The sequence below is a fragment of the Chromobacterium sp. HL1 genome, from assembly GCF_057418835.1.
Genome location: NZ_CP162399.1, coordinates 2,476,015 through 2,588,413 on the forward strand (window position 1 = coordinate 2,476,015; position 112,399 = coordinate 2,588,413).

Genomic DNA, 112,399 nt, shown 5'->3' on the forward strand with positions numbered 1-112,399 from the left:
CACCACGGTGTCCAGGCCGCGCAGTTCCGCCCAGCCTTTCAGGTAGTCGCGCAATTGCTGCTCATGCTTGGACGGACGCGGGATTTCACACAGGGTCTGGAAGTGCTCCCAGACGACTTTTGGTTCTAGTTCTGCAATTCGGGTCACGGAAAGTCCTCTAAATCATCAAGATGCGATAGCGGTTCGGGCTATGGCCGAACGCGCCGCGCCAGGCGCGGCGACGTTGGAATTCAGACTGTCCACTTTATCACGCCCGCATGCGCCGCGTCATGTGGGAAACTCATGCCAAAAGCGTCTAATCCGCTGAATCGCTTGACCGAAGTCATGAGTCCGCCTGCAAGCGCCGCCATGCTATTTGCCAGCTGTGACAAAGCCGCTATCCTCCGACACTGAATAATCCCCACATCTGTTTGTCAGAGCCTGTTCAAAGGCTGGCGGGCTGGAGCGCCGCAGACTTGAACAGCATCTAAAGAAAGGCCCGCCATGCACCGTTACCCCGATCAAGACATCGCCGCCATTTACCGGGTGATAGAGCAGCGGCGCGATATGCGCCATTTTCTGCCGGACCCGGTGGACCCGGCGCTGCTGCGCCGCCTCTTGGAAGCCGCCCACCACGCGCCCAGCGTCGGCTATATGCAGCCGTGGCGCTTCATCCGCATCGCGGACCGCGGCCTGCGCGAAAAAATAGGCGCGCTGGTGGACGCGGAGCGCTTGCGCACCGCGGATCAACTGGGCGAGCGCCAGGCGGAATTCCTGCGCCTGAAAGTGGAAGGCATCCGCGACTGCGGCGAGGTGCTGGTGGCCGCCCTGATGGACGGCCGCGAACGCCATGTGTTCGGCCGCCGCACCTTGCCGGAGATGGATCTGGCCTCGGTGGCCTGCGCCATCCAGAACCTGTGGCTGGCGGCGCGCGCCGAAGGCCTGGGCATGGGCTGGGTGTCCCTGTTCGACCCCGTCGCGCTCTCCGCGCTGCTGGGCATGCCGGAAGGCGCCAAGCCCATCGCCGTGCTCTGCCTCGGCCATGTCGCCGAGTTCTACGCCCAACCGATGCTGGAGCAGGAAAAGTGGGCCAGCCGCCAGCCGCTGGAGCAACTGGTGTTCGAAGACCGCTGGCGCGACCATTGAGCCCCCCGCGTCGCCATGCTAGTCTGAGGCGATGGAACACGCTCTGTACGACTTTCTCGATCAGCACCAGATCCGCCATCAGCGCTTCGACCACCCGCCGGTCTATACCTGCGAAGAAGCCGCGCGCCTGGCGCCGGGTCTGCCCGGCGCGGAATGCAAAAACCTGTTTCTATGCGACGCCAAGGGCCGCCAGCACGTGTTGCTGGCGGTGCCGGCCGACGCCGGCGTCGACATCAAGGCTCTGGGCGAGCAACTGGAGCTTAAAGGCCTGCGCTTCGCCTCGCCGGAGCGCCTGCAGCGCTATCTGGGCCTGACGCCGGGCGCGGTGACGCTATTGGCCGCCTTCAACGACCGCGACCGCCAGGTCGCCGTCGTCGTCGATCAGGACTTGAGCCGCCGGGACGCCATCCTCTGCCATCCCCTGGTCAATACCAGCACGCTGGCGCTGCCGATGGCGGAGCTGATGCGCTTCCTGGACCTGACCGGCCACGCGCCGCGCATCGTCGAGGTGCCGCGCCGGCAGGAGCAAGCCAGCCGGCCCTGAGCGCCGCGGCTTGTCAAGGCCACGGCAGTTCCTGCATGATGGTCGTTTCTTTCGATTCGCCCGGATTGCAGACCCAAGCATGTCAGACATACTCAACACCATCATCGCCACCAAGCGTGAAGAAATCGCCGCCGCCTTGCGCCAGCAATCGCTGAGCGCGGTCCGCGCCGCCGCGGAAGCGCGCAGCGGCGATCGTCGCGATTTTGTCGCCGCGCTGCGCGCCAAACACGCGCTGGGCCAGGCCGCGGTCATCGCCGAGATCAAAAAAGCCAGCCCGAGCAAGGGCGTGATCCGCGAGGACTTCCGTCCGGCCGACATCGCCGCCAGCTACGCCGAACACGGCGCGGCCTGCCTGTCGGTGCTGACCGACCGCCAGTATTTCCAGGGCGACGCCGCCTATCTGCAGGCCGCCCGCGCCGCCTGCCGGCTGCCAGTGCTGCGCAAGGACTTCATCGTCGACCCCTACCAGGTATACGAAGCCCGCGCGATGGGGGCCGATTGCATTCTGCTGATCGCCGCCGCGCTGGAACTGCCGCTGATGCGCGAACTGGAGGCCTTGGCGATGGAACTGGGCATGGCGGTGCTGGCCGAGGTGCATGACACCGAGGAACTGGAACAGGCGCTGCAACTCCAAACCGAGCTGATCGGCGTCAACAACCGCAATCTGCGCAGCTTCGAAGTCAGCCTGGCCACCACGCTGAAGCTGCTGCCGCAAATCGAGAACGGCCGCATCGCCATCACCGAAAGCGGCATCGCCACCGTCGACGACGTGAGGCTGATGCGGAGCCACGAGGTGCACACCTTCCTGGTGGGCGAAGCCTTCATGCGCGAAAAAGAGCCGGGAGAAGGACTCTCCCGGCTGTTTCGAAACCCGACGGACCGCTAAAACATTGCCGGCTATTGCGGCGGGAGGAAAGCGTCCAGCCGCAATTGCTCCTGCGCATTGAAGCGTTGCACGCGCAAGGCGGTCAGCGCCTGCTGTCTTTGCGCGGCGTCCAGACCAGGCGCCGCCCGCAAGCGCTGCGCCTCCCGTCGGTAGCCGTCTATGCGCGCCCGCCACTGAGCCTGTTCGCGGTCCAGCTGCGACAAACGGTCGGCGGCGGCCTGCCCCACCATGCCGGCGCGCAAGGCGTACAACTCCTGCTCGCCGCCGCCCTTCTTCCTCAGAGCCGCCTCCGCCTCCGCCAGCGCCAGATGCTTGACCGGCTCCTGCCGCGCCGCGCGCAGCTCGGCCGGCAAAGCCGCCTCCAAGGCCTTGAGCCTAGCCGCCTTCTGCTCCGCGCTCAAACCGGCGTCGGCGGCGATGCGCAGCCGCTGGACGGTGAAGTCGTCGTAGACGTCCTCATCGCCAAACAAGCCCGCCACCTCGCTTGCAGACAAGAATTGCAGACGCAACGCCCTCATCCGCTGCAAACCCTCGGCCGCGTTTCCCGCCGCCAGCTTGGTCTCGCTCAAGGCTCGCCGATAGGCGACGTAACGGTCGAACAAGGCCAAAGCCTGCCCCAAGGCCACGGCGCCCAATTGCGATTGCAAGGCCTGCTGCACCGCCTTGCGCACCGCCGGCAAGTCCCGCTCCCCCAGCGTCGCCAACTGGTAATCGAACAAGCGCCGCAGCTCCGCGTCCACTCTCAGCGCCCCGCTCGCCTCCACGCGCGCCCGGCCATCCGCCTGGGTGCCGCGCAAGGACGGCGCCGCCGCCGGCGCGGCGACTCCGGTTTGCGCCGCCGCGTCGTCGGCTCCGGGCACGCACAGCCAGCCCAGCGCGGCCAGCAGCAGCGCGCAGCCCCACCCCATCCAGGCCCGCAGCATCACAGACCCGTGTTCTTCAGGCGATTGGCCTGCTGCCGGTACAAGCTCACCGGGCTGACCTCGAACAGGCTGACCAGACCAAAGCTCTGATTGATCTCGTTGACGTGGTTCATCCGGTAGTTATCGCGGATCACCTGACCCAGATGCGCGGAGCAGGCGCTGACCAGGCCATCGGTGGGTGTGGAGCCGAAGGCCAGGCCCAGCACGCCCATCGGCACCGACAGCGGATCCAGCACATTGGTGACGGTGGCCGAACCGGTCCATGAATAGTAGCGGATGCCGTTGACCTGATAATCGCCCTCGCCGCAAGCGCTGGTCGGCACCCCTTGCGGGAATTTGGCGCTGAAGGCGGAGGCTCCCGCCGTGGTCAGGGAATCCAACGCGCCCACCGGATATTGCGGCTGCCCGGTGGTGCCGGCGAAGAACTGCATCACCGCGGTCAAGGCCTTGGCCACCGCGGACGCCACCGCCTCGGACACCGATCCCGGAGGCGCGACGCCGCGCACGATGTCGGCCACCGCCGACCCCTTGTTGACCCCGCCCACCGAAGTGACCGAAGCCACCAGGTCCGGCCGCACCCCGGCCACGTAGCGCGCCGTGGGCGCGCCCTGGCTATGGCCGATCAGATTGACCTTGGCGGCGCCGGTGATGGCGATGATTTTTTGCACCTGCTGCAGCAACTGCTCGCCGCGCGCCTCATTGCTGTTCAGCGCGGACACCTCGGCCACGAACACCTGCGCGCCGTCGGCGCGCAAGGCCGCCGGCACTTGATAAAAATAATCCACTCCCAGCAACTGACCGAAACCGAACAAGCCATGCACCAGCACGATGGGGTAGCGCGTCTGGGTATAGCCGCTGGCGGCGTGGGCGGCGGACAGGGGCAACAGCAGGCCCAGACACAGCAATGCTCCGTGTAACAACTTCTTCATGGTGTTTCTCCTCTAGTTGATCAATGCGGGCTGAGTAATTGCTCTTATTTGCATGCCCAAGATTGGTAATAGGAGAAAGCGGCCCAAAACACCAGAATTATTCAAACGTTTGTATTTTTACGTCACATATCAACAACAGAAAATACAAGAACTTAAAATTCAACCGTCCGAAAGATCGATAAGCGTGGGCCAGAGCAGCCGTTCGCTCCCACTAGGCCAATAAAAAAAAACGCTATATGGCAGCTGCCATATAGCGTTTTTAGTTTGATGAGCCTCAGGCCCAAGCCACAATCGACTCAGTAGTCGGACCCCAGATACAGATAGGCGGTGGGTTTGCCGCCCTTGGCGGTGCCAACGCCAAGGAAGAACGGCCCGATGATGGTGTCCGCGGCGAGGAAGACCGATCCGGCGGGAATCCAATCAGTGTTTTGCGATACCGAGTCGTCAAAGCTGAAACGCCCCCAAATCTTGCCCAGCTCCATCGAAACGCCGGCGTAGACGCCGGAACCAATCGCCGACGGCAGGCTGGACGCTCGCCAATACAGCATCGAGCGGAACAGCGACGAGCGAATGCCCACCAATTCGGAATCCTGATAACCGCTCAGATTCAAAAAGCCGCCCAGCGATCTGGGCAAGGTCTGGGTATCCTCTCTGTTGTCGAGATTCAAAGCGCCCTTGTTCTTGGCGGTCAAGCGCATCGTCACGCTGCCCAGTGTCTTGACATACTCCATGGCCGTATCGTAGTTGGTCAGATTGACATCGCTGCCCCAGGACGGAATGCTCTTGGTCACCCGGCCGCTAAAGAAATAACCGGCACGCGGCCAGCGCGGATTGTCGAACTGATCCACCACCAGGCTAGTGCTGATCCCGGTATCCCTATAATTGAACGGCGCCACGCCAGAAGCCCATGTCACTCGCGAGCCAAAGTGATTATCGTCCCGGTACGCGCCAATCCGCCACTCGCCGTAACGCCCCAAGGCCACGCCGCCATCCAGACGCACGCTGCCCACATCATTGTTCCACGCCATATTCAGCGTATGGTCAGCGTTATAAATCGACAAAAAATCCTGTCGATACCCAAAGGACGCCGCGCCGAACACCGGGCTGCCCTCGTACAGCGGCTGGTACCACTCAGTCTTGAACAGCTTGTTCTGGCCGATGGACACATCGTTGCGCCAGGCGCCGCCGGCGCTATTGGCGTTGCGCCATTCATGCGAAGCCAAAAAGTTGAAATTGCTCTCGCCCGGCGTCGCGCTGCTCAGGTTCAGGCCGAAGCGCAGGAAGTTAGGGCCTATGCTGCGCTCCAGCGGCGACACCGTCATCACATTGCGGCCGGACACACTGTCCACGCGGTAGGTCAGCCGGTCGTAGTCGCCGCCGGCGAACACGCCGCGCAGACGGGTCTGAGCGCTGCTGATCGGCTCCACCACTGAGGAGAAAGCCAGCGATTTGGCCAGTTGCTCCGGCTTGGTGAACTGGCCGGGCTTGCCTTCCACCTGAATCTTGTCGATCAAGGGGAAGTGCGGCCGCTCCAAACGGCGCTTCCACGCCGCGTACTCTTCTTCCGACACCGAATAGGCCGACAGCTGCTTGGCCAGAGCCTTGGCCGCCTCCTCGCCGCGCTGGGTGATTGCCTGGTGTTCGCTGAAAGAGGCCGCGGTATAGCCGCTCAAATCCGGCTTGATCACCAGATCGCGCTTGTCCAACCTCCGCAATTGCTCCTTGGCGTTGCGGCTGACCATCAGATTGGAAGTCTGCGCCACCACATCGAACAGGCTGTTGATCTCTTTCGCCTTCATCAGCGGCGTGGACACGTCGACGACGATCACCCGATCGGCGCAGCGGCCTTTGACATCCTGAATCGGCAGATTGCGCGCCAGGCCGCCGTCCACCAGCAGGCGGCCATCGTCGTCTTCTATCAGATCGAACAAGCCCGGCACCGCCATGCTGGCGCGCAGCGCGCGCGCCAGCGAGCCCTGCGCGAACACCACCGGTTCACCGGTGGCCAAGTCAGTGGCCACTGCGCGAAACGGGATCGGCAACTGATCAAAACTGCCCACCACACGATCACGCGTCAGCTTGTGGATGTACAGCTCGATTTCCTGCGAATTGATCGCGCTGCGCGGCACTTTCAGGCCGTCCTTCTTCAAGCCGAAGGTAACGTCCAGATAGTTCTTGTAATCGTCGCGCTTGCGATCGTAGGGCACGTCCGCCCGCGTCGGCTTGCCGGAGAGCAAGGCGTCCCAATCGGCGGCGTCGAACTCGTGCTCCATCTGCGCCAAAGGCAAGCCATTTGCATAAATACCACCAATCAGGGCGCCGGCGCTGGTCCCCGCGATACAGGCGATGGGAATCCGCAAACGCTCCAGTTCCTTCAGCACCCCCAGGTGGGCGAAACCGCGCGCGCCGCCGCCGCCCAGCACCAAACCCACTCCTTGCGGCGGATACGCGCCAAGCTCTTCCCCGTTGCCCGCCCAGGCCGTTTGCGACAAAACCCCGAGCAACAGCAGCAATGTCAGCCGCTGTCGCCGATTCCAGCGATTGTTATTTGTAAGCATATGGGTAAATAATGAGAATTACCGTTTCACCCACGCCTGTGCGTGGCGTAAGATATAGCGATATGCCAATGAAAACATAATTTCCTATAAAGCCGGGCTAAATGTTTGACTTCAAATCACTAGTCAGTTCCCTACTGAACAAAAACACGACTGCCTCCGAAGTGGCGCAGTCTGCAACGCTATTAGTGCGCGACCTGCCTGAAACCGAGTATTTCGGGGCCTTGGTGGAAATCATCAAAGCCGTCGCCAAAATCAATACCGACACCGATATCTCGCTGAAAGAGCGCGTCAAGACCCTGGTCTACGTCGACGACAAGGCCAACAACATCCACCGCCAGCTGTGCCGGGACTATTTGCAGTCCAAAGGCGGCAGCAAAGGCTATCTGCCCACCATCCTCGCCTACTGGCACGAGCTGTCCTCCGCCTACCAGATCTGCCTGAGACTGTACAAAAGCCACCCCAACGCGGTGCCGGAAGACGAAATCCGCATCGTCACCATCCGCGGCCTGCATCATCAGATGCGGCTGATCGCCTGGAACTCCCTGCGCTATCTGAAGCCGGAAGGCGCCGCCTGGCAAAACGGTTTCCGCTTTTTCAGCCAGGCGGAGGAAAGCGGTTTTTCCCGGCACCCGATCAAGCTTTATCTGAACAGCCCGGACGAATTCAGCTGTGAACAACTGCTGATCCAGGCCGGCATGCTCTTCCTGGCGCAGACCGACAATATGCTGCACAAGGAGATCATCGCGGTAGACCAGTTGCTGATGATGCTGAGCCAGAGCATTCCGCTGGACAAACAGCCGCCGGTGGAAGAGCCCATCTTCGTCTACAACCTGTCGATGCCCGAACCGCCGCAAGCCATGCTGCGCGGCATGGCCGGCAAATGGCACCGCTACTGGTCCGCTTACGAGATCACCAGCCGCCTGGCGGATCTGATGTTCGATCTGGACAGGCGGATCCCTCCCGCCCTGGCGGCCATGGATGGAGGGCTGGAGCGCGAGGAATGGGCCATTCTATGCGAAAAACTGGCCATTCGCTGGTCTACCGACGGCGGCAAATCGCTGCGCAAGTCGGAGCGCTCGCTGCACGCGTCCAACGCCCACGTCAGCATAGGCTTCGAACGCGTCGCCTATCAGGTCAAGGTTCAGGACGTGCCGACGCAGGATCCCGAGCGCGCCAGCGATTGGCGCATCAACGACATCAGTTCCACCGGCATGGGCCTCACCTTCATCGGCAAGGCGGTGGAACAGCTGGCCATCGGCCGCGTCATCCTGGTCAAAGCGGACAATCACCCGCAGCTGCTGGGCGTGATCCGCCGCATCCTGCGCCAAAGCAACGGCACCAAGGTGGGCATAGAAATCCTCGGGCAAAACCCCGTCGGCGTATCGCTGCTGGACCCCGAGCACTCGGAATCCCCGCCCTCCACCGCCATCTACATCACTCAGCCCAACTCCCGCAAAGGCCAGCGCTACTTCCTGATGCCCAAGGCCCTGACGCTGCCGGACAAGCAATTGGTGCTGGCGGCGCAAGGCAAGTCTTACCAGATTCGCCTCAAAACCCCGCAGCACGAATACGAGGACTGCAGCCACAGCGACTTCGACACGCTGTCCAAGGTGGACTAAGCCCCGCCCTCCGCCGCGCGGCGGGCAATAAAAAACCGGCTCGCCATGGCAAGCCGGTTTTTTTACGCGAGAACCGTCCCGCTTACAAGACTTCGATGATGCCGGCGGCGCCCATGCCGGTGCCGATGCACATGGTCACCATGCCGTAGCCCTTCTGGCCGGCGTCGCGCATGCCGTGCACCAGGGTGGCGGTGCGGATGGCGCCGGTGGCGCCCAGCGGGTGACCCAGAGCGATGGCGCCGCCATGCGGGTTGACCTTGGAGGTATCCAGCTCCAGATCGCGGATCACCGCCAAAGCCTGAGCCGCAAACGCCTCGTTCAGTTCGATCCACTTCAGGTCGTCCTGCTTCAGGCCCGCCTGGCTCAAAGCGGCCGGGATCGCCTCTTTCGGACCAATGCCCATGATTTCCGGCGGCACGCCCTTGACCGCGAAAGTGACGTAGCGGCCCAGCGGAGTCAGATTGAACTCCTTGAGCACGCGCTCGGACACCAGAATCACCGCGCCGGCGCCGTCGGACATCTGCGAGGAATTGCCGGCGGTGACCGAACCCTTGGCGTCGAACACCGTTTTCAGCTTGGCCAGGCCTTCCAGCGTGGTCTCGCGGCGCGGGCCTTCGTCGGTGTCCAGCACGCGGGTCTTGACCGCCACTTCGCCGGTTTCCAGATTGGGCGTGCGGTAGGTCGTCTCCAGCGGCGTGATCTCGCTCTTGAACTTGCCGCCGTCGATCGCGGCCAGCGCGCGGCGATGCGATTCCACCGCGAACGCGTCCTGGTCTTCGCGCGACACGCCCCACTGCTGCGCCACTTTTTCGGCGGTCAGGCCCATGCCGTAAGCGATGCCGTAGTTTTCATCCTTGGCGAAGATTTCCGGGTTCAGCGACACCTTGTTGCCCATCATAGGCACCAGCGACATCGACTCGGCGCCCGCGGCGATCACCACGTCGGCCTCGCCCAGGCGGATGCGGTCGGCGGCCATCTGCACCGCGTTGATGCCCGACGAGCAGTAACGGTTGATGGTAATGCCGCCCACGGTATTGGGCAGGCCGGCCAGCAACACGCCGATGCGCGCCATGTTCAGACCCTGTTCCGCTTCCGGGAAGGCGCAGCCCACCACGCAGTCGGAAATCAGCTTCGGATCCAGATTAGGCACCTGGGCCAGCGCGCCGGTGATCACGTGCGCCAGCATATCGTCCGGACGCACATGACGCATCATGCCGCGCGGCGCCTTGCCCACCGGCGTGCGGGTGACGGCGACGATGTAAGCTTCTTGTACTTGTTTGCTCATTTTGATTCTCCTGTCGGCGGCCTGACCCGCGCTCCGGCGATCAGGCTGCCTTTCATCTGGCTATTGGCCGTGCTTGCGGGAGGATTCGTCGCGAGCGGGCCGAGATCGAAGCGAGAAGCGCAGCCGTACATGCGGTACGGCGAGCATCGCAGCATTCGATATCGGCTCGCGCAGCAGAATCACCCCCAAGCACTTAGTTGCGCAGCGGCTTGCCGGTGGTCAACATATTGGCGATGCGATCCTGGGTCTTGGAGTTTTTCAGCAAGGTCATGAAGGCCTTGCGCTCCAGATCCAGAATCCACTGCTCGTTGACCAGGGTGCCGGCTTCGACGTCGCCGCCGGTCATCACGTCGGCGATCAGGCCGGCGATGAAGAAGTCATGCTTGGAAATGAAGTTGCCTTCCAGCATGTTCACCAACTGGCCCTTGATGGACGCGGCGCCGCTGCGGCCGGCCACCGGGAAGCCCTTGACCTTGAGCGGCGGACGGTAGCCGGCTTCGGCCAGTGCGATCGCCTGCTGTTTGGCCACGTGCAACAACTCGTAAGCGTTGAACACCACCGGGTCGCCGTTGCGGAAGAAGCCGATTTCCTGCGCTTCGAAGCCGCTGGTGGCCACTTTGGCGGTGGCGATGGCCATGAAGTAGTCCTTCAGCGCGGCCAGCACGTCGCCGCGCGCCTCCTGAGCGGCGCGCAGGGCGAATTCTTTGCAGCCGCCGCCGCCCGGCAGCAGGCCGACGCCCACTTCCACCAGGCCGACATAGGACTCCAGCGCCGCCACGGTCTTGTCGCAGTGCATGGCGAATTCGCAGCCGCCGCCGAACACATAGCCCTGGGTCGCCGCCACCGTCGGCACCTGGCAATAGCGCAGGCGCATCGAGGTTTCCTGAAAGCGGCGCACCGTCGCGTCGATCGCGTCCCAATCGCCCATCATGAAGGCCGGCATCATAGACTGCAGATCGGCGCCGACGGAGAACGGCTCCTCGGTCTGCCAGATCACCAAGCCCTTGAAGCGGTCTTCGGCGATGTCGACGGCCTTGTTCAGACCCTCGATCACGGCCGGGCCGATCGCATGCGCCTTGGACTTGAACGACACCACCAGCACTTCGTCGCCCGTGGTGAAGGCGCGCACGCCCTCGTTTTCGAACACGGTTTCGCCCAGCGGCGCCGCCGCCTCGCCCAGCACCTTCGCCGGCGCCAGCTGACGCTGGTACACGTCCAGCGTGGAGCGGCCCACCAGCTTGTTGCCGGCCGGATCGTAAGAACCTTCGGCGAAGTGCACGCCGGCGCGGTCGCCCTGCAGCACCCAGGCCGGCAGCGCGGCGGCACTCAGCGCCTTGCCGGCTTTTACGTCCTCGTCCAGCCACTTGGCCACTTGCTGCCAGCTGGCGGCCTGCCAGGTTTCAAACGGACCCACGCTCCAGCCGAAGCCCCAGCGGATGGCGAAGTCGACGTCGCGCGCGCTATTGGCGATATCGGCCAGATGGTGGGAAATGTAATGGAACACATCGCGGAAACACGCCCACAGGAATTGCGCCTGCGGATGGCTGCTCTCGCGCAGTTTCTGGAATTTTTCCGCCGGATTGGCGATCTTCAGGATTTCCTTGACCGCGTCGTCGCCCTTCTCGCCGGAGCCGACGTACTCGCCCTTGGCCGGGTCCAGCACCAACATGCGCTTGCCGTCTTTCTTATAGATGCCGGCCTTGGTCTTGGCACCCAGCGCGCCGGCGGCGATCAGCTTCTGCATCCATTCCGGAGTCTGGAACAGGCCGTGCCACGGGTCTTGCGGCAGGGTGTCCTGCATGGTTTTGACCACGTGGGCGAAAGTGTCCAGACCCACCACGTCGGCGGTGCGGAAGGTGGCCGATTTAGGGCGGCCCAGACGCGGACCGGTCAGGTCGTCCACCACGTCGAAGCGGATGCCGAACTTGTCGGCGTTGGCGATGGTGGCCAGCATCGAGAATACGCCGATGCGGTTGGCGACGAAGTTGGGGGTGTCCTTGGCGCGAACCACGCCCTTACCCAGGCTGGACACCAGAAAGCGCTCCAGATTATCCAGGATGTGCGCGTCCGAGGTCAGGCAAGGAATGATTTCCACCAGATGCATATAGCGCGGCGGATTGAAGAAGTGCACGCCGCAGAAACGCGGGCGCACATTGTCCGGGCAGCTTTGCGCCAGCGTGTTGATCGACAGGCCGGACGTATTGGTGGCGAAAATGGTGTGTTCGCCCAGGTGCGGCGCCACTTTGTGGTACAGATCCGCTTTCCAGTCCATGCGCTCGGCGATGGCTTCGATCACCAGGTCGCAATCCTTCAAGAGGTGCAGGTGGTCGTCGTAGTTGGCCGGCTGAATGTGGTTGACGGCATCCTTATTGGCCAAGGGAGCCGGCTTCTGCTTTTTCAAGCCTTCCAGCGCCTTGAGCACGATGCCGTTCTTGTCGCCTTCCTTGGCGGGCAAGTCGAACAGGATGGTCGGAACTTTGGCATTCACCAGATGGGCGGCGATTTGAGCCCCCATCACGCCAGCGCCTAACACGGCTACCTTGCGTACGTTGAACTTGGTTTGAGACATGGTTTCCTCGTTTTGTTGAAACACAACATGAGACAGGCCCCTCTCGCCTGCTCAGCCTGCCTCAAGGACGGGCGTTGTTCGTCCTTGCGCTGAGTCGGCGGCGCGCCGCCGCTGCAGCCGGCACAACTCGGCCGGCCGGGAGAATGATTATGATGAAGCCCGGCCTGCCCGGAAGCCTGGCGAGAGATGGTTTTCCCACCGCCGCGGACATCCGTCAATCTACTGAAAAACCGCGCCGGCAGCCACTATCGCGGCGGATCAAGCGCAGCTGGAAAAGATCTGCATTGAAAAATATCAAACACTCGCTTTTCTCTCAAATAAGTCTAACCCAATTTGGGCAAAAAAACAGGGGGTTCATGGAAAAATACAGAGAGAAAACAAGCGGGAAAACCGGCACGGCGCAAACGCAAAAACCGGGCGAGCGCCACCGCGCCCGCCCGACCCGAAATCCGCGCGCCCAACGGCGCCGATTCAATTAAAACCGGTAGTTGTACTGCAAGCCGATCAGCTGCAGATAGGTCTTGTAGCTGCCTTTGACCGTGCCGCCGTTGCCGGTACACAACTGGCCATTGGACATCTGGCCGCTAGGATTGCAAGTATCCGTGTAATTGACGTTAGCGTTCGTAAAGTTAATGAAGCTATACGCGACGTCGATCGAGCTTTGCTTGTTGATCTTGTAGTTGGCGCCCAGCGACAACCACAAACGATCGCTGTCCGGCAGCGCCGGATGACGGTCATTATCGGACTGCAGCGGCGATTGCTCCCAGGCCACGCCGCCGCGGAACAGCCAGGCATCGTTGTACAGGTAGTTGGCGCCCAGGGAGACACGCCAGGTATCGCGCCAGTTCTGGTGGATCACCATATCACCCTGTGCGGTACCACCCACAGTGGACTGCTGGATCACGATATCCTTCATTTGCGAGTTGGCCACCCAGGTCACATCGCCCATCACCGCCCATTTCGGGTTCAACTGATGGAAGAAGTTAGCGGATGCAGTTTCCGGCGTAGTGACATCCACCTTGGCAGAAGCGTTGGGATGCTTACCTTTCGCCAGAGCACCCAAAGAGTTTTGCGCAATCGGGAATCCAGGAATGCCACCAAAGGCATTGTTCGTAACATTATTGAATGTCCAAGTAGATGAACCACTCAAAGACTGCTTGATACTGGAACGGTACGCCAAACCAAACCGGGTATTTTCGTTTAACTGGAACATATAACCAATGTTCCAACCAAAACCCCAATCATCACCCTGAACATCCGCCAAACCATCACCGCGAACGCCAATCGCGCCAAGCGCCCCAGCAATCTGCGCAGGCGTCGCGCCACCAGCCTTTAACCGAGCGGCCAATGCGCCATTAACCCCCGTAGTCGCATCCGCCATCTGCTGCAGCTTAGCGTCCATATACTGCGCGGAAAGACCGAAACCGAAGGAATGGCGGTCATCCAGTTTGAACGACATCGAAGGGTTGAAGTTGAAGGACTGCAGATTCACGCTCTTCAAGGCATAACGGCCGGCCCAGTCGAAACCATAGTCCAGTTTGGCGCCATAGGGCACGAACACGCCCAAGCCCAGATTGATCTTGTCGTTCAGCTTGTGCGACAGGTAAAAGTTGGGCGCCGCCACGGCCTTGGGTGCAAAGGAACCGCCATTGCCGCCGCCGGTAGACTGCCCAAGAACGTTGGTGGAACCGTTATCGGTGTACTCGGAATGCGGCACGACCAAGGTCGCGCCGCCGGAAAACTGCGTACCCTCCAGCCGGGACAGACCGGCCGGGTTGGCGAAAATAGTGGAAGGATCGTTGGCCTCGGCGCCGTTGGCATGCGCCGTGCCCTGGCCGGACACGCTCTGCGAACCAAACTGATAACCCGAGGCCACGGCCTGGGTGGACATTAGACCGAATGTTGCGCCCATGACCATCACGGACAGGCTGAGGTGCTTGAGTTTCATGTTCTCCCTCTCTCTTTGGCGTTGCTATAGTGTTCTTAGGTGTTAGATGACCAATAACAAGCACTGGTCATATTTGATGCTACCAGAGAATTAGAGCAATTCCACAAGGTTTTGGAGTGTTTGTTCCAAACAAACGTTTAATGAGACATTTCTGCAACAAGCACGCAAAAAAGCATGGAAATGCGCTAAATAACACCTAAAAGACGCGATTTTCCATCGCAATCCACCGCCACATAGGTGGCCACCACTTCGGTGATCGCCTCGTGCGAGCCATCGATGCGCTCCGCTTCGACGGTGATTTTCAGGGTGATGGATTTCTGGCCTATTCTCAGCCGTTCCACATAAAGGTCCACCACGTCGCCCAGCAGGATGGGCGCGGCGAATTGAAAGGTGTTGACCGCCACCGTGGTCACCGGGCCGCGCGACAGGCGCTCGGCATCAAGGCTGCCGGCCATGTCGATCTGATTCATCAGCCAACCGGCCTGGACTCGGCCGTAAGCGTTGGTGCTGGTTGGCAGCGCGCGCACGCGCAGCGTGGGAATCCGGACTTCAGGGCGGTCCATGCTCACTCCTTTGTTCTTGTTCATCGCTCGATCTTGGCGACTTTTCATCATTTCACGCCAGCGGCCGTCTGCCAGCCGCTGGCGTGAAATGCCGGGACGAATCCCGGCAAATCTTACCCCTTACACTCAGAAGATCAAGCGTTGCAGCAGCTTATCGTCATGTTGCTCCAGCATCTTGTCGAAATCGTCCACCATGATCACGTCGCGCTTGAGCTTGCGCGCGCGGCTGACGGCGTCGAACTCGGCCTGATTGAGCAAACCGGCCGCCAAGGCTTCCGCCAGACGCTCTCTCGCGGTGACAGAAACAAACTTGCCGTCGCGCGCCAGCTTGCGCAGCTTCTGCTCCAGCGACTCGGTGGCCAGCACGGCTTCCAGCGCGTGCGCCAGCACGCCGACCGCATCGGTTTCCTCCTTGGGCAGATACATGCCGCGCGTCAGCCGCTCGCGGGTCGCGCCCGGCTCCATCATCGCGCGCGCCACCTGGGTGCCGACGCGGTCGGACGCCGGCTTGAGCGTCAGGCCCCACGGGAAGATCAGCTTGCGCAGCACCGCCGCCAGCATGCGGCTGGGCAAGTTGGCCAGGAAGCCGTCCATCGCCTGCTGCACATCGTACAAAGCGTTTTCCACCGACCACTGCAACACCGCCAGGTCTTCCTTGGGCGCGCCGTCGCGCTCGAAACGCTTCAGGCAGGCGGAGGCGATGTAAAGACCGGACAGCATGTCGCCCAGACGCGCGGACAGCTTCTCGCGGAACTTCAGGCTGCCGCCCAGGCTGAACATCGCCATATCGGACAGCAAGGCGAAGGCGCTGGAGAAACGGGTCAGCCGGCGATAGTAAGCCCCCACTTCGCCGCCGCGCGGCGCGCCGACGAAACGGGCGCCGCTCAGACCCAGCCACAGCGAACGCACCACATTGCTGATCACGAAGTTGATGTGACCGGTGATGGCGGCGTCGAATTCCTTGCCGTCGTCGGTCATCGCCGCCTTCATTTCGCGCAGCACGAAGGGATGGCAGCGGATCGCGCCCTGGCCGTAGATGATCATCGAACGGGTCAGGATGTTGGCGCCTTCCACGGTGATGCCGATCGGAATCGCCTGATAGGCGCGCGCCAGATAGTTGCGCGGCCCCAGCACCACAGCCTTGCCGCCATGGATGTCCATCGCGTCGTTGATGGCTTTGCGCATGCGCTCGGTGTTGTGGTACTTGAGGATGGCGGACAGCACCGACGGCTTCTCGCCGGTATCGAGGCCGGTCAAGGCCAGGTCCTGCGAGGCCTCCATCTGATAGGTGTAGCCGCCGATGCGCGCCATCGCCTCGTCCACGCCTTCGAACTTGCCGATGGGCAGACCGAACTGATCGCGGATGCGCGCGTAAGCGCCGGTGACGAAGGTGCTCATCTTGCCGGAAGCCACCGACATCGCCGGCAGGGAAATGCAGCGGCCCACCGACAAGCACTCAACCAGCATGCGCCAGCCCTGGCCGGCGAACTCGCGGCCGCCGATGATCCAGTCCAGCGGAATGAACACATCCTTGCCCCAGGTCGGGCCGTTCATGAAGGCGGCGCCGCCCGGGAAATGGCGACGGCCGATGGCCACGCCCTCGTGTTCGGTGGGCACCAGCGCGCAGGTGATGCCCAGGTCTTCTTTATCGCCCAGCAGATGCTCGGGATCGTACATCTTGAACGCCAGGCCCAGGATGGTGGCCACCGGGGCCAAGGTGATCCAGCGCTTTTCCCAGCTGACGCGCAGGCCCAGCACATCGTCGAAACGCTCGCCGGTGCGCGGATGGGTGTAGGAACCGCGGCAGACGATGCCGTAGTCGGGAATGCTGCCGGCGTCCGAGCCTGCATAGGGGCTGGTCAGCGCGAAGCAGGGAATCTCCAGACCCTTGGCCAGGCGCGGCAGATAATAATCCTTCTGCTCCTCGGTGCCGTAGTGCTGCAGCAATTCGCCCGGGCCCAGAGAGTTGGGCACCATCACCGATACCGCGGCGGTGCCGCCGCGGGTGGCGATCTTGGTGACCACTTTGGCGTGAGCGTAATTGGAGAACTCCAGACCGCCGTACTGCTTTTTGACGATCATGCCCAGGAAGCCGTTGTCCTTGATGAATTGCCACACTTCCGGCGGCAGATCCTTCAGCTCGTGGGTGATCTTCCAATCGTCAATCATCGCGCACAGCTGTTCGGTGGGGCCGTCGATGAAGGCCTGTTCTTCCGGCGTCAGCTTGGGATCGGGAAAGGACAGCAGGCGGTTCCAGTCCGGCTTGCCGGAGAACAGGTCGCGATCCCACCAGACCGTGCCGGCGTTGATGGCTTCCTGCTCGGTCTGGGACATCGCCGGCGTGATTTTCTTGAACACGCCGAACACCGGGCCGGTGAACACGGCGCGGCGCAAGGGCGGAAGATTGAGAACGGCGGCGATCACCGCGAAAACAGCCCAGGCCGCCGGCGGCAGCGGGCAATGGAAGACGAACTGGAGCGCGGCTAGCCAGGCGGCCAGCCCCACGGTCCAGGCCAGAACAGGCGCGCGGAAATACGCCAGCGCGCCCAGCAGCACGACCAGAACAACGGCAGATATCATTTTGTTTTACCCTCGTGTTGACCCTTCCATTCCGGCGGCAACAGCAAGGGACGCGGCCTTGGTCGACGCGTCCTGCCCTGCGCTCCGGAATCAGCCTTCCATGGGCGCGACCAGGCCAGCCATGACAAAGGGCACGAGGTATTTGACGATCATGTCCGGATCCCGCGCGCTGACGATCTGACTGCGAGTGAAGATCTTCAGCACATCGTTGCCGGCGAAGGCATTGAACATGACGCTGAACGCAAGATGCATTCTCCAGGCCAACTGCTCCGTGTCCAGCAAGGGCAAGGCGCGCTGAAACGCGCGACTGTAACGCTGGACGAACACGCTGTACTGCTGGGAGATGGTTTCGCGCAACAGGCGGTGGTTCTCCACCAAGGTGCGCGACAACAGGCGCACGAACATCGCCCCGCCGCGCGACGGGTCCTTGGACAGCGACAGGCAGGGCCGTATGAACGACAGCACCAAGCCTTCCACCGACAGTTTCTCCTCCGAGGCCTCCGCCTCCAGCTTGTCCAGTTCCGCCAGGCAGTCCGCTATCAGCGGGGCCAGTCTGCGCATGAACACGGACTCGAACAACGCGTCCTTGGAGCCGAAGTGGTAATTCACCGCGGCCAGGTTTACCTCGGCTTGCTGGGTGATCATGCGCAGCGAGGTCGCTTCGAAACCGTGCTCCACAAACAAGCGTTCTGCAACGTCCAGAATGCGGGTGGCGGTATCGGGGCGGCTTGCTTCCATGTTCTCCAGTGCCTTTTTTGTATTTGCTGGTTTTATGGTCTTGCTCATTTCAGCTTTCGAACAAGCGTTTCAAACTTACGTTTTAATTTGACGAATGTCAAGACATGTCTCGACGGCGCTCGGGCCAAACTCTCAGGGTGGCAACAAAAGCGGCAGTCCGTATTTTAGACTGCCGTTTGAATGAAACACATGTTGAAAGCGATTAGTCAAGGCCGCGCGCCAAATCCCGCTTCAGATCCTCGACATGCTCCAGGCCCACCGCCACCCGCAACAGGCCTTCGACGATGCCGGCCTTGGACCTGGCTTCCGGCGTGATGCGGGCGTGGGTAGTGGACGCGGGATGCGTAATGGTGGACTTGACGTCGCCCAGATTGGCGGTGCGGGAAATCAGCTGGACCCGGTCCACCACGCGCCAGGCTTCGGCCCTGCCCCCCTTGACCACGAAGGACACCACCGCGCCGCCGCCGCTTTGCTGACGCAAGGCCAGTTCATATTGCGGATGGCTGGCCAGCCCTGGATAAAACACCCGCTCCACCGCCGGCTGCGCTTCCAGCCAGCGCGCCAACTCCAGCGCGTTGGCGCTGTGCTTTTCCATCCGCAGATGCAGGGTTTCCATGCCGGAGAGCAAAGCCCAGGCGTTGAACGGCGCCAAGGTGGGGCCGGCGGTGCGCACGTGCAGGTAGATCTGTTCGATCAGCGCGTCGCTGCCCACCACCGCGCCGCCCATCACCCGGCCATGGCCGTCCAGATATTTGGTGGCGGAGTGCATCACCAGGTCCGCGCCCAGTTTCAGCGGCTGCTGCAAGGCCGGGGAACAGAAGCTGTTGTCCACCACCAGCAGGGCCTCATGCTGATGGGCAATAGCCGCGATGGCGGCGATGTCCGCGATTTCCGTCAGCGGATTGGACGGCGTCTCCAGAAACAACAAACGGGTATTGGGCCGCGCCGCGTCGCGCCAGGCTTGCAGGTCGGTGGCGTCGACGAAGGTGGTTTCCACGCCGAACTTGGCCAATAGGCCGGCAAACAGATTGGTGGTGGAACCGAACAGGCTTTGCGAGGACAGGATGTGATCGCCGGCCTTGAGCAGACTCATCATGATGGCCTGGATCGCCGCCATGCCGGTGGCGGTGGCGATGGCGCGCTCGCCGCCCTCCATCAGCGCCAGCCGCTGCTGAAAGGCCGCGACGGTGGGATTGGTGAAGCGGGAATAGGTGTAGCCGTCCAGTTCGCCCAGGAACATGGCCGCGGCCTGTTCCGCCGAATCGTAGGTGAAGCTGGAAGTCAGATGCAGGCTTTGGCTGTGCTCGCGATAATCGCTGATTTCGCGGCCGCCGCGGATTGCCTGGGTTTCCGGGTGCCAACAGGCTTGTTCGATATTGTCGGATGCCATTGATGTTTCTCTGCGGGTGCTTCTTAAGAATTTGTTCACGATCGGCTGCGCGTCATGAGACCTGGCGCGGCGAGTACTGCTTCGAAAGGCTCATGCGCCGTGCGCACACTCCGCTTTCCCAGCCGCAAGGCCTTGTCTCGCCTTGCCTCGCGGGAGCATGAACAGGCGCCAAAGATAAGGCCAACGGCCATATTGCCTGAAAATCCGCGGTTTGCTAAATGCCTGCCGGGCATAAAGCCGCCGGCCCGGCGGCATTAGCGCCAGCCGGCGACGGCGGCCGGCTCACTCGATCAGCAGCATATGCGCGCGCACCCAGTCGCGATCCGCCGCCTCGAAGTGCCACCACTCGGTGGCGATGCCATTGAAGCCGGCCTGGCTCATGCAATGGCGCAACAGCTGACGGTTGGCCACTTGCGCCTCGCTCAGCCTGCCGGTCCGCAACAGCTCCGCCTCGCGCTGCGGCTGCGCCCGTTCGGTGAAGTCGTCGAAACCGGTGCCCATGTCCAGCTCGTCCCCGTCGGCATCCTCCACGCTCAGGTCCACCGCCATGCCGAAGCTGTGGATCGAACCGCGCGCCGGGTCGGCGACGTAGATGCGCTGCGGCGTGTCCTTGACGATGTCCCACAGCACCCGCTGCACCCGCCCCGGCCTCAGCGCGTCGAAAACCAGCAAATGGAAGCCGGGACGCAGCCGGCGCAGCTCGCGCGCGGCCATGGCCAGGCCTTCGGCCGCACGGCGGTGCAATAAGGCCGGCGCCGCCTCGCCGTAAAGGTTTCGCCCCACGAAATTGTTGGCGCAGGCATAGCGCAGGTCCAGTCTCACCCCGTCGATGTCCGCTATCGACAGGTATTCCGGATGCGCCGCCAAGTCCTCCATCCCGATCACCGCTTTCATGCTCGCCTCGCTTCCCTCATCCATCCCCCGGCCCTCACTCCCCCGCCATCTCCCGCGCCAGCCGCTCGGCACTGCCCAGGGCCAAGGTGAAGCCCAAGGCGCCGTGTCCCAGATTCAGCCACAGATTGGCCGGTCCGCCGGGCGCGCGGCCTATCAAGGGCACCCCGTCCGGCGTGGCCGGCCTCAAGCCGGCCCATTCCGCCGCCTGTTCCAGGCGGCCCGCCCGCGGCCAATCTCGCATCACTTGCCGGCGCAAGCCGGCCACGCGCCGCGGGTCCGGGCTTTCGTCATAGCCGACCAGGTCCGCCGCCGCCGCCACCCGCAGACGGCCGCCTATCGGCGCGTACAAGATCTTGCGCTCGAAATCGGTGACGCTGAGCGCGGGCAAACCCTCGCCCGCCGGCATGTCCAGGCTGTAGCCCTTCAGCGGGTAGAGCGGCAGCCGCAGGCCCAGTTTGCGCGCCAGCCCCGCGCCGCCGACGCCGGCGGCCAGCACCAGATGCCGGCAAGGCAGAGCGCCTCCGGGCAGCCAAACTTGCCGCACCCGCCCCTGGGCCAGTTCGAAGCCTACGACCTCCTCGCCGAAGCGGAACTCTACGTCCAGACCCTCGTCGCGCATTCTTCGCTGCATGGCCAGGCAGAACAGCCGGCAATCCGCCACCTCCTCGTCCGGGGTATGCACCCCGCCGGCCAGCGGCCCGCTCAAGCCGGCCAAGGCCGGCTCCAGCGCGCGGCAGGCGTCCGCGTCCAGCAAGCGCTGGCGCGCGCCCAGCTCGCTCAAGGCCGCCACGCCTTGTCGCGCATGCTCCAGCGCCGCCGCGCCGCGGTACAGCACCAGCTTGCCGTTGCGCCGCCAGGCGAACCCGTCCAGGCCTTCCGCGCGCAGCGCGTCCAACTGCTGGCGGCTGCTTTGCGCCAAACGCCACAATTGGGCGCTGCCGGCGCGGTTGGCCTCGCGGTTGCAGGCGCGGTAGAAGCGCCACAGCCATTGCCACTGGGCCGCGTCCCAACGCGGGCGCAAACGCATCGGCGCGTCCGCGCTCAGCAGCCAGGCCAGCGCCTTGGCCGGCACCCCGGCGTCGGCCAGCGGCGCCACATAGCTGTAGCTTAGCTGGCCGCCGTTGGCGTGGCTGGCGCCGGCCGCCGCTTCGCCGCGCCGTTCCAGCACCGTGACCGGCCAGCCCGCCCGCGCCAGCCGCCACGCGCTGCACAGTCCAATCACGCCGGCGCCCACGATCAGCACCCTCGCTTCGTCCATTCCGCCCCCTCGCAAAGTCCGTCAAACCGCAAAGTCGGCTTTCGACGCCGGGAACCAATCGCCAAGACCTTGGACCGACAGCGGTAGATGACGGACAATTCGCCTGCCGCGAACAAGAACTCAGGATAGCGTAAATGACAAAATCGATCCTCTCCCTTTCCCTGCTGCTGGCCGGCGCGCTGCCCGCCGCCGCGCTGGCGGCCAAGCCCCTGGTCTTTTGCGCGGAAGCCGCGCCGGAAGGCTTCGACCCGGCGATGTGGGACACCGCCTCCACCTACAACATCGTCAAGCCCGTCTTTCAGGGGCTGACCGAATTCAAACGCGGCGGCGTGGCGCTGCGCCCTGGGCTGGCGGAAAGCTGGAGCGTGTCGGCGGACGGGCTGGAATACACTTTCAAGCTGCGCCGCGGCGTCAAATTCCATCAAACCGATTACTTCAAGCCCAGCCGCGACTTCTCCGCTGACGACGTGGTTTTCACCGTCAACCGCTGGATCCGGCCGGAGCTGCCGTTCAACCAGGCGTTCAAGACCCCGCTGACCGGCCCGGACGGCTACGGCCTGGTCAAGCTGATAGACTCGGTGCAAAAGCTGGACCCGAACACCGTCAAGATCCGGCTGAAAGAACGCAACGCCACCTTCCTGACCTTCTTCGCGATGGGCTTCGCCGGCATGCAGTCGGCGGAGTACGCCCAGCAGTTGCTGCAGGCCGGCAAGCCCGCGCAGATCAATCTGCAGCCCATAGGCACCGGACCCTACCGCTTCAAGAGCTACGCCAAGGATTCGACCGTGCGCTACGAGGCCAACCCCCAGTACTGGGGCGCGCCGCAGAAAACCCGCAGCCTGATTTTCGCCATCGTCACCGATCCTCAAGTGCGCATCCAGAAACTGAAAGCCAATGAATGCCAGGTGGCCGCGGCGGTGCGCGAGGCCGATCTGGACACCTTGAACGCCGACAAGAACATCAAGATCGCCGCCACCGGCGCCAGCAACATCTCCTATCTGGCCTACAATCTGAAACGGCCGCAATTCGCCAAGCGCGAAGTGCGCGTGGCGCTGGACATCGCCATCAACCGCGACGCCCTGTTCAAGGCGATGTTCCCCAAGGGCGGCGCCACCCAGGCGGTCAACCCCTACCCGCCGTCCACCTGGAGCTGGAACCCAAAAACCCGCAATGAATACAACCCGGCCAAGGCCAAGGCGCTGCTGGCCCAGGCCGGCTACCCCAACGGCTTCGCCCTCGATCTGTGGGCGCTGCCGGTGCAAAGGCCGACCAACCCCAACGGCAAGCTGATGGCGCAGATGATCCAGCAGGACTGGGCCAGGATAGGCGTCAAGGCCAATATTCGATCCTACGAATGGGGCGAATACCTGAAACGCGCCGCCGCCGGCGAACACGATGTCTATATGTCCGGCCTGACCAGCAACTCCGGCGATCCGGACGATTTCCTGTGGAACTCGCTGTCCTGCAGCGTCAGCAAGGGCGGCCAGCGCTTTTGCAACCCCGAGTTCGACAAGCTGCTGCTGCTGGGCCGGCAGGCCACCGAGCAGAAGCAACGCGCCCAGTACTATTTGAAAGCCCAGGAGATTTTCAAATACGAGCGCCCCTGGATCACCATGGCCCATTCCCGCATTTACATTCCGCTGCGCAACAATGTGCAGGGTTTCGTGATGAATCCCAACGGCTCTTTCGACTTCGAGGACGTATGGCTCAAATAAACCCAAGCTGGCCGCCCTATTTCGTCAGCCACCGTTATCAGGGCTTGCGGGCCGGCCCCCGCCTGATCGTCACCGCCGCCGTGCACGGCAACGAGGGCTGCGGCACGCTCGCCGTCCGCCGGCTGATGGCGGAGCTGGAACAAGGCGCGCTGACCTTGCGCGCCGGCCGGCTGACCCTGGTTCCGGTGAGCAATCCGCTGGCCTTTCAGTTGGGCCAGCGCGGCGGCGAGCGCAATCTGAACCGCCATCTCGCCCCCAGCGACGCGCCGCGCGATTACGAAGACCATGTCGCCAACTGGCTATGTCCGCTGCTGGCGGAGCACGAGGTTTTGCTGGACTTGCACTCCTTCCAGTCCCAGGGCCAGGCTTTCGTGTTCCTGGGACCGCGCGACAACGCCGGCGAGCTGGAGTCCTTCGCCCTGGCCGCGCAAGAAGAAGCGCTGGCGCAAAGGCTGGGCGTGGCCCGCGCGGTGGACGGCTGGCTCGCCACTTACGCGCTGGGGGTGAGCCGACGCGGCAAGGCCCCGGACGGCGACGTCCGCTACGGCGTCGGCACCACCGAGTACATGCGCCAACAAGGCGGCTGGGCGCTGACGCTGGAGTGCGGCCAGCACGATGACCCGGCCGCGCCGAGCGTCGCCTACCAGGCCATCGTCAATACGCTGGCTCATCTGGGCATGATGGACGCGCAGCCCCCCGCGCCCGCGCCTCTGGAGGCGCTCAGCCTGTACGAGGTGGTGGACAAGCTTGACGACGGCGACCGCTTCGCCCGCGACTGGACCAGCTTCGACCCGGTGAGCAGAGGCGAGCTGATAGGCTGGCGCGCCGACGGCAGCCCGGTAACGGCGCTGGACGACGGCCGCATCGTCTTCCCCAACCCCCGCAGCCCTAGCGGCCAGGAGTGGTTCTATCTGGCCCGGGCGTCCTCCCGCTTTTGAGAAGCTGTTGACGATCCGCCACGCGCAGCGAGGCGCGGCCACCGCTTCGAAATGCTCATGCGCCGCATGAGCATTTCACTTTCCAAGACCGGCTCCCAGCGCCATTCTGCACGACTCAGCATTTCCACTTAAGTATTTGTTTTTCATAAAAACCGCCATTTAGGCCAGCACGCCCCCCACCCCAACTGCTACACCGATAAGCACTGCCGCGCGGCCGGCAGCCGCTACCGCGCCCGGTCGTCCCTGGCCGTGCGTCCACCTCAAATCATTCAGCGCAAGGAAGTGAACACCATGAGCCATCTTCCCACGCATCAAACGCTGCCTTATGGCGTCGCCATTCATCAGGCGATCGCCGAAGGCAACCTGGCGCAGATGAAAACCTTGCTGGAGCAAGGCGAGCAGCATCTGCACCAATACGGCGATCTGCACGCCGCCATTGAGCAATTGAAGCTGGAAATCACTCGTCTGGAACGGCGCTGAGCGCCGCGCAGCCCGAGGCATCCCTCACCTTTAGTTTTGGAGGTCTTATGTCAGGCAATACTCAGACTGAAATCGGATTGTTCCCCGTCAGCTACCTCATCGGCAACGATCTGGCGGGCGCGCCGACACTGCTCTTGAACCTGCTGGTGGCGCCCCCCACCCACTCGGTGACCGGCAGCGCCCACGTCGTCAACCAAAGCCTCCACCCGCCGCTGAACCTGCACTCCCATGTTCACGGCCAATACGCCTATCTGGGCGTGGTGCCGACCAGCGAGGGCCGCATCCTGATCTCCGCCCAAGGCCACAACGGCAACACCACCAACTTCAAATTGCACCTGGTGCTCAGCCACGACTGGAAAAAGGGCATCGCCAATTACAGCTATCTCGACGGCTCCACATGGGTGGAGGTGGACAATGTGCCGGCCAAGCTGAACCCGGAACTGAAATCCCGCTATTTCCCGCTGCCGCTGGAACCCGGCCCGGTGATCCTGCCCAATCCGCCCATCATGGCCCTGTACGGCGTGCCGATCCAAAGCGCCATCGCCAGCGGCGACCTGGCCCATATGAAAACCCTGGCCGCTTACGCCAAACAGCAGCTGGACGCCCAGCCGCAACTGCGCAAGGAACTGGATGCGCTGAAGGCGGAAATCACCAAGCTGGACCGCAAATAAGCAGGCGCTCGCGCCGATACCTTCCCATTCGTCAAGGAGTGCTCCATGTCAGCAACAGGATTGTTCCATGTCCGTTACCTCATTTCCCAACCGGTGCTGGGCGCGCCGGTCCTGACCCTGGACTTGCTGGTCGACACGCCGCAGAAAAAGATCAGCGGCCACGCCAGCATCACCCAGAGCGTCAGTCCGCCGCTGCAGTTCCAGGCCAATGTCTGGGGCCATTACAGCCAGGCCAAGCTGGACCCGTCGGCCGAGCATCACATCGTGCTGTCGCTGGACGGCAGCCCCAGTTCGCCCAATAGCCAGATCGCCGAAACCTTCCATCTGCAAGGCATCCTCGATCAGGACTGGCAGGACGGCCACGCCAGCTACCGCTTCTTCTACCAGGAAGCCTGGCACACCGTCGCGCACGCCATCGTCACCGAAGCGCCGGCCGTGCACCCGGAGCCGCGCGCCGGCAGCAAGCCCTATCCGCACCCCATCCCGCTGTACGCCGCCGCGCTGCAACAATCGCGCGTCAGCAGCAATCTGGCGCAGATGAAGTCCTTGGCCGGCCAGGCGGAAGAGCAGCTGAAGCAGCACGACAATATCGAGGCCGCGCTGAAGCAGCTGCATGCTGAAATCGCCCGCCTCGAAGGCCGGCACTAAACCGCCCCGCCTCATCCGCGCTTGTTCAAAGCCCAGGAGCGCCCGCCGGGCGCTCCTCGCCCTCTCTCAAGGACCCGCCCATGCTAGACGACAGCCCCGCCGTCCGCCCGGCACGCTATCTGGACGACGAAGACTTCAAGCGCTACGTCCCGGTGCACGTGGTTTGGGAAATCACCCTGGCCTGCGATCTGAAATGCCTGCACTGCGGCTCCCGCGCCGGCCACCGCCGCCCCAACGAGCTGTCCACCGCCGAATGCCTGGAAGTGATAGACGCGCTGGCGGCGCTGGGCACCCGCGAAATCACCTTGATCGGCGGCGAGGCCTATCTGCGCAAGGACTGGACCCAGCTGATCCGCGCCATCCGCGGCCACGGCATGTATTGCGCGATTCAGACCGGCGGCCGCAATCTGAACCCCGCCCGGCTGCAACAGGCGATAGACGCCGGCCTCAACGGCGTCGGCGTGTCGCTGGACGGCCTCGCGCCCCTGCACGACAAGGTGCGCAATGTGCCGGGCGCTTTCGACAAGGCGGTGGACGCCCTGCGCCGCGCCAAGGCCTCCGGCCTCGCCGTCAGCGTCAACACCCAGATCGGCGCGGCCACCATGCCGGACTTGCCGGCGCTGATGGATCAGATCATCGAGCTGGGCGCCACCCACTGGCAGATCCAGCTGACGGTGGCGATGGGCAATGCGGTGGACAACGACGAACTCTTGCTGCAGCCCTACCAATTGCTGGAGCTGATGCCCTTGCTGGCGCGGCTTTACCGCGAGGGGGTGGAACGCGGCCTGTTGATGAACGTGGGCAACAATATCGGCTACTACGGCCCTTACGAGCGGCTGTGGCGCGGCTTCGGCGACGAGCGGGTGCACTGGAGCGGCTGCGCCGCCGGTCAGACCGTGCTGGCGCTGGAGGCGGACGGCACCGTCAAGGGCTGTCCCTCGCTGGCCACCGTCGGCTTTTCCGGCGGCAATGTGCGCGATATGAGCCTGGACGACATCTGGCATCACAGCGAGGGCATCCATTTCGGCCGGCTGCGCTCGGTGGACGATTTATGGGGCTATTGCCGCGGCTGCTACTACAACGACGTCTGCCGAGGCGGCTGCACCTGGACCTCCCACTCGCTGCTGGGCAAGCCCGGCAACAATCCCTACTGCCATTACCGCGCGCTGGAACTGGAAAAACAGGGCCTGCGCGAACGCATCGTCAAACTGCAGGACGCCGCGCCGGCCTCCTTCGCCGTCGGGCGTTTCGACCTGATCACCGAGGACATCGCCAGCGGCCAGGAAGTCGGCCGCATCAGCCGCAGCGGCCAGGTGATCGCGCTGACTTGGAAAAACAAGGGCAAGACCGCGCCGCGCGAAGGCCGGCCGCCGGCCAAGCTGGCGCTGTGCCGGCAGTGCCAGCAATACATCCACCCCGACGAGACCTGTTGTCCGCACTGCGCGGCCGACGTCGCCGCCGCCGAACGCGATTACCTGCAAGAACAGGCCAGACGCCAGCAGGTGATCAACAATCTGCGCCGCCTGCTGGGTTTGCCGGACGATTAAGGCGCCGCGCCGGCGCCGAAACGCGGTTTTATGCCAAAAAACTCGGCGCCGCCGCCACGGCCATCCACTGGCCATAGCTCATTTGACGAAAATCGGTCTACAATCGCGGCTTGCCTAGCCTCACCACGCCGCCATGGGAGCCCGATGCCCGCATGAACCGTTTCGCGCCGTTCGCCCTATCCCCGGAAGCCGTCGCTTCCGCCTTGCCGGGCCCGCGTCATGAGCGATAAGCCGCGCCGCCCGTCGCTGCAGGACATCGCCGACCGGGTAGGCACTTCCAAGATGACGGTCAGCCGTTATCTGCGCAACGCCAGCCTGGTGTCGGACGCCACCGGCCAGCGCATCGCCGGCGCGATGGAGCAACTGGGCTATATCCCCAACCGGGTGCCGGACCTGCTGGCCCGCGCCAAGAGCCGCGCCATCGGCGTGCTCTTGCCGTCCATGTCCAATCAGGTGTTCTCCAGCCTGGTGCACGGCGTCGAAGCCATGACCCGCGAGGCCGGCTACCACACGCTTTACGGCCATTACTGCTACGACATCGAACAGGAAACCCGGCAGGTGGAGCAGCTGCTGTCCTTCCAGGTGGACGGGCTGATCCTGTGCGAAACCGTTCACTCCGAACGCACTTTGCGCATGCTGCAGGTGGCGGCCATCCCGGTGGTGGAAGTGATGGAGCTGCCGACCCAGCCCATAGACCTGGCCGTGGGCCTGGACCATCAGGCCGCCGCCGAGGACATGACCCGGGCCATGATCGCGCGCGGCAAGCGGCGCATCGCCTATCTGGCCGCCCGTCTCGACCGCCGCACCCGCTTGCGCGCCGCCGGCTACCGGGCGGCGATGGAGCAAGCCGGGCTGATCCCGCTGGAGATCCAGACCGAACAACATTCCAGCTTTCAGCTTGGCGGCGAAATGCTGCGCCAGGCCATGGCCTCCGCGCCGGATCTGGACGGCGTGTTCTGCACCAACGACGACATCGCCGCCGGCGCGCTGCTGGAGGCCCAGGCCATGGGCCTGGCGGTGCCGGAGCGCATCGCCGTCGCCGGCTTCAACGCGCTGGACATCGGCGCCGCGCTGCACCCGCGGCTGGCCAGCGTGGTCACGCCGCGCGAAGCGATAGGCCGGCTGGCGGCGCAACGCCTGCTCGGCCGCATCCACGGCCAGCGTTACGCCGATCCGGTCGTGGACCTGGGCTATACCCTGAGCCTGGGCGGCAGCGTCTAAGCCGGTGCCGGAATACGACACTGGCCTCCCCGTAAAATCCCTTAGCAATCAAGCCCTCAAGCGATGACGCCGGTTCCGGATCAAGCCCGGCGCTCAAAACGCTTGCCTGCTCGCCGCAAAGCCGACATATTGTCATCGGCATGATGTTACCGGTAACAATCACGATCCGCCTTCAAACGAAAGCGACAACTCATTGGAGTGGCTTCATGAATTCCACACCACATCAGGTTTACGTGCTGATGGGCGTCTCCGGCTGCGGCAAATCGGCGCTCGCCGCGCGGCTGGCCCAACACCTGACATGCGCCGTGCTGGACGGCGATTTCCTGCATCCGCGCGCCAATATCGACAAAATGGCCGCCGGAACGCCGCTGGACGATGCCGATAGGCTGCCCTGGCTTGCCGCGCTCAGCGACGCCGCCTACGCCATGCAACGCAGCAACGCGCTGTCCATCATCGTCTGCTCCGCGCTGAAACGGCGATACCGCGATCAGTTGCGCGCCGGCAACCCCCAGCTGTCCTTCCTCTACTTGAAAGGCGATTTCGACTTGATCCTGCAACGGCTTCAAGCCCGGCAAGGCCATTTCCAGAAGGCCGATATGCTGGCCTCTCAATTCGCCGCGCTGGAAGAGCCGGGACCGGACGAGACCGACGTCCACGCCCTGGACATCCGACCCGAGCTGGACAGCGTCGTCGCCGACGCGCTGCGCCTGATCCAGTCCCGCCAGGAGCGCTGACATGTCCATCGCAACCCTGGTATTGACCGCGCTGGGCTCGGTCGCCCTGCTGTTGTTGCTGGTGATGAAGGCGCGCCTGCACGCCTTCATCGCGCTGATGCTGGTCTCGATCGGCGCCGGCGTGGCCTCCGGCATGCCGGTGGAGAAAATCGCCGACACCATGCAAAAAGGCATGGCCGGCACGCTGGGTTTCCTCGCCGTGGTAGTGGCCTTGGGCGCCATGTTCGGCAAGATCCTGCACGAAACCGGCGCGCTCGATCAGATCGCCGACCGGCTGCTGAGCCGTTTCGGCGAACGGCGCGCGCATTACGCGCTGGGCGTGGCCGGCCTGGTCTGCGCGTTGCCGCTGTTCTTCGACGTCGCCATCGTGCTGTTGATCGGCGTGGTGTTCGCGGTGGCGCGCCGCACCGGCGGCAATGTGGTCAAGCTGGCGGTGCCGCTGTTCGCCGGCGTGGCCGCGGCGGCGGCCTTCCTCTTGCCCGGCCCCACGCCCATGCTGCTGGCTTCGCAGATGCAGGCCGACTTCGGCTGGATGATTCTGATCGGGCTGGCGGCGGCGATTCCCGGCATGCTGCTGGCCGGACCGCTGTTCGGCAGCTTCATCAGCCGGCACGTCAGCCTGGCGCTGCCGGACGACATCAGCGAGCCGGCTCTGGACCGCGGCCGCATGCCCTCCTTCGCCTTCAGCCTGACCCTGGTGCTGTTCCCGCTGGTCATGGTGGCCTGCAAGACCCTGGGCAGCCATCTGGCCGCGCCGGGCTCGGCCGTCTACCACTGGCTGCAGTTCATCGGCCACCCGTTCAGCGCCATCCTGGCCGCCTGCCTGATCGCCATCTACGGCCTGGCGATCCGCCGCGGCATGGACGCGGAACAGGTCATGCGCGTCTGCAACGCCGCGCTGCAACCGGCCGGCATCATCCTATTGGTGACCGGCGCCGGCGGCGTGTTCAAGCAGGTGCTGGTGGATTCGGGCGTGGGGCCGGCGCTGGGCAACGCGCTGATCGGCGCCGGCCTGCCCATCGCCGTCGCCTGCTTCGCGCTGGCGGCCGCGGTCAGGGTCATACAGGGCTCGGCCACCGTCGCCTGCCTGACCACGGTGGGCCTGGTGCTGCCGGCCATCGAAACCATGGGCTTGTCCGGCGCGCAGCTGGCGGCGCTGTCCATCTGCATCGCCGGCGGCTCCATCGTGCTCAGCCACGTCAACGACTCCGGCTTCTGGCTGTTCGGCAAATTCACCGGCGCCGACGAGGCTCAGACGCTGAAAACTTGGTCGCTGATGGAGACCATACTGGGCACGACCGGCGCGCTGGTCGGCATGGCGGCCTTCGCCATGCTGTGACGCGCGGCATGCGCCTTGGCAAGCATGGCCGCCGGGTACGATACTCACTGAAACACGCTTGAGTAGCCCACCGCCATGACGGACCCCCTCTGCACCACCCTGCTTGCCTTGCTGGACGACAGCGCGGTCCTGATCGCGCTGTTCGACCCGCAAGACATGCTGCGCTACGCCAACACCGCCTTTCGCCAAAGCTTCTTCCTGTCCCAAGAGGAACACCTGAGTTGGGCGGAACTCATGCGACGAAACTACCGGCAGAAGCAAGGCTCGCGGATAGAAACCGACGATATCGAAGCCTGGCTGCGCTCAGCCTGTTCGCGCCGCGGCAAACTGCCTTACCGCGCTTTCGAGGCCGATCTATGCGACGGCCGCTGGATGTGGATGACGGAAACCATGAGCGCGGACGGCTGGATGCTGTGCCAGGCCAGCGATATCACCGAACTGCGCGCCGACAAGCGCGAACTGCGCCAGGCCCGCGACGTGGCCGTGCGCGCCGCCCAGACCGACCCGATGACCGGCATCAGCAACCGCACCCATCTGATGCAGTTATTGCAACTGCTGTTGCAGCAGCGGCTTCAACACGCGGCGCCGGCCTGTCTCGCCATTCTCGATCTCGACCACTTCAAGCGCATCAACGACCTGGAGGGCCATCCGGCCGGCGACCACGTCATCTGCGGCTTCGTCCAGACCGCGCGCGCTCAGCTGCGGCAAAGAGACGGCTTCGGCCGCTTGGGCGGCGAGGAATTCATGCTGCTGCTGCCGCAAACCTCGCTGCTGGAGGCCGAGCAATGCTGTGAACGGATTCTCGCCGCCGCGCGGCTGGACCGCCCCCTGGCGGCCAAGCCGGAGCTGGGCTACACCTGCTCGATCGGGCTGACCGAGCTGCGGCCCGACGACGACATCGCCAGCTGCTACGCGCGCGCCGACGAAGCGCTGTACCACGCCAAGGGCAGCGGGCGGGATTGCGTGAGCAGCGTGCGTTAAAACCGGCTCAGTCGGCCGTGGCCAACAGCTCGGACGCTTGCCAGCGCTGGAATCGCCGCTGCGCCGCCGCCACGCTGGACGCGGTCAGCGTCAGGCCGCCGCAAGCCGGCGCCCAGTCTTCCGCGCGCTCCGGCGCGTCGTCGAAGGCCAGCAAATGCGGCGCGCCGCCGGCCGCCATGCCCGCGCCCAGCAACACCGCGCCGTCCGGATTGCCGGCGCTTTCCACCAGGCCCACCCGCCCCTCGTTCAGCAGCATCGGGAAACGATGGCTGGCCGCCACCGCCTGGCGCGCGTCGCGAGCGATCTGCAGCTTGTCCGCGTCGCCGGGCTCCAGCAATACCGGGCATGGCAGCGCCGAAGCCAGCTCCCGATGAATCTGACTCTCGATCACGGTGGGCGGCAGCAACACCGCGCTGACCAGATCGCTCAGATACGCCATCTCATTGGGCTGAATCAAGACATGCGCCAAGGGAACGCCCGCGGCCAGGCATTGCAGATAAATCTTTCTTTGCTCCAACAGCGCTTGCCGTCCGCGCCCCGTCGTCGCGACGGCAAGCGGCTGGGCCAACACGCTCCAGCCCGCCTCCCGCGACAGCCAGGCGTTCAGCTGTTCAGCCTGCTCCAGCAAGGCCGGCAGCGGCAAACGCAGCAACAGCAGGCGGCGCGTTCCCGCTCCGGCTATCGCGGCCTGAGTCAGGCGGCGGCCGCGCGCCACCGTCTCCCGCGCCCTGTCGTCCGCCATCGCGTCGGCCATCAGTTCCCGCGGCGAGGGCAAGCGCAGCAAGCCCATCGGCTCCGCCGCCTGCGCACTATCGGGAACACCGTCCATGCTGTCGCTGCCTTCAAAATACATTGTCGTTCTCCATCCTGCGCCTGCCATGCAAGCGGTTCAATTGGCGGCTACGATATTTTTATTGAGAATGATTGTCAATTGCGTTTTTACCAAAATTAGTCCAATCCCTCGGCATGAGACACCGCCTCCCGCCCTTGCGCAGCATGCCAAAAAGTAGCTGAGAACGGCCTCTGGCGCGCCTTTGAGATGACGTCAACATGAGGCGGCGCCGCCAAATCCGGACCTGCGCCTCCACGAAGTCCTAGAGCAAAAATGTGGAATCAATATCATCTGTACGCAATATCACCGTATTGCAATGGATAACGATTATCATTTATATTCGCCCTCGACGCTCAGACGAGCCATCCCCCACCTACCCAGTGGACTCAGGAATAGCGATGAACCAAACCTCACTCGACCCAGCCTATAGCGGCGAACACAATCTGTTGGCCGCCTACCAGGCCGATTCCGCCTTCTTCTTCGCCTCGCCATGCCACACCCTGCTGGCCGAAGGCATCCAGCAAGTGATCACCGACACCGATCCCAGCGCCGCCATCGCCGCCGCGCTGGCCGCCCAGCCGGACCCGGCTCAGGCCGTGGTCGTCGGCGCCATCCCCTTCATGCCGGAACAACAGCCGTGGTTGTTCGTGCCGCAACAAGTGCGCCGCGCCGACGCGCTGAGTCAGGATCAGCGCAGCGCCCTGCGCCAGCCCTTGCAAGCCGATTGCCAATTGACGCCGCAGCCGGCGCCGGCCGCTTACTGCCAGGGCGTCAGCGACGCGCTGGCCCGCATCGGCAGCGGCGCGCTGGACAAGGTGGTGCTGTCGCGCACCTTAGAGCTTTCCGCCAAGCAGGCCATAGACCAGCGTCAATTGCTGCTCAATCTGGCCAGCCAGAACCAGCACGGCTACACCTTCGCCGTGCAGCTGAGCGAAGACGGCGCGCCGCGCCGCGCGCTGATGGGCGCCAGCCCGGAACTGCTGCTGGCCCGCTACGGCCGGCAAGTGATCACCAATCCGCTGGCCGGCTCCGCCGCGCGCAGCCCGGACCCGGCGGAAGACCGCCGCCGCGCCGACGCGCTGCTGGAGTCCGGCAAGGACTTGTTCGAGCACAAGCTGGTGATCGACGCCGTAGTCGAGGCGCTGGCGCCGTACTGCCGCGATCTGCAAGTGCCGGCCGGCCCGTCCCTGGTCTCCACCGCCACCATGTGGCATCTGTCCACCCGCATCAGCGGCGAGCTGATCGATCCGGCGGTGGGCTCCTTCGAACTGGCGCGCGCGCTGCACCCCACTCCGGCGGTGTGCGGCTTCCCGGCGGACCCGGCGCGCAGCCTGATCCGCGAGATCGAACCCTTCGATCGCGGCTTCTTCACCGGCATGGTGGGCTGGTGCGACGGCAAGGGCGACGGCGAATGGGCGGTCACCATCCGCTGCGCCGAAATCGCCGAACGCACGCTGCGCCTGTTCGCCGGCGCCGGCATCGTCACCGGCTCGCTGCCGGAAAGCGAATTGGCCGAAACCGCGGCCAAGTTCCGCACCATGCTGCGCGCAATGGGCCTGGCCGATCTGGCGGAGGCGGCATGAGCGAGCAACAACTGGACTGGACGCCGTGGCCTGAAGACTTCGCCCGCCGCTACCGCGAGGCCGGCTATTGGCAAGGCCAGACCCTGTTTTCCATGCTGGCGGCCCAGGCCGAGCAGCAGCCGGAAAAACTGGCGCTGGTGGCCGGCAAGCAGCGGCTGAACTACCGCGAGCTCAAGCTCTACGCCGAGCGCCTGGCCGCCGGCCTGTACGCGCGCGGCCTGCGTCCCGGCCAGCGCGCCGTGGTGCAGCTGCCCAATTGCGCCGAATTCTTCATCGTCGCCTTCGCGCTGTTCCGCCTCGGCATGCTGCCGGTGTTCGCTTTGCCGGCGCACCGCCGCGCCGAAGTGTCCTACTTCTGCCAGCACACCGACGCCGCGGTCTATTTCTGCGCCGACCAGCACGCCGGCTTCGACTACCGCGCGCTGGCGGCCGAGCTGCTGCCGCTGGCGCCCTCGCTGCAGCAGGTGATCGTCGCCGGCGACGCCGGCGACTACACCCCGCTCAACAGCCTCTATCTGATGGACCAGCCCTTGCCGGCGGAGCCGGACCCCAGCGGCCTGGCCTTCTTCCAGCTCTCCGGCGGCAGCACCGGCGTGCCCAAGCTGATTCCGCGCACCCATGACGACTATCTGTACAGCTTCGCCGCCAGCGCCGAGATCTGCGGCCTGAGCCGCGACAGCGTCTATCTGTGCGTGCTGCCGGCCGGCCACAACTTCCCGATGAGCTCGCCCGGCAGCTTCGGCGTCTTCCACGCCGGCGGCACCGTGGTGCTGGCCTCCGGCCCCAGCGTCGACGAATCCTTCGAGCTGATCGAGACCGAGGCCGTCACCATCGCCGCCCTGGTGCCGCCGCTGGTGCCGCTGTGGCTGGACGCCGCCGCCAAGCAGCCGGGCAAGCTGGCCAGCCTGCGCCTGCTGCAAGTGGGCGGCGCCAAGTTCGGCCCCGAGCTCGCCGCCCGCGTCGAGCCCGCGCTCGGCTGCAAACTGCAGCAGGTGTTCGGCATGGCCGAAGGCCTGGTCAACTACACCCGGCTGGACGACGGCCCGGAGCAGGTGCTGAACACACAAGGCCGGCCGATCAGCGCCGACGACGAAGTGCGCATCGTCGACGACGAGGACCAGCCGGTGGCGCCGGGCGAAGTCGGCCACCTGCTGACGCGCGGCCCCTACACCATCCGCGGCTACTGGCGCGCCGCCGACCACAATCAGCGCGCCTTCACCGCCGACGGCTTCTACCGCACCGGCGACCTGGTGAGCATGAACGCCGACGGCTATCTGACGGTGGAAGGCCGCGCCAAGGACCAGATCAACCGCGGCGGCGAGAAAATCTCCGCCGAGGAAGTGGAAAACCACCTGCTGGCCCACCCGCTGGTGCGCGACGTCGCCATCGTGGCGATGAGCGACCCCTATCTGGGCGAGCGCTCCTGCGCCTTCATCATCCCGCGCGAGCAACAGGCGATCCGCCTGCCCCAGGTGGCCGCCTTCCTGCGCGAGCGCGGCCTCGCCGCCTACAAGATTCCGGACCGGCTGGAGCTGGTCGACACCCTGCCGCAAACCAGCGTCGGCAAGGTCAGCAAGAAAACCCTGCGCCAGATGCTGGAACAGAAACTGGCCGCGCAGTCCACCCAAAGGTCACAAGCATGAGCATTCCCCGCATCGCCCCCTACGCCATCCCGTCGCAACTGCCGGACAACCGCGTCAACTGGACGGTGGCGCCGCAGCGCGCCGCGCTGCTGATCCACGACATGCAGGAATACTTCCTGGATTTCTATGACCGCGAGGCCGAGCCGGTGGCCACCGCGCTGCGCAATATCGCCGCCATCCGCGCGCGCTGCCGCGAGCTGAACATTCCGGTGTTCTACACCGCCCAGCCGGCGGAACAGGCCGACAGCGACCGCGGCCTGCTCAACGATATGTGGGGCCCCGGCCTGCCGGCGCGTCCGGAACGCCATCCCATCGTGGCCAGCCTGAGCCCGGCCGCCGACGACACCGTGCTGACCAAGTGGCGCTACAGCGCCTTCCAGCGCTCGCCCTTCCTCAATCTGCTGCGCCAGCAAGGCCGCGACCAGCTGATCATCTGCGGCATCTACGCCCACATCGGCTGCATGAGCACCGCGCTGGACGCCTTCATGTACGACATCCAGCCCTTCTTCGTCGCCGACGGCCTGGCCGACTTCTCCGCCGACCGCCATGCGATGGCGCTGGAATACGTGGCCCAGCGCTGCGGCGTGGCCCTGGACAGCCAGCGTCTGCTCGGCCAGCTGGACCAGCAGGCCGCTCCGGCCAGCGCCGCGCCCAGCGCGGAAGCGCTGCGCGCCGCCATCGCCGAACTGCTGCAGCAGCCGGCCAGCGACATCGGCCTGGACGACAATCTGCTGGACTGGGGCCTGGACTCCATCCGCCTGATGAGCTTGCTGGAACAATGGCGCGCGCTGGGCGCGGAAATCGACTTCATCGAACTGGCGCAACAACCCACCGTCAACGCCTGGCAGGCGCTGCTGGCGCGCCAGCTGGACGGGGCCGCCGCATGAGCGCCAGCTACCCGGAATTCCACGGCCGGCTGGCCGTGGTCAGCGGCGCGGCCCAGGGCATAGGCGCGGCGCTGGCGCGCTCGCTGGCGGACCAGGGCTGCCGCGTGGCGGCGCTGGACCTGCGCGCCGACGGCCTGCAGCAGCTGGCGCTCCACGCGCCGGCCCACGCCGACGGCCGCATCATCCCGCTGCCGCTGGACATCCGCGACGGCGCGGCGGTGGAACAGGCGGTGGCCCGCATCGAAGACGAGATCGGCGCCATCGACATGCTGGCCAATGTCGCCGGCGTGCTGCGTCTGGGCACGGTGGAACAGCTCAGCGACGAGGACTGGCTGCAAAGTTTCGCCGTCAACACTCACGGCGTGTTCTTCCTCAGCCGCGCGGTGGCGCGGCGCATGCAGGCTCGCCGCCGGGGCGGCATCGTCACCGTCGGCTCCAACGCCGCCGAAGTGCCGCGCACCCAGATGGCGGCCTACGCCGCGTCCAAGGCCGCCACCACCCAGTTCAGCAAATGCCTGGGCCTGGAGCTGGCCGAGTTCGGCGTGCGTTGCAACATCGTGTCGCCCGGCTCCACCGACACCGCGATGCAGCGCCAGTTGTGGAGCGACGACGCCATCCCGCCGGCCATCTTGCAAGGCTCGCTGGAGCAGTACCGCACCGGCATCCCGCTGCAACGCATCGCCGCGCCGCAGGATGTGGCCAATGCCGCGCTGTTCCTCCTGTCGGATCAGGCGCGTCACATTACGCTGCACAATCTGTACGTGGACGGCGGCGCGACGCTGGGGATCTGAGAACCTGTTTACGATCTGCTGCGCGTCGGCGATACGGCGTTGAAACCGGATTCGAAATGCTCATGTACCGTATGTACACTCCGCTTTCTCAGCCGTTTTCGCCTTGTCTCACCTTAGCTCGCGAGATCGTAAACAGGTTCTGAACACCGATTCACGATCCGCAAAGAAAAACGGGCAAGACCATTGGTCTTGCCCGTTGTCACGTCGCCGCGCCAAGCGCGGCGCGGCTCCGGCGGATCAGTTCACCGGGCAGCGGTTGGCAGCGCGGTAATCCACCACCTTGATCTTGCCGCTGACAATGTCCTTGCGCGCCTGCAGAATCTTCTTCTCCATCTCAGGCGTGATCAGCGAACGGTTGTATTGGTCCAGCGCCCAGTCCACGCCGTTTTCCTTCAGGCCCATCAGCTTGACGTCCGGCTTCCACGCGCCGTTCTTGGCGTCGCGCATGGTTTCGTACACCGCGTTGTCCACGCGCTTGACCATGGAGGTCAGCACCACGCCCGGCTGCAGATAGTTCTGATTGCTGTCCACGCCGATGTAGAACTTCTTGGCGCCCTTGGCCGCCTGGATCACGCCCATATTGGACAGCGCCGCCGCGGCGAACACCACGTCCACGCCGCGATCGAACTGGCTCTTGGCCAATTCCCCGCCGCGCGCCGGGTCGTTGAAGGCGGCGTGGGTGGTGCCTATCATATTCTGCATCACCACCGCCTTGGGATTGGCGTACTTGGCGCCCTGGGCGTAACCGCAGCCGAAGGCGCGGATCAGCGGCACGTCCATGCCGCCCAGATAGCCCACCTTGCCGCTCTTGGACTTGAGCGCGGCGGCCATGCCCACCAGGAAGGAGCCTTCCTGCTCCTTGAAGGCGATGCTCTGCACATTCGGGCCCTTGGCCACCGAATCCACCAGGGTGAACTTCACCTTGGGGAACTCCTTGGCCACGGTCTCGATGGACTGGGTGTAGGCGAAGCCCACCGCCACCACCAGGTCGGCGCCCTTGCGCGCCATATTGCGCAGCATCTGCTCTTTCTGAGCGTCGTTGCTGACCTGGCCTTCGCGGTAGTTGATGTGGAATTCTTTCTTGAAACGTTCGGCGCCGTTGAATGCCGCTTCATTGAAGCTCTTGTCGAACTTGCCCGCCTGATCGTAGATCACGGCGACAGTGAAATCCTTGGCTGCAACCGGGCCTGCCAGCAAGATGGCAGCGGTTGCGCCTGCGATGTGTTTCAGCGCAAACGTCATGTTTTATCTTTTCTATGTGGATTACAGGCGATGCGACAGCGCCGCGGGCGGCGTTGCCGGCGCTTCAAGCGAAAGACGGAGGGGGAAACCGAGTGGACCGCGGCTGCCGGGGCAGACGGGACGAAACAGAACCACGCCGCTGCGAACCGCAGCGGATACAACGCGCCAATTGAAGCTGCCGGATTGTAGGCAGCCCGCCGCCGGCTGTAAACCGGCGTGGCCGAATCCTGCAACAACAGGTCGAAAAACGGACAGCCCGCCATAAGAACCTGTTCACGATCTTTTCAAACCGGAACGGAAGTATTGTTCAAAGCATTGAATCCGCTACGCGGATGATGATTTAGGGCCGGTTCCGCCCGGCGAACGGAAAGGGAGATTTGCGCGGCCAAATCTCCCTTTACCCTAAAGGCCGCCCTGCAAGCCTGGCCTGCGGCTACCCGTCGGGTCCCGTCAGGCCCGAGGCGCGGCTGAACTCGCAGCGCGCTAACGTCGCGCTGCTCGAACAAGCAGCCGCTTAAAACCTCGGGCCTGCCACCCGACCGCAGGCTTGAAGGGACCCGGGGCGCGTCGAATACATGGTTTCCTACGTATCTAGCAACGGTTAAACACATCTACAAAAGATCGTAAACAGGTTCTAAGATCTTGTTCAAAGTCCGCAGCGCCTCATGAGAGGTGACGGCTTCGAAATGCTCATATACCAAACGTACATTCCGCTTTCTCAGCCGCGACACCTTGTCCCGCTCCCGCTCACTAGCCTTTGAACAGGCTCTGAACACTAGGGCGACGGGCCGTCGGCAACGCTCAACACACGCTCAGCGCGGAAACAGCTGGCCGATGTCCTTGGCCTCCCAGTGCGGGAAGTATTTGCGCACCAGCGCGTTCAACTCCAGCTCGAAGGCGCGCAAGCGCTGCAATTCGTCCTGAGGCGCGGCCGCCTGCTCCGTCCTGGCCGCCGTGATCATGCCGGCGCCGGCGGTGGCGTTGCTCAGCCGGTCGATCACGATGAAGCTGCCAGTGCCACGGCAGGCGGCGTAGGCGTCTATTACCGCCGGCGCGTTCAGGCTGATCCGGCACAGCGCGATCTCGTTCAGGTGCAGCGCCTCGGCCGGCTTCTGCTCCAGCGTGTTGACGTCCACCTGGTGCAGGATGGCCTCCACCCGGCCGGTGACGAATTTGCCGGCCAGCTTGAAGCCGTACTCCTTGCCGGCGCGCAAGGGTGCGTCCTGCATCCACACCAGATGCGCGTCCAGGCTGGCCGCCACCGCCGGCGGCGGCTGGTCGGCGCGCACCAGCATATCGCCGCGCGACACGTCGATCTCGTCCTCCAGCGTCAATGTGATCGCCTCGCCGGCCCCGGCCGCGGCCAGTTCGCCCTCGTAAGCCACCACGGCCTTGACCTTGCTGCGGCGGCCGGACGGCAGCGCCAGCACCTCGTCGCCGGGGCGGATCTCGCCGGCGGCGATGGTGCCGCAAAAGCCGCGGAAGTCCAGATTGGGCCGGTTCACGTACTGCACCGGCAGGCGGAAGCCTTCCAGCGCCGCGTCGCTGCGCACTTCCACCGTTTCCAGCAACTGCATCAGCGTCGGCCCCTGATACCAGGGCGCGCCCTCGCCGCGGCTGACCACATTGTCGCCGCGCAGCGCGGAGATCGGCACAAAGCGGATGTCCGGAATCGCCAGGCCCTCGGCGAAGGCCAGATACTCGTCGCGAATGCGCTCGAACACCGCCGGATCGTAATCCACCAGGTCCATCTTGTTCACCGCCACGATCACATGACGGATGCCCAGCAGGCTGACGATGAAGCTGTGGCGGCGGGTCTGGGTCTGCACCCCGCGCCGCGCGTCGATCAGTATGATGGCCAGATTGCTGGTGGACGCGCCGGTGGCCATATTGCGGGTGTACTGCTCATGGCCCGGGCAATCGGCGATGATGAACTTGCGCTTGTCGGTGCTGAAATAGCGGTAAGCGACGTCGATGGTGATGCCCTGCTCGCGCTCCGCCTGCAAACCGTCCACCAGCAAGGCCAGGTCTATCTCCTGATCGGTGGTGTTGTATTTTTTGGAGTCGCGCTCTATCGCCGCCAGCTGATCCTCGAAGATCAGCTTGGAATCGTGCAGCAGCCGGCCGATCAAGGTGGACTTGCCGTCGTCCACGTTGCCACAGGTGATGAAGCGCAGCAGATCCTTGTTTTCGTGCTGGCGCAGGTATTCCAGGATGTCGCCGGCGATCAGATCGGATTGGTGGGTCATCAGAAATATCCTTCCATCTTTTTCTTTTCCATCGAACCGGCGCTGTCGTGATCTATCACCCGGCCCTGACGCTCGGAAGTGCGGGTCAGCAGCATCTCCTGAATGATGTCCGGCAGCGTGGCCGCCTGCGATTCCACCGCGCCGGTCAGCGGATAACAGCCCAGGGTGCGGAAGCGGACGCGGCGGGTTTCAATGCTCGCCTTCTCCGCCGGGCTCAGATAATCCAGGATCCGCTCGTCGTCTATCATGATCAGCGTGCCGTCGCGCGCTATCACCGGCCGTTCGGCGGCGAAGTACAGCGGCACGATCTCGATATTTTCCAGGAAGATGTATTGCCAGATGTCCAGCTCGGTCCAGTTGGACAGCGGGAACACCCGTATGCTCTCGCCCTTGTCTATCTTGCTGTTGTAGATGTTCCAGAGCTCGGGCCGCTGGTTCTTCGGGTCCCAGCGGTGGTTGCGGTCGCGGAAGGAATACACCCGCTCCTTGGCGCGGCTTTTTTCCTCGTCGCGGCGAGCGCCGCCGAAGGCGGCGTCGAAACCGTATTTGTTCAAAGCCTGCTTCAGGCCCTCGGTCTTCATCACGTCGGTGTGCTTGGCGCTGCCGGCGGTGAACGGATTGATGCCGGCGTCCACGCCCTCCTGGTTGACGTGGACGATCAGATCCCAGCCGTACTCGCGCGCCTGCTTGTCGCGCAGCGCGATCATTTCCTTGAACTTCCAGGTGGTGTCCACGTGCATCAAGGGAAACGGCGGCTTGCCCGGCGCAAACGCTTTCTTGGCCAGATGCAGCATCACCGCCGAATCCTTGCCTATCGAATACAGCATCACCGGGTTTTCGAATTCCGCGGCCACTTCGCGAATGATGTGGATAGACTCCGCTTCCAACTGCTTGAGGTGAGTCAGCCTCTGTTGACCGATGTTCATGCTTCCTGCCCATCCTGTAGATGCGCTCAAATCTACCGAAAGCCCATCGGCGCATCAAAACCGATGGGTTATATCAATATGCTCTTAGCAAATCAACAATTAGTCCAAAGGGCAATAAGAACGCCAGGACGGACGCTGCGGAATCTTCGGCCCACGCGGCAATAACTGTCTACATTAGTACAAATACGCAAGCCGCACGGAGACAGCGATGAGCCCCGCCGCAGAGCCGGAATACCAAATCGTCGCCACGCTGCACTGCCCGGACGGCCTGTCGGTGCTGCTGGCCAGCCGCGACGGCGCGGCGCTGGCGCTGGTGGAGTCCGCGTCCGAGCTGCCGGACGCGCCGCCGCGTCCGGCCTTCCGCCATCCCTTGCTGCAAGCCTGGCAGGGCCAGGCCCGCCTGGACGGCAAACCCTACGCCGTCTATCGGCAGGACACGCTGCAGCCCTTGCGTCTGAAGGCGCTGGCCGCGCTGCCGCTGGCCGAGCGCATCGGCCTGGCCTGCGACATCCTGGAGCCGCTGATCCACCTGCACGCCAGCGGCAAATGCCTTGGGCGGCTCTATCCCGAAACCGTGCTCGCCGACATCCACCAGCGCGTCGCGCTGCTGGGCGAACACGCCTGCCAGGCCTTGAACCCGGAACGGCTGCGCCAAGAGCTGTCTCAGGCCGAACAACTGCTGCGCTGGCTGATCAGCGCCGGCGCGCCGGCGCGGGACTGCGATCCGGAGCTGGAGCAATGGCTGGACGCGCTGCGCGACCCGGCGGCCGACGCCGGCGCCTGTCGCCGCGCGCTGGCCGGGCTGCAGGACTGGCTGGCCCGCCATCAACGCTTCAACCGCCAGGAAGGCGGCCGCGCCGCACTGGACCACTTGCTGCAACGCATGCGCCACGCGCCGGACTTTCCGGCGCTGTCCCAGGCCATCGCCGCCATCAACAAGAGCAACAACGCCGACAGCGAGCGCCTGCAAGCGCTGTCCAGCGCCATCCTCAAAGACGTGTCGCTGACCAATAAGCTGCTGAAAGTGGTGAATTCCGCCAATTTCAGCCAGTACGGCGGCGCGGTCAGCACCATCTCGCGCGCCATCGTGATCCTGGGCTTCGACACCATACGCAATCTGGCGCTCAGCCTGCTGCTGTTCGAACACCTGCACAACCGCGCCCACGCCGACGAGATCCGCGACGTGGCGATCAAGACCTTGTTCACCGGCCTGCTGGCCCGCTCGCTGGCGCCGGCCTGCGGTGTGCGCGAGGCGGAAGAAGCCTTGATTTGCGGCATGCTGCAAAACCTGGGCGAACTGCTGTGCGTCAACTACTTCCGCGACGAGTACCGGCAAATCCAGACGCTGATCTCCGCCGGCGCCGGCGTCGACCAGGCCGCGCACCAGACGCTGGGCGCCCATTACGCCGACCTGGGCGCCGCCACCGCCGCCTTGTGGCGTTTTCCGGAACGGATTCTGACCGGCATGGAACCGATGCCGGCCGGCGCGGTGCGCCAGCCGCAAACCGGCGAGATGCGGATGAAGGCGCTAAGCTCGCTGTGCCGCGAACTGGTCTGCCAACTGACCCAGAGCGGCATCGACCAGGCCGACGCCAGCCGCAAACTGCTGCAACGCTACAGCCGGGCGCTGGCGCTGGAGTGGGTGCCGCTGGAACGGGAACTGGCGCAGGCGCAAACCCAGCTCACCGCCTATCTGGCGGAACTGGGCCCGGAAGCCGGCCAAGGGCCGCGCTCGCAGGCCTTGCGCCAGGCCAGGCTGGACAAGAGCGCGCCGCCGCCCAGCCCCGCCGCGCCGCCGCCGCCCGCGCCGGACCCCACCCGGCTGCAGGCCACCGCCGGCTCCGCCGGCCGGATCGCCGTGCTGTCCGCCGGCGTGCAGGACATCACCAACACCCTGCTGGGCGATTACAAACTCAACGACCTGCTGCGCATCATTCTGGAAACCATGTACCGCGGACTGGGCTTCGACCACGCGCTGATCTGCGCGCGCAGCGGGGCCGATCTGCCGCTGCAGGCGCGCTTCGGTTTCGGCGAAAAAGTGGAGTTGCTGCTGCCGGCGCTGCGCGCCGACATCGACAGCGGCGACAGCCTGTTCCGCAAGGCGCTGGAACGCAACGCCGACATGCTGATAGACGACATCGACGCGCCGGCCATCGCCCAGCACATCCCGGCCTGGTTCCGCCAGATGGGCGTCGCCCATACCTTTGTGCTGCTGCCGCTGTCCTTGGACAAACGCAAGCTGGGCATACTCTACGGCGACCGCCGCCAGGCGGGCTCGCTGGCCATCGCGCCGGAGCAGCTCAGCTTGCTGAAGACGCTGCGCAATCAGGCCTTGCTCGCCATCCGCCAGCAGCCCGCGCGCTAAGAAGCTATTTACGATCTGCTGCGCGTCGTGAGACGTGGCACGGTGAGTACCGCTTCGAAATGCTCACGCCCCCCTTGTACACTCCGCTTTCTCAGCTGCAACGCTTTGTTCCGCTCTGGCTCGCGAGGGGTTGACCCGGCGCTAAACCACCTCGCCGGCGAAACCGTCCAAGGCCTCCAGCAGGTGATCGATGTCGGCGAACTCCGCGTCCGGACACAGCAGCAACATATTGTGGAAGGGCGTGATCAGGAAACCGCGGTTGAGCAGGTAAAGATGGATCACCCGCTCCAGCTCCTCGTCCAGCATCGCCCCCGCCTCGCTGCCGTTGCGCGGCGGACGCGGGGAAAACTGGAACTCGCAGCGCGCGCCGACGCGGCTCACGCACCACGGCAGCCGCCAGCGTTCTATCCAGTCCTGCAAGCCGTCCGCCAGATGCTGGGCCAGCGCGAACATCCGCTGATAGGCGGCGTCGCTCATCACCTCGGCCAGGTTGGCGCGCATCGCCGCCGCGGCCAGCATATTGCCGCTCAAGGTGGTGCCGATGCCGGAATGACCGGGCGCGGCCGCGCGCTTGGCGCGCTGCGCCCGCTCCGCCAATTCCGCGCTGAACCCATAGACCGCGCACGGCAGGCCGCCGCCCAGCGGCTTGCCCAACACCAGCGCGTCCGGCTTCAGGCCGTAGGCCGCGCCGTAGCCGCCCGGCCCGCTGCTGATGGTGTGGGTTTCGTCCAAGAGCAAATAGCTGCCGTAGCGGCGGATCAAATCCTGGGCCTCGCTCCAGTAACCGGGATCCGGCAACACCATGCCGATATTGGTCATCACCGGCTCGGCCAGCACGCAGGCCGCCCGCTCGTCGCTGAGGGCCCGCTCCAGCGCTTCCAGATCGTTGAACTCCACCACCCGGGTATGCGCGGCCGGATCGTGGACCTGACCCAGCAGGCTGGCGCGCCGCCTGGGCCGGCCGTCGACCAGATCGACGAAGGCATCATCCACCGTGCCGTGGTAACAGCCGTTGAACACGACGACCTGGTCCCGGCCGCTGGCGGCGCGCAGCCAGCGCAGCGCGAAGCGGTTGGCGTCGCTGGCGCTGAGGGCGAACTGCCAGTGCGACAGGCCGAAGCGCCGCGCCAGTTCCTCCGCCACCCAGACCGCGTCCGGCGACGGCAGCATGGCGGTCAGGCCGCGCGCCGCCTGTTCGGCGATGGCGCGCGCCACCGGCTCCGGCGAATGGCCGAACATCGCGCCGGTGTCGCCCAGGCAGAAATCCAGGTATTCATGGCCGTCCACGTCGCGCAGCCGCGCGCCCCGGGCCTCTTCCACATAGAGATTGAAGGGAGTGGACCAGTCCGCCATCCAGTGCAAGGGCGCGCCGAACAGCAAATGCTCGCCGCCGGCGGCGGACAGCTGCCGCGAACGCGGGCGCCGCTCGGAAAACATCGCCAGTTCCTGCCGGTGCAAGGCCTGGGCCTTGTCGAAATCGATGCCGTGACGCAAAGCCATGAAGCTCTCCTTGAAGGGGAAGACTGCGCGTCAGTATATCCAGATGCCGTCGACGGCGGCAGCGGCACCGGCCCTCCCCGGCACAAGGAACAGCCTGAATGCGACGAAGCCCGGCCGAGGCCGGGCTTCGTCAGCGCCGCGATGGCGGCTTTACAAGGGCAGATGGCCTGCCAGAGCGTTGATTTTTTGCAGCGCGCGGCGGAAGCGGCTGTGAGCGCGGGACACGGTGGACTCGCTGATGTCCATTTGCTGGGCGGCGAAGTAGCCGGTCATGCCCTCCACCTCCATCAGCCACACCGCTTCGCGCGAGCGTTTTTTCAGGCCGATCAGATCGGCCACCTGGTTGAAATCGTCAAGCTTCATCGCGCTGTTCTCCTCAGGCGTTCGCCTTCGCATCATGACAATCCATGCAGTGGGCGGCTTTCTCGACAATGACGTGGCCGCGCGTTTCGCGCGACATTACCAGTATAGGGGCTTGCAAAAAAAATGCAGGCAGCGCTCCGTGTAAACACGCAGTCGCCACCTATTGCGCTGGCGTGGACGCAACAGGCTTCAAGCCTGCCGCATCCAGCGCAGCACGCCGCCGGCGGCGGCGCGCCCGGTGGAGAAGCAGGCGGTCAGCAGATAACCGCCGGTGGGCGCTTCCCAATCCAGCATCTCGCCTGCGCAGAACACGCCGGGCATCGCCTGCAACATCAGATTGTCGTCCAGCGCGCCGAAGGTCACGCCGCCGGCGGTGCTGATCGCCTCGTCCAGCGGCCGCGGCGCCAGCAAGCGCAACGGCAAGGCCTTGATGCCCTCAGCCAGCTTGGCGGGGTCGTTGAACACGTCCTTGTCCAGGCATTCGCGCAGCAAGCCCATGCGCACGCCCTTCAGACCCAAGCGGCTTTGCAAATGGCTGGACATCGAACGCGAACCCCGCGGCCGCGCCACCTCGCCCAGAATGCGCTGCAAGCTCCAGTCCGGCATCAAGTCCAGATAACACAAGGCCGCGCCGCTGCGCGCGATTTCGTCGCGGATGGCGCCGGAGCAGGCGTAAATCAGATTGCCCTCCACGCCGCCGGCGGTGATGACGAACTCGCCGCGGCGGCTGAACGGATGACCGACGGCCGGATGGAACTGCAAAGTCACCGATTTCAACGGCGCGCCGGCGAACTTGTCGGCGAAATACTCGCTCCAGCCGGCGTCGAAGCCGCAGTTGGACGGCTGCAGCTTGGACACCTCCACGCCGCGCTCCCGCAGCATCGCCGCCCAGCTGCCGTCCGAACCCAGCTTGCGCCAGCTGCCGCCGCCCATGGCCAGCACCACGGCGTCGGCCTCGGCCAGGCGCTCGCCGTCCGGCGACGACAGCCGCAGGCGGCCGCGCTCGTCCCAGCCCAGGAAACGATGGCGCACGTGGAAGCTCACTCCCGCCTCGCGCAAGCGCGTCAGCCAGGAGCGCAGCAGCGGCGCCGCCTTCATTTCCTTGGGAAACACCTTGCCGGAACTGCCGATGAAGGTTTCTATGCCCAGGCCGTGCACCCAGGCGCGCACATGCTCGCCGTTGAACACGTCCAGCATGGGCCGCAACTCGGCGCTGTGAGCGCCGTAGCGCTGCACAAAGCTGGCGTGGGGCTCGGAATGGGTGATGTTCATGCCGCCCACGCCGGCCAGCAGGAATTTGCGGCCGACCGACGGCATCGCGTCGTAGACATCGACCCGCACGCCCGCCGCCGCCAGTTGCTCGGCGGCGGCCAGGCCGGCCGGCCCGCCGCCGATGATGGCTACGCGGCGTCCGCTTGTGTCACCCATATACTGCGCTCCTTGAAATCCATGGTGAAGAATGCGCCCAAACTGCGGCGAGGGCGGGATTTTCACAGAAAACCGCCGCAAACCCAAGCCTAATCGTTTTAACTATAAGTTTGATTTAAACCAACATTCCTACGTCATCAAATCACTACCATCGCGCTGCGACCCATTTCAATAAACCTATAGCGGCAATCGCGCGATTCTACAAACACACCGGGAGAACGGACCCTCCGTCCGCACACGCATGCGCAAATTTTCCGATTGGCCGATCTGGCTGAAACTGACCATGGCGGTATGGTGCTGCCTGGTCCTGGCCTGGAGCGGGCTGATTGCCTGGGAAACCAGCGTCAGCCGGGACATCGCCGTGGAACAGGCGCAAGACCTGGCCCACAGCATGAATGAAATGACCATGGCCGGGCTCACCGGCATGATGATTACCGGCACCGTGGGCCAACGCGACGTTTTTCTGGACCAGATCAAGGAACTGTCCGCGGTGCGCGATCTGAGGGTGATCCGCGCCCCGGCCGTCAGCAAGCAGTTCGGCCCCGGCAACGCCGGCGACAAGAATCTGAACGGCGACGCGGTGGAGCAACAGGCGCTGCGGGACGGCAAGCCTCATATCCGGATTGAATCCACGCCGGCGCTGGGCGAACATCTGCGCGTGGTCTATCCGGCGCTGGCCTCGCGCAACTATCTGGGCAAAAACTGCATGATGTGCCACCAGGTGGCGGACAAGACGCCGCTGGGCGTGGTCAGCATGCGCGTCTCCCTGGAGAAGCCTTACGCCTCGGTCAGCCGTTTCCGCGATCAGAGCATTCTGTTCGCCATCCTGGCTTCCCTGCCCCTGATGGCGGTGGTCTTCCTGCTGGCGCGCCGCCTCGTCACCCGCCCGCTGCAGGCGATGTCGGCCGGGCTCGCCGAACTGGCCCAGGGCGAAGGCGACCTGACGCGACGGCTGCCGGTGCGCAGCCGCGACGAAATCGGCGACACCGCCTTGCGCTTCAACCAGATGCTGGCCGCCATCGCCGAGCTGGTGCGCCATGTCGGCGCCTCCGCCGGCGCGGTGTCGCAGTCCTCGCGCCAGTTGGCCGACGGCGCCGCCCACCTGGCGGAAAGCTCGCACAGGCAAAACCGCCAGTCCCAGTCCGCCGCCGGCGCGGTGGAGCAGCTGGCCAGCCATATCGGCGAAATCGCCGGCAAGGCCGAGGACGTCAGCGCCGAAGCCGACCAGAGCCTGCAACGCTCCGAAGACGGCCGCGCCAGCCTGAGCCAGCTGCAACGCGAAGTCAGCCAGGTGGAGCAGGCGGTGCGGCTGATGGCGCAGGCGGAAACCGAGCTGGCCAGTTCCACCTCCAGCATCACCAATATGACCAAGGAAGTGCGCGAGATCGCCGAACAGACCAATCTGCTGGCGCTGAACGCGGCGATCGAGGCCGCGCGCGCCGGCGAACAGGGCCGCGGCTTCGCGGTGGTGGCCGACGAGGTGCGCAAGCTGGCGGAGAAATCGGCCCGCTCCGCCAGCGAGATCGACGCCGTGACCGGCGCGCTCAACCAGAAAACCGACGCGGTGCGCGCCGCGGTCAACGCCGGCCTCAGCTCGCTGGCCGCCAGCCGCCAGTCCGCCGACAGCGTGTCCAGCGTGCTGGACGCCGCCAATCAATCGGTGGCCGAGGTGCGCCAGGGCCTGCGCCAGATCGTCGCCGTCACCGAGCAGCAGCGCGCCGCCAGCCAATCCGTGACCGGCAGCATAGACGCCATCGCCGAAATGGCGCAGACCAACGATCAGGAGATCGGCCAAACCGTGAACGCCGCCGAACAACTGGAACAATTGGCCCAGCGGCTGACGGAATCGGTGTCGCGCTTCACCGTGTGAATCCAACTCCATGGAGCCGCCAGTCAATTTCGGCCCCGTTCGCGCGGGGCCTCCGCCTTCTTGCGGGCTGGAGCCGAAATAAATCCGCCGGCGGCGGATATCCGATTTGGCCGTTGGCCGCCGGCCTGTTACACTCGCAGCCCGATACCGTAATACGCCAAGTCATTGTGAAAAAAGCCGCTTTCTCCACCCTGCCCCTGTCCGCCGCCCTCTTGTCCAATCTGGACAGCCTGGGCTACCACAGCATGACCGCCATCCAGGCGGCCAGCCTGCCGGCCATCCTGGACGGCCAGGACCTGATCGCCCAGGCCAAGACCGGCAGCGGCAAGACAGCGGCTTTCGGACTCGGCATCCTGGCGCGCTTGAACCCGCGCTGGTTCGGCGTGCAAGCGCTGGTGCTCTGCCCCACCCGTGAGCTGGCCGACCAGGTAGCGCAGGAAATCCGCCGGCTGGCGCGCAGCATAGACAATGTCAAAGTGGTTACCCTGACCGGCGGCAGCCCGATGGGCCCGCAAATCGGCTCGCTGGAACACGGCGCCCACATCGTGGTGGGCACCCCCGGCCGGCTGCAGGATCACCTGTTCCGCGGCTCGCTGAATCTGTCCGGCGTCGGCACCCTGGTGCTGGACGAGGCGGACCGCATGGTGGACATGGGCTTCATCGAGGAAATCGTCGGCATCGTGCGCGCCTGCCCGCGCCAGCGCCAGACGCTGATGTTCTCCGCCACCTATCCGGAAAACATCCGCAAGATCAGCGCCCAATTCATGCGCCGGCCGCAGGAAATCCAGGTGGAGTCGCTGCACAGCGGCGAACGCATCGAACAATGGTTCTACAAGATCAAGCCGGAACAGCGGCTGGAAACCGTCACCACCATACTGCGGCACCTACGCCCGACGTCCGCGCTGGCCTTCTGCAACACCAAGGAACGCTGCAAGGAGCTGGTGCGAGACCTGCAGGCGCGCGGCTTCAGCGCGCTGGCGCTGTACGGCGACCTGGAGCAGCGCGAACGCGACCAGATCCTGCTGCGCTTCGCCAACAAGAGCGCCACCGTGCTGGTGGCCACCGATGTCGCCGCGCGCGGCCTGGACATCAAGGAACTGGACCTGGTCATCAACGTCGACGTCACCCATGATCCGGAAATCCACATCCACCGCATCGGCCGCACCGGCCGCGGCGAGGCGATGGGTCTGGCGCTGACCCTGACCGCCGACAACGACGACAAGCGGCTGGCGCTGATCGAAAGCTATCAGCAGGCGCCGCTGACCTGGGCCAAGCTGGAACAGCTGACCCCGGCCCCCGGCGGCCCGCTGCTGCCGCCGATGGTCACGCTGGAAATCGCCGGCGGCAAGCGCGAAAAACTGCGCCCCGGCGACATCCTCGGCGCGCTGACCGGCGACGCCGGCTTTAGCGGCGCCCAGATCGGCAAGATCAGCATCTTCGAATTCGCCAGCTTCGTCGCGCTGGACCGCGCCATCGCCGAGCAGGCGCTGGAGCGCTTGTCCGCCGGCAAGATCAAGGGCAAGCAGTTCAAGATGCGCCTGATTTGAACGACGACGCGCCCCCGGCCCGACAAGCACTGCCGGGCCGGGGGCGTTTTTGCTAGAATACGTCTCATTAGCCGCAGACACGCACATCACCAGAATCCCATGAGCATCCAACTGAAAAACGCCCAAGACATCGAAAAGATGCGGATCGCCGGCCGCCTGGCGTCGGAAGTCCTCGACTACATCACCCCCTTCATCAAGCCCGGCGTCACCACCGAAGCCATCGACAAGCTGTGCCACGACTACATCGTCAATGAGCAGGGCGCGATCCCGGCGCCGCTGAACTACGCGCCGGACGGCCACAATCCCTACCCCAAATCCGTGTGCACCTCGGTCAACCACGTGATTTGCCACGGCATCCCGAACGACAAGCCCCTGAAGAGCGGCGACATCATGAATCTGGATGTCACCGTGATCAAGGACGGCTACCACGGCGACACCAGCCGCATGTACCACGTCGGCAACGTCAGCGAACACGCCCGCCGCCTGTCCCGCATCACTTACGAATGCATGTGGCGCGGCATCGACAAGGTCAAGCCGGGCGCCACGCTGGGCGATATCGGCTACGCCATCCAGCAGCACGCGGAAAACTCCGGCTACAGCGTGGTGCAGGAATTCTGCGGCCACGGCATCGGCACCAAATTCCACGAGGAGCCGCAAGTGCTGCACTACGGCCGCCCCGGCACCGGGCTGGAACTGCAGGCCGGCATGATCTTCACCATCGAGCCCATGATCAACCAGGGCAAGCGCCACCTGCGCATGCTGGGCGACGGCTGGACCGTGGTCACCAAGGACCGCAGCCTGTCCGCGCAATGGGAGCACACCGTGCTGGTCACCGACAGCGGCTACGAGATCCTGACCCAGTCCGCGGGCACGCCGCCCAAGCCCGGCAAATAAGCCGGAAACGCCATCCCCAGCCCGGCGCCGCCGGGCTTTTTCACGCCCATGCCCGCGCCATCCGCCGCGACGCGACTTTACCCAAAACCCGGCTTGCCCTGCCCCGCGCGCTTTCTTACACTGAAGAAGTGAAACCACATCCAGCGGGAGCCGGCCATGGCACTGACCATCAATAGCAATCTGAGCGCGCTGCAGGGGCAGAACCAGCTGAACCAGACCCAGAAAGCCAAAGACAAGCTGCTGGCTCAACTCTCGGCCGGCAAGACCACCAACAACGCCGCCAACAATCCGGCCAACGCCGCCATTTCCGAAGCGCTGCTGGCCCAGATCAACGGCAACAATCAGGCGATCAACAACGCCAACGACGGCATCTCGCTGGCGCAAACCGCCGACGGCGCGCTCAATCAGCTGCAAAGTAATACCCAGCAAATCCAGGAGCTGGCGATCCAGGCCGGCAACGGCGCGCTCAGCTCCAGCAACCGCCAGGCGCTGCAACAGCAGGTGGACCAGCTGACCCAGGCCAACTCCGCCATCGTGCAAAGCACCGAATTCAACGGCACCCCGCTGCTGAACAGCAACGCCTCCACCACCTTCCAGGTGGGCCCCAACGGCAGCGCGGACAACCAGGTGAACATCTCCGGCGTCAATCTGTCCGCCGCGCCGGCCAGCGGCGGGCTCAACAGCTACAACGCCAATCTGAACGCCACCGGCACCATAGACATCAGCACCCAGGCCGGCGCGCTGGCCGCGCAGCAAAGCACCAACGCCGATCTGAACACCCTGGCCAACACCCGCAGCACGCTGGGCTCGATCAGCAACCGTTTCGAGGCCAGCATCAACAATCTGCAAACCGCCTCGGTCAACACCGCCGCCGCCAATAGCCGGATCAGCGACACCGACTTCGCCGCCGCGACGGCGCAGCTGGCGGCCAAACAGATCCTGGGGCAAACCGGCCTCGCCGCCCAGGCTCAGGCCAATGTCGGCCCGCGCGCGGCGCTGTCCCTGCTGGGCTAAAGCGCGAGGCCGGGGCTCCCCCCGGCCCAAAGCCCAGTATTAGCGGCGATTGCGCCGCCAAGCCTTGTTACACGCGGTTACAAGCGATATCATTGGCACACACGCTTTTCGCGCACTAAATCATCGGGCACCCTGCGGTGCCCTTTGTCTATCTGAAGGAGTTGCATATGTCGACAAGCCCGGCCATCACGGTGTCCTCTCTGGACTATGAGCGCCTCGCCGCGCTGCTGGAGGATTGCGAGAGCGGCCACCCCACCGCGGCCGCGCTGGAAGCCGAGCTGGAGCGCGCCGATGTGGTGGAGCCCGCCGCCATGCCCGCCGGCATCATCACCATGAACAGCTGCGCGCGGGTCAAGCTGGACGACGCCCAGGAAAAAACCCTGACCCTGGTCTACCCGCGCGAAGCGGACAGCGAACAGGGCAAGATCTCGGTGCTGGCGCCCATCGGCGCCGCGCTGCTCGGCCTCTCCGCCGGACAGAGCATAGATTGGCCGACGCCGGCCGGCAGCATCCGCCTGAAGGTGTTGGAAGTCACCTACCAGCCAGAAGCCGCGGGCGAACTGCACCGCTGATAAAAAAAACCGGCCATCGCATGGATGACCGGTTTTTTTGCGCCAGGGCCTGACGACGCCCTACCAACAGCGCTGAATCGTCTGCGCCAGCTGCACCAGGCGGCCATGGAAGAAATGGCCGGCGCCGGGAAACACCACCACCGGCAAACCTTGCGGCCGCGCCCATTCCATCACCGCGGACAGCGGAATCACCTCGTCCTCCTCGCCGTGAATCACCAGCGCATCGGCCGGCACCTCCGGCGTCGGCGTTTCGTACTTGCCCACCGCCACGCCCATCAGCAGCAATTTGTCCGACGCTATGCGCGCGCGGGTGCGCGCCGCGACGAAGCCGCCGAAGGAAAAACCGGCCAGCGCCAGCGGCAGATCGCCCTGCTCGCGGCGCGCGTGTTCCACCACGGCGATCACGTCCTCCACCTCGCCGATGCCGTAATCGTGCTGTCCCTCGCTGTCGCCCACGCCGCGCAGATTCGGGCAGTAGCAGACATAGCCCAGCTGCGACAAGGCCTTGGCCGCGGTCTGCACCACCTTGTTGGTGTTGGTGCCGCCCTGCAGCGGGTTGGGATGGCAGATCACCGCAATGCCGCGCGCCTCGGCCTGGGCCGCCACCACGATGGTTTCCAGACCGCCGGCGGGCCCGGCCACCACTTGCTTGTTCATCGCCTTCAACATCAGATCTTCAACCTTTCCACCACGCGCCCGCCCACCATGTGCTCGGCGACGATTTCGTCGATGTCTTCCTTGTCGACGAAGGTGTACCAGGTCTCCTCCGGATACACCACCATCACCGGGCCGTCGTCGCAGCGCCCAAGACAGCCCGCCTTGTTGACGCGGATCTTGCCCTCGCCGGCCAGGCCCAGGGCCTTGACCTTGTCCTTCATATAGCCCAGCAGTTCGCTGGCGCCGTGATTATTGCAGCAATCCTCGCAGCCGGCGCGCTGATTACAGCAGATGAATACATGCTTGTCGAAAAAGCTCATGGAATGCCTCGTATGCTCACAGAACCATCTTAGAACGTGTTTACGATCTCGCGGGCCAAGGCGAGACAAGGCGAAAACGGTTGAGAAAGCGGAGTGTACAGACGGTACATGAGCATTTCGAAACCATTTTCAACGCCGTATCGCCGACGCGCAGCAGATCGTAAACAGGTTCTTAGGAGTCGCTGTCCGCCCAACCGCTGACGCCCAGCGTGGCGGCGTTGTCGAACTTGGCGTACTTGCCGACGAAGGCCAGCCGCACCGCGCCGGTGGGACCGTTACGGTGCTTGCCGATGATGGCCTCGGCCAGGCCCTTCACTTCCTGGTTCTCCGGGTTGTAATACTCTTCCCGGTACATGAAGACGATCAAGTCGGCATCCTGCTCGATGGCGCCGGATTCTCGCAAGTCCGACATCATCGGCCGCTTGTTGGGACGCTGCTCCACCGCCCGCGACAGCTGGGACAGCGCGATCACCGGCACCTGCAGCTCCTTGGCCAGGCCTTTCAGGCCGCGCGAAATCTCGCCCAGCTCGGCGGTGCGGTTGTCGCCGCGGCCCGAGCCCGACATCAGCTGCAAGTAGTCGATCACGATCAGACCCAGCTTGCCGCCGTGCTGGCGCGCCAGACGGCGCGCGCGCGCGCGCACTTCCAGCGCGGTCAGCGCCGCGGTTTCGTCGATGTACATCGGCGCCTCGGACAGCTTGCCTATCGCGTAAGTCAGCTTCTGCCAGTCGTCGTCGCCCAGCTTGCCGGTGCGCAGCGTGTGCTGATCCAGCCGCCCCACCGAACCCAGCATACGCATCACCAGCTGCGTGCCGCCCATCTCCATCGAGAACACCGCCACCGGCAGATGCTGCTCCACCGCCACGTGCTCGGCGATATTCATCGAGAACGCGGTCTTGCCCATGGACGGACGTCCGGCGACGATGATCAGATCGCCCGCTTGCAGGCCCGAGGTCTTGGCGTCCAGATCAATGAAGCCGGTGGGCACGCCGGTGACCTCGTCCGGGTTCTCCCGGCTGTAGAGCATGTCGATGCGCTCCACCACCTCTTTCAACAGGCCCGGCATTTCCAGGAAACCCTGCTTGGACTTGGCGGTGGATTCGGCGATCTGGAACACCTTGCCCTCGGCCTCGTCCAGCAGCTGCGAGGCGTCGCGCCCCATCGGCGCGTAGGCGGCCTCGGCGATCTCGGTACCCACCAGCGCCAGCTGGCGCATGATGGAGCGCTCGCGCACGATCTCGGCGTAGCGGCGGATATTGGCGGCGGACGGCGTGTTCTGCGCCAGCGTGGCCAGATAGGACAGGCCGCCGATATTGCCCAGCTCGCCGTTCTTGTCCAGGCTTTCGGAAACGGTGACCACGTCGGCCGGACGCGCCAATTCCACCAGCCTGGCCACGTGTTTGTAGATCAGCCGGTGGTCATGGCGGTAAAAGTCCGCCTCGGACACCACGTCGGCGATCTTGTCCCAGGCGCTGTTGTCCAGCAACAAGCCGCCCAGCACCGATTGCTCGGCTTCGATCGAATGAGGCGGCGTGCGGATCGCCGCCATCTCGCTGTCAAAATTCTCGTACGATTCAGTCATGTAGACTCGGAGTGATGGCGCGGCCTGGCCGCGCGAATGAAGCAAGCCTGGATCAGGCAAAACCCGATTTTAACCCGAAACCGCCACTCGCTGAGCATGCGTTGACAAGCGCCCCGCGCGGCCCCAGCATCGAAGCTTCGTTCATCTGGAGCCGCCATGACGCCCACCGCCCTCGTCCAAAGACAACTCGACGCTTACAACCAACGCCAGCTGGAGCCCTTCCTCGCCGTCTACGCCGACGACGTGACGGTGTACCGGCTGCCCGGCGCGGAACCCAGCCTGCGCGGCAAAGCCGCCCTGAGAGATTTCTACGCCGGCCAACGCTTCAACTTGCCGGACCTGCACGCCGAACTGGTCAAACGCATCGAGTTCGGCAACAAGGTAATCGACCACGAACGCGTTAGCGGCGTGGCCGAGCAGCCCTTCGAAGTGGCGGCCGTCTATGAAATCATCGACGGCAAGATCCAGAACGTGTGGTTTCTGGCGGCGGACTAAGAACCTGTTTACGATCTGCTACGCGTCGGCGATACGGCGTTGAAAACATCTTCAAAATGCTCATGTACCGTATGTACACTCCGCTTTTTCAGCCGTTTTCGCCTTGTCTCGCCCTTGCTCGCGAGATCATAAACAGGCTCCAAGATCAGCAATGCATCCCGGCCACATAGCCTGACGACCAGGCCCACTGGAAATTGTAGCCGCCCAGCCAGCCGGTGACGTCCACCACCTCGCCGATGAAGAACAGGCCGGGCACCGCGTTGGCCATCATGGTCTTGGACGACAGCGCCTTGGTCGACACCCCGCCCAGCGTCACCTCGGCCTTTTTATAGCCTTGCGTGCCGTTGGGCTTGACCCGCCAGCCGTGCAAGCGCTCGGCCAGCTGCTGACGCTGCTTGGGCGACAAGTCCTTCAGCCGCTTATTGCAGCCCTCGCGCTCAAGCCAGGCCTCGGCGAAGCGCTTGGGCCAGCCGAACTCGGCCAGCGCGTTGGCGATAAGCTGCTCGCTGCCCGCCTTTTGCTCCAGCCAGGCCGCGGCGTCCGCGTCCGGCAGCAGGTCCAGTTCCAGCGTCATGCCCGGCTGCCAATAGGACGACACTTGCAGAATGGCCGGGCCGGACACGCCCTTGTGAGTGAATAACACGTTCTCGCGGAAGCGCCCCTTGCCGGCGCGCGCTTCCACTTCCAAAGACACGCCGGCCAACGGCGCGAACGCTTCCGCGTCCTCCACATGAAAGGTCAGCGGCACCAGGGCCGGCGTCAGCGGCGTCAGCTCCAGGCCGAACTGTTCGGCCAACTGGTAGCCGAACGGCGTCGCGCCGATCTGCGGGATGGACAAACCGCCGGTCGCCACCACCAGCGACGCCGCGCGAAAAACGCCGGCGCCGGTCTCCAACGCGAAACCGTCCGCGTCCCGGCTCACCCGCAGAACCTGCGCCTCCATGCGCCGGTCCACCCCGCCCAGCCGGCACTCCTCGTCCAGCATGGCGATGATGCGTTCGCTGCCGTCGTCGCAGAACAGCTGGCCCAGCTTTTTCTCGTGATAGCCGATGCCGTGGCGCTCGACCATGGCGATGAAATCCTGCGGCGTGTACTGCGCCAGCGCCGAACGGCAAAAATGCGGATTGGCCGACAGATAACAGTCGAAACGGGCGTGGAGATTGGTGAAATTGCAGCGGCCGCCGCCGGAAATGCGGATCTTCTCGGCCAGCTTGCGCGCATGGTCCAGCAAGAGCACGCGCCGGCCGCGCTGGCCCGCGGTGGCCGCGCACATCAGGCCGGCGGCGCCGGCTCCAATGACAATAACATCATACTGCAATGGCGTTCATCCTTACTTTACTTTTTTAGTCAACTATTGGCGACCAGCGGCTTAATCCAGTAAACTTGCGGCTAAAGCATCCGCTTATGCGGCTTACTTTCTCAACAAGGAGAGCATAATGGAACACAAACTGCCGGAACTGCCGTACGCGCTGGACGCGCTTGCCCCGCACATTTCCAAGGAAACCCTGGAATTCCACTACGGCAAGCATCATCAGACCTACATCACCAACCTGAACAACCTGGTCAAGGGTACCGAGTTTGAAAACGCCTCCCTGGAAGAGATCGTGAAGAAATCCTCCGGCGGCATCTTCAACAACGCGGCCCAAGTTTGGAACCACACCTTCTACTGGCTGGGCTTCGCCCCCAACGCCGGCGAAGAGCGCAAGCCCACCGGCGCGCTGGCCGACGCCATCAACGCCAAATGGGGTTCCCACGACGAATTCAAGAAAGCCTTCACCCAAACCGCCATCGGCACCTTCGGTTCCGGCTGGGCCTGGCTGGTGAAGAACACCGACGGCTCGCTGGACCTGGTATCCACCAGCAACGCCGCCACCCCGCTGACCACCGACAAGAAGCCGCTGCTGACCTGTGATGTGTGGGAGCACGCGTATTATATCGATTACCGCAACAGCCGCCCGAACTATCTGGACAGCTTCTGGAAGCTGGTGAACTGGGACTTCGTCGCCAAGAACTTCGCCTGATTCGACGCTGCCTGACAGCCTGATGCAAAAGGGACCTCCGCGGTCCCTTTTTTGTCGCCCTCGCGCCATGGCCTCTCAGGTTTTTACGCCCTGCATCCGCTGCCGCAAGGCCGCCACCGCGCGCAGGGCGAAGGCGTAAATGGACAGCTGCGGATTGGCCCCCACGCTGCTGGGAAACACCGAACCGTCCACCACGGTCAGATTGTCCAGTTGCCAATGCCGCCCCCATTCGTCCACCACCCCGGACTCGGCGTCGCCCGACATCGCCAAGCCCCCCATCACATGAGCGCTGACCACCTTGGCCAGCAAGGGCTTGAGCGTCAGCCCCGCAATCATGCCCCGGGCCTCGCCCCAGCTGCGGGCCAGGCCGGCCTGCTCGTGCACCGTCAGCACCTGCCTGGCGCCGGCCGCGAACTGGATCTCGGCCATGCTCAACCAGGCGCGGCGCGCGCCCTCCCACAAGACCTCGTTCAAGGGATAGTCCAGCTCCGGCGAACCATCGCCGCGCAAGCGCACCTGGCCGCCGCGGCTTTCCGGATGAAAACCGTCGCGCAACAAGGCCAGCGTCGCGTGCAGATGCGGCAAGCGCCGCAGCAAGGCCGGCTGCGCCGCGCCGAAGCCGGGAAAGGTGATGCCGGCCAGCAAGGGATGGATGGGCGGCACCTCCAGCTTGTAGCCCAAGGGGCCGTCCAGCGCGTGAACATGCATGAAGTGATCACTGTACACCGTCTGCGGCGCGCCGTTGAACGGCTCCACCGGTTCCGGCATCAAGGCCGCCGACAGCAGCACCGGATGCAGAAAGGTCCGCGTCCCGGTATGGCCGCCCGGATCGATCAGGCCGCTGCGCAGCAGGATGGCCGGCGAACCGATGGCGCCGGCGGCCAGCACCACCTGAGCCGCCTTCACCTTGAAGCGGCGCCCGGTTTCCCCCACCCCGTCCGCCGCCAGAAAACGTCCTTCCAGCCCTTCCAGCCGGGTTCTGGCGGCATTGGCGCGCAGCCGGTCCACCCGCGCCCGGCTGATCAGCCTGGCGCCATGCTCCAGCGCGGCGGGAATCGCCGTCACCAGCATGGACTGCTTGGCGTTGGTGGGGCAGCCCATGCCGCAATAACCCAGGTTCCAACAGCCGCGCACATTGCGGCGGATGCGCGCATGGGCGATGCCCAAGGCCGCGCAGCCGCGGGCCAGCGCCGCGTTGTTGGGGTTCGGGTCCGGCAGCCAGTCGGCGATGCCCAGCCGCGCCTCGGCTTGCTCGAACCAGGGCCGCATCGCCTCCTCGCCCACGCCGCTCAAACGGTGGCGCTCCCGCCACCAGTTCAGCGTGTCCGGCGGCGTGCGGAAGGAACTGGTCCAGTTGACCACGGTGCTCCCGCCCACGGCCCGGCCCTGCAGGATGGAAATCCCCTTGTCCGCCGTTTTGCGACAGGCGGACTCCTGATACAGCTCCGGGTAGGCCTTGGCTTCCAACAGACGAAAATCGCGCGAGCTGTACAGGCCGCCCTCCTCCAACAGCAGCACGTCCAACCCGGCCGCGGCCAATTGCTCGGCCGCCATGCCTCCGCCGGCGCCGCTGCCGACGATGACCACATCGGCCCTCAGCTCCAGATCGGGCAGGCTCGCGCCGTCCAGCGCCTTCCAGCCCGCGGCGACGCCGGCGGCCACCGGATCGGGTATCGTCGCGCGGCTCACGGCAGCATCTCCATCACCGCCGCCGGCTGCCGATAGCCCAGCGCCGGCCAACTGGCCGGATTGCCGTACCAGGCCGCGTTCAGCAATTGGTGCAAGGCCTGATAGCCGCTGCGCAGCAAGGGAAAAACGCTGCCGCGCCAGCGCCGCAGAAAGGCTTCGATGTCCTCGACCGACGCCTGCCGCCACGGCGCGGACACTCCGGCGATCCAGCGCCGCCCCCAGGGGTTGCCGAGCAAATCCAGCAATTGACGCAGTTCGGCCCGCATCGCCGGCGGCAAGCCGGCCACCGCGCGGTCCACGCCGCGCACCACGTCCTCGGGCGGCGCAACGCCCGCCCCCAAGACGCCCGGGGCGATCGCCGCCAGCAACTGGGCGTCCCGCGGCGTCAAGGCGCGCAGCTTCAAGGGCTTGGCCCAGTCCTCGGCCGGGCCGTCCGGCTGCGGCGAGGCCAACAAAGTGGCCAGCGCCAAGGCCGCGGCGCCGCCCAGACCGGTTTTGAGCAATTGGCGGCGGCTCAGCATCTCAGCGCAGCATCCACTTCAACAGCCGCTCCACGCCGGCGCCATAAGGCGCGCGCGTCAAGGCGGTGCCGGCCCAGCGGCTTTGCCGGAACACCGGCTTGAGCTTGGAGAAGGCCATAAAGCCCTCCTTGGCGTGGCAATGCCCCATCCCGGACGGGCCGACGCCGCCGAAAGGCAAATCCTCCTGCACCACCTGCAGGGCGATGTCGTTGATCGCCACCCCGCCCGACACGGTTTCGCGCAAGGTTTTCTCTATGCGCAGCGCATCCCGGTCGAACAGATACAAGGCCAGCGGCCGCGGCCGCGCGTTGACGTAGGCCAGCGCCTCGTCGAATTTGTCGTAACTCAGCACCGGCAGAATCGGCCCGAAAATCTCCTCCCGCAACAAAGTCGCGTCTTCCGGGCAGCCCTGCACCAGGGTCAGCGGGAATTTGCGGCTGGGCCGCCAGTCCTCCGCCGCCGGGTTGATCTGCTCCACCTCGGCGCCGGCCGCGCGCGCCTCCTCCAGCCACTGCAACAGGCGCTGGCAATGACGCTCGTTGATGATGGCGCTGTAATCGGGATTGTCCGCCAGCGTCGGATAGGCGCGCCGCGCCGCGCCGCGCAACTCGTCCAGCAAAGCCTCGCGGTCCTTATCGTTGACCAGCACATAGTCCGGCGCCACGCAGGTCTGGCCGGCGTTCAGCATCTTGCCGGCGACGATGGCCTCGGCCGCGTGACGCAGATCGGCGCCCCGGGCGACGATGACCGGCGATTTGCCGCCCAGCTCCAAGGTCACCGGCGTCAGATTCTCCGCCGCCGCGCGCATGACGTGACGGCCCACCGCGGTGGAGCCGGTAAAGAACAGATGGTCGAAAGGCAGCCGGCTGAAGTCTTGGGCCAGTTCGGCGTCGCCGTTGACCACGACCATCACCTCCGGCCCCAGGTAGCGCTCGGCCAGGCGCTGCAACAGCGCGCCGGTTGCCGGCGTGTATTCCGACATCTTCACCATCACCCGGTTGCCGGCCGCCAAGGCGGACACCACCGGCCCCAGCGCCAGAAACAAGGGATAGTTCCACGGCACCAGCACGCCGATGACGCCCAAGGGCTGCGGCATCACGCTATTGCCGGCCGGCTGGAACCACATAGACACCCCGCGCCGTTCCGGCCGCATCCAGCGCCGCAGCCGCCGACGCGCGTAACGTATGGCCTCCAGCGAGGGAAACAGCTCGGCCAGCCGGGTTTCCACCGCGCTGCGGTGGCCGAAGTCCTGGCTGATGGCGTCGACGAAAGCCTGGCGGTTGTCCTGCAACATGCTCTCCAGGCGCTTGAGCCAATCCTGGCGCTGCTCCAGCGGCGGAAACGCTGAAGCCCGGCTAAGGCGGTACAGGCGGGAAAACTCCGCTTGCAGATGATCATCCCGGCAAATGGGCATGGCGGCGGCATTCATTGTATTATCCTTAGGATAGCAGTATCCGAACGATTGTTTAGAGCCGTGACTCTAAAACAAGAATATCATCGCCCACCCACGCTGTCACCCTCTAGCCGCGCCATGTTGATCGATTTTTTTTACGCCCTGCGCGAGGCCGGCCTGCCGGTCACGCTGAAAGAATTCCTCACCTTGCTGGAGGCGCTGCAAAAACGCGTCGCCTTCGGCGATCTGGACGCGTTTTACTATCTGGCGCGCACCGCGCTGATCAAGGATGAGAAACACTTCGACCGTTTCGACCAAGTGTTCGGCAGCCATTTCAAAGGCCTGTCGCTGGCGCTGGACGAACTGAAAACCGGCATCCCGGAAGACTGGCTGCGCAAGCAGGTGGAAAAACACCTGTCCGAGGAAGACAAGCGCCGCCTGGAAGCGCTGGGCTGGGAGCAGTTGATGGACACCCTGCGCCAGCGGCTGCAAGAGCAGCAGGAACGGCACCAGGGCGGCAATAAATGGATAGGCACCGGCGGCACCAGCCCCTTCGGCGCCTTCGGCTACAATCCGGCCGGCATCCGCATCGGCCAGCATGAGTCGCGCCATCGCCGCGCGGTGAAAGTGTGGGACCAGCGCGAATTCCGCAATTTCGACGACTCGGTCGAGCTGGGCACCCGCAATCTCAAGATCGCGCTGCGCCGGCTGCGCGAGTTCGCCCGCGACGGCGCCGAGGAAGTGCTGGATCTGGACGCCACCATCGCCGCCACCGCCGGCAAGGCCGGCATGCTGGACCTGCGCATGCAGCGCGAGCTGCGCAACGCGGTCAAGGTGCTGGTGCTGTTCGACATCGGCGGCTCGATGGACGACCACGTCAAGGCCTGCGAGGAACTGTTCTCGGCGGTGAAGTCCGAGTTCAAGCACCTGGAGTATTTCTACTTCCACAACTGCGTCTACGAAGCGGTATGGAAGGACAACGCCCGCCGCCACACCCAGACCCTGCCCACCTGGGACCTGATCCATACTTTCGGCGGCGATTACAAACTGATCATCGTCGGCGACGCCACCATGAGCCCCTATGAGATCAGCTATCCGGGCGGCAGCGTGGAACACATGAACCAGGAGGCCGGGGAAGTCTGGCTGCGCCGCCTGCTCGCTCACTTCAAGCACGCAGCCTGGCTCAACCCGGTGCCGGAAGCGCACTGGGACTACACCCAATCGCTGCACATGCTGCGACAACTGATGTCCGGGCGCATGTACGGGCTGACGTTGCAAGGCATTGATCAGGCGATGCGGGTGCTGAAGCGCAGCGCGCCTTGAATTTTAACTTTCCGACACAAATTATTACTTGAGCTTGCGGCGGCTTGTGTTCCAGAATGAAATCACAGGGGGCCGCCATAGACGACTTTGCTTCCAGGCCGGTTGGCCGGCAATCGTCTTCACCAACAAGTTCGTACTCAAGCCTCGGGGAGCCATGCCATGGAAATTTTGCTTTTATTCGCCCTCATCGCCGCTGTGGTCGTCGTCGCCAAGATGTTGAGCGGCCCGGTGGAAGACCAGGACCAACTGGCTCCGATCCGCATTCGCAACGATCAGGACCAGCGCCGTCGCTGACCCCCGTCCACGCATAAGAAACGAAAAAGCGCGCCGCTAGGGCGCGCTTTTTTCATGCGGCGACACGCGGATCAGAACTCGCGCTGCGGCACCAGCACCGTCCGGTTGCCGTTGCTTTCCATCGGGCTGACGATGCCCGCCGCTTCCATTTCCTCGATCAGCCGCGCGGCGCGGTTATAGCCTATGCGCAGATGGCGCTGCACCGATGAAATAGACGGCTTGCGGGTGCGCATCACGATTTCCACCGCCTCGTCGTACAGCGGGTCGCTTTCCGTCGCCGCCTGCGCCTTGGCCGTGGCCGCGGCGGACTCCTCCTCCGCCTCGCTCTCGCCGGTCAGCAGGCCTTCCACGTAATCGGGCTCGCCGAACTGCTTCAGATGCTCGACAATGGCGTGCACTTCGTCGTCGGTGACGAAGGCGCCGTGCACGCGCTGCGGATAGCCGGTGCCCGGCGGCAGGAACAGCATATCGCCCTGGCCCAGCAGGCTTTCCGCGCCCATCTGGTCCAGAATGGTGCGGCTGTCCACCTTGCTGGACACCTGGAAGGCGATCCGCGTCGGGATATTGGCCTTGATCAGACCGGTGATCACGTCCACCGACGGCCGCTGAGTGGCCAGGATCAAATGGATGCCGGCGGCGCGCGCCTTCTGCGCCAGCCGCGCGATCAATTCCTCGATCTTCTTGCCGGCCACCATCATCAGATCGGCGAACTCGTCCACCACCACTACGATGAAGGGCAGCGCCTCCAAGGGCTCCGGCGTTTCCGGCGTCAGGCTGAACGGATTGCCGATGCGCTGCCCCATGGCTTCGGCCTCGCTCACCTTGTCGTTGTAGCCGGCCAGATTGCGCACGCCCAGCGCGCTCATCAGCCGGTAGCGGCGCTCCATCTCGCCCACGCACCAGTTCAAGGCGTTGGCTGCCAGCTTCATATCGGTGACCACCGGAGCCAGCAGATGCGGGATGTCGTTGTACACCGACAGTTCCAGCATCTTGGGATCTATCATGATGAAGCGCACTTCGTCCGGCCGCGCCTTGTACAGCATGGACAAAATCATCGCGTTGACGCCCACCGATTTGCCGGAACCGGTGGTGCCGGCCACCAATAGATGCGGCGCCTTGGCCAGATCCATCGCCACCGGCTGGCCGGTGATGTCCTTGCCCAAGGCCAGGGTCAGGCGAGAACGCGGCTGCTGGAACACTTCGGAGGAGAAGATCTCGGACAAACGTATCATCTGGCGCTTGGGATTGGGCAGCTCCAGACCCATGCAGGTTTTGCCGGGTATGGTTTCCACCACCCGGATCGCGGCCAGGCCCAGCGCGCGCGACAAATCCTTCATCAGATTGACCACCTGATTGCCGCGCACGCCCACCGCCGGCTCCACCTCGTAACGGGTGATCACCGGGCCGGCGTAAGCGTCCACCACGCTGACCTTGACCTTGAACTCGGCCAGCTTTTCCTCGATGACGATGCCGCGCTCCAGCAACTCCTCCTCCGAGCACGTCACCGTCGCCTCGTCCGCCGGGCGCAGCAAATCCAGCCCCGGCAAACCGTAATCGTCGTATACCGGCCGCGGCTTGGCTTCCGCTTTGGCTTCCGGCGTCGCCGCCTGCTCCACCTCGGCCTGCGCCTGCCGCGCCCATGCCTCGGGCGCCTCCGGCGCCGGCTCGGCGTCCCAGGGCGGACGAAGCTCGGCCAAGACTTCCGCCGGCTTCGCTTCCGCCGCCGGCGGCTCGATCAAGACCCAGGGCATGGGCTTGGCCGCCAGCTGCCGCGCCGCGGCCGCCGCCGAAGGCGGCTCTTCCGCCGGCAACACCGCCTGCTGCACCACCGCGGGCTTTTCATCCTCCTGCACCAGAACCGAGCGCGTTTGCGGCCAGCGCCACGGCGCCGGCTCCGGCGGCCGCGTCGGCTCCGCTTCGTCTACGGTCTGCGGAACGGAAACCGGAACCGGGTCGATAAGCGGCAACGCCGCCTCGTCGGCCGCGGGAGCCGGCAGCGCGGCCTCGGCCGGCGGCGGCACCCATTCCTGCTCGGACCTGGGCTCCACGTCAAGCAGAAACGCCGGCGCGGCGGGCTCGACCGGCGCGAATACCGGCGACGCCGGCTCCGACGACGGGGCCTGGGCCTCGTCCTCCGGCCTAGGCGGCGCGATCTCCGCCATCGGCGCGGACATCTCCTCGAACGCCACCACTTCGGGCTCGATCAACGGCGGCGCCGGTCGCGCCTGCGCGGGCGGCGGAGACAGCCAGCCGTGATGCGCGGGCCGCGCGCTGGCCGGCAATTCATGCCGCACCACGGGCGGCGGCACGATTTGCGGCTCCTCCGCCTCTTGCGGCTTGAGCGCCTGGGGGCGAATCACGAAAGCTTGAGACGCGGCCATGGTTTTGCCGCGCTTGGAATGGATGTGGCGCAACTGCTCGCGCACCTCGCTGGGCTCGATCACCGGCAAGGCGGACGCGCCCTGATCCTTGGCGCTCTGCGTCAGAACCCGGGAGGCCTGGCGGCGACGGTAATCCGACTGCAGATTATGTTGCAGCTCATGCAGGCCGATCACCGGCAGATCCTTGGCCTGTTCTTGCTCGGCCGACGGCTGGCGCACGCGCTTGCGGTATTCGCGGGACAGTTCCAGCGTCGGCAGTTCCGGCTTGGCCTGCGGCGGCGCGGCCGGCCGTTTCGGCAAGACTACGGTTTCGCGTTCGACGGCGGCCGGCGGCGCTTCGCGTTCAGGGGACGGCTGCGGCGCGGACGGTCTGACCGGCTCCGGCTCGGCTGAAGCGGGAGACGCGTCGCGGGGCACGATCGGCTCGATCCGAGAACGGCTCCACGCCTCCGCGGCGTGCGGCCCGGCGTCGGTCTCCTCCGCGAAGTAGTCCGGCTCATGACGCTCCGTCGGCGACATGCCCAACAAGCGATCCAGCTTTTGGGTCCATTCGGACAAGACGACGCGACCGGTATACACCAGCCAAGCCAGCGCACCCAGCACCAACAGCAGCACACACAGCACAAACCACACAGTTCACAACCTCTGACGATGTCGAAAATTAACGGCCGGACCCGCACCCGCTGCGAGCCCGACTGCGGCGATTGTACCGTTTTTTATAGTGTTCGCGGCAGGCGCGCGCGGACGATGAGCGCCCAGGCGGAGAAAAAAATTAAGCCGCGGCATGATGCGGCGGCTTAATCCCTGTTGGCGGCGCGGTCCGGCTAGGCGGCCAGTTGCAAATACCCCTGCAGCTGACCGTTGGCCAACAAGCGGCGCAGATGGCTGCCCGGCGTGGGGCCGGCGTAGGCGACGCCGGCCTGTTTGCAACGCAGCACCTGGCCGGTGGCCAGGGTCACGAGCTCCATTTCCAACACCCAGGCCTGAACGTCGTCCACGCCTTCGACTTCCGGCTCCAGCGTCGCGGTCAGGCGATAGCGGCCATCGCCGGAGTTCACATCCAACAAGCCCATCAGCCCCAGATTGTTGCGCACATCGGCATCGTCCGCGTCAAAAGCGCCCGTCGCCAACGCGGCGGCCGGCAGCTTGTCTTTAACAGTGTTTGCAACCATGACAGTTAATCCCCTTTGATGTTGTTATCGTTTGCCGCTTTGGGCTGGCCGCGGTTCAAAGCGCCGCGCGGGCGCAGGCTCCCGAACTAAATCAGCCGCGGAGACGGGAAACGCCGCAACATCATGCTGCATTTCATTGGCCTACTGCAATCCCTTGCCAGAGGCCTCTGCGTTGCGAGACGGACAAACTGTCCTTTTTGCCACTTCTTCACATTGCGGGACGATTACAGCAAACGCGGATTTAGCGTATAGCGGCCGCTCAAGCTGGCCGAGGCCAACACATGGCCGTCCAAAGCCGCGACGATATTCGCAGGCGTCAAGACGCCGTCCACCGGTAAAGCTGCCACGTCCAAGGCGTAGACGGTGAAAACGTAGCGGTGCTCTAGGCTGTCGTTCCACGGCGGGCAGGGGCCGTCGTAGCCGTAGTAGTCGCCGGCCATAGCCGCGTCGCCGGCGAACCAGCCGGTGTAGTCGTTAATGCTGTGACGCAAGCCCTGCGGCGCGTCCGGACCGCTCTTGCCGCGTGCGCTCACCCCCGCGCTGTGGCCGCCCTCGGCGATCTCGCTCTGTCCGGCGGGAATGTCCAGCAGCAGCCAGTGATAGAAGTCCACCCGCGGCAGATCCGCCGGCACCTCCCTGCCCTCCTGATTGACGTCGTCGCCGCGCGACGGCACGTCCGGATCATGGCATATCAGCGCGAACGAGCGCGTCCCCTCCGGCGCTCCGCTCCAGACCAGATGCGGGTTGAGGTTGTCGGACAGCGCGACATGGCTGTCGGCGTCCGGCACGCAGAAGGCCAGGCGGCCCGGAATGCGTTCCCCGTCTTGAAAGCTGCGGCTGTGCAATTGCATGAATCTGCTCCTTGACTACGGCCGGCGATAGGCCGATTGAAAAAAAGCCCCGACTTGCGGGGCTTTGGCGATGCTGGATATCAAAACCGGCCAGGCTTAGCCCGCCTTCACCACCTGGGCGATGGCGGAAGCCACATAGGTCAGGTTCTTGCTGTTCAACGCCGCCAGGCAGATGCGGCCGGTGGACACGGCGTAGATGCCGAAGTCGGCGCGCAAGCGCTCCACCTGGGCCGCGCTCAGGCCGGTATAGGAGAACATGCCGCGCTGCTGGGCGACAAAGGAGAAGTCCTGAGCCACGCCTTCGGCCTTGATCGCCTCGACCAAGCCGACGCGCATCGCGCGAATGCGATCGCGCATGCCGGCCAGTTCGTCTTCCCACAACTGACGCAGTTCAGGGTTGGACAGCACCGCGGCCACCACCGCGCCGCCGTGAATCGGCGGGTTGGAATAGTTGGTGCGGATCACGCGCTTCAGTTGGGACAGCACGCGCGCGGATTCTTCCTTGCCGGCGGTGACGATGGACAAGGCGCCCACGCGCTCGCCGTACAGCGAGAAGCTCTTGGAGAAGGAGCTGGACACGAAGAACTGCAGGCCGGAGGCCGAGAACAGGCGCACGGCGACGGCGTCGGCGTCGATGCCGTCGGCAAAGCCCTGATAAGCCATGTCCAGGAAAGGCACCAGGCCGCGCTCGCGGCAGACCTGTACCACCTCGGCCCATTGCGCGTCGGACAGGTCGGCGCCGGTGGGATTGTGGCAGCAAGCGTGCAGCACGATCACGGAGCCGGCCGGCAGTTGCGCCAGGAAGGCGCGCATGCCGTCGAAATCGACGCCGCGAGTGGCCGCGTCGTAATACGGGTAGTTTTCCACCTCGAAGCCGGCGGACTCGAACAGCGCGCGGTGGTTTTCCCAGCTCGGGTTGCTGATATAGACCTTGGCCGCCGGGTTCAGGCGCTTCAGGAAATCCGCGCCGATTTTCAGGGCGCCGGTGCCGCCCAGCGCTTGAGCCGTCACCACCTGGCCCGCCTTGATCAGCTCGCTGTCCGCGCCGAACAGCAGGTTCTGCACCGCGCTGTCGTAAGCCTGAGCGCCTTCGATCGGCTGGTAGCCGCGCGGCGGCATGGTTTCAAGACGCGCCTTCTCCGCCGCCTTTACCGCCGCCAACAGCGGAATCTTGCCGTTGTCGTCGGAATAAACGCCAACGCCCAGATTCACCTTGGTGGTGCGGGTGTCGGCGTTGAATGCTTCGTTCAGGCCCAGGATAGGGTCGCGCGGCGCCAGTTCTACGGCGGAGAAGATCGAGATCATGCAAGGCTCCATTACTTTACGCAACAACCGGCCAAAAGCGCTCGCCCTGGCCGGCTGGACAAGAAAAACCGGATGGCCACAGTCTAACATGGAGAGCCGTTCTCCGGGCTCTCATCCACCGTCGCCGCGTTTTGACAGTGCGTCGCCCGGCCATTACCCTGACATCAGCCACCCAAGCATTTCCTTGCGGCAGCCACAGGAGCATGACTCAATGAAAAAAGGCATCTTGCTGTTCTGGCCCTCCTTCATCATCGCCATTCTGGCGACAGGGGTGTTCTTCTCCATTTTCGATCCGGCCGAGCTCAGTCTGCACGGCAAAACCCTGTTCAACGACAAGCTATCGGCCTACTCGGTGTTTTTCCTGGTCAGCTGGGCTTTCGGCGCGCTCAACACCAGCATTGTGCTGCTGTTGGAAAAAAACGCCCGCGAACTGAACGGCTTCACCCCGCCGCCGGTGGTGATACCGGAAGACGACGCCGCCCAGCCCTAAACCCCTGCCGGCAGGCATGAAAAAAGGAGCCTCGCGGCTCCTTTTTCTGTTTGACGGCACGGGCTCAAATCACGCCCAGACCCTTCAGCATCACCACCAGGATCAACAGCGGCGACACATAGCGCAGCACGAAGAACAGCGCTTTCAACAAGCCCTCGTTCTTCAGGGAGCCCTGATTGCTCAGCGCCTGCTTCAGCTGTTCGAAGCCCCACACCCAGCCGACGAACAGGCAGAGGAAGATGCCGCCCAATGGCATCAGCAGATTGGAGGTCACGAAGTCGAACAGATCGAACAAGGTCATGCCGAAGAGCTTGAAGCCGGACAGCGTGCTGTTGGACAAGGCGCAGCCCGCGCCCACCAAGGCCAGCAGCAGCAGGTTGATCACCGTGGCCTTGACGCGGCTGATGCCGAAGCGCTCGCTGAACACCGACACCGGCACTTCCAGAATGGACAGCATCGCGCCGGTGGCGGCGATCGCGGCCAGCACGAAGAAGGCCACCATGAACACATTGCCCAGCGGCATGCTGGCGAACACCGCCGGGATGGTGATGAAGAGCAGCGACGGACCGGCCGCCGGCTCAAAGCCGAAAGCGAACACCGCGGGGAAAATGGCGATGCCGGCCAGCAGGGAAACGAACAGGTCCGCGCACATCACCCGGAAGGTGGTGACCGGGATGTTCTGATCATCGCGGAAATAGCTGCCGTAGGTAATCATGGTGCCCATGCCTATGGACAGCTTGAAGAAGGCCAGCCCCACCGCGGTCAGCACCACCGCGCCGCTGATCTTGGAAAAATCGGGGGTAAACAGGAAGTCCAGCCCTTTGGCCGCGCCGGGCAGCATCAGGCTGCGCGCGCCTATCACCAGCAACAGCAGGAACAGCAAGGGCATCAGCTTCTTGGTCACCGCCTCGATGCCCTTGGACACCCCCATCAGCAGAATGCCGCCTATCAGCAGCAAGACCAGCCATTGCCACAGCAAAGATTGCACCGGATCGGAGATCAAGGCGCCAAACGCCTGCGAGGTCACCTTGGGATCGCTGGACAAGAGGCCGCCGCCCAAGGACTTGAACACATAGGCGAAGACCCAGGCCGCCACTTCGGAATAGAAAGCCATGATCAGGAAGGCGGCCAGCACGCCGAATGCGCTGATCAGCCACCAGGGCTGACCGGCCGGCGCCAGCGTCTTCAGCGCCGTCACCGCGTCACGCTTGGCTTTGCGGCCCAGCATGATCTCGGCGATCATCACCGGCAAACCCACCAGCAGCGTGGCCAGCACATACACCACCAAAAAACCGGCGCCGCCATTGGTGCCGGTCAGATAAGGAAACTTCCAGATATTGCCGAGGCCCACGGCGGAACCGAGAGTCGCCGCCAACACGCCAAAGCTGGAGGTGAAGCCGTCTCGCGACTTGGCCGCGCCTCCCTGCCGCACAGATCCCACGTTCTGACTCATTTATTTTTTCTTTCTGACTACCGCGGCGCCAACGCTCGCCGGCCCCTTGGGACCGGGCGTTGAACAGCTGCTCACGCCGCCATAAAACAAGCCCGCCTAAGGGATCCCCCCGGCGGGCAACTTGAGTGTTCGGCTTGTCGCCGGCAGCGATTTTGCGGCTATTCGGTCATCAGCGCAAAAAAATCTTCACGGTTTTTGCGTCAGCTCATCTCCCAGTCGCCGCAACCAGGCCGCGCACTGCTCCAGTTGATCGATGTCGATGTATTCGTCGGGCCGGTGCGCTTGTTCGATATTGCCGGGCCCCAACACCACGCAAGCGATGCCGGCCTCGCTGAACAGGCCAGCCTCAGTGGTGTAGGCGACGCCCTTGCCGCCGTCGCAGCCGCACAAGCGCGCCACGGTGCGGCGCACCGCGCTGTCTTCAGACGATTCGAAGGCCGGGCTGTACACCACCCGTTCGATCTCGATCTCCGCCTCTGGCGCCACCTCGCGCATCTCCAGCAACAAGGTGGCGGCGTAGTCCCGGACGGAACTGACAAAACGCTCAGGTCCATCGCCCGGCAACCAGCGGCACTCGAACATGAATTCGCAATCCTTGGGCACGATATTGCAGGCGGTGCCGCCATGAATGGTGCCGGTCTGCAAGGTGGTGAACGGCACATCATATAAGGACTGACGATGGCCGAAGGACGCTTCGGCGTCGGCCAGCTTGCGGATATGGGTGATCAGCCGCGCGGCGAACTCGATGGCGTTGACGCCTTGCGGGGTGAGCGAGGAATGCGCGGCGCGGCCGCCCACCTTGCACAGGAAATGAGCGATGCCCTTGTGCGCGATCACCGGCTGCATGCTGGTGGGCTCGCCGACGATGCAGCCCGACACCTTGACCCCGTCCTCCGCCAGGCGGTCTATCAGCCGGCCCACACCCAGGCAGCCGACTTCCTCGTCGTAAGACAGGGCGATGCCTATGCCCTGCCTTAATTCTCCGCGCGCGGCCAACTCCGCGAACCAGGGCGCCAGCGACAGCACGCAGGCGATGAAGCCCTTCATATCGGCGGAGCCGCGGCCATACAAGCGACCATCGCCCTTATCGGTCAGAACGAAGGGATCGCTGCTCCAGACCTGGCCGTCCACCGGCACCACGTCGCTATGGCCGGACAGCACCACCAGCGGCAGTTCCGGCGCGCCGATGCGGGCGAACAGATTGGCCTTGCTGCCCTCGTCGTTGAAGGTCAGCGTGGACTCCACGCCCAATTGCGACAGATAAGCGCGCGTCCACTCGATCAACTGCAGATTGGAATGCCGGCTGGTGGTATCGAAGCGAATCAGTTCCGCCAACAGTTCTTGCGCCGATTGAACCATCACACACTCCCACGCTTGCCGCGGTATTAATATAGATGCCGCCCAGTCTGCCTGCGCGGCCGCGCTTCGGCAACCGACGCCGCGGCCGGCGTCGCGACAAAAACGCACGCCGAGCTTGGCAAAACGGCCGCTTGTCGTTAGAATGCGTCTTCTCTTGAGGCGGGTCTCCCCGCATTGCGCGATAGCGAACCTGGTCAGGTCCGGAAGGAAGCAGCCACAGTTATTTAGCGCAAGTGCCGGGGGTCAGGCTCGCCGCCCCTCCCCTTTTTTTTCAGTCTCAAATGCCAAAACGCTTTACAAAAAAGCGACCACACAGTATCTTTTTGCGTCTCGACCTGCAAATCCCATTGTCCTTGACAATAAGAATCCACTAACATTGCAAAAAACGAAGTCGACTCTTAACGGAACTTCATGAACTTTTTTGCATCAGAATTATTCCTGATGGATTTTTTTTGCTATTTTTAGGGTGCAGGGCACGAAACCTAAAAAATATTAGAACCAATATTCTTTGATACTGAGAGGAACACTCATGAAACTGTTTGAAAAGATCCCCAACCCGCGTGAGATCCGCCGCAAGCTCGGCCTGAACCAGCAAGAATTCTGGAGCCGCATCGGCGTGACCCAGTCCGGCGGCTCCCGCTACGAAAGCGGCCGCAACATGCCCAAGCCGGTACGCGAACTGTTGCGCCTGGTTCACGTCGAGCAGATCGACCTGTCCAAGGTTCGCCGCGAAGACTTCGAAATCGTCGAGTACCTGAAGGAAACCCACCCGGACCTGTACAAGAGTCTGCGCAAAGCGGTTCGCACCAAGCTGGAAGCCCAGGACGGCAGCGTGGAAGCCACCGCCGGCTGACCCCCTTCCGCGAGGAAAGCCAGCCCGCAGCGATGCCGGCTGGCTTTATTTTTGCCCGCGTGATTGTCCGACAAGCAACGGCGCGCCTCACTCCGTCCATGCAAGGCGCCCGCCATGCCATCAGCCTAGTCCCCCGGGTTGCGCACCAGCAACACCGGCACGTCCGCCAGTTTAAGCACGCCCTCCGCCACGCTGCCCATCAGCAAATGCATTAAGCCGCTCCAGCCATGGGTACCCATCACTATCAAATCGGCGCCCCAGACGCCGGCGTCGTCCACCAGCACCGCGGCGATTTTGTCGCCCCAGCTTTCCAGGATCTTGCAATCCGCCGTCACGCCCAGCTCCTTGGCCTTGGCCCCGGCCTGACCCAACACCTGCTCGCCCGCCTGCTTGATCGATTTCTGCAGCTCGGTCGCGTCCAGAAACTCGGTGCCACCCCAGCCGAACTGGGCCAAATCCACCACATGCACCAACTTCAGGCTGGCGCCCACCTCCTTGGCCAGATGGCAAGCCTCGTGCAATGCCAGGTTGGAGGTTTCACTATCATCCACGGGTACGAATATGCGCTGATACATGACTCTGCTCCTTGTTGTATTTGCCTTACACTTGCAGTCTATCAAACCATGCCACTGCCCTGTTGACTCAGGTTAAGACAAACAACTCAGCCAAACCACTCGCCCAAAGCCCACATCATGCCCAGAATCCAGATTGTCCTGCCTGAGCGCTTCGCATTCGAAACCCGCGTCGACATCCGCATCGGAGACATCAACTACGCCGGCCACCTAGGCAACGACGCCGTGCTGAGACTGGCTCAGGAAGCGCGGCTGCGCTTTTTACAAAGTCTAGGCTATCCGCACGAACTCAGCATCGAGGGCCTGGGCGTCGTGGTGGCGGACACCGCCATCCTCTATCGCGCAGAGGCCTTTCACGGCGAGGTGCTGCGCTTCGCGCTGGCCGTGGACGACCTCGGCGCGCGCGGTTTCGATCTGCTCTATCAGGCAAGCAATGACAAAACCGGGAAAGAAGTGGCAAGATTGAAGACAGGCCTAGTCTTCTTCGACTACGTCAGCCGCAAGCCTGCCGCCATGCCCCCAGCGTTTCTGGAGCGGCTAGGCGTCACATCAGAATAAAGGAAAGGCGTCATGAGAAAATACGCACTCAATAGCCCGGAAGCACTGGCGCGCCTGCTGGCCATGTTTATGATCACGGATGGCAATATGGACCCGCGCGAGCTGGAGCTGCTGGAGAAACTCCACGTCTACGACCTGATCGGCCTGCCGCGCAAGCAGTTCACCAAGGTGCTGGTGGATTACTGCGACGACGTCTCCGACGAAGCCAACGACGACGGCACCATTCATTTGCTGGACGCGGAGCGCATCAACGGCCTGCTGGCCGAGGTGAGCGACCACCGCAAACGCATCCTGGCCTGCGTGCTGGCCATGGACATCAGCAAGTCAGACGGCACCATCAGCGAGCCGGAAATGGCCTTGCTGAGCCATATGATGAAAAGCTGGGGCATTTCGCTGGACGATCTGGAACGCGAATTCGCCCGTTAACCCCTTTCCGCGCCAAAGCAGCCGTCCGCGCGGCTGCTTTGGCCATTTTGAAGCCTCCCCCGCCCATGACGAGCAATACCCGATTTTCCGGCACCGACAACTACATCGCCACCGAAGACCTGATGATGGCGGTGAACGCCGCCATCACGCTGGAGCGCCCGCTCCTGATCAAGGGCGAACCCGGCACCGGCAAGACCATGCTGGCCGAGGAAGTGGCCCGCAGCCTGGGCCGAGAGCTGATTGTCTGGCCGATCAAATCCACCACCAAGGCGCAGCACGGCCTGTACGAATACGACGCGGTCTCGCGGCTGCGCGACTCGCAGCTGGGCGACGCCCGCGTGCACGACATCCGCAACTACATCGTCAAGGGCAAGCTGTGGCAGGCTTTCGACGCCGACGCCGCCCCGGTGCTGCTGATCGACGAAATCGACAAGGCCGACATCGAATTCCCCAACGATCTGCTGCGCGAACTGGACCAGATGGAGTTCTTCGTCCACGAAACCCAGGAGTTCGTGCGCGCCCGCCAGCGCCCCATCATCATCATCACCTCCAATAATGAAAAAGAGCTGCCGGACGCCTTCTTGCGCCGCTGCTTCTTCCATTACATCCGCTTCCCGGACCGGGACACCATGCAGGCCATCATCGACGCCCACTTCCCCGCCCTGCGCCAGCAACTGGTCAGCGAAGCGCTGGAGGTGTTCTTCTCCATACGCGAGCTGCCGGGCTTGAAGAAGAAACCCAGCACCTCGGAATTGCTGGACTGGCTGAAACTGCTGTCGGCGGAAAACATGGACGCCGCCGCGCTGAAGCAGCGCCATCAGGACAACGCCCCGCCGCCGCTGGCGGGCGCGCTGCTCAAGAGCGAACAGGATCTGCAATTGTTCGAGCGCCTGATGCAGATGGCCAGACTGCGCCGCTAAAATGGACACCCTGGAGCGCTTCGCCGCCTCGCTGGCGCTGGCCGGCCGCAGCGGCCACACCGCCGCCGCCTACCTGCGCGATCTGGAACAACTGGCCGCCCTGCTGAGCCCCGCTCCGCTGGAGCGGGCCGAACACGCCCAGTTGCGCAGAATCCTGGCCAAGCTGCACGCGCAAGGCCTGCACAGCCGCAGCCTGGCGCGCAAGCTCTCCGCCTGGCGCCGCTTCTACCAATGGCTGTTGGACAACGGACAGCGCGGGGACGACCCCAGCCAGGGTCTGCGCGCGCCCAAACAGGACAAGCCGCTGCCCAAGGCCTTGCCGGTGGACAGCACCGCGGCCTTGCTGGACCGCATCGACGACGACGACGCGCTCTCCATACGCGACCGCGCGCTGTTCGAGCTGATGTATTCCTGCGGGCTGCGCCTGTCCGAAGCGGTGGGCTTGAATCTGGAAGACCTGGACTTTTCCGACGATCTGCTGCGCATCCGCGGCAAGGGCGGCAAGGAACGCATTGCGCCGCTGGGCGCCGAGGCGCGCGCCTGCCTGCAGCGCTGGCTGGCGCAACGCCAGGCGGCGCAGGAGGAGCGCGCGGTCTTCATCGCCCGCCACGGCGGACGGCTGGGCGGACGGCAAGTGGAAAAACGCCTGCGTGACTGGGCGATCAAGACCGGCGCGCAACAACACGTGCATCCGCATATGCTGCGCCACTCCTTCGCCTCTCACCTGCTGCAATCCTCCGGGGACTTGCGCGCGGTGCAGGAACTGCTGGGGCACGCCAATCTGTCCAGCACCCAGATCTATACCGCGCTGGACTTCCAGCACCTGGCCAAGGTCTACGACGGCGCGCACCCGCGCGCGCGCAAAAAACCGGACAACAAAGACTAAAAGCCTGTTCAAAGCCCGCCGCGCTTCAGCGGGTGGACTCTTAAGCGGCGCGGCTGCGCGCGGCCAACAGCTCGTCCAGACGCTGCAAGGCGCGGATCACGGTTTGCGCGCGCACCTGCGCGCGATCGCCGTCGAAGCGGCAACTGAAAGCCTCGCTCCAGCCGTCAGGGCCGGCGATGCCGAACCAGACCAGCCCCACCGGCTTGGCCGCCGTGCCGCCGCCGGGGCCGGCGACGCCGGACACCGCCACGCTCCAATCCGCGCTGGACAACGCCTGCGCGCCGGCGGCCATCTGCCTCACCACCGCCTCGCTGACCGCGCCGTGCTCGCGCAAGGCGCCGTCCTCCACCCGCAGCAGACGCTGCTTGGCCTCATTGCTGTAAGTGACCACGCCGTAGCCGAACCAGGCGGAACTGCCGGCGATGTCGGTCAGCGCCGCGGCGATCATGCCGCCGGTGCAGGATTCGGCGGCGGCGACGCTCTCGCCCGCCGCCAACAAACGCTCGCCCAGACGGCAAGCCAATTCCAGACTTTCTTGCATGGCCATCCTCTCAGCCTCGCCGCGCTTTGAAATGGCGGATCAAGCCGTTGGTGGAGCTGTCGTGCGCCAGCGCGTCGTCGCCGGCGGCCAGCTCCGGCAGAATGCGGCGCGCCAGTTGCTTGCCGTACTCCACCCCCCACTGATCGAAGGAGTTGATGCCCCAGATCACGCCCTGCACGAACACCTTGTGCTCGTACAGCGCCAGCAGCATGCCCACGCTGCGCGGACTCACCTCGTCCAGCGCCAGGGTGTTGGACGGCTGATTGCCCGGGAAGAGCTTCTGCGGCAACAGCATGTCCAGCTGCTCGCCCGGCAAATGCGCCAGCTCCCGCATCGCCTCGGCCTCGCTCTTGCCGCGCATCAAGGCTTCGGTCTGGGCCAGGCAGTTGGCCACCAGCACCTGGTGCTGGTCCGCCACCGGATAATGACTGCGCATCGGGATGATGAAGTCGCAAGGCACCAGTCGCGTGCCCTGATGCAGCAGCTGGAAAAAGGCGTGCTGGCTATTGGCCCCCTCTTCGCCCCAGATCACCGGGCCGGTGTCGAAATCCAGCGCTTCGCCGTAACGGCCGACGCGCTTGCCGTTGGACTCCATGTCCAATTGCTGCACATGGGCCGGCAGACGCCGCAAGCCGTGGTCGTAAGGCATGATGGCGTGGGTATGGGCGCGGTAGAAGGTGTTGTACCAGACGCCGATCAGCGCCAGCAGCACCGGCATATTGGCGGCGAAGGGCGCGCTGAAGAAATGCCGGTCCATCGCGTGACCGCCGGCCAGGAATTCCTGGAAGCGGTCGAAGCCTATCGACAGCATCACCGGCAGGCCAATGGCCGACCACGTGGAGTAGCGGCCGCCCACCCAGTCCCAAAAGCCGAACATATGCGCCGGATCGATGCCGAAAGCCTGCACCGCCGGCTGATTGGTGGACACCGCGACGAAATGACGCGCGATATCGGCCTCGCTCCCCGCCTGCAAAAACCACTGCCGCGCCGCCTGGGCGTTCAGCAGCGTCTCCGGCGTGGTGAAGGATTTGGACGCGATGATGAACAGGGTTTCGGCGGGGTCCAGCCGCTGCAGCGTGCGCGCGACGTGCGCGCCGTCCACATTGGAGACGAAATGCACGTCCAGCTCCGGCGACGCGTACGCGGCCAGCGCCTCTTTCACCATCAGCGGACCCAGATCGGAACCGCCTATGCCCAGGTTGACCACGTGACGGATGCGCCGGCCGCTGAAGCCTTTCCACTCGCCGCCTCGCACCTGTTCGCTGAAAGCGCGCATCCGCGCGAGCACCGCCTGCACCTCGGCCACCAGCTCGCAGCCGTCCAGCAGCAGGCTCTCGCCGGCCGGCAGCCGCAAGGCGGTGTGCAGCACCGCGCGGTCCTCGCTGACGTTGATGCGCTCGCCGCCGCGCATTTTCTCCATCCAGCCGGCCAGATCGGCCTCGCGCGCCAATTCGAACAACAGCTCCAGCGTGCGTTCGGTGATGCGGTTCTTGGAGTAGTCCAGCAACAGGCCGTCCAGCTCCAGCGAAAAGCGCTGGAAACGCTGCGGGTCGGCGTCGAACAACTCGCGCATATGCATGTGCCGGGTCGCGCGCTGATGCTGATGCAGCCGGGCCCAGACCCGGGTGGAATTAATGTCGGAACTGCGTTGCGAAGCCATATGGATTGCCGCTGGAATAAGTGTTCGCCAATAAAAAGGAGCAAGCTCCGCTGCGGAGCCGCTCCTGTGGGACAGTACCCCGCTTAAAACGTGTCTACGATCTCGCGAGCTAGAGCGGGACAAGGCGTTGCGGCTGAGAAAGCGGAATGTACATACGGTACATGCGCATTTCGAAGCGGCACTCGCCGTGCCACGTTTCACGACGCGCGGCGGATCGTAAACAGGTTCTTAGAGCTTGAGGAAATGCTCACGGTAGTAACGCAACTCCTCGATGGACTCCAGGATGTCCGCCAGCGCCTCGTGCTTGCCGCGTTTGACCACGCCGCGCGCCACCTCCGGCTTCCAACGCTTGCACAACTCTTTCAGCGTAGACACATCCAGGTTGCGATAGTGGAAATACTCTTCCAGCTTGGGCATCCAGCGCACCATGAAACGACGATCCTGGTGGATGGTGTTGCCGCACATCGGCGTGATCCGCGGCGGCACGTACAGAGCCATGAAATCCAGCAGGATTTGCTCGGCCTCGGCTTCGCCCAGCGTGGAGGCCTTGACCTTTTCGATCAGGCCGCTCTTGCCGTGGGTGTTCTTGTTCCAGTCGTCCATGCCGTCCAACACCTCGTCGGGCTGGTGGATCACCAACACCGGCGATTCCGCCACCACGTTCAGCTGGCTGTCGGTCACAATCATCGCCACTTCGATGATGCGGTCGGTCTCTGGATTCAGGCCCGTCATTTCCATGTCGAGCCAGATGAGGTTCATTTGATCTTGTGTCATACTTGCCAATCTTTGCAAAACCCTTCTATTTTCCTTCATTGCCGCGCTGGCGGCAAACCTGACAGCAGATAACGGACTCCGATGACCGAGGCATTCAGCTCTCTCTTCCTGGCCGCGCTGGCGGCCACACTCGCGCTAAAACTCTGGCTGGGCTGGCGCCACGCCCGCCACATCGCCCGCCACCGCGCGGAAGTGCCCGCCGCTTTTCGCGACGCCATCGCCTTGCAACAACATCAATTGGCCGCCGATTATTGCATCGCCAAGACCCGTTTCGGCCTGTTTTCCGCCGTGCTGGACAGCCTGGTGATCCTGGCGCTGACCTTTGGCGGCGTGCTGCAATGGCTGGCCGGCGCCGTGGCCGCCGCAGGCGTCTCGCCGCTGTCGTCCGGCCTGCTGCTGATCGTGGGCGTGGCGGCGCTGACCGGCTGCGTCAGCTTTCCGCTCAGCCTGTACTCCACCTTTGGCATCGAGGCCCGCTTCGGCTTCAACAAGACCACGCCCAGGCTGTTCATCATCGACCAGATCAAGGGCCTGCTGCTGGGCGCCGTCATCGGCTTGCCGCTGGTGGCGCTGGTGCTGTGGCTGATGGACATTTCCGGCCCGCTGTGGTGGCTATGGGTCTGGCTGGTCTGGACCGGCTTCCAGCTGCTGATGGTGGCGATCTACCCGACGCTGATCGCGCCGCTGTTCAATAAATTCACCCCGCTGGAAGACCTGGAGCTCAAGGCGCGCATCGAAGCGCTGCTGCAACGCGCCGGCTTCCAGAGCCAGGGAGTGTTCGTGATGGACGGCTCCCGCCGCTCCAGCCACGGCAACGCCTACTTCACCGGCTTTGGCGCCGGCAAGCGCATCGTGTTCTTCGACACCTTGCTGGGGCAATTGGACCACCAGGAAATCGAAGCGGTGCTGGCTCACGAGCTGGGCCATTTCAAGCGCCGCCACATCGTCAAGCGCATCGCGCTGGCCTTCGCGCTGTCGCTGGGCTTCCTCTTCCTGCTGGGGCAGTTGCTGGACGCGCCCTGGTTCTACGCTGGCCTGGGCGTTTCCACGCCCAGCACCGCGATGGCGCTGATCCTGTTCTTCACCGCGGTGCCGGCCTTCACCTTTCCGTTCACCCCGCTGTCCAGCAGCCTGTCGCGCCGCCATGAATACGAGGCCGACGACTTCGCCGCCAGCGAAACCGACGCCGGCAAACTGGTGTCCGCCCTGGTCAAACTTTATCGCGACAACGCGTCCACGCTGACGCCGGACCCGCTGCATTCCGCTTTTTACGACTCGCACCCGCCCGCCGCGCTGCGCATCAACCATCTACAAGGAAACCGCTGACATGAACCTGCTCGAACTGTCCTGCGAAGCCCAACACGGCGCCAGCCCGCTGGCCGCCAGCACCGTCAACCAATTGATGGGTTCCCTGCCTGGCTGGAACATCCGCGGCATCGAACTGACCAAGACCTTTCCCTTCGCCAACTTCCACGACACCATGGCCTTCGTCAACGCGCTGGCCTGGATCGCCCACCGCGAAGACCACCACCCGGACCTGTCGGTGCATTACAACCGCGTCGTCGTCAACTTCAGCACCCACGACGCCGGCGGCCTGACCCTGAACGACTTCATCTGCGCCGCCAAGACCGAAGCGCTGCTGGCCCGCCCATGACAGGTCAGACCGGACAAATCATCCGCAGCCACGGCCGCCGCTTCATCGTTGAATCCGACGGCCAGGTTTACGATTGCACCACCCGCGGTAAACGCGTCGATTTCGCCTGTGGCGACTGGGTGGACATCCTGGTGCAGAACAAGGAACAGGCCGTCATCGAGCGCTCGCAAGAGCGACGCAGCCTGCTCTACCGCCAGGACGACTGGAAAACCAAGGTCATCGCCGCCAATGTGACCCGCATCCTGTTCGTGATCGCCGCCGTGCCCAGCCCCAACGAAGAACTGCTGGGCCGCTGCCTGATCGCCGCGGAAGCCGGCGACATCGATCCCGTCATCGTGGTCAACAAGGCCGACCTGCCGGAAACCGAGGGCTTGCTGCGCAAGTTGGAGCTGTACCGCCAACTGGGCTACCAAGTGGTCACCCTGTCCGCCAAGCAGGACGTCGCGCCGCTGCTGCCCTTGCTGCAAGGCCAGACCAGCGTCTTCGTCGGCCAGTCCGGCATGGGCAAGTCCACGCTGACCAATGCGCTGCTGCCGGACGCCAACGCCCGCATCGGCGACATTTCCACCGCGCTGGACTCCGGCCGCCACACCACGACTCACGCCACGCTTTACCATCTGAACGCGGACAGTCATCTGATCGATTCCCCCGGCCTGCAGGAGTTTGGCCTCAAGCATTTGAAGGCCGCCGAACTAACCCGCTACTTCCCGGAAATACGCCCGTTGATTGGTCAATGCCGCTTCCACAATTGTTCGCACCGCGTGGAACCGAACTGTGCCATCATGACCGCATGTGAATCGGGCGCCATCGCCAAGTCCCGGCTCTCTTTGCTGCAACGTCTAACGGATGAACTTTCACCGTCCAAGCCGTGACGAAGGGTGTGCGTACTTTCCATTCACATACGCGGGTAATTCACTTATCCTAAAAAACTGAAAGTCGTATCGCATAAGCATATCCAGACAGACAGCCAAAAAAGGAGCCAGCACTATGACTAAGCGAATCGCACTCGTAACCGGCGGCATGGGCGGTATTGGCACCGCCATCTGCAAAGCCCTGGCGGAAAGCGGTCACATCGTAGTCACCACCTACAGCAAGCCCGGCCGCGAACAAGCCTGGCTCGCCGACATGAAGGGGCTGGGACTCAAGGATATCCACGCCTACCAATGCGACGTCACCGACACCGCAGCCTGCAAGGCACTGGCCGAAAAGGTGGCCAAAGACCTGGGGCCGGTGGACGTGCTGGTCAACAACGCCGGCATCACCCGCGACTGCAGTTTCAAGAAGCAGACCAAGGACGATTGGGACGCGGTGCTGCGCACCAATCTGGACTCCCTGTTCAATATGACCAAGCCGGTGGTGGACGGCATGGGCGACCGCGGCTTCGGCCGCATCATCAACATCTCCTCGATCAACGGTCAGAAGGGGCAGTTCGGCCAGACCAACTACTCCGCCGCCAAGGCCGGCATGCACGGCTTCACCATGGCCCTGGCGCAGGAAGTGGCGCGCAAGGGCGTGACCGTCAACACCATTTCGCCCGGCTATATCGCCACCGATATGGTGATGGCGGTGGCGGAGGAGACGCGCAACAAGATCGTGGCGCAGATTCCGGTGGGCCGCCTGGGCAAGCCCGAGGAAATCGCCGCCTTGGTCGCCTTCCTCGCCTCCGAACAAGCCGGCTTCATCACCGGCGCCAACGTGGCGATGAACGGCGGTCAACACATGATGTAAACGGGCCCCGGCCCGCCGCACGACGCCGCCCCGCCGGGCGGCGTTTTCTTTTGCCCGCCCGCTGTGTATGCTGTCGCTTTCCCAAGCCACACCCCGACGACACCCCATGGCAGAACAGCTGATCATCCACGGCGCCGACAAACAAGAGCGCTATCAAACCCTATTGCCGCAGGCGCTGGCGCTGATTGAGTCCGAGACCGATCAGATCGCCGCGCTGGCCAATCTCTGCGCCGCCTTGCACAGCAGCTTCGACTGGCTGTGGACCGGCTTCTACCTAGTCAAGGACAAGCAACTGGTGCTTGGCCCCTTCCAGGGCCCGATCGCCTGCACTCGCATCCCGTTTGGCAAAGGAGTATGCGGCAGCGCCTGGCAGGCCGAAAAAACCCTGGTGGTGGAAGATGTCGACGCTTTCCCCGGCCATATCGCCTGCTCCTCCAGCGCCCGTTCGGAAATCGTGGTGCCCATCCGCAACGCCGCAGGCGAAGTGGTCGCGGTGCTGGATGTGGATTCCAGCGAACCGGCCAGCTTCGACGCGGTGGACGCCGAATACCTGGAGCGCATCGCCGCGGGGCTGGCCCGCTTGTTCTGAGAAAGCCCGCAAACCGGCCTCAAGAGCTTTCGAGGCCGCCGCGGCCATGAAAAAAGCGCGCCCTTTGGCGCGCTTTTCATTGCCGGCCCTTGCCGCCGGCTACGACTGCAAATGCATAGGGTCTCGCCCCTCGCGGGATCTCGACCACGCGCGTCCCGCCAGCTCCAGAACCCAGAACACGGCCAGACCGGACAGAATGGACAAATTCTTGCCCGCGGCCATCGCCAGCAAACCCTGCCAGAAAGAGCCGCCGTCCGCCCAGCACAAGCCGCACCACACGAACAAGGCCAGCAGGGAGATCAGCGCCGGCGCGCGATAATATTCGACGAAAGTCATATTGCCTCCAATCAAGACAATCCTCACGTCAAACTAGCAAAGCCGGCTTCCGCCGGCATCGTGGCAAGCACTTAGTAGAAACACGCGTCCGGAGCGCGCTAGCCCAGCAGGGGCAATTGCAGTTGCCGCCCCAGCCATTCGCGCAAGCCGGCCTCGTCCAGCGCCAACAGCTCCTGGCGCGAACCGGCCAGAATCTCGACCAAACGCGCCAGCTGCCGCTCGGCGCCCAGATTCACCTCGCCGGCCAGCCGGCTGTTCTCGCTGGCCATATCCAGCAAGCGCGCCGAAGTCTGCTCCAACTGCACCGCCTGCCGCAACGCATCCTGCTCCAAGGCGGCATTGCGCCCTTCCAGCCACTCCAGCCTCGCCTCCAAACGGCCGTTGTCTCGCTCGCGCTCCGCCAGACGGTCGCGCCACTCGCCTTCCAGCCGCGTCCGCTCGCGCCGGCTTTGTTGCAAAGCCTCTTCCTGGCGCGCCTGCGCCTGCTGCATCGCCCGACGCTCCTCTTCCATCTGTTCATAGAGCCGCAGCCGCAAACCTTCCAGCCGCTCATAGGCCAGCGCCTCGCGCCGCGCGGCTTCCTCCCGCGCCTCCTGCACTTTCAGCTCGGCGCGCTCTTCCAGTTCCTGCTGACGTTGCTCCGCCTGACGCCTAAGCTCGGACAGCTCCTTCCTGGACTGCTCCAGCCTCGACTCCTGCTCCATCTGCGCCCGCTCCAGCATCTGGCGCCGGGTTTCCTCGCCCTGCAAGCGTCCTTCCAAATCCGCCAGCCTCGCGGCGCGCAACTCCAGCTCGCGCAAGGCGGACTGCAACTCGGCCTGGCGCGCCGCCAGCCCGGCTTCCAGCTCGCGGGTCTCCGCCGCTGCCTGGGCCACCGCGGTTTCCGCGTCCTGACGCAAAGACTCCAGCCGGCCGTCCGCCTCGTCGCAGGCCCGCTGCCACACTTGTTCAAAGGCTTCGGCCAGGCCGGCCGGCCAATCCGGCCGCCGCGACGACACCGCCACCCGCGACAGAAACTCCTGTCGCCATTCTTTCAAGGTGTTGTTGATCGTGGTGTTGGAGCCCGCGCCTATCCTGGCCCTCACCTCCATCACCGTCGGCCATACACCTTCGCCCACCAGCTCGAACGCCGCCTGCCGGATGCGCGAATAAATATCTGTCGCCATGCCTGAAAATGCCCGTTTGTCGTGACCGACATTCTAGCAAAGCGTCGCTTTAAAATATATTACGTATTACATTTAAAATTTAACAGACAGCCTGCGTATGCCTCGGCCGAAAAACACAAAGGGCGGCGCGCCGTTTACGGCGCCCGCCCCGCGTCGCTCCGTCCGCCCGCGTCAACCGCGCGCGGCTTCGCCCACGAAGATTTCCACCCGCCGGTTCTTCGCCCGCCCAGAGGCGCTGGCGTTGCTCGCCACCGGCTCATGCGAGCCGCGGCCGGCGATGCTGATCCGCCCCTCCGCCACGCCGCGCGCGGTCAGATAGTCGCGCGTGGCGCGGGCGCGGTTCAGCGACAGCGGGTCATTGACCGCATTGGAGCCGGTGTTGTCGGTATGGCCGACGATCTTCACCGTGGTCACCGGGTTCTGGTTCAAGGTGGCGGCGAAACGGTCCAGAATCGGCCGCAGATTGGGCTTGATGTCGTAGCGACCCACGTCAAAAGACACATCGCTGGGGATGTCCAGCTTCAGCTGATTGTCCGCGGTCTGGCTGACGCTGACGCCCGAACCCTTGGTCGCCTGCTCCATCGCCGCCTTCTGCTCCTGCATGTGCTTGGACCACAAATAGCCGCCGCCGGCGCCCAGCGCCGCGCCCAGGGCCGCGCCGGTGGCGGCGCTGCGGCCAGGGTTGCCGCCGGCGGTCAAGCCGCCCAGCACCGCGCCGGCCACCGCGCCAATCGCCGCGCCGGTACCGGTGTCTTTCTGGGTTTCGGACATGTTCGCGCAGCCGGACAGGCCGCCGCTCCCCAGCGCCAATGCAACAAACATCACGATCAGTTTATTCATGCCTGGATCCTTTCCATTCAGTCCATTACCCGCCCCGGCTCCTGCGGGACGCGCTTTCAGCATATACCCATTGCGTTGCGGCCACCGCGCGTCCCGGCCAAAAGACAGGCGCAACTGAAGCCGCCAAAGCGACAAAACGCTTGATTCGGTTGCCAAAGCCTTCCCTTGCCGCGCCAATCCGCGTACCATCGCGCCTCGCTTTACGGGAGGGAATATGAACACGCAGACTACGGCCCGCGCCTGCGGCATTGACTTTGGCACATCCAACTCCACCGTGGGGTGGCTGCGCCCGAACCAAGCCACTCTATTGACGCTGGAGGACGGCAAGATCACCTTGCCCTCGGTGGTTTTCTTCAATTACGAGGAAGATCATTCCGTGTTCGGCCGGCTGGCGCTGCAGGAATACATGGAAGGCTATGAAGGCCGGCTGATGCGCTCGCTGAAAAGCCTGCTGGGCTCCAACCTGATCGACAGCCAAACCGAAGTGCAAGGCAAGGCTCTGCCTTTCCGCCACCTGCTCAGCCTGTTCATCCAGGAATTGAAGCTGCGCGCCGACCGCGCCGCCGAGCGCCCGTTCGAACAAGTGGTGCTGGGCCGCCCGGTGCACTTTGTCGACGACAACCCCAAGGCCGACGCCGAAGCCGAGACCACGCTGGGCGAGATCGCGCGCCAGGTGGGCTTCAAGGACGTGTCCTTCCAGTTCGAACCCATCGCCGCCGCCTTCGACTACGAAGCCCGGCTGGAGCGCGAAGAGCTGGTGCTGATCGTCGACATCGGCGGCGGCACCTCGGACTTCACCCTGATCCGCCTGGCGCCCGAGCGCCACCGCCTGGACGAGCGCCTCGACGACATTCTCGCCACCGGCGGCGTCCACATCGGCGGCACGGACTTCGACAAGCAATTGAGCCTGCACGGCGTGATGCCCCTGTTCGGCTTCAAGAGCCGGCTGCGCAACAACGCGGAGATGCCGTCCAGCCAGTACTTCAACCTGGCCACCTGGCACACCATCAACTTCGCCTACACCCGCAAGGCCTGGATGGACCTGCAGGACGTGCACCGCGACGCGGCGCAGCCGCAGGTGCTGGACCGCCTGTTCCGCCTGATCCAGGACCGCGCCGGCCACCGACTGGCGATGCAGGTGGAAGCCGCCAAGATCGCGCTGTCGGACGAGGCGCAGCACCGGCTGGACCTGGGGCATATCGAGGCCGGCCTGCATTGCGAGTTGAGCCGCGATCAATTCAATCACAGCATAGACGCGATGCTGGGCCAGATCGGCGCCACGGTGCGCCAATTGCTGACCGACGCCTGCGCACAGGCCGACGACATCGACACCGTCTTCTTCACCGGCGGCTCCAGCGGCGTGCCGGCGCTGCGCGACAGCATCAAGCGCCTGCTGCCCCAGGCCCGCCATGTGGAAGGCGACCTCTTCGGCAGCATCGGCAGCGGCCTGGCGATCGAGGCCGCCAAACGCTACGGTTAAGACACGATTCGCGCCCGGCCCGCCGGGCCCGGAAACGCCAAAGGCCGAGCATGCTTGCTCGGCCTTTTCGCTTATTCGCACGGCGGCGGTGCTTACGCGCCGGAACCGCCGTTAGTCTTCTTGCCCTTGCGCCGCGCCTCCGGCGGCAGATCGAACTCGAACAACTGCGCGGTGCGCCCGGTCTGCGATTGACAGGCTATCATCAGCGCGCGGTTGATCGCCTCCTTCTTGCTGACGCCCCACCACTCTATCATTTTATCCAGCGACTTCTGCGCGTCCCGGCTCAGCTCCACCGTCACCGACAGCTCCTGCAGGCGGCTGCGGCGCAGTTCGCGGCTGCGCCGCTTGCGCTCGGCCACCGTCATCGCGCGCTCGCCCAAGGGCTTGCGTCCCGGCTTTTTGCGGACGCCGCCAATCAGATCGAAGGTGTAGTGATCGCAAGGATCTTTCATGGCTTGAGTGACGGGTCACGGTCGTTGCTGAAGAGGGGCGCAAGGATAGCACAAAGCAAGCCCTGGCGGGCGTTTCACGCATTCCCGGCGCAAAATATCCCATTGCGATGCGGCGGGCGCAAAAAAACCCCGGCCTGGTGCCGGGGCAGACTCAATCAGCCGCCCTGAAGGCTGATCGAAAGCGACTATACAGTTCCAGCATAGCCCTTGTTTCGGCTTTGCACAGCCCGCTTTGGCGTAGTCGGGCCCCGTCTCAGTCGCTGCCGAATTCCCGCTCCAGTTCCGCCAGCGCCTGGCGCGTCACCCGCACTGGCATCAAGGCGCGGCGCAAAGGTTGGGCCTGCCCCAGCACCAGCTCCTCGAACTCCAGTTCGGTGGCGTCTTCGCCCGGCGCGTCCTGCTTGATCCCCATGCGGTTCAGGTACAAGGTCCGCCATTCCAGCCGAAAATATTCGGCCGGATGCTCCAGCACATGGCGCACCGTCTCCAGCAAGCCCTCAAGGCTTAGCGCGCCGCGCGCCTCGCGCAATTGGGGCTCGATCTCGGCCATGCGCCGCTGCACCCCTTCGCAGGTGTCGGGCAAGGGCGAACCGTCCGAGGAGCCGTCCACCACGGTGCCGGCCTCGCAACGCAGCACGCTCAAGCGCAATTGCAGCCGCGACATCTCGTTGTCCAAGGTCTGGCGCAACTGCTCCAGCAGGCTCAGCCGCCGCGCGATCACCGTGACCAGCATTTCCTCGCTGCGCCGCGCGCTGCTCTCAAGCAGCAGCTCGCGCGACGCGCAGGGCATGGCCAGCCTATGACCGTCGAAGCTCACCACCTGCTGCGGCACTTCGCGGCGCAGCTCCCCGCCCTCCATCGCCACGCCCAGGCGGCCGGTTTCGCTGCGCGCCATCGACAACAAGGCCCAGGCCTCGTCGCCCTGGCTGGCGGACAGGAAGAAATTGCGCAAGGCTTCGCTCTGCCGCAGGCAGGACAAAAGGCTGGCCGGCCCGGAAAACAGCAAGCCCAGCCGCGGGTCCTGCGCAAAGCCGCGCAAGGACAGCGTCAGCGGCTCCGGCATTCGGCTGGGCAACTCGGCCAGATAGGCCTGGGTGACGCGCATGCCCGGGGCCAGCGCGTCCAGATAGCCGGGAGACAGGCGCAAACGCTTGTCCGTGCCGTCGACCAGGCTCTCTATCGCCTGCGTCAACTCCCGCTGCTGCTGCCGGCTTTCGGCATCCAGCCCCCATCTTTGCAACAAGCGCCCTAACATGCGTCCCCCACTGACAACCGGCCGTCCGGCCGGATCAAAACGATTCGTCGTCGCGCAGATAGCGCCATTGGCCGGTGGGCAGATTGCCCAGCTTGACCTTGCCGATGCGAATCCGCTTCAGGCCCACCACGCGCAAGCCCACCAGTTCGCACATGCGGCGGATCTGGCGCTTCTTGCCCTCGCGCAGCACAAAACGCAACTGATCCTCGTTTTGCCAAGCCACGGTGGCAGGCAGCAATTTTTTACCATCCAGCTCCAGACCGTGATTGAGCAGACTCAAACCTTCGTCGGAAAGTTCGCCCTCCACCCGCACCAGGTACTCCTTGTCCACGCTGGAATGCTCGCCGATGATCTGCTTGGCCACCCGGCCGTCCTGGGTCAGGATCAACAGGCCCACCGAATCGATGTCCAGACGGCCGGCCGGCGCCAGCCCTCTCAGATGCTGCGCAGAAAACCGGCGGCGGCTCTTGTCCTCCGCCCACTGGTTTTCCGGTTTGACCAGCACCACCGCCGGCTCGTAGCCGTCCTCGGCCTGGCCGGACACGTAACCCATGGGCTTGTTCAGCAGGATGGTGACGCGCGAGGCTTGAGCGTCCTGCGCCTTCTTGTCCACTTCGATCAGATTGTGCGGCAGCACTTTCTGCCCGAGGACGGCCACCTCGCCGTCCACTTTCACCCACCCTTGTTCGATATAGCTATCGGCCTCGCGGCGCGAGCACAAACCCAACTCGGCCATGCGTTTCGACAGGCGCACTGGTTCCATCATTTCGTTCCGTAATAAAAAAAGCGGCTTGCGCCCGCTGCGGCGCCCGCTCCGTCTCCATCTTCCAAGACAGACGCTCGGGCCACCCGCAACCACCGGCAAGTCCGCTGTTGCATTTCGCCGTATTGTAGGGGATAGCGCCCCCGCTGACCATGGATGGATACGCCCTTTGGCCCGCCTGCGCCCAAAAAGGCCTTGCGCCTGGCCTTGCGCCAACGATACCGTTAGCATAAGCCGACGCCACCGCATCGCCACGAGGACTGCATGACCGTTTTCAACGACTATGAACAATACGACGGCATTGGCCTGGCCCAGCTGATCGCCGACGGCCAGATCAGCGCCGGCGAGGCCGCGGCCGCGGCCCAGGCACGGCTGGAGCGCTGGAATCCGGCACTGAACGCGGTCTGCCTGCCGCTGCCGGAACAGGCTCAGGCCCAGTTGCGGCAAGCGCAAGGCGCCGGCCCGCTTGCCGGCTGCCCGGTGCTGATCAAGGATTTGCTGGCCGACATCGCCGGCGTGCCCACTCGCAACGGCAGCCGCCTGTTCGACGGCTACGTCGCGCCGCGCGACGCCGACATCATCCAACGTTATCGCCAGGGCGGCCTGATCTTCATCGGCAAAACCGCCACGCCTGAACTGGGCCTCAGTCCCTACACCGAATCCGAGGTCTACGGCCTCAGCCGCAACCCCTGGGACCTGACCCGCACCCCGGGCGGCTCCAGCGGCGGCTCGGCCGCGGCGGTGGCCGCCGGCATCGTGCCCATCGCCCACGGCGGCGACGGCGGCGGCTCCATCCGTATTCCCGCCTCCAACTGCGGCGTGTTCGGACTCAAGCCCAGCCGCGGACGCGGCCCGGCCGGCCCGGACTACAGCGAGGGCTGGCAGGGGCTGGTCTGCCAACACGCGCTGACGCGCAGCGTGCGCGACAGCGCGGCGATGCTGGACCTGCTGGCCGGCGGCCCGCGCGGCGGCGAGGCCTATTACTGGCCGGCGCCGGAGCAAAGCTTTTTCGCCGCGCATCAGCGCGAGCCCGGCAAGCTGCGCATCGCCTGGAGCAAGCGCCCTATCCTGGGCGGCGCGCTGCACCCGGACTGCGCCGCCGCGCTGGACGACGCGCTGGCCTTGCTGACCGAGCTGGGACACGAGGTGGAAGAAGCGTCGCCGCCACTGGCGTCGCCGGAGGAATACAACCGCGCGATGCTGGCCATCATCTGCGGCGAGATGGCCGGCCTGCTGCGCGACATCGAGCGCCGCACCGGCAAGCCGGCGCGCCACCAGCAACTGGAAGCGGCCAGCTGGGCGCTGGCGCGCTACGGCGAACGGCTCAGCGCCGGAGAGCTGGCCTGGGCGCGCGGTTTCGCCTGGGAGCAGGCCCGGATCATGGAAACCTTCCACCAGCGCTACGACGCGCTGGCCACCCCGACCCTGAACCAGCCGCCCGCCCTCGTCGGCGGCCTGGGGCCCAGCGCCGCCGAAACCGCGATCTCGCGCTGGATGCTGGGCAAGCTGGGCTGGGACTGGACTTTGCGCTTCGGCCAGTTGATCCCGGCCACTTCGCACCGTCTGATGGAGTATCTGGGCTGGACCATACCCTTCAATATGAGCGGACAGCCGGCAATGAGCGTGCCGCTGTACTGGAGCCAGGCCGGGCTGCCGATAGGCGTGCAATTCGTCGCGCGCTGCGGCGACGACCTGACCCTGCTGCGGCTGGCCCGCCAGTTGGAGCAGGCCAGACCGTGGGCGCAACGGCGCCCGCCGGCCCCGCCTAGCGCTTGAAGCCGGCCAGAGCCGGCCCCAACTCGCCGGCCAGCCGGCGGCCCAGCTCGGTCACCAGCATCTGCAGGCCAGCCGCGGCCGCCGCGGCGTCCGGCGTCGCCAAAGGCTGGCTCTGCAGGAAATAACCGCTGGCCAGCGGCCGTTTGTCGCCCTGCGTCGGCAGCGCCTGCCAAGCCACTTCCAGCGAGGCGTCGCGCCCCGGACGCAGGCGCAGCTGGCGCACGTCCAGCAATAAGCGGACGTCCCCGCCGCCCATGCCCGGTTGCGGATAGGCGTAGATACTGGCCAGACCCAGCGAGCGGGACAGGTCCGCCGCCACGGCTTGCGTCAGCATGCGGTCCAGCGGACCGGCCCAGCGCTGCAAGTCCAGCAATTCGACATTGCCGGCGGCGTCTTCCACCACCAGCTGGGGCCGCTCCAGCCCCGCGGGCAGGCTTGCCGGCCCCACCATCACGCTGACGCCCAGCACGGGGGTCGCGGCCGCCGTCGACAGCGCCGGCCGCAATTGATGGAAGGTGGTGGGCGGCGAGGCGCAGGCGCTCAGCAGCGCCAGCATGATCAAGCTCAGCGCGATGGATTTCATTTTTTCTCTCCCTTGCCGCGTATCAACGCTTCCGGATGGCGGTCCAGATAATCGGCCAGCGCGCGGAAGCTGCGCGCCGTTTCCGACACCTCCTGCGCCGCCGCGCGCACGTCCTGCTGCAGCGGCGAATCCGCCTGCATCGTCTGGCGCGTGCTTTCCAGCGTTTTCTGCAAGTCTTCCAGCGTTTTCACCGCCTGCGGCAGCACCTTGCCGTCCATGTTCTCGGACAGCTTGCGCATGCCGTCCAGCGTCTGGTGCAGCGATTTCAACGATTGATTCAGCTCCTCGCCTATGCTGTCGAACGGCACCTTGTCCAGCCGGCGCGCAATGCGCTGCAATACCCGCTGCAGTTCTTCCAGATCGCCCGGCAGCGTCGGCAGCTCGGTCATGCCGTTGCGCACCGCCACCTTGGCCGGCTTGGCCTCGGGGAAAAAGTCCAGCGCCACGTAAAGCTGACCGGTGATCAGGCTGCCGGAGCGCAGCTGGGCGCGCAGGCCGTTGCGCACCAGAGATTCCACGGAAATCTTGGCCGACAGGCTGTGATCGCCGGACAGGGTGTTGAGCCGGCTGGGATAGGTGCGGATGTCCACCGTCATGTCGAAGTCCTTGCGCGCCGCCGCGTATTCGATGCCGATGGCGGTGACTTCGCCGAAGGTGATGCCGCGGAAATCCACCGGCGCGCCCACGGTCAGGCCGCGCACCGACTGCCGGAACTTCAGCCGGAAGGACTGGGTTTCCCGGTCGCGGTTCTGCAGCGCTTTTTCGCGGGTTTCATTGAGCAGGAACAGGTATTTGGCGTCCGGCGCCTTGTCCGGCCCGTCGCTGAGCGGGGTTTCAAAGGCGATGCCGCCCAGCGCAATCGCCGCCAAGGATTGGGTGTTGACGCTCAGGCCGTTGGCGCCGATGGCCACGTCGATGCCGCTGGCGTGCCAGAAACGGCTGTTGACGGTGACGAAGTGATCATAAGGCGCGTTGACGAATACCGACAGCTTCACCGCGCTGCCGGCCGGGTCCAGCTCGTAGCCCACCACCTGGCCCACCGGCACGCGGCGGAAATACACCGGCGAGCCGGCGTTGAGCGAACCCAGATTGTCGGAGCGCAGCACGAACATCTTGCCCGGCAGGTCCGCGTTGATGATGGGCGGCACTTCCAGGCCCTTGAACTCGGTGCGGCGCTCCTTGCTCTTGCCCACGTCCATGCCGATGTAGGAGCCGCCCAGCACCGTGCCCAGACCGGACACGCTGCCGCCGGAGATGCGCGGCCGCACCACCCAGAAACGGCTGTCCGCCACCAGGTAATCGTCCACGTTCTTGCTCAGCTCCGCGGTGACCAGGATGGACTGGCGGTCCGGACTCACCGACACCGCCTTCACCTCGCCTATCTCCACGTCCTTGTACTTGATCCGGGTTTTGCCCGCCTCCAGCCCTTCCGCATTCTGGAAGGCGATGGTGATGGTGGGCCCGCGCGACAAGACCGCGCTCACCGCCAGCCAGCCGCCTATCACCGCCGCCACCACCGGAATCAGCCACACCAGCGACGGCGACCAGCGCCGCCGCTTCACCGGCACCGCGGCCGGCAAGTCCTCGCCGGCTGCGGCCGGTTTTTCGGGTTGATCACTGCTCATCGTCTTCCTTTACCTGATCCCAGATCAACCTGGGATCGAAACTCATCGCCGCCACCATGGTCAGCACCACCACCGTGCCGAAGGCGATCGCCCCCGGCCCGGCCTTGATCGACGCCAGCGACTGCCATTGCACCAGCGCCACCATCAGGGCCACCACGTAAATGTCCAACATCGACCACGGGCCGATCACCTCCACCACCTGATACAGCCGCGTCCGTTGCCGCGGCGCCCAGCCGGAACCCAGCTGCACCGTCACCAGCAAGAGCAGCAAGGCCAGAATCTTCAACAGCGGCACCAGCACGCTGGCGGTGAACACCACCAGCGCCAGCGGCCAGGAACCGGATTTCCACAAATACACCACCCCGCTCATGATGGTGTCGTTCTGCATGCCCATGATGGTGGAGGTTTCCATGATAGGCAGCAGATTGGCGGGCAGATAGGCCACCATCGCCGCCAGCAGCAAGGCCCAGCTGCGCTGCAGGCTGTGCGGCTTGCGCGAGTGCAGCGCGGCGTGGCAGCGCGGGCAGGATTGGGCGCCTTCTCCGGCCCGGCACAGCAGCCCGCAGCCGTGGCACAGCCACAGGCCGGACTGCGCGGCGGTTTTCACGCGGTAGTCCGACATTGCTGACAACGCTCCCACAAGTCTTCCGGATTGAAACGACTGGCGCTGGCCGCCATCAATACGATCAAGGCGAACAAGGCCATCAGGCCCACGCCCACGTGCACGGTGGCCAAGCTGACCAGTTTGACCAGGGACACCAGGATGCCCAGCAAAAACACTTCCACCATGCACCACGGGCGGGTCAGTATCTTCAGCCGCATCAGCCAGGGAAAGCCGCGCGGCACATGGCCGAAGGCCAGCGGCAGCCGCACATAGAGCATGCTGCCCAGCTCCAGCGACGGCATCACGATGCCGGTGAACATCACCAGCATCGCCACCGACAACATGCCCTGGCGCTCCAGCGCCACCACCGTCTGCCACAAGGTGGCCGCGCTGCGGGCTCCGGCGGCCTCCAGGGTCACCACCGGATAGACGTTGGCCAGCAGAAAGGCGATCACCCCGGTCAGCAGCAGCGCCAGCTCGGCGTCCTGCCGCTGCGCGCCGTAACGGCGCACCAAAGCGCCGCAGCGCGGGCAGCACGCCCGGCCCTCCCCCTTCAACGCCACCCGCATCAGCAGATCGCAATCGTGGCAGGCGGTCAGCTTGGAATCGGCGTCCGGCCGCGTCATCAGTAGCCGCCTTTCGCCTTGCGCTCGGCGGTGAAGCTCCACCACGGCCGCGCCTCGTCGCTATCCATGTAATGGACCACCGACATCAGCGTATCCAGCACGCACGGGTCCTGCCGGGTTCCGGTCAGTTCGCACAAACGGTGGTACAGCCGCAAAGGCTCGGCACCGCGCAATTGGCGCGGCTCTTCGATGCCGAGCAGGCGCAGGTCCTCGGCCAGGCTGGGGCCGATATTGGGCAGCTCGCGCAAATGCCGCGCCCGCGCCGCGGGCGGACAACGTGATGGATGCATAAACTCTCTGCGCAGATGGCAACAACCCGCATCATAAAGGAGGCCGCGCCAGAGTTCAAAAGCCGGCCCGGCCCGGAGGCCGTTCAACATCCCGAGAATTAGGCGAGACAAGGAGGGAGGAAAGGAAGAAACGGAAGGGAGGCGGCGCATGCGCCTTGCGCAACGGCGCCCGCCGCGCCCGGTCCAGCACGGCGGACTTGAACAGACGCTCAGCCGTGGAAAATGTCCCAGCCCAGCTTGAGGATCAAGGTGCTGGTCAACAGCAGGAACAGCACCCGCACAAAGCCGGTGCCCTTCTTCATCGCCACCCAGGTGCCCACCGTCGCGCCGGCCATATTGCACACCGCCATCGGCAGCGCGTACTGAAACAGCACATGACCGGCGGGGATGAAGAACAGCAGCGCCGCGCAGTTGGTGGTCAGGTTCACCACCTTGGCCGAGGCCGAGGCGTGCAAAAAGTCGAAAGCGAAGAAGCGGATGAACAAAAACATCAGAAAGCTGCCGGTGCCGGGGCCGAACAGGCCGTCGTAAAAACCGATGGCGCCGCCGATGGCCATGCCTATCGCCATTTCGCGCCGGCCTATCGCCACCGGCTTGTGCAGGGAGCCGAAGTCCTTCTTCCACAAGGTGTACACCGCCATCACCACCAGGAGCGCCAACACCAGGGGGCGCAGCACGGCCTTGTCGATCAGGCTGACCGTGGCCGCGCCGGCGATGGACATGAAGAAGGCCGCCACCGCCGCCGGCAGCACCAAGCGCCACGGCACCTTGACCCGCTTCAGATAGGACCGCGCGGCGGACAAGGTGCCCATGGCCGCCGCCAGCTTATTGGTGCCGAACACCGTGGCCGGCGCCAGATTGGGCAAGGCGCTGAACAAGGCCGGAATCTGAATCAGGCCGCCGCCGCCCACCGCCGCGTCCACCAGGCCGGCTGCGAAGGCAATCACGCACAGAAAACTCAAGGTCAACAGCATCCACTTCTCCCGGCTCCGCGCCGCTTACAGTTAGGACAAGATTCTATGCCTTGCCAGCCAAGCGTGCTTGCAATACCGTATTGCGAAAATCGCAATCAGAATGCCGGGGCCGGGATGAAATCCTTATGGGAATTACGCGTGTTCTGCGCGGTGGTGGAAAGAAAAAGCTTTGTCGCCGCCGCGCGCCAGCTGGGCACATCGCCCAGCAGCGCCACCCGCGCGGTGCAGACGCTGGAAGAAGCGCTGGGCGGCAGCCTGCTGGCGCGCTCGCAAAAACAGGTCAATCTGACCCTGGCCGGCGAAAGCTATTACGCCGCGGCGCGCAAGATGCTGGACCTGCAGGAAGAAGCCGAGGACGAGCTGGCGGCCTTGAGCGAGGCGCCGCGCGGCCTGCTGCGCTTTTCCGCGCCGGAGGCGATGAGCCACGCTCTGTTGCCGCCGGTGCTGACCCGCATGGCCGACGCCAACCCGGAGCTGCGCTTCGACGTGCTGTACAGCGACACCATACTGGACCCGATACGCGAGAAGCTGGACTTCAGCATCCGCGGCGCCTTCCCCGCCTCCAGCGAGCTGATCGGCTACCCGCTGTGGGATTACCAGCGCCACCTCTACGCCAGCCCGGCCTATGTCGAGCGCCACGGCGCGCCGCAAACGCCGGAACAACTGCCGGAGCACCGGGTGCTGATCCACTCCGCGCCGCGCGTGCTGAAAGCCTGGAACTTCGTGTCCGCCGGCCACCAGCTCAGCCTCAATTTGACGCCCTGGCACCGCGTCAGCTCCGGCAGCGCCGTGCTCCACGCCGTGCTGGCCGGCCTGGGCATCGCCCGCCTGGGAGACTGGCTGGCCGAGCCGCTGGTGCGCGCCGGCCAGCTGCTGCGGCTATGCCCGGACTACCGCATCGTCTCCAGCCACGGCGACAATCCGCAGATGCACGCCGTCTTCGCCAACCGCCGCATTCCACGCAAAGCCCGGCTATTGCTGGAGGAGGTGCGCGCGGCCGCCCGCGAAGCCGGCTACGGGCTTAAAGCGCGCTGAACCATAAAAAAACGGAAGCCAAAGCTTCCGTTTCGATCATGCTCACCATGGGCCGGAACACCGGCCCGCCATGGCCCCGCTCAACCCACCCAGCGGCGGGCGGCGGCGAACATCCGGTACCAAGCGCCGTTCTCGCCCCAATCCGCCGGGTGCCAGCTGTTCTGCACGGTGCGGAACACCCGTTCCGGGTGCGGCATCATGATGGTGAAGCGGCCGTCGGCCGTGGTCACCCCGGTGATGCCCGCCGGCGAGCCGTTGGGGTTCAGCGGATAGGTCTGGGTGGCGCGGCCGTCGAAATCGACATAACGCAACGCCGTCAGCGCCTGCTCCTGCGCGCCCGGCGCGAACACCGCGCGGCCCTCGCCGTGGCTGACCACCACCGGCAGCTGGCTGCCCACCATATCGCCCAGGAAGATGGACGGCGAGGCCGTCACCTCCACCATGGCGAAGCGCGCCTCGAACTGCTCGGAAGCGTTGCGGTGGAACTTGGGCCAGTGTTCGGCGCCCGGGATGATGGACGACAGATTGGACATCATCTGGCAGCCATTGCACACGCCCAGCGCGAAAGTGTCGCCGCGGCCGAAGAAGGCCTCGAACTGATCGCGGGCGCGCGGATTGAACAGAATGCTCTTGGCCCAGCCTTCGCCGGCGCCCAGCACGTCGCCGTAGCTGAAGCCGCCGCAGGCGGCCAGGCCCTTGAAATCCGCCAGCGACACGCGGCCGCTGATGACGTCGCTCATATGCACGTCCACGGTATCGAAACCGGCGCGGTCGAAAGCGGCCGCCATCTCCAACTGGCCGTTGACGCCCTGCTCGCGCAGCACCGCCAGGCGCGGGCGCGCGCCGCCGGCGACGAAGGGCGCCGCCGGATCGGCGTGCACGTCGAAGCTCAGCTTGGCGCTCAGACCCGGCGCTTTCGGGCTGGAACGCAGCAGGTGTTCGCTGTCGGCGCAGGCCGGATTGTCGCGCAGGCGCTGCATGCGGGCGCTGGTCTCGGACCATTCGCGGTGCAGATCGGAACGGCTCTCGTTGAACAACTCCACGCCGCGGTGCTTGATCACCAGGCGGTCCTTGTTGTTCACGCGGCCGATCACGAACAGCTCGCGGCCGATGCCGGCCTTCATGAAGCGCGAAATCACTTCCGGCGTGTCGGATTTCTTCACCTGCAACACCGCGCCCAGCTCTTCATTGAACAGCACCCGCATCAGGCGGCCATGGGTGGCGGCCTCCTGAGTGGGCTGCACGAAGTCGTCGATGATGCGCTGGGTGTTCTTGCGCTCGATCACCAGTTCCTGCAGATCGATGGTGACGCCGATATGGCCGGCGAACATCATTTCCGACAAGGTCACGAACAGGCCGCCGTCGGAGCGGTCGTGATAGGCCAGCAACATATCGTCGCGCAACAGCGTCTGCACGGTGTTGAAGAAGGCCGCCAACTGATGCGGGCTTTCCACGTCCGGCGCCTTGCCTTCCATCGCCTTCCATACCTGGCCGTAGATGGAACCGCCCAGACGGCAGCGGCCGTAGCCCAGGTCGATCAGGATCAGATCGGTGTCCTTGTCCTCTTTCAGCTCCGGCGTCGCGGTTTTGCGCACGTCTTCCACCGGGGAGAAAGCGGAAATGATCAGCGACAGCGGCGCGGTCACGGCTTTCTTCTCGCCGGCCTCTTCCCACACCGTCTTCATCGACAAGGAATCCTTGCCCACCGGGATGCTGATGCCCAGGTCCTGGCTCAGCTTGGACACCGCGTCCACCGTGCGGTACAGGCGCGCTTCCTCGCCCGGGTGGCCGGCGGCGGCCATCCAGTTGGCGGACAGCTTGACGTTGCCCAGGTGGCCGACAAAAGAGGCGGCGATATTGGTCAGCGCCTCGCCTATCGCCATGCGGCCGGAGGCCGGCGCGTCGAACAGCGCGGTGGGCGTGCGTTCGCCCATCGCCATCGCTTCGCCGCGGTAGGTGTTGAAACCCATGGTGGTGACGGCCACGTCCGCCACCGGCACCTGCCAGCGGCCCACCATCTGATCGCGCGCGGTCATGCCGCCCACGGTGCGGTCGCCGATGGTGATCAGGAAGGATTTGTCCGCCACCGTCGGGTTGCGCAGCACGCGCAGCGCGGTTTCCTTCAATTCAAAGCGCGAGGCGTCGAAGATGGCCAGATCGCGTTCGCGGGTGCTCACGTCGCGGGTCATCCGCGGCGGCTTGCCCAGCAACACCTCCAGCGGCATGTCCACCGGATGGTTGTCGAAGTGATCGTCGCGCACCTGCAGATGGCCGTCGTCGGTGGCCACGCCCAGCACCGCGAACGGGCAGCGCTCGCGTTCGCACAGCGCGGTGAAGCGTTCCAGGTCCTGCGGCAGCACCGCCATCACATAGCGCTCCTGCGACTCGTTGGACCAGATCTGCATCGGCGTCATGCCCTTTTCTTCCAGGTGCACTTTGCGCAAATAGAAGACGGCGCCGCGGCCGGCGTCGTTCACCAGCTCCGGGAAGGCGTTGGACAGACCGCCCGCGCCCACGTCGTGAATCGACACGATGGGGTTGGCGTCACCCATCTGCCAGCAGCGGTCGATCACCTCCTGGCAACGGCGTTCGATTTCCGGGTTGCCGCGCTGCACGGAGTCGAAGTCCAGGTCCGCGCTATTGGCGCCGGTGTCCATGGACGAAGCCGCGCCGCCGCCCAGGCCGATCAACAGGCTGGGGCCGCCCAGCTGAATCAGCAGCGCGCCTTCCGGAATCTCGTTCTTGTGGATTTGCTGCTGCTGGATATTGCCCAGGCCGCCGGCGATCATGATCGGCTTGTGATAGCCGCGCATCTCGCCCTCCACCACTTCTTCGAAGGTGCGGAAATAGCCGGTCAGATTGGGACGGCCGAACTCATTATTGAACGCCGCTCCGCCAATCGGGCCTTCCAGCATGATCTGCAAGGCGGAGGCGATGCGCTCCGGCTTGCCGTATTGCGCCGCTACGTCGCTGTAACGCTCCCACGGCTGCACAAAGCCGGGGATGTTCAGATTGGACACGGTAAAACCGGTCATGCCGGCCTTGGGACGCGAGCCGCGGCCGGTGGCGCCCTCGTCGCGGATCTCGCCGCCGTTGCCGGTGGACGCGCCGGCGAACGGCGAAATCGCCGTCGGGTGGTTATGGGTTTCCACCTTCATCAGAATATCGGTGGGCTCGCTGTGGTAAGCGTAGCCGTGGCCTTCCGGCTGCGGATAGAAGCGCTCGATGAAAGCGCCTTCAATCACCGAGGCGTTGTCCTTGTACGCCACCAGCGTGCCTTGCGGATTGGCGTCGTGGGTGTCCCGGATCATGCGGAACAGCGACTTTTCCTGCTCCTCGCCGTCGATGATGAATTTGGCGTTGAAGATCTTGTGGCGGCAGTGCTCGGAGTTGGCCTGCGCGAACATCATCAATTCCACGTCGGTGGGATTGCGGCGCATCTTGGTGAAGTTTTCCACCAGATATTCCACTTCGTCCTCGGACAGGGCCAGGCCCAGATCGGCGTTGGCCGCCTCCAGCGCCGCGCGGCCGCCGGCGAGGATGTCCACGCTGCTCATCGGCTGCGGATCTTGATGGACAAACAGGCGGGCGGCGTCGTCCAGCGAGGCCAACACCGTTTCCGTCATCCTATCGTGCAAGAGGCCCGTCAAAATATGACGAGCCTCTTCATTTAAAGATTGTTGCGCGGACTTAACCCAGAAGGCGGTGCCGCGTTCGATGCGGTAAATCCCTCCCAGCCCGCAGTGCTGGGCGATATCGGTGGCCTTGGAGGCCCAGGGCGACAAAGTGCCCAATCGCGGCGTCACCAGAAACAGTTCGCCATCCGGCTGGCCGGCCAACGGCGCTTCGCCGTAACTCAGCAACTTGCCCAAGGTGGCCTGCTCTTCCAGCGTCAGTTCGGTTTCGCTTTCGGCGAAATGCCAGAATTCGGCACTGATGCTGAGGTCCGGCAGCCCGGCTTCGGCGGCTGCGGCAAGCAGTTTTTCAAGACGGAACGGCGACAGCGCAACGCCGCCACGGAGCTTGGTAAGGTAAGACATTAGACACCCGCGACAAGTATCAGGAAAGCGCGTCATAATACAGCAATTCACTGTTTGTTTTAAGCGGCTAATTGCCCGGATGTCCGCCGCTTAATAAAATAATCCGCATTTAGACAGCATTTCATCTCATCAGCAAGGAGCTTCCAGCATGAAAAAGGTTGAAGCCGTGATCAAGCCGTTCAAACTGGACGAGGTGCGCGAGGCCCTGTCCGAGCTGGGCATCAACGGCCTGACCGTCACCGAGGTCAAGGGCTTTGGCCGCCAGAAGGGCCATACCGAGCTCTATCGCGGCGCCGAATACGTGGTGGACTTTTTACCCAAGGTGAAAGTGGAAGTGATCCTGCCGGACGACCTGGTGGAGCGCGCCATCGAAACCATCGTCGCCACCGCCCGCACCGGCAAGATAGGCGACGGCAAGATCTTCGTCACCCCGGTGGAGCAAGTGGTGCGCATCCGCACCGGCGAAACCAACGAACAGGCGATTTAAGCCCACCGGCAAGCGCCGGAACCCGTTCTCCAAGGCCCCGCTTCCGCGGGGCCTTGTCATTTAATCCAAAGGCCCGAACAGGCAGGTATGCGTATCCTGCCCCGCCGCCACCACCTTGCCGTCCCCGGACATGACAATGTGGCTGCTGCTCCGCTCCTCGCCCGGGCAGAACAGGCGCTGCGTCTTGGGCGCGCCAAAATGCCAGCGCAAAGTGGCGTAGCCGCCCTGCTCCGGCTGGGTGGAGATGCCCGCCACCACGCGGCCGTCCTGACTATAAGCGGTCAGCGTCAGATCGCCGATCACCGGCGAGAACGGCGCCAGCTTGCCGTTTTCCAAGCGCAGCGGGTGTTCTCCGTCCGTAGCGGACGCGCTCAGCCATACGCGGCGGCCATCCTCGGAAACCGAACGCAAGAACATCCCCAGGCTCTCCTTGCGGGTTTCCCCGCGCACCGCCGCCTCCAGATCCGCCTCGCCCTCCGGCGAGATTTGCACGAAGGCGCGCCTATGGTCGTTTTCCCGGTCAAAGGACACAAAAACCGTGCGCCCGTCCGCGGACAAGCCTTCCAACACCGACTTGGCGCGGATCACGCTGACGCCCTCGCCCCCACGCCAACGCACGGCGTCGCTTTCCGTGAAGATCTTCCCGTCTGCGCCGCTCATGCCGGCCCAGGCCAACACCTGAGCGTCGCGCTGCGCGCCATCCATCTTGCCTTCCGCCTCTACCGGCCACGGCAAGGGCTCGCGCCGGCTTGGCTTGCCCTCGTCCGAGTTCCAGACAAAGCCGTGCCACACGCCGGTGTCGGCATGCTTGAAGTAGCCGGCCACATCGCCGCGCCCCAGATGGACGCCGGAAACATGCAGCTGAGTCGCCGCGCCATCCCTCATCAGCGGGCTTTCGTTCATGAAATCTTGCATGCGCCGCATCCGCCGCAGCGTGTCCAGATCGCCGCGCAGGGCGATGCCGGCCGTTACGGCCCCATCCGCGCTCAGCGCCAGCGGCAGGCTCATGGGCTCCGGCAACAAGCTGAAGCCCTTGCCCTCCACCCATTGGAAGCCGCGCGGCATGGCTCCTTTATCGCTCAGCAGCCAGCCAATCACCGTGCGGCCGTCGGCGCTGATGTCGGTGACGCCGGACAGCCAGGCCTGGCCGGCAGGCACCAGCGTTTCCAACGTCCCGCCGTGCCGCCAGCGCACCGCCTCCAGCTTGCCGTCCCGGCCGCTTCCAAAAGCCAAGGTCAGGCCGTCTCGCGACATCGCCACATAGCTGGCGGTGAAATAACCGCCCTTGGGCAAAGGCAGGACCGCCTCCGCGCGCCCCTGACGCAAGCTCAGGCCATTGGCCGAACGCAGCGCCCACAGCTCATGCCAGGGAAAACGCAGCTTGAGCGCGTCGATCAAACCCATGGCGGAATCGTTCAGTTCGCCGCCGCCGGCGCTCAGCAACTGCGCCGAGCCGTCGTAGGACAGCTTTTCCGGGTAACGCGCCTTCAATAGGACGAAGTCTGGTTTTGCGGCGGCGGCAAGCGGCGCGCACAAGACGGCCAGCCCCAATAGGGAGGCGAAGGTTTTGGACATGACTAATTATGATTATCAGCTTAAAGGGCGAAACCATATCATCCCGCAGGCATTGCCCTCAAACCCTTGCCCCGCTGCGCCTGCGCGACATCAAACAAAAAGCCCCCGGATTCCGGGGGCTTTCAAACCATTTAAGGTCGGCTTACTTCCACAGCTTCCACCACGGCATGTCCTCGATGGACCAGCCTTCTTTCAGGTATTCGCTATTGGGGTAGTTCAGCGCCAACACGCGCTTGGCGTCGTCGCGCAGCTGCGGCATGGACAGCTTGTCGTAAGCCGCCACCATGATGCCCAACGCCTCTTCCGGATACTTGGTGTTGGCGTAACTCTTCACCACGCCCTGGGCGCGGTTGGCCGCCGCCAGGTAAGCGCCGCGCTTCATGTAATAACGGGCCACGTGCATCTCGTTGCCGCCCAGCGCGTCCAGCAGCCGCTCCATCTTCTTGGAGGCGTCTTCCTTGTAAATGCTGTTGGGGAAGCGCGTCACCAGCTCGCGGAAGGCCGCGAAAGCCTCGCGCGCGGCGCGCGGATCGCGCTCGCTCATGTCCTGACCGGCCCATTTGGCCAGCAGCCCGGAATCATCGTTGTAAAACACCAAGCCTTTCAGATAATAGATGTAGTCCAGGTTTGGATGGGTGGGATGAAGCTTGATGAAACGGTCGGCGGAGGCGATGGCCTGCTCCGGCTCATTATCCTTGTAATGGGTGTAAGCCAGGTCCATCTGCGCCTGCTGGGCGTAGCGCCCGTAAGGGAAACGCGCTTCCAGCGTTTCGTAGAGCTTGACAGCGCGGGTATAATTGCCGCTGTTCAACTCATCATGCGCTTCCGAATACAGCTTTTCCACGGTCCAGCCGCGAGTCTCATCGTAGGTTTCCGTGGTTGCACAACCGGCAAGCCCCATCACCAACATTGCAGCGACAACGTATCTTTTCATGACTGATCCTTACTTTGACCCGGACGATTATAGCGACATCTCGGAAAACGAGGTATCCGCTACACAACAACTTGATGTTCCGCTGTCGCTGTGCGGCGAACGGCTGGACGCCGCGCTGGCGAAATTGATGCCGGAATACTCGCGCAGCCGGCTGACGCAATGGATCAAGGACGGCCATGTGCTGCTGGACGGCAAACCCGCCGCGCCCAAGACCAAAGTGCTGGGCGGCGAAAAGCTGGACGTCACCCTGATGCGCAGCAACGAGGAGATGGCCTTCCAGGCGGAAGCCATGGACCTGCCCATCATCTTTGAAGACGATCATATCCTGGTGATCAACAAACCGGCCGGTTTGGTGGTCCACCCCGCCTCCGGCAACTGGAGCGGCACCCTGCTCAACGGCCTGCTCCACCATTGCCCGGCGCTGGCCCAGGTGCCGCGCGCCGGCATTGTGCACCGCCTGGACAAGGACACGAGCGGCCTGATGGTGGTGGCCAAGACGCTGCCGGCCCAGACCGAGCTGGTGCGCCAGTTGCAGGCGCGCACCGTCAAGCGCATCTACCGCGCCATCGCCGACGGCAACGTGCCGTTTGACGGCACCATAGAAACCCAGATGGGCCGCGATCCGCACAACCGCCTGAAAATGGCCGTGCTGAAGTTTGGCGGCAAACAGGCCATCACCCATGTGCGGGTGCTGGAACGCTTCGCCAGCCACTCCTACATTGAATGCAAGCTGGAAACCGGCCGCACCCACCAGATCCGCGTGCACATGCGCGAGGCCAACCACCCGCTGGCCGGCGATCCGGTCTACGGCAACCTGCGCCACAAGATGGACGAAGGCGTGGCCGCCGTGGTGAAGACGCTGGGCCGCCAGGCGCTGCACGCTTACTCCCTGACCCTGGTGCACCCGGCCAGCGGCGAGGAACGCAACTGGAAAGCCCCGCTGCCGGACGACCTGCGCCACCTGCTGGACGTGCTGCGCGGAGACGGCGACACCGCCGACGCCGCGCCGCTGCCGCAATTGCAGGACGAGCCGGAAGACGAGGACTGGGACGAAGAGGACGATGAAGACGACGGCGACGTGGAGGTGATCTATGTCCGTTGAACGGCCCGCCGAACAAGCGCCGGACTGGCTGGAGGCCGACTGGCCGGCGCCGCCCAATGTGCGCACCCTGATCACCACCCGCAACGGCGGCGTCAGCGCCGCGCCCTTCCACAGCCTGAACCTGGGCCAGCACGTGGGCGACGACCCGGCCGCTGTAGCCGCCAACCGCGCGCTGCTGCGCCAGCAACTGCCGGCGGAGCCGGTCTGGCTGAACCAGGTCCACGGCGTGACGGTGCTGAACGCGGCCGAGGTGGGCGCCCAGCCGCCGGACGCCGACGCCAGCTTCAGCCGCCAAAGCGGCGCGGTGTGCGCGGTGATGACCGCGGACTGCCTGCCGCTCCTGCTGTGCAATAGCGAAGGCACGGTGGTGGCCGCCGCCCACGCCGGCTGGCGCGGCTTGTGCGAAGGCGTGATAGAAGCCGCCGTGGCCGCCTGCCAGGAACGCCCGGCGCGGCTGATGGCCTGGCTGGGCCCCGCCATCGGCCCGGACGCCTTTGAAGTGGGCGCGGAAGTGCGCGCCGCCTTCATGGAACGCGACCCCGCCGCCGCGGCCGCCTTCAGCGATATCGGCGACGGCAAATTCCTGGCCGACATCTACGCGCTGGCGCGTCAGCGCCTGAACGCCGCCGGCGTGGAACAGATCTACGGCGGCGAAGAATGCACGGTGATAGATCGAGCTCGCTTCTTCTCCTACCGCCGCGATGGCCAGACCGGACGCATGGCCAGCCTGATCTGGCTGGAGTAAGAACCTGTTTACGATCTACAGAGCGTGTTTACGATCTCGCGAGCTAGAGCGAGACAAGGCGAAAACGGCTGAGAAAGCGGAGTGTACATACGGTACATGAGCATTTCGAATCCGGTTTCAACGCCGTATCGCCGACGCGCAGCAGATCGTAAACAGGTTCTAAGACGCCCGCCCCATGGCCCCGCCGCATGCGGGGCTTTTTATTGACCGCGCGGTCGGACAGGCCAAAAACCCAACACACCAATTACGCACCAATTTCCGCCCGCGCGACGCCGTCCGCGCCCTGATGCAAATCCACAACATCTAGTGGCCCGCGCCGCCCTCCCCGCTGCGGCTTGTTTCAGCAAGGTTTCCTGCCTACAGAATGAAATGTGTCGGCCGGCCAAAAAAAAATCTCAGGCCCCGCAAAGCCAACAACCACGGGCTTTCGCCCCTCGTCCGCGCCAAAACAGCCATTAAATCTTCCGCTGTCAAGACTTGTACTGCCCCATACTCAACACTAGAATTTGGGTGTTCCGCGAGCTACAAACAATACATATTGTGTTTACCCACAGCTCGCGCACAGCTTTTCAACAGATTTGTCCACAGCCGGCCTGCCCCTCGGGAAACGCAGCAACGGAAGGACGCAACCACCCACCTTATCGAGGGCTACATGCAATTGACCACCTTTGAAGGGCAGACCGCCGCAGAACTCGGCCGCGCAGCCGCGCCCAAGGCCGATTTCAGCCAGTACAAAACCATCCGTCGCAACGGTGCGGTGGTGCCGTTCGAGCCCGTCAAGATCTCCATCGCCATGACCAAAGCCTTCCTGGCCGTCATGGGCCATCAAGGCGCCACCTCCGCCAGCCTGCGCGAAAAAGTCGCCCAGCTGAGCGAACAAGTGGCCAGCGCCCTGATGCGCCGCAAGCCGGAAGGCGGCGCCATCCACATTGAAGACATCCAGGACCAAGTGGAACTGTCTCTGATGCGCTTTGGCGAGCATGATGTAGCCCGCGCCTACGTGCTGTACCGCGAACAGCGCGCCCAAGAGCGCGCCGCCCGCGGCGAAGCGCTGACCCAGGTGCAGATCAACGTGGTGCGCAAAGACGGCCGCAAGCTGCCGCTGGACATCGCCCGCCTGCGCGCCACCATCGAATCCGCCAGCCAGAACCTGGCCGGCATCGATATCGACGCCATCCTGAGCGAAACCCTGAAGAACATCTACGACGGCGTCAGCGAAGACGAAGTCAACAAATCCGCCATCCTGGCCGCCCGCTCCATGATTGAGCAGGACCCGGCTTACGATTACGTGACCGCCCGCCTGCTGCTGAACAACATCCGCCTGGAAATCCTGGGCGAAGCCGTCAGCCAGGAAGAAATGGCCAAGCAGTACGCGCTGTACTTCCCCACCTTCATCAAGAACGGCATCGACGCCGAACTGCTGGATGAAAAACTGGGCGAATACGACCTGAAAAAAATGGGCGCCGCGCTGGACGCCAACCGCGACCTGAAATTTGGCTACCTGGGCCTGCAAACCCTGTTTGACCGCTACTTCCTGCACGTGGACGGCAACCGCATCGAAATGCCGCAGGCCTTCTACATGCGCGTGGCCATGGGCCTGGCGCTGAACGAAGTGAACCGCGAAGAGCGCGCCATCGAGTTCTACAACGTGCTGTCCAGCTTCGACTTCATGTCGTCCACCCCCACCCTGTTCAACTCCGGCACCCGTCGCAGCCAGCTGTCCAGCTGCTACCTGACCACCATTGCCGACGACCTGGACGGCATCTACGAAGGCATCAAGGAAAACGCCCTGCTGTCCAAGTTTGCCGGCGGCCTGGGCAATGACTGGACCTCCGTGCGCGCCATGGGCTCCCACATCAAGGGCACCAACGGCAAATCCCAAGGCGTGGTGCCGTTCCTGAAAGTGGTCAACGACACCGCCGTGGCGGTGAACCAGGGCGGCAAGCGCAAAGGCGCCGTCTGCGCCTACCTGGAAACCTGGCACGCGGACATTGAAGAATTCCTGGAGCTGCGCAAGAACACCGGCGACGACCGCCGCCGCACCCACGACATGAACACCGCCAACTGGATTCCGGACCTGTTCATGAAGCGCGTGATGGAAGGCGCGGACTGGGCCCTGCTGTCCCCGTCCGAAGCCCCGGACCTGCACGACCTGTACGGCGCCGCCTTCGAGAAGCGCTACAAAGAATACGAAGCCATGGGCGAGCGCGGCGAGCTCAAGGTGTACAAGCGCATCCCGGCGCTGTCCCTGTGGCGCAAAATGCTGACCATGCTGTTTGAAACCGGCCACCCTTGGATGACCTTCAAGGACCCGTGCAACATCCGCAGCCCGCAGCAGCACATGGGCGTGGTGCACAGCTCCAACCTTTGCACCGAGATCACCCTCAACACCAATGAGGACGAAATCGCAGTCTGCAACCTGGGTTCCGTCAACCTGTCCGCCCACCTGAAGGCGGACGGCGGCCTGGACTCCGAAAAGCTGCAGCGCACCATCCGCATCGCCCTGCGCATGCTGGACAACGTGATCGACATCAACTTCTACCCGGTGAAGAAGGCGCGCAACTCCAACCTGAAACACCGTCCGGTGGGCATGGGCATCATGGGCTTCCAGGACTGCCTGCACCAGAAGCGCGTGGCCTACGGCTCCGACGCCGCGGTGGAGTTTGCCGACGAATCCATGGAAATGGTGGCCTACTACGCTTACTGGGCGTCCACCGAACTGGCGGAAGAACGCGGCCGCTACCCGTCCTACAAGGGCAGCCTGTGGGACCGCGGCATCCTGCCGCACGACAGCATCAACCTGCTGGCGGCCGAACGCGGCGGCTTCCTGGAAGTGGACCGCAGCGAACGCATGGACTGGAACGCGCTGCGTGAACGCGTGAAAACCCACGGCATGCGCAACAGCAACTGCCTGGCCATCGCGCCCACCGCCACCATCGCCAACATCATCGGCGTATCGGCGAGCATTGAGCCGACCTACCAGAACCTGTTCGTCAAATCCAACCTGTCCGGCGAATTCACCGTCACCAACGAATACCTGGTGCGCGATCTGAAAGCCGCCGGCCTGTGGGACGAAGTGATGGTGGCCGACCTCAAATACTTTGACGGCAGCCTGGGCCAGATCGACCGCGTGCCGGCCGAGCTGAAAGCCATCTACGCCACCGCCTTTGAACTGGACCCGCGCTGGCTGGTGGAAGCGGCCTCCCGCCGCCAGAAGTGGATCGACCAGGCCCAGTCCCTGAACCTATACATGGCGGGCGCTTCCGGCAAGAAACTGGACGAACTGTACAAGCACGCCTGGTTGCGCGGCCTGAAAACCACCTACTACCTGCGCACCCTGGCCGCCACCAGCGCCGAGAAATCCACCGGCCGCGGCGGCGAGCTGAACGCGGTGTCCAACAGCCACGGCCAAGCGGCCGCGGCTCCGGAAGCCATGGTGGACAACACCCCGGCCACCGACGCCAAGTTCTGCAGCATCGACAACCCGGATTGCGAGAGCTGCCAGTAAAGAGTTGTACATGGAGGGCTCAGGCCTGCTGAGCCCTCCAACCAAGAAAGGTTAGGTGAAGCACTCTTAGTAAAAACAATGAGCAATGGCAGTAGAAGTAGTTGCAGCAATGTTGATTTTGTTCTGAACACCTTCGCGAAAGGAGCAACACATGGCTACGTACTATGTAAACCGTCAGAAGCAGCAAAATGGCGACCATGAGGTCCACACTCAGAACTGCCACCATTTGCCACTTCCGGCCAACCGTCACCCGCTGGGTGAGCATGCAGGCTGCAGAAGCGCAGTCATAGCTGCACGAGCGGTCTATCCGCAGTCAAACGGTTGTGTCCATTGCTCGAGAGAGTGTCACACCAGCTAGCACGACTTTGGCGACTTCTGATGGAAGCGGCCCCTAGCCAGCCTTCCTCAGAAACATCCAGCCTGGCCCCGGCCAGGCTCCATCTCACAGCCCTCTGCCCGCAGCCGGCTGTGACATGGCCCCGTAATCCGGCCGCCCCACCCATTGGCCAGCCGCCTGCCCGTCCAGACGGCTGGCCAATGGGGAACGCAGCAACAACCCGCGCCAGACCGTAAGGGCAAGGGAAGCCGCACACACACAAAACCAGGGGAAACCGGATGAACATAGAGGAATTTTTCAACAGCTACGCCGTTGGCTACAGCCAGCTGGATGTGCCCCAAGTGACCGCGCACTTCACCGTGCCCTTCACCGCCATCCACCAGGGAGACCTGAGCAGCTGGGAAGACATGGCATCGCTGCGCGACACCACCACCGCCTTGCTGGCGTGGTACCGCAGCCAGGGCTTTCTCAGCGCCAGCCACCAGCTGGACAGCGTGCTGAATTTTGGCGAAGACGCCGCCAGCGCCCGCGTGCGTTGGATTGTGCAGCGCCAGGACCAGCCGGCCTGGGAATACTGCACCGGCTACCACCTGAAACGGGTGGACGGCCAGTGGAAGATTTACGGCCTGGTCCAGTACCAGGACGCGCCGCAGCAGTAAGTAGCGCCCAGCCTCAAGCCGCTTGCCCTCAGGCGGCTTCGGGATGGAAACGCCGCCGGCCCGCGATGCGGGCGGACGGAAACAGCTCAAGGCCAAGCAAGCAAGAGCGGCGGGTGTTGAGCGGGTTCCAGGAAGACGAGGCCCACGGCCCCGCCGCCACAAGCCAGGCTTCAGCAGGAGGTCAGATGCAAACGTTTGAAAACATCCGGATCAACGGGTTTTGCGAACAAAGAACCCACAACCCAGACAAGCAGTTTGTGCTGTTCAATATGTACCTGACGCTGAACCAGGCCCCGCCCTGCGAATGGAAGGACCTGTTCAACGAAGCCCGCCGCCTGCCGCGCCAGAAAGTGTGGCGCAAAGCCTGGGTGGAAGCGGACGCGCTGGTGGTGTACTGCCAGCCGGAAGAACTGCAGCAGCAAATAGAGCTGCTCAAGCAAGACATAGAACAAGCCAACCGGCAATACCGCCAGCTGCTGAAGCTGCGGCAGCCGCGCGGCAGCCAGGTGGAGCAGGAGGAAAGCAGCGAACGCCAGCTGATCCACCGCCTCAGCCAACAGCTGCGCTTCTGAAAGGACGCCGCTCATGAGCGCCACCGCATTCTGTATCGCCCGCCATGGCGAAAATGGCAAAGACGCAGGCTACCGCAAACTGGGCAGCCTGCACGTGGACCTGGACCCGGTGCCGGCAATCGCCGCCGCGCCGCGCCAGATACAAATACTGCGCAAAAGCAGCCTGCCGCTCAGCCCCAGCCTGGCTGGCGACAAGCAGCCGCTGCCGCCCCAAATCACCGCGCCGGACGCGGAGTAAATCCAGACAGGAGCCCTTAATGCTGAACTTTGACGACACCATCGAAACCAAACCGGCCGCCCCTTCCGCGGGCGCCAACGCCGCCGGCCGCGTCAACGTGGTGGACAAAAAAGTGATCAACGGCACCACCGACGTCAACCA

General features: G+C 64.5%; 103 protein-coding genes and 1 other RNA gene (2 of these 104 running past the window's edge). 52 read left to right on the top strand and 52 right to left on the bottom strand.

The window, feature by feature from the left end; all coding sequences use genetic code 11:
• On the bottom strand, positions 1 to 147 hold the start of the coding sequence (locus tag AB1Z25_RS11200; protein ID WP_227103309.1) for an aminoacyl-histidine dipeptidase. It extends 1,308 nt beyond the left edge of the window; only the first 147 of its 1,455 coding nucleotides appear in the window; it begins with the start codon at positions 145 to 147; its stop codon lies off the left edge, out of view.
• Positions 148 to 483: 336 nt separating this feature from the next.
• On the opposite strand from AB1Z25_RS11200, the gene bluB reads away from it, so the two are divergent.
• From bluB to trpC, 3 genes are all read left to right on the top strand, one after another.
• Entirely contained in the window at positions 484 to 1,125 is a 642-nt protein-coding gene (bluB, locus tag AB1Z25_RS11205; RefSeq protein ID WP_227103314.1) for a 5,6-dimethylbenzimidazole synthase, read from the top strand.
• 31 nt (positions 1,126 to 1,156) lie between these two features.
• Positions 1,157 to 1,669: a prolyl-tRNA synthetase associated domain-containing protein gene (locus AB1Z25_RS11210; protein WP_486637276.1), complete on the top strand. Its 513-nt coding sequence runs from the start codon at positions 1,157 to 1,159 to the stop codon at positions 1,667 to 1,669.
• A 79-nt stretch (positions 1,670 to 1,748) separates the two neighbouring features.
• Positions 1,749 to 2,555, top strand: coding sequence for an indole-3-glycerol phosphate synthase TrpC (gene trpC, locus AB1Z25_RS11215; RefSeq protein ID WP_486637277.1), 807 nt, complete (start codon positions 1,749 to 1,751; stop codon positions 2,553 to 2,555).
• A gap of 11 nt (positions 2,556 to 2,566) precedes the next feature.
• Here the strand turns inward: trpC and AB1Z25_RS11220 are convergent, their stop codons facing one another.
• The 3 genes from AB1Z25_RS11220 to AB1Z25_RS11230 form a co-directional block, all read right to left on the bottom strand.
• A complete protein-coding gene (locus tag AB1Z25_RS11220) occupies positions 2,567 to 3,478 on the bottom strand; it encodes a lipase secretion chaperone (protein WP_486637278.1) in 912 nt (303 codons plus the stop codon).
• The gene (locus tag AB1Z25_RS11225; RefSeq protein ID WP_227103322.1) at positions 3,478 to 4,407 is read right to left on the bottom strand and encodes an esterase/lipase family protein; all 930 of its coding nucleotides are present in this window, start codon (positions 4,405 to 4,407) and stop codon (positions 3,478 to 3,480) included. Before AB1Z25_RS11225 ends, AB1Z25_RS11220 begins: the two co-directional genes overlap by 1 nt.
• 296 nt (positions 4,408 to 4,703) lie before the next feature.
• Positions 4,704 to 6,920, bottom strand: a complete 2,217-nt coding sequence (locus AB1Z25_RS11230; RefSeq protein ID WP_486637279.1) for a patatin-like phospholipase family protein — start codon at positions 6,918 to 6,920, stop codon at positions 4,704 to 4,706.
• 230 nt (positions 6,921 to 7,150) lie between these two features.
• Between AB1Z25_RS11230 and AB1Z25_RS11235 the strand changes: the two genes are divergently transcribed.
• Positions 7,151 to 8,584: a PilZ domain-containing protein gene (locus AB1Z25_RS11235; protein WP_227103326.1), complete on the top strand. Its 1,434-nt coding sequence runs from the start codon at positions 7,151 to 7,153 to the stop codon at positions 8,582 to 8,584.
• 82 nt (positions 8,585 to 8,666) lie between these two features.
• Here AB1Z25_RS11235 and AB1Z25_RS11240 read toward each other — a convergent pair whose 3' ends face one another.
• Both AB1Z25_RS11240 and AB1Z25_RS11245 read right to left on the bottom strand, forming a co-directional pair.
• Positions 8,667 to 9,869, bottom strand: coding sequence for an acetyl-CoA C-acyltransferase (locus AB1Z25_RS11240; protein WP_486637280.1), 1,203 nt, complete (start codon positions 9,867 to 9,869; stop codon positions 8,667 to 8,669).
• A gap of 193 nt (positions 9,870 to 10,062) precedes the next feature.
• Positions 10,063 to 12,438, bottom strand: coding sequence for a 3-hydroxyacyl-CoA dehydrogenase/enoyl-CoA hydratase family protein (locus AB1Z25_RS11245; RefSeq protein WP_486637281.1), 2,376 nt, complete (start codon positions 12,436 to 12,438; stop codon positions 10,063 to 10,065).
• A gap of 149 nt (positions 12,439 to 12,587) precedes the next feature.
• Between AB1Z25_RS11245 and AB1Z25_RS11250 the strand changes: the two genes are divergently transcribed.
• On the top strand, positions 12,588 to 12,917 hold the full coding sequence (locus tag AB1Z25_RS11250; RefSeq protein WP_486637282.1) for a hypothetical protein: 330 nt from the start codon (positions 12,588 to 12,590) through the stop codon (positions 12,915 to 12,917).
• Here AB1Z25_RS11250 and AB1Z25_RS11255 read toward each other — a convergent pair.
• From AB1Z25_RS11255 to AB1Z25_RS11285, 7 genes are all read right to left on the bottom strand, one after another.
• Entirely contained in the window at positions 12,914 to 14,386 is a 1,473-nt protein-coding gene (locus AB1Z25_RS11255) for an OmpP1/FadL family transporter (RefSeq protein ID WP_486637283.1), read from the bottom strand. The two genes, AB1Z25_RS11250 and AB1Z25_RS11255, sit on opposite strands and share 4 nt — an antisense overlap.
• Before the next feature lie 185 nt (positions 14,387 to 14,571).
• Positions 14,572 to 14,949, bottom strand: coding sequence for an acyl-CoA thioesterase (locus AB1Z25_RS11260; RefSeq protein ID WP_107801726.1), 378 nt, complete (start codon positions 14,947 to 14,949; stop codon positions 14,572 to 14,574).
• A 126-nt stretch (positions 14,950 to 15,075) separates the two neighbouring features.
• Positions 15,076 to 17,529 (bottom strand): acyl-CoA dehydrogenase, encoded by a 2,454-nt coding sequence (locus AB1Z25_RS11265; RefSeq protein WP_486637284.1) that lies wholly within the window; start codon positions 17,527 to 17,529, stop codon positions 15,076 to 15,078.
• 90 nt (positions 17,530 to 17,619) lie between these two features.
• A complete protein-coding gene (locus AB1Z25_RS11270; RefSeq protein ID WP_019102939.1) occupies positions 17,620 to 18,267 on the bottom strand; it encodes a TetR/AcrR family transcriptional regulator in 648 nt (215 codons plus the stop codon).
• Positions 18,268 to 18,469: 202 nt separating this feature from the next.
• Positions 18,470 to 19,657 carry an O-succinylhomoserine sulfhydrylase gene (locus AB1Z25_RS11275; protein ID WP_227103336.1) on the bottom strand — a complete coding sequence of 396 codons (1,188 nt, stop codon included), beginning with the start codon at positions 19,655 to 19,657 and terminating at the stop codon, positions 18,470 to 18,472.
• Between the two features lie 282 nt (positions 19,658 to 19,939).
• Complete coding sequence (locus tag AB1Z25_RS11280; RefSeq protein WP_486637285.1) at positions 19,940 to 20,551, bottom strand: M15 family metallopeptidase; 612 nt, start codon at positions 20,549 to 20,551, stop codon at positions 19,940 to 19,942.
• 34 nt (positions 20,552 to 20,585) lie between these two features.
• Entirely contained in the window at positions 20,586 to 21,809 is a 1,224-nt protein-coding gene (locus AB1Z25_RS11285; RefSeq protein ID WP_486637286.1) for a D-amino acid dehydrogenase, read from the bottom strand.
• A gap of 134 nt (positions 21,810 to 21,943) precedes the next feature.
• On the opposite strand from AB1Z25_RS11285, the gene AB1Z25_RS11290 reads away from it, so the two are divergent.
• The 10 genes from AB1Z25_RS11290 (at position 21,944) to AB1Z25_RS11335 (ending at position 32,083) form a co-directional block, all read left to right on the top strand.
• Positions 21,944 to 23,524: an ABC transporter substrate-binding protein gene (locus AB1Z25_RS11290; RefSeq protein WP_486637287.1), complete on the top strand. Its 1,581-nt coding sequence runs from the start codon at positions 21,944 to 21,946 to the stop codon at positions 23,522 to 23,524.
• Positions 23,512 to 24,462 carry a M14 family metallopeptidase gene (locus tag AB1Z25_RS11295; protein WP_486637288.1) on the top strand — a complete coding sequence of 317 codons (951 nt, stop codon included), beginning with the start codon at positions 23,512 to 23,514 and terminating at the stop codon, positions 24,460 to 24,462. The genes AB1Z25_RS11290 and AB1Z25_RS11295 overlap by 13 nt, the downstream gene beginning before the upstream one ends.
• A 291-nt stretch (positions 24,463 to 24,753) precedes the next feature.
• Complete coding sequence (locus AB1Z25_RS11300) at positions 24,754 to 24,942, top strand: DUF1843 domain-containing protein (protein ID WP_107798863.1); 189 nt, start codon at positions 24,754 to 24,756, stop codon at positions 24,940 to 24,942.
• Between the two features lie 47 nt (positions 24,943 to 24,989).
• Positions 24,990 to 25,613 (top strand): DUF1842 domain-containing protein, encoded by a 624-nt coding sequence (locus tag AB1Z25_RS11305; RefSeq protein ID WP_107798862.1) that lies wholly within the window; start codon positions 24,990 to 24,992, stop codon positions 25,611 to 25,613.
• A 45-nt stretch (positions 25,614 to 25,658) separates the two neighbouring features.
• Complete coding sequence (locus AB1Z25_RS11310; protein WP_235088456.1) at positions 25,659 to 26,261, top strand: DUF1842 domain-containing protein; 603 nt, start codon at positions 25,659 to 25,661, stop codon at positions 26,259 to 26,261.
• Between the two features lie 80 nt (positions 26,262 to 26,341).
• Complete coding sequence (locus AB1Z25_RS11315; RefSeq protein ID WP_253313631.1) at positions 26,342 to 27,808, top strand: GDL motif peptide-associated radical SAM/SPASM maturase; 1,467 nt, start codon at positions 26,342 to 26,344, stop codon at positions 27,806 to 27,808.
• A 219-nt stretch (positions 27,809 to 28,027) separates the two neighbouring features.
• A complete protein-coding gene (locus AB1Z25_RS11320) occupies positions 28,028 to 29,029 on the top strand; it encodes a substrate-binding domain-containing protein (RefSeq protein WP_107798859.1) in 1,002 nt (333 codons plus the stop codon).
• 206 nt (positions 29,030 to 29,235) lie between these two features.
• Positions 29,236 to 29,763, top strand: coding sequence for a gluconokinase (gntK, locus tag AB1Z25_RS11325; protein WP_486637289.1), 528 nt, complete (start codon positions 29,236 to 29,238; stop codon positions 29,761 to 29,763).
• Between the two features lies 1 nt (position 29,764).
• On the top strand, positions 29,765 to 31,102 hold the full coding sequence (gene gntU / locus AB1Z25_RS11330) for a gluconate transporter (protein ID WP_253313630.1): 1,338 nt from the start codon (positions 29,765 to 29,767) through the stop codon (positions 31,100 to 31,102).
• A 75-nt stretch (positions 31,103 to 31,177) separates the two neighbouring features.
• Positions 31,178 to 32,083, top strand: a complete 906-nt coding sequence (locus AB1Z25_RS11335; protein ID WP_227103358.1) for a GGDEF domain-containing protein — start codon at positions 31,178 to 31,180, stop codon at positions 32,081 to 32,083.
• Positions 32,084 to 32,090: 7 nt separating this feature from the next.
• Here AB1Z25_RS11335 and AB1Z25_RS11340 read toward each other — a convergent pair whose 3' ends face one another.
• Positions 32,091 to 32,936, bottom strand: a complete 846-nt coding sequence (locus AB1Z25_RS11340) for a hypothetical protein (protein ID WP_486637290.1) — start codon at positions 32,934 to 32,936, stop codon at positions 32,091 to 32,093.
• 377 nt (positions 32,937 to 33,313) lie between these two features.
• Between AB1Z25_RS11340 and dhbC the strand changes: the two genes are divergently transcribed.
• Genes dhbC through AB1Z25_RS11360 form a run of 4 tightly spaced genes read left to right on the top strand, consistent with a single transcriptional unit; the run spans position 33,314 to position 37,819 of the window.
• Positions 33,314 to 34,498, top strand: coding sequence for an isochorismate synthase DhbC (gene dhbC, locus AB1Z25_RS11345; protein ID WP_107798854.1), 1,185 nt, complete (start codon positions 33,314 to 33,316; stop codon positions 34,496 to 34,498).
• A complete protein-coding gene (locus AB1Z25_RS11350; protein ID WP_253313627.1) occupies positions 34,495 to 36,141 on the top strand; it encodes a (2,3-dihydroxybenzoyl)adenylate synthase in 1,647 nt (548 codons plus the stop codon). The genes dhbC and AB1Z25_RS11350 overlap by 4 nt, the downstream gene beginning before the upstream one ends.
• Positions 36,138 to 37,028, top strand: coding sequence for an isochorismatase family protein (locus tag AB1Z25_RS11355; protein ID WP_486637291.1), 891 nt, complete (start codon positions 36,138 to 36,140; stop codon positions 37,026 to 37,028). Before AB1Z25_RS11350 ends, AB1Z25_RS11355 begins: the two co-directional genes overlap by 4 nt.
• Positions 37,025 to 37,819 carry a 2,3-dihydro-2,3-dihydroxybenzoate dehydrogenase gene (locus tag AB1Z25_RS11360; RefSeq protein ID WP_107798851.1) on the top strand — a complete coding sequence of 265 codons (795 nt, stop codon included), beginning with the start codon at positions 37,025 to 37,027 and terminating at the stop codon, positions 37,817 to 37,819. Before AB1Z25_RS11355 ends, AB1Z25_RS11360 begins: the two co-directional genes overlap by 4 nt.
• A gap of 237 nt (positions 37,820 to 38,056) precedes the next feature.
• Here the strand turns inward: AB1Z25_RS11360 and AB1Z25_RS11365 are convergent, their stop codons facing one another.
• From AB1Z25_RS11365 to cysD, 3 genes are all read right to left on the bottom strand, one after another.
• Positions 38,057 to 39,061 carry a BMP family lipoprotein gene (locus AB1Z25_RS11365; protein WP_019102171.1) on the bottom strand — a complete coding sequence of 335 codons (1,005 nt, stop codon included), beginning with the start codon at positions 39,059 to 39,061 and terminating at the stop codon, positions 38,057 to 38,059.
• Positions 39,062 to 39,873: 812 nt separating this feature from the next.
• Positions 39,874 to 41,310, bottom strand: a complete 1,437-nt coding sequence (cysN, locus tag AB1Z25_RS11370) for a sulfate adenylyltransferase subunit CysN (RefSeq protein ID WP_486637292.1) — start codon at positions 41,308 to 41,310, stop codon at positions 39,874 to 39,876.
• Complete coding sequence (gene cysD / locus AB1Z25_RS11375) at positions 41,310 to 42,236, bottom strand: sulfate adenylyltransferase subunit CysD (RefSeq protein WP_107798848.1); 927 nt, start codon at positions 42,234 to 42,236, stop codon at positions 41,310 to 41,312. Before cysD ends, cysN begins: the two co-directional genes overlap by 1 nt.
• 208 nt (positions 42,237 to 42,444) lie before the next feature.
• Between cysD and AB1Z25_RS11380 the strand changes: the two genes are divergently transcribed.
• A complete protein-coding gene (locus AB1Z25_RS11380; RefSeq protein WP_486637293.1) occupies positions 42,445 to 44,601 on the top strand; it encodes an HDOD domain-containing protein in 2,157 nt (718 codons plus the stop codon).
• Between the two features lie 141 nt (positions 44,602 to 44,742).
• On the opposite strand, the gene AB1Z25_RS11385 is transcribed toward AB1Z25_RS11380, so the two are convergent.
• The 3 genes from AB1Z25_RS11385 to AB1Z25_RS11395 form a co-directional block, all read right to left on the bottom strand.
• Positions 44,743 to 46,101, bottom strand: coding sequence for an aspartate aminotransferase family protein (locus AB1Z25_RS11385; protein ID WP_486637294.1), 1,359 nt, complete (start codon positions 46,099 to 46,101; stop codon positions 44,743 to 44,745).
• A gap of 150 nt (positions 46,102 to 46,251) precedes the next feature.
• Positions 46,252 to 46,464 (bottom strand): sigma factor-like helix-turn-helix DNA-binding protein, encoded by a 213-nt coding sequence (locus AB1Z25_RS11390; protein ID WP_048415477.1) that lies wholly within the window; start codon positions 46,462 to 46,464, stop codon positions 46,252 to 46,254.
• Positions 46,465 to 46,653: 189 nt separating this feature from the next.
• On the bottom strand, positions 46,654 to 47,892 hold the full coding sequence (locus tag AB1Z25_RS11395; protein ID WP_107798845.1) for a TIGR03862 family flavoprotein: 1,239 nt from the start codon (positions 47,890 to 47,892) through the stop codon (positions 46,654 to 46,656).
• Positions 47,893 to 48,133: 241 nt separating this feature from the next.
• Between AB1Z25_RS11395 and AB1Z25_RS11400 the strand changes: the two genes are divergently transcribed.
• From AB1Z25_RS11400 to rnk, 5 genes are all read left to right on the top strand, one after another.
• Positions 48,134 to 49,762: a methyl-accepting chemotaxis protein gene (locus tag AB1Z25_RS11400; RefSeq protein WP_107798844.1), complete on the top strand. Its 1,629-nt coding sequence runs from the start codon at positions 48,134 to 48,136 to the stop codon at positions 49,760 to 49,762.
• 167 nt (positions 49,763 to 49,929) lie between these two features.
• Positions 49,930 to 51,309, top strand: a complete 1,380-nt coding sequence (dbpA, locus tag AB1Z25_RS11405) for an ATP-dependent RNA helicase DbpA (RefSeq protein ID WP_107801722.1) — start codon at positions 49,930 to 49,932, stop codon at positions 51,307 to 51,309.
• A 99-nt stretch (positions 51,310 to 51,408) separates the two neighbouring features.
• Positions 51,409 to 52,203: a type I methionyl aminopeptidase gene (gene map / locus AB1Z25_RS11410; RefSeq protein WP_048415481.1), complete on the top strand. Its 795-nt coding sequence runs from the start codon at positions 51,409 to 51,411 to the stop codon at positions 52,201 to 52,203.
• A gap of 156 nt (positions 52,204 to 52,359) precedes the next feature.
• On the top strand, positions 52,360 to 53,217 hold the full coding sequence (locus tag AB1Z25_RS11415) for a flagellin N-terminal helical domain-containing protein (protein ID WP_486637295.1): 858 nt from the start codon (positions 52,360 to 52,362) through the stop codon (positions 53,215 to 53,217).
• Between the two features lie 167 nt (positions 53,218 to 53,384).
• Positions 53,385 to 53,789 (top strand): nucleoside diphosphate kinase regulator, encoded by a 405-nt coding sequence (rnk, locus tag AB1Z25_RS11420; RefSeq protein WP_107798842.1) that lies wholly within the window; start codon positions 53,385 to 53,387, stop codon positions 53,787 to 53,789.
• 60 nt (positions 53,790 to 53,849) lie between these two features.
• Here rnk and AB1Z25_RS11425 read toward each other — a convergent pair whose 3' ends face one another.
• From AB1Z25_RS11425 to dnaB, 3 genes are all read right to left on the bottom strand, one after another.
• Complete coding sequence (locus AB1Z25_RS11425; protein WP_253313622.1) at positions 53,850 to 54,458, bottom strand: alpha/beta hydrolase; 609 nt, start codon at positions 54,456 to 54,458, stop codon at positions 53,850 to 53,852.
• The gene (locus tag AB1Z25_RS11430; protein ID WP_107798840.1) at positions 54,458 to 54,766 is read right to left on the bottom strand and encodes a (2Fe-2S) ferredoxin domain-containing protein; all 309 of its coding nucleotides are present in this window, start codon (positions 54,764 to 54,766) and stop codon (positions 54,458 to 54,460) included. Before AB1Z25_RS11430 ends, AB1Z25_RS11425 begins: the two co-directional genes overlap by 1 nt.
• A 172-nt stretch (positions 54,767 to 54,938) precedes the next feature.
• Positions 54,939 to 56,348, bottom strand: coding sequence for a replicative DNA helicase (dnaB, locus tag AB1Z25_RS11435; protein ID WP_107798839.1), 1,410 nt, complete (start codon positions 56,346 to 56,348; stop codon positions 54,939 to 54,941).
• A 156-nt stretch (positions 56,349 to 56,504) separates the two neighbouring features.
• Between dnaB and AB1Z25_RS11440 the strand changes: the two genes are divergently transcribed.
• Entirely contained in the window at positions 56,505 to 56,843 is a 339-nt protein-coding gene (locus AB1Z25_RS11440; RefSeq protein ID WP_107798838.1) for a nuclear transport factor 2 family protein, read from the top strand.
• A 145-nt stretch (positions 56,844 to 56,988) separates the two neighbouring features.
• Here the strand turns inward: AB1Z25_RS11440 and AB1Z25_RS11445 are convergent, their stop codons facing one another.
• On the bottom strand, positions 56,989 to 58,161 hold the full coding sequence (locus AB1Z25_RS11445) for a BaiN/RdsA family NAD(P)/FAD-dependent oxidoreductase (RefSeq protein ID WP_107798837.1): 1,173 nt from the start codon (positions 58,159 to 58,161) through the stop codon (positions 56,989 to 56,991).
• Positions 58,162 to 58,279: 118 nt separating this feature from the next.
• On the opposite strand from AB1Z25_RS11445, the gene AB1Z25_RS11450 reads away from it, so the two are divergent.
• Positions 58,280 to 58,864 carry a superoxide dismutase gene (locus AB1Z25_RS11450; RefSeq protein WP_107798836.1) on the top strand — a complete coding sequence of 195 codons (585 nt, stop codon included), beginning with the start codon at positions 58,280 to 58,282 and terminating at the stop codon, positions 58,862 to 58,864.
• Positions 58,865 to 58,939: 75 nt separating this feature from the next.
• Here AB1Z25_RS11450 and AB1Z25_RS11455 read toward each other — a convergent pair whose 3' ends face one another.
• The 3 genes from AB1Z25_RS11455 to AB1Z25_RS11465 are packed head-to-tail and all read right to left on the bottom strand — an operon-like array spanning position 58,940 to position 62,503.
• The gene (locus AB1Z25_RS11455; protein WP_486637296.1) at positions 58,940 to 60,553 is read right to left on the bottom strand and encodes a GMC family oxidoreductase; all 1,614 of its coding nucleotides are present in this window, start codon (positions 60,551 to 60,553) and stop codon (positions 58,940 to 58,942) included.
• The gene (locus AB1Z25_RS11460) at positions 60,550 to 61,074 is read right to left on the bottom strand and encodes a twin-arginine translocation signal domain-containing protein (protein ID WP_227103382.1); all 525 of its coding nucleotides are present in this window, start codon (positions 61,072 to 61,074) and stop codon (positions 60,550 to 60,552) included. Before AB1Z25_RS11460 ends, AB1Z25_RS11455 begins: the two co-directional genes overlap by 4 nt.
• A gap of 1 nt (position 61,075) precedes the next feature.
• Positions 61,076 to 62,503, bottom strand: a complete 1,428-nt coding sequence (locus AB1Z25_RS11465) for a coniferyl aldehyde dehydrogenase (RefSeq protein WP_486637297.1) — start codon at positions 62,501 to 62,503, stop codon at positions 61,076 to 61,078.
• A gap of 102 nt (positions 62,504 to 62,605) precedes the next feature.
• Here AB1Z25_RS11465 and AB1Z25_RS11470 point away from each other — a divergent pair, with 102 nt between their 5' ends.
• Together AB1Z25_RS11470 and AB1Z25_RS11475 are read left to right on the top strand one after the other, a co-directional pair.
• Positions 62,606 to 63,790 carry a vWA domain-containing protein gene (locus AB1Z25_RS11470; RefSeq protein ID WP_486637298.1) on the top strand — a complete coding sequence of 395 codons (1,185 nt, stop codon included), beginning with the start codon at positions 62,606 to 62,608 and terminating at the stop codon, positions 63,788 to 63,790.
• 159 nt (positions 63,791 to 63,949) lie between these two features.
• Positions 63,950 to 64,084, top strand: a complete 135-nt coding sequence (locus AB1Z25_RS11475) for a hypothetical protein (protein ID WP_019100128.1) — start codon at positions 63,950 to 63,952, stop codon at positions 64,082 to 64,084.
• Between the two features lie 71 nt (positions 64,085 to 64,155).
• Here the strand turns inward: AB1Z25_RS11475 and AB1Z25_RS11480 are convergent, their stop codons facing one another.
• The 4 genes from AB1Z25_RS11480 to AB1Z25_RS11495 form a co-directional block, all read right to left on the bottom strand.
• Positions 64,156 to 67,098 (bottom strand): DNA translocase FtsK, encoded by a 2,943-nt coding sequence (locus tag AB1Z25_RS11480; RefSeq protein WP_486637299.1) that lies wholly within the window; start codon positions 67,096 to 67,098, stop codon positions 64,156 to 64,158.
• Positions 67,099 to 67,289: 191 nt separating this feature from the next.
• On the bottom strand, positions 67,290 to 67,637 hold the full coding sequence (locus AB1Z25_RS11485; RefSeq protein WP_107798831.1) for a hypothetical protein: 348 nt from the start codon (positions 67,635 to 67,637) through the stop codon (positions 67,290 to 67,292).
• A 224-nt stretch (positions 67,638 to 67,861) separates the two neighbouring features.
• Positions 67,862 to 68,488, bottom strand: a complete 627-nt coding sequence (locus AB1Z25_RS11490) for a YbhB/YbcL family Raf kinase inhibitor-like protein (protein ID WP_486637300.1) — start codon at positions 68,486 to 68,488, stop codon at positions 67,862 to 67,864.
• 96 nt (positions 68,489 to 68,584) lie between these two features.
• Positions 68,585 to 69,784: an amino acid aminotransferase gene (locus AB1Z25_RS11495; RefSeq protein WP_199226002.1), complete on the bottom strand. Its 1,200-nt coding sequence runs from the start codon at positions 69,782 to 69,784 to the stop codon at positions 68,585 to 68,587.
• 220 nt (positions 69,785 to 70,004) lie between these two features.
• On the opposite strand from AB1Z25_RS11495, the gene AB1Z25_RS11500 reads away from it, so the two are divergent.
• Entirely contained in the window at positions 70,005 to 70,283 is a 279-nt protein-coding gene (locus AB1Z25_RS11500) for a hypothetical protein (RefSeq protein ID WP_107798828.1), read from the top strand.
• 64 nt (positions 70,284 to 70,347) lie between these two features.
• Here AB1Z25_RS11500 and AB1Z25_RS11505 read toward each other — a convergent pair whose 3' ends face one another.
• Both AB1Z25_RS11505 and argE read right to left on the bottom strand, forming a co-directional pair.
• Complete coding sequence (locus AB1Z25_RS11505) at positions 70,348 to 71,736, bottom strand: sodium-dependent transporter (protein WP_486637301.1); 1,389 nt, start codon at positions 71,734 to 71,736, stop codon at positions 70,348 to 70,350.
• Between the two features lie 186 nt (positions 71,737 to 71,922).
• A complete protein-coding gene (gene argE / locus AB1Z25_RS11510; protein ID WP_486637302.1) occupies positions 71,923 to 73,095 on the bottom strand; it encodes an acetylornithine deacetylase in 1,173 nt (390 codons plus the stop codon).
• 158 nt (positions 73,096 to 73,253) lie between these two features.
• Between argE and ffs the strand changes: the two genes are divergently transcribed.
• An RNA gene (ffs, locus tag AB1Z25_RS11515) (signal recognition particle sRNA small type) lies at positions 73,254 to 73,352 on the top strand.
• 272 nt (positions 73,353 to 73,624) lie between these two features.
• Entirely contained in the window at positions 73,625 to 73,948 is a 324-nt protein-coding gene (locus AB1Z25_RS11520) for a helix-turn-helix domain-containing protein (protein ID WP_107798825.1), read from the top strand.
• 125 nt (positions 73,949 to 74,073) lie between these two features.
• Here the strand turns inward: AB1Z25_RS11520 and AB1Z25_RS11525 are convergent, their stop codons facing one another.
• Complete coding sequence (locus AB1Z25_RS11525; protein ID WP_107798824.1) at positions 74,074 to 74,523, bottom strand: universal stress protein; 450 nt, start codon at positions 74,521 to 74,523, stop codon at positions 74,074 to 74,076.
• Positions 74,524 to 74,640: 117 nt separating this feature from the next.
• On the opposite strand from AB1Z25_RS11525, the gene AB1Z25_RS11530 reads away from it, so the two are divergent.
• The 4 genes from AB1Z25_RS11530 to xerC all read left to right on the top strand — a co-directional run bounded on the left by AB1Z25_RS11530 (position 74,641) and on the right by xerC (position 77,310).
• Entirely contained in the window at positions 74,641 to 75,078 is a 438-nt protein-coding gene (locus tag AB1Z25_RS11530; protein WP_227103395.1) for an acyl-CoA thioesterase, read from the top strand.
• A 12-nt stretch (positions 75,079 to 75,090) separates the two neighbouring features.
• On the top strand, positions 75,091 to 75,504 hold the full coding sequence (locus AB1Z25_RS11535) for a tellurite resistance TerB family protein (protein WP_107798822.1): 414 nt from the start codon (positions 75,091 to 75,093) through the stop codon (positions 75,502 to 75,504).
• Positions 75,505 to 75,569: 65 nt separating this feature from the next.
• The gene (locus AB1Z25_RS11540) at positions 75,570 to 76,424 is read left to right on the top strand and encodes an AAA family ATPase (RefSeq protein ID WP_107798821.1); all 855 of its coding nucleotides are present in this window, start codon (positions 75,570 to 75,572) and stop codon (positions 76,422 to 76,424) included.
• 1 nt (position 76,425) lies between these two features.
• Positions 76,426 to 77,310 carry a tyrosine recombinase XerC gene (gene xerC / locus AB1Z25_RS11545; protein WP_486637303.1) on the top strand — a complete coding sequence of 295 codons (885 nt, stop codon included), beginning with the start codon at positions 76,426 to 76,428 and terminating at the stop codon, positions 77,308 to 77,310.
• A 40-nt stretch (positions 77,311 to 77,350) separates the two neighbouring features.
• Here xerC and AB1Z25_RS11550 read toward each other — a convergent pair whose 3' ends face one another.
• The 3 genes from AB1Z25_RS11550 to orn form a co-directional block, all read right to left on the bottom strand.
• Positions 77,351 to 77,851 (bottom strand): CinA family protein, encoded by a 501-nt coding sequence (locus AB1Z25_RS11550; protein ID WP_486637304.1) that lies wholly within the window; start codon positions 77,849 to 77,851, stop codon positions 77,351 to 77,353.
• A 10-nt stretch (positions 77,852 to 77,861) separates the two neighbouring features.
• Positions 77,862 to 79,511 carry a glucose-6-phosphate isomerase gene (gene pgi, locus AB1Z25_RS11555; protein WP_107798818.1) on the bottom strand — a complete coding sequence of 550 codons (1,650 nt, stop codon included), beginning with the start codon at positions 79,509 to 79,511 and terminating at the stop codon, positions 77,862 to 77,864.
• A 228-nt stretch (positions 79,512 to 79,739) separates the two neighbouring features.
• A complete protein-coding gene (gene orn, locus AB1Z25_RS11560) occupies positions 79,740 to 80,285 on the bottom strand; it encodes an oligoribonuclease (protein ID WP_486637305.1) in 546 nt (181 codons plus the stop codon).
• 81 nt (positions 80,286 to 80,366) lie between these two features.
• On the opposite strand from orn, the gene AB1Z25_RS11565 reads away from it, so the two are divergent.
• The 5 genes from AB1Z25_RS11565 (at position 80,367) to AB1Z25_RS11585 (ending at position 84,256) form a co-directional block, all read left to right on the top strand.
• A complete protein-coding gene (locus AB1Z25_RS11565; protein WP_486637306.1) occupies positions 80,367 to 81,611 on the top strand; it encodes a M48 family metallopeptidase in 1,245 nt (414 codons plus the stop codon).
• 1 nt (position 81,612) lies between these two features.
• Positions 81,613 to 81,939: a 4a-hydroxytetrahydrobiopterin dehydratase gene (locus AB1Z25_RS11570; RefSeq protein ID WP_048415508.1), complete on the top strand. Its 327-nt coding sequence runs from the start codon at positions 81,613 to 81,615 to the stop codon at positions 81,937 to 81,939.
• Positions 81,936 to 82,811 carry a ribosome small subunit-dependent GTPase A gene (gene rsgA / locus AB1Z25_RS11575; RefSeq protein WP_227103405.1) on the top strand — a complete coding sequence of 292 codons (876 nt, stop codon included), beginning with the start codon at positions 81,936 to 81,938 and terminating at the stop codon, positions 82,809 to 82,811. The genes AB1Z25_RS11570 and rsgA overlap by 4 nt, the downstream gene beginning before the upstream one ends.
• A 115-nt stretch (positions 82,812 to 82,926) precedes the next feature.
• On the top strand, positions 82,927 to 83,667 hold the full coding sequence (gene phbB, locus AB1Z25_RS11580; protein WP_107798814.1) for an acetoacetyl-CoA reductase: 741 nt from the start codon (positions 82,927 to 82,929) through the stop codon (positions 83,665 to 83,667).
• A gap of 106 nt (positions 83,668 to 83,773) precedes the next feature.
• The gene (locus AB1Z25_RS11585) at positions 83,774 to 84,256 is read left to right on the top strand and encodes a GAF domain-containing protein (protein WP_486637307.1); all 483 of its coding nucleotides are present in this window, start codon (positions 83,774 to 83,776) and stop codon (positions 84,254 to 84,256) included.
• 99 nt (positions 84,257 to 84,355) lie between these two features.
• On the opposite strand, the gene AB1Z25_RS11590 is transcribed toward AB1Z25_RS11585, so the two are convergent.
• The 3 genes from AB1Z25_RS11590 to AB1Z25_RS11600 all read right to left on the bottom strand — a co-directional run bounded on the left by AB1Z25_RS11590 (position 84,356) and on the right by AB1Z25_RS11600 (position 86,598).
• Positions 84,356 to 84,592: a hypothetical protein gene (locus AB1Z25_RS11590; RefSeq protein WP_107798812.1), complete on the bottom strand. Its 237-nt coding sequence runs from the start codon at positions 84,590 to 84,592 to the stop codon at positions 84,356 to 84,358.
• Positions 84,593 to 84,690: 98 nt separating this feature from the next.
• Positions 84,691 to 85,758 (bottom strand): DNA-binding protein, encoded by a 1,068-nt coding sequence (locus tag AB1Z25_RS11595; RefSeq protein ID WP_227103409.1) that lies wholly within the window; start codon positions 85,756 to 85,758, stop codon positions 84,691 to 84,693.
• A 171-nt stretch (positions 85,759 to 85,929) separates the two neighbouring features.
• The gene (locus AB1Z25_RS11600; protein ID WP_107798810.1) at positions 85,930 to 86,598 is read right to left on the bottom strand and encodes a YiaD family glycine zipper/OmpA-like lipoprotein; all 669 of its coding nucleotides are present in this window, start codon (positions 86,596 to 86,598) and stop codon (positions 85,930 to 85,932) included.
• 214 nt (positions 86,599 to 86,812) lie between these two features.
• On the opposite strand from AB1Z25_RS11600, the gene AB1Z25_RS11605 reads away from it, so the two are divergent.
• Positions 86,813 to 88,078 (top strand): Hsp70 family protein, encoded by a 1,266-nt coding sequence (locus AB1Z25_RS11605; RefSeq protein ID WP_107798809.1) that lies wholly within the window; start codon positions 86,813 to 86,815, stop codon positions 88,076 to 88,078.
• A 92-nt stretch (positions 88,079 to 88,170) separates the two neighbouring features.
• On the opposite strand, the gene AB1Z25_RS11610 is transcribed toward AB1Z25_RS11605, so the two are convergent.
• The 3 genes from AB1Z25_RS11610 to AB1Z25_RS11620 form a co-directional block, all read right to left on the bottom strand.
• Positions 88,171 to 88,530: a hypothetical protein gene (locus AB1Z25_RS11610; protein WP_107798808.1), complete on the bottom strand. Its 360-nt coding sequence runs from the start codon at positions 88,528 to 88,530 to the stop codon at positions 88,171 to 88,173.
• 253 nt (positions 88,531 to 88,783) lie between these two features.
• Positions 88,784 to 89,770, bottom strand: a complete 987-nt coding sequence (locus AB1Z25_RS11615) for a hypothetical protein (protein ID WP_486637308.1) — start codon at positions 89,768 to 89,770, stop codon at positions 88,784 to 88,786.
• A gap of 49 nt (positions 89,771 to 89,819) precedes the next feature.
• Positions 89,820 to 90,548 carry a pseudouridine synthase gene (locus tag AB1Z25_RS11620; protein ID WP_107801719.1) on the bottom strand — a complete coding sequence of 243 codons (729 nt, stop codon included), beginning with the start codon at positions 90,546 to 90,548 and terminating at the stop codon, positions 89,820 to 89,822.
• A 264-nt stretch (positions 90,549 to 90,812) separates the two neighbouring features.
• On the opposite strand from AB1Z25_RS11620, the gene AB1Z25_RS11625 reads away from it, so the two are divergent.
• On the top strand, positions 90,813 to 92,324 hold the full coding sequence (locus AB1Z25_RS11625; protein WP_486637309.1) for an amidase: 1,512 nt from the start codon (positions 90,813 to 90,815) through the stop codon (positions 92,322 to 92,324).
• Here AB1Z25_RS11625 and AB1Z25_RS11630 read toward each other — a convergent pair.
• The 6 genes from AB1Z25_RS11630 to AB1Z25_RS11655 form a co-directional block, all read right to left on the bottom strand.
• Positions 92,314 to 92,907, bottom strand: coding sequence for a PqiC family protein (locus AB1Z25_RS11630; protein ID WP_486637310.1), 594 nt, complete (start codon positions 92,905 to 92,907; stop codon positions 92,314 to 92,316). The two genes, AB1Z25_RS11625 and AB1Z25_RS11630, sit on opposite strands and share 11 nt — an antisense overlap.
• Positions 92,904 to 94,532 (bottom strand): PqiB family protein, encoded by a 1,629-nt coding sequence (locus AB1Z25_RS11635; protein WP_107798804.1) that lies wholly within the window; start codon positions 94,530 to 94,532, stop codon positions 92,904 to 92,906. Before AB1Z25_RS11635 ends, AB1Z25_RS11630 begins: the two co-directional genes overlap by 4 nt.
• Positions 94,522 to 95,154, bottom strand: coding sequence for a paraquat-inducible protein A (locus AB1Z25_RS11640; RefSeq protein WP_486637311.1), 633 nt, complete (start codon positions 95,152 to 95,154; stop codon positions 94,522 to 94,524). The genes AB1Z25_RS11635 and AB1Z25_RS11640 overlap by 11 nt, the downstream gene beginning before the upstream one ends.
• A complete protein-coding gene (locus AB1Z25_RS11645) occupies positions 95,136 to 95,762 on the bottom strand; it encodes a paraquat-inducible protein A (RefSeq protein WP_227103427.1) in 627 nt (208 codons plus the stop codon). The genes AB1Z25_RS11640 and AB1Z25_RS11645 overlap by 19 nt, the downstream gene beginning before the upstream one ends.
• The gene (locus AB1Z25_RS11650) at positions 95,762 to 96,052 is read right to left on the bottom strand and encodes a helix-hairpin-helix domain-containing protein (protein WP_107798801.1); all 291 of its coding nucleotides are present in this window, start codon (positions 96,050 to 96,052) and stop codon (positions 95,762 to 95,764) included. The genes AB1Z25_RS11645 and AB1Z25_RS11650 overlap by 1 nt, the downstream gene beginning before the upstream one ends.
• A gap of 209 nt (positions 96,053 to 96,261) precedes the next feature.
• Positions 96,262 to 97,026: a sulfite exporter TauE/SafE family protein gene (locus AB1Z25_RS11655; protein ID WP_197081470.1), complete on the bottom strand. Its 765-nt coding sequence runs from the start codon at positions 97,024 to 97,026 to the stop codon at positions 96,262 to 96,264.
• Between the two features lie 114 nt (positions 97,027 to 97,140).
• On the opposite strand from AB1Z25_RS11655, the gene AB1Z25_RS11660 reads away from it, so the two are divergent.
• On the top strand, positions 97,141 to 98,061 hold the full coding sequence (locus AB1Z25_RS11660; RefSeq protein WP_486637312.1) for a LysR family transcriptional regulator: 921 nt from the start codon (positions 97,141 to 97,143) through the stop codon (positions 98,059 to 98,061).
• Positions 98,062 to 98,141: 80 nt separating this feature from the next.
• On the opposite strand, the gene purL is transcribed toward AB1Z25_RS11660, so the two are convergent.
• Positions 98,142 to 102,101: a phosphoribosylformylglycinamidine synthase gene (gene purL, locus AB1Z25_RS11665; protein ID WP_486637313.1), complete on the bottom strand. Its 3,960-nt coding sequence runs from the start codon at positions 102,099 to 102,101 to the stop codon at positions 98,142 to 98,144.
• Positions 102,102 to 102,249: 148 nt separating this feature from the next.
• Here purL and AB1Z25_RS11670 point away from each other — a divergent pair, with 148 nt between their 5' ends.
• The gene (locus AB1Z25_RS11670; protein WP_019100167.1) at positions 102,250 to 102,588 is read left to right on the top strand and encodes a P-II family nitrogen regulator; all 339 of its coding nucleotides are present in this window, start codon (positions 102,250 to 102,252) and stop codon (positions 102,586 to 102,588) included.
• Between the two features lie 60 nt (positions 102,589 to 102,648).
• Here AB1Z25_RS11670 and AB1Z25_RS11675 read toward each other — a convergent pair whose 3' ends face one another.
• A complete protein-coding gene (locus AB1Z25_RS11675; protein ID WP_486637314.1) occupies positions 102,649 to 104,163 on the bottom strand; it encodes a hypothetical protein in 1,515 nt (504 codons plus the stop codon).
• A gap of 142 nt (positions 104,164 to 104,305) precedes the next feature.
• Positions 104,306 to 105,097, bottom strand: a complete 792-nt coding sequence (locus AB1Z25_RS11680) for an outer membrane protein assembly factor BamD (protein WP_107798797.1) — start codon at positions 105,095 to 105,097, stop codon at positions 104,306 to 104,308.
• On the opposite strand from AB1Z25_RS11680, the gene rluD reads away from it, so the two are divergent.
• The 7 genes from rluD to AB1Z25_RS11715 form a co-directional block, all read left to right on the top strand.
• Positions 105,096 to 106,199 (top strand): 23S rRNA pseudouridine(1911/1915/1917) synthase RluD, encoded by a 1,104-nt coding sequence (rluD, locus tag AB1Z25_RS11685; RefSeq protein WP_107798796.1) that lies wholly within the window; start codon positions 105,096 to 105,098, stop codon positions 106,197 to 106,199. The genes AB1Z25_RS11680 and rluD overlap by 2 nt on opposite strands.
• Positions 106,189 to 106,944 (top strand): peptidoglycan editing factor PgeF, encoded by a 756-nt coding sequence (pgeF, locus tag AB1Z25_RS11690; RefSeq protein WP_486637315.1) that lies wholly within the window; start codon positions 106,189 to 106,191, stop codon positions 106,942 to 106,944. Before rluD ends, pgeF begins: the two co-directional genes overlap by 11 nt.
• A 652-nt stretch (positions 106,945 to 107,596) precedes the next feature.
• Positions 107,597 to 110,452, top strand: coding sequence for a ribonucleoside-diphosphate reductase subunit alpha (locus tag AB1Z25_RS11695; protein ID WP_486637316.1), 2,856 nt, complete (start codon positions 107,597 to 107,599; stop codon positions 110,450 to 110,452).
• Between the two features lie 615 nt (positions 110,453 to 111,067).
• A complete protein-coding gene (locus AB1Z25_RS11700; protein ID WP_107798793.1) occupies positions 111,068 to 111,448 on the top strand; it encodes a hypothetical protein in 381 nt (126 codons plus the stop codon).
• A 185-nt stretch (positions 111,449 to 111,633) separates the two neighbouring features.
• Positions 111,634 to 112,020 carry a hypothetical protein gene (locus tag AB1Z25_RS11705; protein WP_019102819.1) on the top strand — a complete coding sequence of 129 codons (387 nt, stop codon included), beginning with the start codon at positions 111,634 to 111,636 and terminating at the stop codon, positions 112,018 to 112,020.
• 13 nt (positions 112,021 to 112,033) lie between these two features.
• Positions 112,034 to 112,258 (top strand): hypothetical protein, encoded by a 225-nt coding sequence (locus tag AB1Z25_RS11710; RefSeq protein WP_227103441.1) that lies wholly within the window; start codon positions 112,034 to 112,036, stop codon positions 112,256 to 112,258.
• Positions 112,259 to 112,277: 19 nt separating this feature from the next.
• Positions 112,278 to 112,399 carry the 5' end (the start) of a ribonucleotide-diphosphate reductase subunit beta gene (locus AB1Z25_RS11715; protein ID WP_048410338.1) on the top strand. 958 nt of this gene lie beyond the right edge of the window, so only the first 122 of its 1,080 coding nucleotides appear in the window; its start codon is at positions 112,278 to 112,280; the stop codon falls past the right edge of the window.

Bases quoted from the DNA above. Each gene is read 5' to 3' on its own strand.
- bluB (WP_227103314.1), top strand. From the start codon at position 484: ATGCACCGTTACCCCGATCAAGACATCGCCGCCATTTACCGGGTGATA.
- AB1Z25_RS11210 (WP_486637276.1), top strand. From the start codon at position 1,157: ATGGAACACGCTCTGTACGACTTTCTCGATCAGCACCAGATCCGCCAT.
- trpC (WP_486637277.1), top strand. From the start codon at position 1,749: ATGTCAGACATACTCAACACCATCATCGCCACCAAGCGTGAAGAAATC.
- AB1Z25_RS11220 (WP_486637278.1), bottom strand. From the start codon at position 3,478: ATGCTGCGGGCCTGGATGGGGTGGGGCTGCGCGCTGCTGCTGGCCGCG.
- AB1Z25_RS11225 (WP_227103322.1), bottom strand. From the start codon at position 4,407: ATGAAGAAGTTGTTACACGGAGCATTGCTGTGTCTGGGCCTGCTGTTG.
- AB1Z25_RS11240 (WP_486637280.1), bottom strand. From the start codon at position 9,869: ATGAGCAAACAAGTACAAGAAGCTTACATCGTCGCCGTCACCCGCACG.
- AB1Z25_RS11245 (WP_486637281.1), bottom strand. From the start codon at position 12,438: ATGTCTCAAACCAAGTTCAACGTACGCAAGGTAGCCGTGTTAGGCGCT.
- AB1Z25_RS11250 (WP_486637282.1), top strand. From the start codon at position 12,588: ATGATGAAGCCCGGCCTGCCCGGAAGCCTGGCGAGAGATGGTTTTCCC.
- AB1Z25_RS11255 (WP_486637283.1), bottom strand. From the start codon at position 14,386: ATGAAACTCAAGCACCTCAGCCTGTCCGTGATGGTCATGGGCGCAACA.
- AB1Z25_RS11260 (WP_107801726.1), bottom strand. From the start codon at position 14,949: ATGGACCGCCCTGAAGTCCGGATTCCCACGCTGCGCGTGCGCGCGCTG.
- AB1Z25_RS11265 (WP_486637284.1), bottom strand. From the start codon at position 17,529: ATGATATCTGCCGTTGTTCTGGTCGTGCTGCTGGGCGCGCTGGCGTAT.
- AB1Z25_RS11270 (WP_019102939.1), bottom strand. From the start codon at position 18,267: ATGGAAGCAAGCCGCCCCGATACCGCCACCCGCATTCTGGACGTTGCA.
- AB1Z25_RS11275 (WP_227103336.1), bottom strand. From the start codon at position 19,657: ATGGCATCCGACAATATCGAACAAGCCTGTTGGCACCCGGAAACCCAG.
- AB1Z25_RS11280 (WP_486637285.1), bottom strand. From the start codon at position 20,551: ATGAAAGCGGTGATCGGGATGGAGGACTTGGCGGCGCATCCGGAATAC.
- AB1Z25_RS11285 (WP_486637286.1), bottom strand. From the start codon at position 21,809: ATGGACGAAGCGAGGGTGCTGATCGTGGGCGCCGGCGTGATTGGACTG.
- AB1Z25_RS11290 (WP_486637287.1), top strand. From the start codon at position 21,944: ATGACAAAATCGATCCTCTCCCTTTCCCTGCTGCTGGCCGGCGCGCTG.
- AB1Z25_RS11295 (WP_486637288.1), top strand. From the start codon at position 23,512: ATGGCTCAAATAAACCCAAGCTGGCCGCCCTATTTCGTCAGCCACCGT.
- AB1Z25_RS11300 (WP_107798863.1), top strand. From the start codon at position 24,754: ATGAGCCATCTTCCCACGCATCAAACGCTGCCTTATGGCGTCGCCATT.
- AB1Z25_RS11305 (WP_107798862.1), top strand. From the start codon at position 24,990: ATGTCAGGCAATACTCAGACTGAAATCGGATTGTTCCCCGTCAGCTAC.
- AB1Z25_RS11310 (WP_235088456.1), top strand. From the start codon at position 25,659: ATGTCAGCAACAGGATTGTTCCATGTCCGTTACCTCATTTCCCAACCG.
- AB1Z25_RS11315 (WP_253313631.1), top strand. From the start codon at position 26,342: ATGCTAGACGACAGCCCCGCCGTCCGCCCGGCACGCTATCTGGACGAC.
- AB1Z25_RS11320 (WP_107798859.1), top strand. From the start codon at position 28,028: ATGAGCGATAAGCCGCGCCGCCCGTCGCTGCAGGACATCGCCGACCGG.
- gntK (WP_486637289.1), top strand. From the start codon at position 29,236: ATGAATTCCACACCACATCAGGTTTACGTGCTGATGGGCGTCTCCGGC.
- gntU (WP_253313630.1), top strand. From the start codon at position 29,765: ATGTCCATCGCAACCCTGGTATTGACCGCGCTGGGCTCGGTCGCCCTG.
- AB1Z25_RS11335 (WP_227103358.1), top strand. From the start codon at position 31,178: ATGACGGACCCCCTCTGCACCACCCTGCTTGCCTTGCTGGACGACAGC.
- AB1Z25_RS11340 (WP_486637290.1), bottom strand. From the start codon at position 32,936: ATGTATTTTGAAGGCAGCGACAGCATGGACGGTGTTCCCGATAGTGCG.
- dhbC (WP_107798854.1), top strand. From the start codon at position 33,314: ATGAACCAAACCTCACTCGACCCAGCCTATAGCGGCGAACACAATCTG.
- AB1Z25_RS11350 (WP_253313627.1), top strand. From the start codon at position 34,495: ATGAGCGAGCAACAACTGGACTGGACGCCGTGGCCTGAAGACTTCGCC.
- AB1Z25_RS11355 (WP_486637291.1), top strand. From the start codon at position 36,138: ATGAGCATTCCCCGCATCGCCCCCTACGCCATCCCGTCGCAACTGCCG.
- AB1Z25_RS11360 (WP_107798851.1), top strand. From the start codon at position 37,025: ATGAGCGCCAGCTACCCGGAATTCCACGGCCGGCTGGCCGTGGTCAGC.
- AB1Z25_RS11365 (WP_019102171.1), bottom strand. From the start codon at position 39,061: ATGACGTTTGCGCTGAAACACATCGCAGGCGCAACCGCTGCCATCTTG.
- cysN (WP_486637292.1), bottom strand. From the start codon at position 41,310: ATGACCCACCAATCCGATCTGATCGCCGGCGACATCCTGGAATACCTG.
- cysD (WP_107798848.1), bottom strand. From the start codon at position 42,236: ATGAACATCGGTCAACAGAGGCTGACTCACCTCAAGCAGTTGGAAGCG.
- AB1Z25_RS11380 (WP_486637293.1), top strand. From the start codon at position 42,445: ATGAGCCCCGCCGCAGAGCCGGAATACCAAATCGTCGCCACGCTGCAC.
- AB1Z25_RS11385 (WP_486637294.1), bottom strand. From the start codon at position 46,101: ATGGCTTTGCGTCACGGCATCGATTTCGACAAGGCCCAGGCCTTGCAC.
- AB1Z25_RS11390 (WP_048415477.1), bottom strand. From the start codon at position 46,464: ATGAAGCTTGACGATTTCAACCAGGTGGCCGATCTGATCGGCCTGAAA.
- AB1Z25_RS11395 (WP_107798845.1), bottom strand. From the start codon at position 47,892: ATGGGTGACACAAGCGGACGCCGCGTAGCCATCATCGGCGGCGGGCCG.
- AB1Z25_RS11400 (WP_107798844.1), top strand. From the start codon at position 48,134: ATGCGCAAATTTTCCGATTGGCCGATCTGGCTGAAACTGACCATGGCG.
- map (WP_048415481.1), top strand. From the start codon at position 51,409: ATGAGCATCCAACTGAAAAACGCCCAAGACATCGAAAAGATGCGGATC.
- AB1Z25_RS11415 (WP_486637295.1), top strand. From the start codon at position 52,360: ATGGCACTGACCATCAATAGCAATCTGAGCGCGCTGCAGGGGCAGAAC.
- rnk (WP_107798842.1), top strand. From the start codon at position 53,385: ATGTCGACAAGCCCGGCCATCACGGTGTCCTCTCTGGACTATGAGCGC.
- AB1Z25_RS11425 (WP_253313622.1), bottom strand. From the start codon at position 54,458: ATGTTGAAGGCGATGAACAAGCAAGTGGTGGCCGGGCCCGCCGGCGGT.
- AB1Z25_RS11430 (WP_107798840.1), bottom strand. From the start codon at position 54,766: ATGAGCTTTTTCGACAAGCATGTATTCATCTGCTGTAATCAGCGCGCC.
- dnaB (WP_107798839.1), bottom strand. From the start codon at position 56,348: ATGACTGAATCGTACGAGAATTTTGACAGCGAGATGGCGGCGATCCGC.
- AB1Z25_RS11440 (WP_107798838.1), top strand. From the start codon at position 56,505: ATGACGCCCACCGCCCTCGTCCAAAGACAACTCGACGCTTACAACCAA.
- AB1Z25_RS11450 (WP_107798836.1), top strand. From the start codon at position 58,280: ATGGAACACAAACTGCCGGAACTGCCGTACGCGCTGGACGCGCTTGCC.
- AB1Z25_RS11460 (WP_227103382.1), bottom strand. From the start codon at position 61,074: ATGCTGAGCCGCCGCCAATTGCTCAAAACCGGTCTGGGCGGCGCCGCG.
- AB1Z25_RS11465 (WP_486637297.1), bottom strand. From the start codon at position 62,503: ATGAATGCCGCCGCCATGCCCATTTGCCGGGATGATCATCTGCAAGCG.
- AB1Z25_RS11470 (WP_486637298.1), top strand. From the start codon at position 62,606: ATGTTGATCGATTTTTTTTACGCCCTGCGCGAGGCCGGCCTGCCGGTC.
- AB1Z25_RS11475 (WP_019100128.1), top strand. From the start codon at position 63,950: ATGGAAATTTTGCTTTTATTCGCCCTCATCGCCGCTGTGGTCGTCGTC.
- AB1Z25_RS11485 (WP_107798831.1), bottom strand. From the start codon at position 67,637: ATGGTTGCAAACACTGTTAAAGACAAGCTGCCGGCCGCCGCGTTGGCG.
- AB1Z25_RS11490 (WP_486637300.1), bottom strand. From the start codon at position 68,488: ATGCAATTGCACAGCCGCAGCTTTCAAGACGGGGAACGCATTCCGGGC.
- AB1Z25_RS11500 (WP_107798828.1), top strand. From the start codon at position 70,005: ATGAAAAAAGGCATCTTGCTGTTCTGGCCCTCCTTCATCATCGCCATT.
- AB1Z25_RS11505 (WP_486637301.1), bottom strand. From the start codon at position 71,736: ATGAGTCAGAACGTGGGATCTGTGCGGCAGGGAGGCGCGGCCAAGTCG.
- argE (WP_486637302.1), bottom strand. From the start codon at position 73,095: ATGGTTCAATCGGCGCAAGAACTGTTGGCGGAACTGATTCGCTTCGAT.
- AB1Z25_RS11520 (WP_107798825.1), top strand. From the start codon at position 73,625: ATGAAACTGTTTGAAAAGATCCCCAACCCGCGTGAGATCCGCCGCAAG.
- AB1Z25_RS11525 (WP_107798824.1), bottom strand. From the start codon at position 74,523: ATGTATCAGCGCATATTCGTACCCGTGGATGATAGTGAAACCTCCAAC.
- AB1Z25_RS11530 (WP_227103395.1), top strand. From the start codon at position 74,641: ATGCCCAGAATCCAGATTGTCCTGCCTGAGCGCTTCGCATTCGAAACC.
- AB1Z25_RS11535 (WP_107798822.1), top strand. From the start codon at position 75,091: ATGAGAAAATACGCACTCAATAGCCCGGAAGCACTGGCGCGCCTGCTG.
- AB1Z25_RS11540 (WP_107798821.1), top strand. From the start codon at position 75,570: ATGACGAGCAATACCCGATTTTCCGGCACCGACAACTACATCGCCACC.
- xerC (WP_486637303.1), top strand. From the start codon at position 76,426: ATGGACACCCTGGAGCGCTTCGCCGCCTCGCTGGCGCTGGCCGGCCGC.
- AB1Z25_RS11550 (WP_486637304.1), bottom strand. From the start codon at position 77,851: ATGCAAGAAAGTCTGGAATTGGCTTGCCGTCTGGGCGAGCGTTTGTTG.
- pgi (WP_107798818.1), bottom strand. From the start codon at position 79,511: ATGGCTTCGCAACGCAGTTCCGACATTAATTCCACCCGGGTCTGGGCC.
- orn (WP_486637305.1), bottom strand. From the start codon at position 80,285: ATGACACAAGATCAAATGAACCTCATCTGGCTCGACATGGAAATGACG.
- AB1Z25_RS11565 (WP_486637306.1), top strand. From the start codon at position 80,367: ATGACCGAGGCATTCAGCTCTCTCTTCCTGGCCGCGCTGGCGGCCACA.
- AB1Z25_RS11570 (WP_048415508.1), top strand. From the start codon at position 81,613: ATGAACCTGCTCGAACTGTCCTGCGAAGCCCAACACGGCGCCAGCCCG.
- rsgA (WP_227103405.1), top strand. From the start codon at position 81,936: ATGACAGGTCAGACCGGACAAATCATCCGCAGCCACGGCCGCCGCTTC.
- phbB (WP_107798814.1), top strand. From the start codon at position 82,927: ATGACTAAGCGAATCGCACTCGTAACCGGCGGCATGGGCGGTATTGGC.
- AB1Z25_RS11585 (WP_486637307.1), top strand. From the start codon at position 83,774: ATGGCAGAACAGCTGATCATCCACGGCGCCGACAAACAAGAGCGCTAT.
- AB1Z25_RS11590 (WP_107798812.1), bottom strand. From the start codon at position 84,592: ATGACTTTCGTCGAATATTATCGCGCGCCGGCGCTGATCTCCCTGCTG.
- AB1Z25_RS11595 (WP_227103409.1), bottom strand. From the start codon at position 85,758: ATGGCGACAGATATTTATTCGCGCATCCGGCAGGCGGCGTTCGAGCTG.
- AB1Z25_RS11600 (WP_107798810.1), bottom strand. From the start codon at position 86,598: ATGAATAAACTGATCGTGATGTTTGTTGCATTGGCGCTGGGGAGCGGC.
- AB1Z25_RS11605 (WP_107798809.1), top strand. From the start codon at position 86,813: ATGAACACGCAGACTACGGCCCGCGCCTGCGGCATTGACTTTGGCACA.
- AB1Z25_RS11610 (WP_107798808.1), bottom strand. From the start codon at position 88,530: ATGAAAGATCCTTGCGATCACTACACCTTCGATCTGATTGGCGGCGTC.
- AB1Z25_RS11620 (WP_107801719.1), bottom strand. From the start codon at position 90,548: ATGGAACCAGTGCGCCTGTCGAAACGCATGGCCGAGTTGGGTTTGTGC.
- AB1Z25_RS11625 (WP_486637309.1), top strand. From the start codon at position 90,813: ATGACCGTTTTCAACGACTATGAACAATACGACGGCATTGGCCTGGCC.
- AB1Z25_RS11630 (WP_486637310.1), bottom strand. From the start codon at position 92,907: ATGAAATCCATCGCGCTGAGCTTGATCATGCTGGCGCTGCTGAGCGCC.
- AB1Z25_RS11635 (WP_107798804.1), bottom strand. From the start codon at position 94,532: ATGAGCAGTGATCAACCCGAAAAACCGGCCGCAGCCGGCGAGGACTTG.
- AB1Z25_RS11640 (WP_486637311.1), bottom strand. From the start codon at position 95,154: ATGTCGGACTACCGCGTGAAAACCGCCGCGCAGTCCGGCCTGTGGCTG.
- AB1Z25_RS11645 (WP_227103427.1), bottom strand. From the start codon at position 95,762: ATGACGCGGCCGGACGCCGATTCCAAGCTGACCGCCTGCCACGATTGC.
- AB1Z25_RS11650 (WP_107798801.1), bottom strand. From the start codon at position 96,052: ATGCATCCATCACGTTGTCCGCCCGCGGCGCGGGCGCGGCATTTGCGC.
- AB1Z25_RS11655 (WP_197081470.1), bottom strand. From the start codon at position 97,026: ATGCTGTTGACCTTGAGTTTTCTGTGCGTGATTGCCTTCGCAGCCGGC.
- AB1Z25_RS11660 (WP_486637312.1), top strand. From the start codon at position 97,141: ATGAAATCCTTATGGGAATTACGCGTGTTCTGCGCGGTGGTGGAAAGA.
- purL (WP_486637313.1), bottom strand. From the start codon at position 102,101: ATGTCTTACCTTACCAAGCTCCGTGGCGGCGTTGCGCTGTCGCCGTTC.
- AB1Z25_RS11670 (WP_019100167.1), top strand. From the start codon at position 102,250: ATGAAAAAGGTTGAAGCCGTGATCAAGCCGTTCAAACTGGACGAGGTG.
- AB1Z25_RS11675 (WP_486637314.1), bottom strand. From the start codon at position 104,163: ATGTCCAAAACCTTCGCCTCCCTATTGGGGCTGGCCGTCTTGTGCGCG.
- rluD (WP_107798796.1), top strand. From the start codon at position 105,096: ATGACTGATCCTTACTTTGACCCGGACGATTATAGCGACATCTCGGAA.
- AB1Z25_RS11680 (WP_107798797.1), bottom strand. From the start codon at position 105,097: ATGAAAAGATACGTTGTCGCTGCAATGTTGGTGATGGGGCTTGCCGGT.
- pgeF (WP_486637315.1), top strand. From the start codon at position 106,189: ATGTCCGTTGAACGGCCCGCCGAACAAGCGCCGGACTGGCTGGAGGCC.
- AB1Z25_RS11695 (WP_486637316.1), top strand. From the start codon at position 107,597: ATGCAATTGACCACCTTTGAAGGGCAGACCGCCGCAGAACTCGGCCGC.
- AB1Z25_RS11700 (WP_107798793.1), top strand. From the start codon at position 111,068: ATGAACATAGAGGAATTTTTCAACAGCTACGCCGTTGGCTACAGCCAG.
- AB1Z25_RS11705 (WP_019102819.1), top strand. From the start codon at position 111,634: ATGCAAACGTTTGAAAACATCCGGATCAACGGGTTTTGCGAACAAAGA.
- AB1Z25_RS11710 (WP_227103441.1), top strand. From the start codon at position 112,034: ATGAGCGCCACCGCATTCTGTATCGCCCGCCATGGCGAAAATGGCAAA.